Origin of the sequence: Flavobacterium pectinovorum (assembly GCF_900142715.1) — a bacterium.
GTDB lineage: Bacteria > Bacteroidota > Bacteroidia > Flavobacteriales > Flavobacteriaceae > Flavobacterium > Flavobacterium pectinovorum.
The window spans coordinates 115,343-230,685 of sequence record NZ_FRBX01000008.1; the positions used below are offsets into that span (position 1 = coordinate 115,343).

81 protein-coding genes and 1 riboswitch (2 of these 82 running past the window's edge) are annotated in these 115,343 nt (G+C 34.0%); of the genes, 51 read left to right on the forward strand and 30 right to left on the reverse strand.

Annotated features, from left to right (window positions below):
• On the reverse strand, positions 1-322 hold the 5' portion of the coding sequence (locus BUE22_RS22195; RefSeq protein ID WP_073398164.1) for an NAD(P)/FAD-dependent oxidoreductase. 806 nt of this gene lie to the left of the window's left edge; only the first 322 of its 1,128 coding nucleotides appear in the window; the start codon lies at positions 320-322; the stop codon falls past the left edge of the window.
• Positions 323-462: 140 nt separating this feature from the next.
• Here BUE22_RS22195 and BUE22_RS22200 point away from each other — a divergent pair, with 140 nt between their 5' ends.
• From BUE22_RS22200 to BUE22_RS22225, 6 genes are all read left to right on the forward strand, one after another.
• Positions 463-1,068: a DNA-3-methyladenine glycosylase gene (locus BUE22_RS22200; RefSeq protein ID WP_073398165.1), complete on the forward strand. Its 606-nt coding sequence runs from the start codon at positions 463-465 to the stop codon at positions 1,066-1,068.
• A gap of 175 nt (positions 1,069-1,243) precedes the next feature.
• Complete coding sequence (locus tag BUE22_RS22205; protein WP_073398166.1) at positions 1,244-1,765, forward strand: RNA polymerase sigma factor; 522 nt, start codon at positions 1,244-1,246, stop codon at positions 1,763-1,765.
• A gap of 47 nt (positions 1,766-1,812) precedes the next feature.
• A complete protein-coding gene (locus tag BUE22_RS22210; protein WP_073398167.1) occupies positions 1,813-2,022 on the forward strand; it encodes a hypothetical protein in 210 nt (69 codons plus the stop codon).
• Between the two features lie 11 nt (positions 2,023-2,033).
• Positions 2,034-2,876, forward strand: a complete 843-nt coding sequence (locus tag BUE22_RS22215; protein ID WP_073398265.1) for a FecR family protein — start codon at positions 2,034-2,036, stop codon at positions 2,874-2,876.
• A 102-nt stretch (positions 2,877-2,978) separates the two neighbouring features.
• Positions 2,979-5,597 (forward strand): TonB-dependent receptor, encoded by a 2,619-nt coding sequence (locus tag BUE22_RS22220; protein WP_073398168.1) that lies wholly within the window; start codon positions 2,979-2,981, stop codon positions 5,595-5,597.
• Between the two features lie 5 nt (positions 5,598-5,602).
• Positions 5,603-6,445 (forward strand): DUF4249 domain-containing protein, encoded by an 843-nt coding sequence (locus BUE22_RS22225; protein WP_073398266.1) that lies wholly within the window; start codon positions 5,603-5,605, stop codon positions 6,443-6,445.
• A gap of 154 nt (positions 6,446-6,599) precedes the next feature.
• Here BUE22_RS22225 and BUE22_RS22230 read toward each other — a convergent pair whose 3' ends face one another.
• On the reverse strand, positions 6,600-7,370 hold the full coding sequence (locus tag BUE22_RS22230) for an SDR family oxidoreductase (protein ID WP_073398169.1): 771 nt from the start codon (positions 7,368-7,370) through the stop codon (positions 6,600-6,602).
• 45 nt (positions 7,371-7,415) lie between these two features.
• Positions 7,416-8,171 (reverse strand): SDR family NAD(P)-dependent oxidoreductase, encoded by a 756-nt coding sequence (locus BUE22_RS22235; RefSeq protein ID WP_073398170.1) that lies wholly within the window; start codon positions 8,169-8,171, stop codon positions 7,416-7,418.
• A 106-nt stretch (positions 8,172-8,277) separates the two neighbouring features.
• Here BUE22_RS22235 and BUE22_RS22240 point away from each other — a divergent pair, with 106 nt between their 5' ends.
• On the forward strand, positions 8,278-8,628 hold the full coding sequence (locus BUE22_RS22240) for a winged helix-turn-helix transcriptional regulator (RefSeq protein WP_042566823.1): 351 nt from the start codon (positions 8,278-8,280) through the stop codon (positions 8,626-8,628).
• A 76-nt stretch (positions 8,629-8,704) separates the two neighbouring features.
• Here the strand turns inward: BUE22_RS22240 and BUE22_RS22245 are convergent, their stop codons facing one another.
• Both BUE22_RS22245 and BUE22_RS22250 read right to left on the reverse strand, forming a co-directional pair.
• Entirely contained in the window at positions 8,705-9,871 is a 1,167-nt protein-coding gene (locus BUE22_RS22245) for an iron-containing alcohol dehydrogenase (protein WP_073398171.1), read from the reverse strand.
• A 69-nt stretch (positions 9,872-9,940) separates the two neighbouring features.
• Positions 9,941-10,819, reverse strand: a complete 879-nt coding sequence (locus BUE22_RS22250; protein WP_073398267.1) for an AraC family transcriptional regulator — start codon at positions 10,817-10,819, stop codon at positions 9,941-9,943.
• Between the two features lie 283 nt (positions 10,820-11,102).
• Here BUE22_RS22250 and BUE22_RS22255 point away from each other — a divergent pair, with 283 nt between their 5' ends.
• Positions 11,103-13,283 carry an HAD-IIB family hydrolase gene (locus BUE22_RS22255; protein WP_073398172.1) on the forward strand — a complete coding sequence of 727 codons (2,181 nt, stop codon included), beginning with the start codon at positions 11,103-11,105 and terminating at the stop codon, positions 13,281-13,283.
• Between the two features lies 1 nt (position 13,284).
• Positions 13,285-14,793, forward strand: a complete 1,509-nt coding sequence (locus BUE22_RS22260) for a glycoside hydrolase family protein (RefSeq protein WP_073398173.1) — start codon at positions 13,285-13,287, stop codon at positions 14,791-14,793.
• A 273-nt stretch (positions 14,794-15,066) separates the two neighbouring features.
• Here BUE22_RS22260 and BUE22_RS22265 read toward each other — a convergent pair whose 3' ends face one another.
• Positions 15,067-15,660: a 5'-methylthioadenosine/S-adenosylhomocysteine nucleosidase family protein gene (locus BUE22_RS22265; protein ID WP_073398174.1), complete on the reverse strand. Its 594-nt coding sequence runs from the start codon at positions 15,658-15,660 to the stop codon at positions 15,067-15,069.
• 213 nt (positions 15,661-15,873) lie between these two features.
• Positions 15,874-15,973, forward strand: a riboswitch (SAM riboswitch).
• A gap of 539 nt (positions 15,974-16,512) precedes the next feature.
• Between BUE22_RS22265 and BUE22_RS22270 the strand changes: the two genes are divergently transcribed.
• Positions 16,513-18,012: an aminotransferase class V-fold PLP-dependent enzyme gene (locus tag BUE22_RS22270; RefSeq protein ID WP_073398175.1), complete on the forward strand. Its 1,500-nt coding sequence runs from the start codon at positions 16,513-16,515 to the stop codon at positions 18,010-18,012.
• An 84-nt stretch (positions 18,013-18,096) separates the two neighbouring features.
• On the opposite strand, the gene BUE22_RS22275 is transcribed toward BUE22_RS22270, so the two are convergent.
• Positions 18,097-19,317: a DUF763 domain-containing protein gene (locus BUE22_RS22275; RefSeq protein WP_073398176.1), complete on the reverse strand. Its 1,221-nt coding sequence runs from the start codon at positions 19,315-19,317 to the stop codon at positions 18,097-18,099.
• Positions 19,318-19,505: 188 nt separating this feature from the next.
• Positions 19,506-19,847 (reverse strand): hypothetical protein, encoded by a 342-nt coding sequence (locus BUE22_RS22280; RefSeq protein ID WP_073398177.1) that lies wholly within the window; start codon positions 19,845-19,847, stop codon positions 19,506-19,508.
• 244 nt (positions 19,848-20,091) lie between these two features.
• Between BUE22_RS22280 and BUE22_RS22285 the strand changes: the two genes are divergently transcribed.
• The 5 genes from BUE22_RS22285 to BUE22_RS22305 all read left to right on the forward strand — a co-directional run bounded on the left by BUE22_RS22285 (position 20,092) and on the right by BUE22_RS22305 (position 31,384).
• On the forward strand, positions 20,092-20,529 hold the full coding sequence (locus BUE22_RS22285) for a hypothetical protein (protein WP_042566831.1): 438 nt from the start codon (positions 20,092-20,094) through the stop codon (positions 20,527-20,529).
• 187 nt (positions 20,530-20,716) lie between these two features.
• Positions 20,717-24,415: a two-component regulator propeller domain-containing protein gene (locus BUE22_RS22290; RefSeq protein ID WP_073398178.1), complete on the forward strand. Its 3,699-nt coding sequence runs from the start codon at positions 20,717-20,719 to the stop codon at positions 24,413-24,415.
• 175 nt (positions 24,416-24,590) lie between these two features.
• Positions 24,591-27,560: a SusC/RagA family TonB-linked outer membrane protein gene (locus tag BUE22_RS22295; protein WP_084540312.1), complete on the forward strand. Its 2,970-nt coding sequence runs from the start codon at positions 24,591-24,593 to the stop codon at positions 27,558-27,560.
• 16 nt (positions 27,561-27,576) lie between these two features.
• A complete protein-coding gene (locus tag BUE22_RS22300) occupies positions 27,577-29,319 on the forward strand; it encodes a RagB/SusD family nutrient uptake outer membrane protein (RefSeq protein WP_073398179.1) in 1,743 nt (580 codons plus the stop codon).
• A 271-nt stretch (positions 29,320-29,590) separates the two neighbouring features.
• On the forward strand, positions 29,591-31,384 hold the full coding sequence (locus BUE22_RS22305) for an alkaline phosphatase (protein ID WP_084540313.1): 1,794 nt from the start codon (positions 29,591-29,593) through the stop codon (positions 31,382-31,384).
• Between the two features lie 198 nt (positions 31,385-31,582).
• On the opposite strand, the gene BUE22_RS22310 is transcribed toward BUE22_RS22305, so the two are convergent.
• The 4 genes from BUE22_RS22310 to BUE22_RS22325 are packed head-to-tail and all read right to left on the reverse strand — an operon-like array spanning position 31,583 to position 37,753.
• Complete coding sequence (locus BUE22_RS22310; protein ID WP_073398270.1) at positions 31,583-34,633, reverse strand: efflux RND transporter permease subunit; 3,051 nt, start codon at positions 34,631-34,633, stop codon at positions 31,583-31,585.
• 7 nt (positions 34,634-34,640) lie between these two features.
• Entirely contained in the window at positions 34,641-35,726 is a 1,086-nt protein-coding gene (locus BUE22_RS22315) for an efflux RND transporter periplasmic adaptor subunit (protein ID WP_084540314.1), read from the reverse strand.
• A gap of 17 nt (positions 35,727-35,743) precedes the next feature.
• Positions 35,744-37,078: a TolC family protein gene (locus BUE22_RS22320; RefSeq protein ID WP_073398272.1), complete on the reverse strand. Its 1,335-nt coding sequence runs from the start codon at positions 37,076-37,078 to the stop codon at positions 35,744-35,746.
• A 57-nt stretch (positions 37,079-37,135) separates the two neighbouring features.
• Positions 37,136-37,753: a TetR/AcrR family transcriptional regulator gene (locus tag BUE22_RS22325; protein WP_073398180.1), complete on the reverse strand. Its 618-nt coding sequence runs from the start codon at positions 37,751-37,753 to the stop codon at positions 37,136-37,138.
• A 372-nt stretch (positions 37,754-38,125) separates the two neighbouring features.
• Here BUE22_RS22325 and BUE22_RS22330 point away from each other — a divergent pair, with 372 nt between their 5' ends.
• The 8 genes from BUE22_RS22330 to BUE22_RS22365 all read left to right on the forward strand — a co-directional run bounded on the left by BUE22_RS22330 (position 38,126) and on the right by BUE22_RS22365 (position 51,837).
• Positions 38,126-38,689 (forward strand): RNA polymerase sigma factor, encoded by a 564-nt coding sequence (locus BUE22_RS22330; RefSeq protein ID WP_073398181.1) that lies wholly within the window; start codon positions 38,126-38,128, stop codon positions 38,687-38,689.
• Positions 38,690-38,822: 133 nt separating this feature from the next.
• On the forward strand, positions 38,823-39,959 hold the full coding sequence (locus tag BUE22_RS22335; protein ID WP_084540315.1) for a FecR family protein: 1,137 nt from the start codon (positions 38,823-38,825) through the stop codon (positions 39,957-39,959).
• Positions 39,960-40,165: 206 nt separating this feature from the next.
• Positions 40,166-43,681: a SusC/RagA family TonB-linked outer membrane protein gene (locus BUE22_RS22340; RefSeq protein WP_243396835.1), complete on the forward strand. Its 3,516-nt coding sequence runs from the start codon at positions 40,166-40,168 to the stop codon at positions 43,679-43,681.
• An 11-nt stretch (positions 43,682-43,692) separates the two neighbouring features.
• Positions 43,693-45,096, forward strand: a complete 1,404-nt coding sequence (locus BUE22_RS22345) for a RagB/SusD family nutrient uptake outer membrane protein (RefSeq protein ID WP_073398184.1) — start codon at positions 43,693-43,695, stop codon at positions 45,094-45,096.
• 63 nt (positions 45,097-45,159) lie between these two features.
• Positions 45,160-47,157 carry a TlpA family protein disulfide reductase gene (locus BUE22_RS22350; RefSeq protein ID WP_073398185.1) on the forward strand — a complete coding sequence of 666 codons (1,998 nt, stop codon included), beginning with the start codon at positions 45,160-45,162 and terminating at the stop codon, positions 47,155-47,157.
• 21 nt (positions 47,158-47,178) lie between these two features.
• Positions 47,179-48,567: an alpha/beta hydrolase family protein gene (locus tag BUE22_RS22355; protein WP_073398186.1), complete on the forward strand. Its 1,389-nt coding sequence runs from the start codon at positions 47,179-47,181 to the stop codon at positions 48,565-48,567.
• 156 nt (positions 48,568-48,723) lie between these two features.
• Entirely contained in the window at positions 48,724-50,757 is a 2,034-nt protein-coding gene (locus tag BUE22_RS22360; protein ID WP_073398273.1) for a protein-disulfide reductase DsbD family protein, read from the forward strand.
• Positions 50,758-50,979: 222 nt separating this feature from the next.
• A complete protein-coding gene (locus tag BUE22_RS22365; RefSeq protein ID WP_243396834.1) occupies positions 50,980-51,837 on the forward strand; it encodes an AraC family transcriptional regulator in 858 nt (285 codons plus the stop codon).
• On the opposite strand, the gene BUE22_RS22370 is transcribed toward BUE22_RS22365, so the two are convergent.
• Positions 51,834-52,241, reverse strand: coding sequence for a winged helix-turn-helix transcriptional regulator (locus BUE22_RS22370; protein ID WP_073398188.1), 408 nt, complete (start codon positions 52,239-52,241; stop codon positions 51,834-51,836). The genes BUE22_RS22365 and BUE22_RS22370 overlap by 4 nt on opposite strands.
• Before the next feature lie 126 nt (positions 52,242-52,367).
• Between BUE22_RS22370 and BUE22_RS22375 the strand changes: the two genes are divergently transcribed.
• The 8 genes from BUE22_RS22375 (at position 52,368) to BUE22_RS22410 (ending at position 67,883) form a co-directional block, all read left to right on the forward strand.
• On the forward strand, positions 52,368-52,805 hold the full coding sequence (locus tag BUE22_RS22375) for a nuclear transport factor 2 family protein (protein ID WP_073398189.1): 438 nt from the start codon (positions 52,368-52,370) through the stop codon (positions 52,803-52,805).
• An 84-nt stretch (positions 52,806-52,889) separates the two neighbouring features.
• Positions 52,890-53,456 (forward strand): sugar O-acetyltransferase, encoded by a 567-nt coding sequence (locus BUE22_RS22380; RefSeq protein ID WP_394332807.1) that lies wholly within the window; start codon positions 52,890-52,892, stop codon positions 53,454-53,456.
• A gap of 9 nt (positions 53,457-53,465) precedes the next feature.
• A complete protein-coding gene (locus BUE22_RS22385) occupies positions 53,466-54,512 on the forward strand; it encodes an alpha/beta hydrolase (RefSeq protein ID WP_073398191.1) in 1,047 nt (348 codons plus the stop codon).
• 286 nt (positions 54,513-54,798) lie between these two features.
• Positions 54,799-55,125, forward strand: coding sequence for a DUF6660 family protein (locus tag BUE22_RS22390; protein WP_317043546.1), 327 nt, complete (start codon positions 54,799-54,801; stop codon positions 55,123-55,125).
• A 105-nt stretch (positions 55,126-55,230) separates the two neighbouring features.
• Positions 55,231-59,550 carry a CusA/CzcA family heavy metal efflux RND transporter gene (locus BUE22_RS22395; RefSeq protein ID WP_073398193.1) on the forward strand — a complete coding sequence of 1,440 codons (4,320 nt, stop codon included), beginning with the start codon at positions 55,231-55,233 and terminating at the stop codon, positions 59,548-59,550.
• A 10-nt stretch (positions 59,551-59,560) separates the two neighbouring features.
• The gene (locus BUE22_RS22400) at positions 59,561-60,766 is read left to right on the forward strand and encodes an efflux RND transporter periplasmic adaptor subunit (protein ID WP_073398194.1); all 1,206 of its coding nucleotides are present in this window, start codon (positions 59,561-59,563) and stop codon (positions 60,764-60,766) included.
• 52 nt (positions 60,767-60,818) lie between these two features.
• Positions 60,819-62,843, forward strand: a complete 2,025-nt coding sequence (locus tag BUE22_RS22405; RefSeq protein ID WP_073398195.1) for a heavy metal translocating P-type ATPase — start codon at positions 60,819-60,821, stop codon at positions 62,841-62,843.
• 462 nt (positions 62,844-63,305) lie between these two features.
• Positions 63,306-67,883 carry an Ig-like domain-containing protein gene (locus BUE22_RS22410; RefSeq protein WP_073398196.1) on the forward strand — a complete coding sequence of 1,526 codons (4,578 nt, stop codon included), beginning with the start codon at positions 63,306-63,308 and terminating at the stop codon, positions 67,881-67,883.
• Between the two features lie 717 nt (positions 67,884-68,600).
• Here the strand turns inward: BUE22_RS22410 and BUE22_RS22415 are convergent.
• Positions 68,601-70,313, reverse strand: a complete 1,713-nt coding sequence (locus tag BUE22_RS22415; RefSeq protein WP_073398197.1) for a tetratricopeptide repeat protein — start codon at positions 70,311-70,313, stop codon at positions 68,601-68,603.
• Positions 70,314-70,774: 461 nt separating this feature from the next.
• Here BUE22_RS22415 and BUE22_RS22420 point away from each other — a divergent pair, with 461 nt between their 5' ends.
• From BUE22_RS22420 to BUE22_RS22475, 10 genes are all read left to right on the forward strand, one after another.
• Positions 70,775-71,650 (forward strand): tail fiber protein, encoded by an 876-nt coding sequence (locus BUE22_RS22420; RefSeq protein ID WP_073398198.1) that lies wholly within the window; start codon positions 70,775-70,777, stop codon positions 71,648-71,650.
• A gap of 10 nt (positions 71,651-71,660) precedes the next feature.
• Complete coding sequence (locus tag BUE22_RS22425; RefSeq protein WP_073398199.1) at positions 71,661-80,225, forward strand: T9SS type A sorting domain-containing protein; 8,565 nt, start codon at positions 71,661-71,663, stop codon at positions 80,223-80,225.
• Positions 80,226-80,291: 66 nt separating this feature from the next.
• The gene (locus BUE22_RS22430) at positions 80,292-81,200 is read left to right on the forward strand and encodes a hypothetical protein (protein WP_073398200.1); all 909 of its coding nucleotides are present in this window, start codon (positions 80,292-80,294) and stop codon (positions 81,198-81,200) included.
• Positions 81,201-81,202: 2 nt separating this feature from the next.
• A complete protein-coding gene (locus BUE22_RS22435) occupies positions 81,203-81,583 on the forward strand; it encodes a hypothetical protein (protein WP_124020530.1) in 381 nt (126 codons plus the stop codon).
• Positions 81,584-82,448: 865 nt separating this feature from the next.
• Entirely contained in the window at positions 82,449-82,631 is a 183-nt protein-coding gene (locus BUE22_RS24085) for a DDE-type integrase/transposase/recombinase (RefSeq protein WP_052483760.1), read from the forward strand.
• Positions 82,632-83,359: 728 nt separating this feature from the next.
• Positions 83,360-83,758 (forward strand): hypothetical protein, encoded by a 399-nt coding sequence (locus tag BUE22_RS22450; protein ID WP_073398203.1) that lies wholly within the window; start codon positions 83,360-83,362, stop codon positions 83,756-83,758.
• 138 nt (positions 83,759-83,896) lie between these two features.
• Entirely contained in the window at positions 83,897-87,358 is a 3,462-nt protein-coding gene (locus BUE22_RS22455) for a hypothetical protein (protein ID WP_073398204.1), read from the forward strand.
• 53 nt (positions 87,359-87,411) lie between these two features.
• A complete protein-coding gene (locus BUE22_RS22460) occupies positions 87,412-89,313 on the forward strand; it encodes a hypothetical protein (RefSeq protein WP_073398205.1) in 1,902 nt (633 codons plus the stop codon).
• A 19-nt stretch (positions 89,314-89,332) separates the two neighbouring features.
• Entirely contained in the window at positions 89,333-90,415 is a 1,083-nt protein-coding gene (locus tag BUE22_RS22465; protein ID WP_073398206.1) for a LamG domain-containing protein, read from the forward strand.
• 1,353 nt (positions 90,416-91,768) lie between these two features.
• A complete protein-coding gene (locus BUE22_RS22475) occupies positions 91,769-92,110 on the forward strand; it encodes a helix-turn-helix domain-containing protein (RefSeq protein ID WP_073398274.1) in 342 nt (113 codons plus the stop codon).
• A 48-nt stretch (positions 92,111-92,158) separates the two neighbouring features.
• On the opposite strand, the gene BUE22_RS23980 is transcribed toward BUE22_RS22475, so the two are convergent.
• The 4 genes from BUE22_RS23980 to mnmE all read right to left on the reverse strand — a co-directional run bounded on the left by BUE22_RS23980 (position 92,159) and on the right by mnmE (position 95,491).
• Entirely contained in the window at positions 92,159-92,866 is a 708-nt protein-coding gene (locus BUE22_RS23980; RefSeq protein ID WP_243396833.1) for a site-specific integrase, read from the reverse strand.
• 11 nt (positions 92,867-92,877) lie between these two features.
• Complete coding sequence (locus BUE22_RS23985) at positions 92,878-93,252, reverse strand: hypothetical protein (RefSeq protein ID WP_243396832.1); 375 nt, start codon at positions 93,250-93,252, stop codon at positions 92,878-92,880.
• A 43-nt stretch (positions 93,253-93,295) separates the two neighbouring features.
• Positions 93,296-93,859 (reverse strand): helix-turn-helix domain-containing protein, encoded by a 564-nt coding sequence (locus tag BUE22_RS22485; RefSeq protein ID WP_073398208.1) that lies wholly within the window; start codon positions 93,857-93,859, stop codon positions 93,296-93,298.
• A 231-nt stretch (positions 93,860-94,090) separates the two neighbouring features.
• The gene (gene mnmE / locus BUE22_RS22490) at positions 94,091-95,491 is read right to left on the reverse strand and encodes a tRNA uridine-5-carboxymethylaminomethyl(34) synthesis GTPase MnmE (RefSeq protein ID WP_042566884.1); all 1,401 of its coding nucleotides are present in this window, start codon (positions 95,489-95,491) and stop codon (positions 94,091-94,093) included.
• A gap of 162 nt (positions 95,492-95,653) precedes the next feature.
• Between mnmE and BUE22_RS22495 the strand changes: the two genes are divergently transcribed.
• A complete protein-coding gene (locus BUE22_RS22495; protein WP_073398209.1) occupies positions 95,654-96,487 on the forward strand; it encodes a universal stress protein in 834 nt (277 codons plus the stop codon).
• Between the two features lie 68 nt (positions 96,488-96,555).
• The gene (locus tag BUE22_RS22500; RefSeq protein WP_073398210.1) at positions 96,556-98,328 is read left to right on the forward strand and encodes a MutS-related protein; all 1,773 of its coding nucleotides are present in this window, start codon (positions 96,556-96,558) and stop codon (positions 98,326-98,328) included.
• Between the two features lie 21 nt (positions 98,329-98,349).
• Here the strand turns inward: BUE22_RS22500 and BUE22_RS22505 are convergent, their stop codons facing one another.
• Positions 98,350-98,877: an ExbD/TolR family protein gene (locus BUE22_RS22505; protein ID WP_073398211.1), complete on the reverse strand. Its 528-nt coding sequence runs from the start codon at positions 98,875-98,877 to the stop codon at positions 98,350-98,352.
• A 210-nt stretch (positions 98,878-99,087) separates the two neighbouring features.
• Here BUE22_RS22505 and BUE22_RS22510 point away from each other — a divergent pair, with 210 nt between their 5' ends.
• On the forward strand, positions 99,088-99,642 hold the full coding sequence (locus tag BUE22_RS22510; RefSeq protein WP_073398212.1) for a fasciclin domain-containing protein: 555 nt from the start codon (positions 99,088-99,090) through the stop codon (positions 99,640-99,642).
• Positions 99,643-99,813: 171 nt separating this feature from the next.
• On the opposite strand, the gene BUE22_RS22515 is transcribed toward BUE22_RS22510, so the two are convergent.
• The 7 genes from BUE22_RS22515 to BUE22_RS22545 all read right to left on the reverse strand — a co-directional run bounded on the left by BUE22_RS22515 (position 99,814) and on the right by BUE22_RS22545 (position 108,101).
• Entirely contained in the window at positions 99,814-100,659 is an 846-nt protein-coding gene (locus BUE22_RS22515) for an EamA family transporter (RefSeq protein ID WP_073398213.1), read from the reverse strand.
• Between the two features lie 118 nt (positions 100,660-100,777).
• Positions 100,778-100,918: a hypothetical protein gene (locus BUE22_RS22520; protein WP_042566890.1), complete on the reverse strand. Its 141-nt coding sequence runs from the start codon at positions 100,916-100,918 to the stop codon at positions 100,778-100,780.
• Positions 100,919-100,989: 71 nt separating this feature from the next.
• Positions 100,990-102,426, reverse strand: a complete 1,437-nt coding sequence (locus tag BUE22_RS22525) for a serine hydrolase domain-containing protein (protein WP_073398214.1) — start codon at positions 102,424-102,426, stop codon at positions 100,990-100,992.
• Between the two features lie 64 nt (positions 102,427-102,490).
• Complete coding sequence (locus BUE22_RS22530) at positions 102,491-103,933, reverse strand: serine hydrolase (RefSeq protein WP_073398215.1); 1,443 nt, start codon at positions 103,931-103,933, stop codon at positions 102,491-102,493.
• Between the two features lie 318 nt (positions 103,934-104,251).
• Positions 104,252-105,982, reverse strand: coding sequence for a M56 family metallopeptidase (locus BUE22_RS22535; protein WP_073398216.1), 1,731 nt, complete (start codon positions 105,980-105,982; stop codon positions 104,252-104,254).
• A gap of 35 nt (positions 105,983-106,017) precedes the next feature.
• Positions 106,018-106,383: a BlaI/MecI/CopY family transcriptional regulator gene (locus tag BUE22_RS22540; RefSeq protein ID WP_042566894.1), complete on the reverse strand. Its 366-nt coding sequence runs from the start codon at positions 106,381-106,383 to the stop codon at positions 106,018-106,020.
• A 500-nt stretch (positions 106,384-106,883) separates the two neighbouring features.
• The gene (locus BUE22_RS22545; protein ID WP_073398217.1) at positions 106,884-108,101 is read right to left on the reverse strand and encodes an MDR family MFS transporter; all 1,218 of its coding nucleotides are present in this window, start codon (positions 108,099-108,101) and stop codon (positions 106,884-106,886) included.
• Positions 108,102-108,197: 96 nt separating this feature from the next.
• Here BUE22_RS22545 and BUE22_RS22550 point away from each other — a divergent pair, with 96 nt between their 5' ends.
• From BUE22_RS22550 to BUE22_RS22580, 7 genes are all read left to right on the forward strand, one after another.
• A complete protein-coding gene (locus BUE22_RS22550; RefSeq protein WP_073398218.1) occupies positions 108,198-108,797 on the forward strand; it encodes a DUF1684 domain-containing protein in 600 nt (199 codons plus the stop codon).
• The gene (locus BUE22_RS22555; RefSeq protein ID WP_073398219.1) at positions 108,797-109,462 is read left to right on the forward strand and encodes a TatD family hydrolase; all 666 of its coding nucleotides are present in this window, start codon (positions 108,797-108,799) and stop codon (positions 109,460-109,462) included. The genes BUE22_RS22550 and BUE22_RS22555 overlap by 1 nt, the downstream gene beginning before the upstream one ends.
• Before the next feature lie 85 nt (positions 109,463-109,547).
• Entirely contained in the window at positions 109,548-110,264 is a 717-nt protein-coding gene (locus BUE22_RS22560) for a tRNA threonylcarbamoyladenosine dehydratase (protein WP_042566898.1), read from the forward strand.
• Positions 110,265-110,393: 129 nt separating this feature from the next.
• Entirely contained in the window at positions 110,394-111,056 is a 663-nt protein-coding gene (locus BUE22_RS22565; protein WP_073398220.1) for an HAD family hydrolase, read from the forward strand.
• Between the two features lie 69 nt (positions 111,057-111,125).
• Positions 111,126-111,968: a DUF2911 domain-containing protein gene (locus BUE22_RS22570; RefSeq protein ID WP_073398221.1), complete on the forward strand. Its 843-nt coding sequence runs from the start codon at positions 111,126-111,128 to the stop codon at positions 111,966-111,968.
• A gap of 219 nt (positions 111,969-112,187) precedes the next feature.
• On the forward strand, positions 112,188-112,712 hold the full coding sequence (locus BUE22_RS22575; RefSeq protein WP_073398222.1) for a TetR/AcrR family transcriptional regulator: 525 nt from the start codon (positions 112,188-112,190) through the stop codon (positions 112,710-112,712).
• Between the two features lie 2 nt (positions 112,713-112,714).
• A complete protein-coding gene (locus BUE22_RS22580) occupies positions 112,715-113,128 on the forward strand; it encodes a nuclear transport factor 2 family protein (protein ID WP_073398223.1) in 414 nt (137 codons plus the stop codon).
• Positions 113,129-113,132: 4 nt separating this feature from the next.
• Here the strand turns inward: BUE22_RS22580 and BUE22_RS22585 are convergent, their stop codons facing one another.
• The 4 genes from BUE22_RS22585 to BUE22_RS22600 form a co-directional block, all read right to left on the reverse strand.
• Positions 113,133-113,762: an MCP four helix bundle domain-containing protein gene (locus BUE22_RS22585; RefSeq protein WP_042566903.1), complete on the reverse strand. Its 630-nt coding sequence runs from the start codon at positions 113,760-113,762 to the stop codon at positions 113,133-113,135.
• A gap of 74 nt (positions 113,763-113,836) precedes the next feature.
• Positions 113,837-114,454: a hypothetical protein gene (locus BUE22_RS22590; protein WP_042566904.1), complete on the reverse strand. Its 618-nt coding sequence runs from the start codon at positions 114,452-114,454 to the stop codon at positions 113,837-113,839.
• A gap of 131 nt (positions 114,455-114,585) precedes the next feature.
• A complete protein-coding gene (locus BUE22_RS22595) occupies positions 114,586-115,317 on the reverse strand; it encodes an alpha/beta hydrolase (protein WP_073398224.1) in 732 nt (243 codons plus the stop codon).
• 12 nt (positions 115,318-115,329) lie between these two features.
• Positions 115,330-115,343 carry the 3' portion of a DUF805 domain-containing protein gene (locus BUE22_RS22600; protein ID WP_042566906.1) on the reverse strand. It continues 331 nt past the right edge of the window, so the window shows 14 of its 345 coding nt (coding positions 332-345); its start codon lies off the right edge, out of view — the gene reads right to left on this strand; it ends in the stop codon at positions 115,330-115,332.

Here is a 115,343-nt window from a genome sequence, read left to right on the forward strand (position 1 = left end):
CTTTTTGATATAGAAAATTGTCGAGTGCAAAACGACTTACGCCAAAACCGCCCAATGGGAGTGCTGTTTTTGCCATTTTGCCATTTTGTGTAGTAAACTCAAATTTAGAAATATTGGTTGGCTTCAATTGTAAAACATCAACACCAAGCCATAGAAGGTAGGGCAGAATTTCATTAGAAATATATTCACCGCATACTTTATGACGCGGATAATCGGATTTTTCGATAAGGGTTACTTTTAATCCTTTTTTTGATAAATGTATGGCTCCTGTCAAACCTGCAAGACCACCGCCTATAATTACTACATCCGGATTTGTTTTCATATATCCAATTTAGCAAAAAAATCTTAGAGATACTAATGATTTTTTATTATAAATAGGTTAATTTGGTAATGAAATGAAGTGCTTTTAAATTAATTTAGAGGTCTGTAAATCTTTATATTAAAGTATTAAATTATTCAGTTTTGAAATTACCATTATCCTATTATCTTAATCCCGATGTGCTTTTTTTAGCCAAAGATTTGCTTGGGAAAGTTCTCTATACGCAAGTTGATGGACAAATAACCGCAGGAATTATCGTTGAAACCGAAGCTTATTTTGGCGAAATAGACAAAGCCTCTCACGCTTATGGCGGCCGACGCACGAACCGAACCGAAATAATGTATAGTGAAGGCGGGGTTTCGTATGTGTATTTATGTTACGGAATTCATCATCTTTTTAATATTGTAACTTCTGTAAATGGCGAACCTCACGCGGTTTTAATTCGGGCAATTGAACCTTTAATTGGTCAGGAAATCATGGAATTGAGACGGGAAATGCCTGTTTCTAAAAGTGCTATTTCATCTGGTCCTGGTTCTGCGGCGAAGGCTTTGGGAATTGATAATTCTTTCAATAAAAAAGATTTAGGCGGCGAAGAAATCTGGGTAGAAGATCATGGCATTCAATATCCTGATGATGCTATCGTGTCTGGTCCGCGCGTAGGTGTTGCCTATGCGCAGGAAGATGCTTTTTTGCCCTGGAGATTTTTTGTAAAAGACAATAAATACGTTAGCAAGCCCAATAAAATCTAATTAAATGATAGAAACTTTGATTTATATTTTTTCTATTAAATAATTTTCGAATAAATTTCTGTTCTTTGCAACTTAGCATTTACTAAAGAAATGGTTAAAGCTGTCTTAAGCGATTAGCTTTAGAAGGCAATATTATTCTGGACATTGAGTTTAGACTAATTATCATATTTACGTTATGGACAACAAAAAGTTTATATTAAGTTTAAAAAAAGGTAATGAGGCTTCTTTCAGGGAAGCTTACTTAAAATACTACGATAAACTGATAAACATTGCCAGACGTTTTAATTTTACGGTTCTTACCCCGCAGGATTTTGTTCAGGAAACCTTTTTAAGATTATATGATAAAAGAGAATTACTGAACGAAGATGTTTTATTTGATAAACAACTGTTTGTAATATGCAAAAACATCATTATCAATCATCTTAACAGAGAAAATAAAATAATTCAGTTTGATCCTTCGCAATTTGAAATCGCAGAAGAAGAGATTGATACGGGAATTTTTGAAGAAAGAAGCGAAAAATTATATAATTTCATAAATCAGCTTCCGGAACAGCAACAAAAAATATTTACTTTACATAAACTGGAAAACCTTAGCTATAAGGAGATTGCAGCGATGACGGATCTTTCTGAAAAGACCATAGCCAATCATATTTATCTCGCCAGTAAATTTATTAGAAAAAAAATCGAAAACCATTAGGAACTTTTATGTTCTCGTTTGTTATATATAAAAATAGAACATAAGAAATGGAAATTGAGGCTTATAAAACAGATGTTACAACAAGGGAGGATGCAAGGTTCATTGTAGCACTTCTTCAATTTGTTATTTCTGATTGTATCATGAATTTTGATTTGGAAGATTCTAATCATATTCTAAGAATCGAAACCAACAGAGAAATTAAGGAAATGGTGTATGGTGTTTTTAATAAGCAGGGATTTTATTGTCAGAAACTTTAACGCTCAAAGACATGGATGAAAAAAAAATAGAAGAAGAATTAAAAAAAATCTGGGACGAAACTCCCAATTTACATTCTGATGCTGAAAAAGAGGCTTCGTGGGAGAGTTTTCAATCTAAAGCCTTTGCTCCAAAAAAGAAGGATTTTAAAATTTGGCGTTATGCAGCAGCAGCGGCAGTCATCATTTTCATGCTTATCGGAACCGGAATTTATTTTAGCAGAAGCCCTTTGCAGGAAAATGTTTATGCGGCTTCTAATGTAATTGAAAATACGACTTCAAAAATAAAAACTGTTTTCCTGCCGGATAGTTCAAAAGTAGAATTAAGCCCAAATTCTAAAATTGTATATGCCAATAATTTTGAAAGTAACAGAAAAATTGAAATTCACGGAGAAGCTTATTTTAAAGTAAAAAAAGATAAAAAACATCCTTTTCAGGTTTTTTGTAATGAAACCACAACAACTGTTTTAGGAACTTCTTTTACTGTAAAAGAATATACTAAAAACGGAGCCATTATAGCACTTTATGAAGGAAGCGTCCAGATGAATGTAAAAGGTCAGGATAAAAAATGGATACTGGAACCGGGCGACAAATTTACGTACGGAAACGAAATAGCAGCAGTGGCCGAATTTGACAGGTTTATTGATTTTGACAACGAAAAATTAACCGCATTAGGAACTTATATTGAGGAGAATTACGGTTATAAAATGGCAATTCCGCAGGAATATTACAACCAGCGAATTACAGTAAGAATAAACAAAAAAGAGGATTTAAAAACAATTGTTCAATTAATATCAGAAATGTATAACCTAAACTTCGAAGTAAATGACGAATTAAAAGAAATTACTTTTCAATAGAAAAGAAAAGGATGCACTAGCCGCGAAACTAAAAACATCCTCCTCATAGTCAGGATAGTATAAAACTATTCCATTTAATAATATTCAAAAATACAAAAATTCATGAAGCATATAATTTCAGCGTGCTTTTTTTTATTCAGTTGTTGCATGTTTTCTCAAAACATAACTGTAACTGTTGACAAAACGGTAACCTTAAAAGAATTCTTTAAGCAAATTGAAAATCAAACCGATTTTAAATTTGCCTTTACCGATCAGGTTAATACAAGTCAAAAGTATTTTAATCAAAAAAACACCTTTAAAAATATCGAAATCAAAGAACTTATTAATGAACTTAATAAGAATGCTACGATTCAGTTTTCGATTGTAGGCAATAATATTTTCGTAAAGCAAAAAGCTTCTAAAACTAATACAGGCAGAATAAAAAAAAAGTTAACCGGTCAGGTACTTGACGATAACAATGAAACTGTTATTGGTGCAAATGTTTTTATTAAAGAACTGCAGACAGGTGCTACGACCGATAAAAACGGAATTTTTTCATTAGAATTGGATAAAGGAACTTACACCGTTGTGGTGAGCTATGTAGGTTTTAAAAATAAGGAAAAGCAAATTACAGTTTCTGATGATGAAAAAATAAATTTTAAAATGGAGTCCGACAGCCAGCAATTAGAACAGGTAATTATTACCAACACCAAAGCGGTTGATGTAAGAAATACGCAAATGAGTGTAAATAAGCTTACTATGGAAGAAATTAAGAGAATTCCATCTGCTATGGGTGAGCCGGATCCCTTAAAATCAATATTAACATTGCCGGGAGTTACAAATGCAGGAGAACTTTCTTCAGGTTTTAATGTTAGGGGAGGTGCTGCCGATCAGAATTTAATTCTTTTAGACGGAGCTCCTGTATATGGTGACTCTCATATGTTTGGTTTTTTCTCTGTTTTTAATGCAGATGCCATCAGCGGACTGGAGTTGTATAAAGGCGGAATTCCTTCTAAATTTGGAGGAAGAGTTTCCTCAGTTCTTGATGTTAGCCAGCAAACAGGAGATTTTGAAAACTACAAAGTAAACGGTGGTATTGGTTTGATATCAAGTCGTTTATTGGTTCAGGGACCTATCCAGAAAGAAAAAGGATCTTTTCTTATTGCCGGTCGTGCTTCTTATGCCCATTTATTTTTGAAGCTGTCTGATAATAGTAATTCTGCGATGTTTTATGACATTAATGCTAAATTAAATTATCGCCTTAGTGCCAATAATACGATTGCATTTTCGGGATATTTAGGAAATGATGTTTTCGATATAAACGATCGTTTTGGCAGCACTTATGGGAATACAATGGGAATATTAAACTGGAAACATAAATTTTCTGATAAAATAAATACCAATTTAGCCGTGTTCTACAGCGATTATAAATTTAATCTTGATATTTCTACGGAAAATTTCGAATGGAACAACACGATAAAAAGCTACGGTCTTAAATACGGATGGAATCATGCTGTAACAGAAAAATTGAAACTTAACTACGGAATTGACGGTCAGTATTACGATTTTAATCCGGGAACTGTACAGCCAACAAGCTCAGATTCGCAGTTTAATTACAAACAGTTTGATAAAAAATATGCTTTTGAATCGTCTGTTTATCTGGATTTTGAACATCAGCTTACAGAAAAATTAAATCTAAGATACGGGCTTCGTTATAGCATGTTTTATCGTTTAGGAGGTGAGACCATCAACACTTACGAAAACGGGCAGGCAGTAGTTTACAATCCGTTATATAATATTTATGAAGAAGGAACTCCAACCGGAAGTATTTCGTATAAAAGTGGCGCAACCATAAGTAAATTTGATAATCTGGAACCGCGTGCAGCATTGTCGTACGCTTTTAATGATAATACTTCGGTAAAAGCAAGTTACAACAGAATGGCGCAATACATTCATATTTTATCCAATACACAATCGCCATTGCCAATGAGCATCTGGACACCAAGCGGACCCTTTACAAAACCACAGCTTTTGGATCAATATGCTGTTGGATATTTTAAGAATTTTAAAGATGGAGATTATTCTCTTGAAACAGAATTGTTTTATAAAAATATCCAAAATCGTATTGATTATATTGATGGTGCCGATATATTGGCCAACAATAATATAGAACAGGTTATTTTGAATGGTAAAGCCAGATCGTATGGTTTGGAATTATTACTTAGAAAAAATACCGGTGATTTTACAGGTTGGGTTTCATACACATTATCAAGGGCAGAACAAAAAACTCCCGGCAGAACCCCAGGCGAACCGGGAATTGCAAATGGTGATTGGTATTTATCAGGATATGATAAAATGCATAATCTGAATATTGTAGGTAGTTATGAATACAATCCGAAATGGTCTTTTAATGCTAATTTCTCCTTACAATCAGGTCAGCCTGTAACGTATGCAAATGGGTATTATGAGTTTGGAGGAATCAATATTCCTAATTTTTCATTGAGAAATGAAAACAGACTGCCACTTTTTCATCACTTAGATCTGGCGGCAACCTATACGCCAAAACCGGATAAAAAGAAAGGCTGGCAAAGCTATTGGGTATTTAGCATCTATAATATTTACAATAGAAAAAATGCCGCTTCGATGACGTTTGCAACAAACGAAGATACGGGAGCGAATGAAACCAGAAGACTGTCTATTTTTGGAATAGTACCTGGTATTTCTTATAATTTTAAATTTTAATGAATATGCAAAGGTTTAAACAATATAATTTTAAAAGTAAAGCACTGACTTTATTTAGCCTGTTTCTCGTACTATTTTTTGCATCTTGTGAAGATGTCGTAACGCTTGATTTAGAAACGGGGGAAACAAGATTAGTGGTAGATGCAGAAATTATTTGGCTAAAAGGAACAAACGGTAACGAGCAAACCATAAAAATTAGTAAAACGGCTCCTTATTATAATAATACAACGCCAAAAGTTTCAGGCGCTCAAGTACGAATTGAAAATACTAATGGTGATGTTTTTACCTTCAATGAGACAGAAGCGGGCTTGTATGTATGCACTAATTTTGTTCCTGTTATTGGCATGGATTACACTTTGTATGTTACGGCAGAAGGGCAAAGTTTTACGGCTGTTGAAAAGTTGACTTCGGTAACACCAATTGATCGTGTAGAACAAGAGATGGTTCCTGATTTTGGAGGCGAAGATGTAATTGAAGTTACCTATTATTATAAAGATCCGGCTGATGCAGTCAATTATTATCTTACAGATTATAAAACAGAATCTTTAATTTTTCCGGAATATGAACTAACAGACGATGAATTATTTAACGGAAATGAAATAAACACAAGATTTTCGAATGAAGATAAACTGAAGACCGGGCATACGATTGAAATTACACATCGCGGTATTTCTAAAAACTTCTATAATTACATGAATTTAATTTTAGAAGTATACGGTGGAAGTCCATTTTCTATTCCTCCCGGTAACATCAGAGGTAATATTATAAATACAAATGATGTCAATAATTATGCTTTTGGTTATTTCAGGCTTTGTGAAGCAGATAAAGTAGATTATTTGGTGCAATAAAAATTAGGTTGTTAAAATTGATTTGTAATTACATCTGGCATATAAAACAATTTATGTCAGGTGTTTTTTTTTAATTCATTTTCTAAAAACTAAAACCTCCAAAATTATTGATTTTGGAGGTTTTCAGGTTTTATAAATCAGGTTTTGATTAATATTATTTCATCAGACTAATATTGGTCATACCACCGTCTGAAAGGATTTCGGTACCCACTATAAAAGCCGAATCATCTGATGCCAAAAATACAGCAGCGTTTCCAATATCAGATGGAAGTCCTTGTCGGCCAACAGGCGTAATATCGATCCAGATTTGTTTTACCTGCTCTAATTGTTCCTGCGGTACCAATTTTCCAAAAACGGGTGTATCAATAGAACCCGGAGAAAGTGTATTGACACGTATTTTTCTCGGCAGCAAATCCAGCGATAAACCTTTGGCCAAAGATATAATGGCCGCTTTTGCCGCCGCATAAATAGCCATTCCGGGAGCAGCGCGATGTGCAGCACTTGAACCAATAAGTATGACAGAAGCACCATCGTTTAAATACGGAAGTACTTTTTGTACTGTAAAATAAGCACTTTTCAAATTCAGGTCCATATAGCTGTCATAGCTTTCTTCTGTAACTTCGTTTATGGTTCCCATAGGAACACCATCTACAACTCCGCCTGCATTTACAACCAAAGCATCAATTTTTCCGAACTTTTCAGCTGTTTTTTTGAATACATTTTCCAAATCATCACTGTTAGTGACATCACCTTTAATTGCTATAAAATCTTTGCCTAAAGCATTTACGGCAACATCCAGCGTTTTTTCATTTCTTCCGGTAATTGTACCAACGGCACCTGCGTTTTTAAATGCTTCTGCAATACCAAATCCAATACCGCTATTACCGCCTGTAACTACCGTTACTTTATTTTTTAATTTGATCATTTTCTTTTAATCTTGAATATTTAATTATTAATAATTGAGGAAGATTTATACACCGTAAATACCTCCGGAAACGGAAATTTTTTCTCCTGTAATCCAACCAGCATCATCAGAAGCAAGAAATACAGCTACTTTTGCAATATCTTCCGGTTGTCCTGTGCGGCCAAGCGGTGTGTTGGCAACAAATTTTGTTTCGGCCTCACTGCCAATGAAACCTGCAGTATGCGAACCCTCAGTTTCTACAATGCCCGGTAAAATAGAATTAATGCGGATATTTCTTCCGCTGAATTCTTTAGACAAAGCAATCGTAATGGCATCTAAAGCTGCTTTTGTAGCAGAATAAACCGATCCTGTTGCAAGTGGTGTTTTACCGGCTTCAGAACTGATATTGATAATATTACCGCCTTTATCTCCAAATAATTTTAGAGAAGCCTGAATCGTTAGTAATGATCCCAAAACATTGATGTTGAATTGCTGATGAAAAGAGTCTGCAGAGAATTCTTCGATAGGGGCATATTGATAAATACCAGCATTATTTACCAAAATATCCAGGGTACCAAAAGCAGTTTTTGTTTCTTCGAATAATCTAGCTACTTCTGATTCTTTTGATACATCGGCTTTTACAGAAATAGCTGTTCCTCCATTATTTGTTATTGCTTTTACAACTTTTTCTGCATCTTCTTTGCTTGATGCATAATTGACAACAACTTTGGCACCTTCTGCCGCAAAATATTTAGCTATAGAAGCTCCAATTCCTTTTGATGCGCCTGTCACTATTGCTACTTTGTTTTTTAATTTATTCATGTTTTTATTTTTATGATTTTACAAAGGCAAATTTAGAGCAGATTAATTTATTTTAGTAACTTTGTAACTAAAAGTAACAGTAACCTTGAAGTAACAAAGTAACCTTATGGAGTGTAAAGTACCTGAAAAAGAGAAGCACAAAAAAGAGATGATGGCAGTCCAGGATTCAATGGATGTGCTTAGCGGAAAATGGAAAATTGCGATTATTTCCTCTGTTTGTTATTATAACAAAAGAAGATTTTCGGATATTTTGAATGATGTAGTAGGTATTTCAAACAAAATGCTGAGCAAAGAATTAAAAGAGCTTGAAGTAAACAAATTAATCAGGCGAACGGTTTTAGAAACGCAGCCAATAAGTGTTCAGTACGAGCTTACGGAACATGGCAAAACCCTGCAGACAATAATTAATAATCTGACAGAGTGGGGCATTGAACACCGAAAAAAGATAATTGAATAATAGAGATGTTATTAAAAAATAAACCAGACAAATAAAATAAATGTCTGGTTTATAAAGTATTGTTTTGTCTTTAGAATTAATTCAATACAGCATCATTTACATAAACGACATCTTCGTAGCAGGCGTTGTAAATATCTTTCAATTCTTCTACGCTGGTTACACGCGGATTAAAACCGGTGCATGGATCAATGAATGCGTTGTTTGCAATATAATCCAGGTTTTTATCCCAGTCTTCTTTTGAAATTCCGAATTCTTTTAGAGACGAAATATTATTCACTCTTTTTCTTAATCCTTCAATTGCCTGTGCCAATTCTTCGGCAGTTTGCAGTCCAATTACTTTTGCCAATGACGGAAATTTATTTGTAGCTACGCTATTATAACGAATAACATTTGGTAAAAATATCGCATTTGCGCATCCGTGTGGAATACCGTATAAAGCACCAACCTGATGAGATAATGAGTGAACAATTCCTAACCATGCATTATTAAAAGCCAAACCTCCCATAAAAGAAGCGTCGTGCATGTTTTGACGAGCCGTAATATTTGATGGATTTTTTACAGCTTCTTCCAGATTATCAAAAACAATTTCTAATCCGCCTTTTGCCAATACATCAGCAAAATTATCATCAATATTAGAAACGTAAGCTTCAACGCAATGTGTTAAAGCATCCAATCCTGTATTTGATGTAACATGAGCAGGCATAGACGCACAAATTTCGCCATCGATTATAGCAATATCCGGAGTTAATTCGTAAGATACAATTGGGTATTTAACCCCTTTTTCACGATCTGTAATTACCGCCAAACCAGTTGTTTCAGTACCAGTTCCGCTTGTAGAAGGAATTGCGATAAATTTAGCCTTGTTTCTTAATACCGGAACGCTGAAAGGTTTGATAAGCGAATCAAATTCAGTTTCAGGATGTTCGTAAAAAATCCACATTGTTTTGGCTGCATCAATAGCAGAACATCCACCAATACCTACGATCCAGTCTGGCTGAAACGCACGCATAGCTTCTGCACCTTTAAAACTTGTAGCAGATGACGGATCTTCTTCAACACCATCAAAAACAAAAGTTTCAATTCCTGCTTCTTTCAAAAAAGCCACAGCTTTATCAAGCGTTCCGCTTTTTTTCATAGAATTTCCGCCGGTTACAACAAAAGCTTTTTTACCTTTTATATTTTTTAATTCTTCAAGACTTCCCGGACCGTGGAAAACCTCTCCTGCAACAAATAATTTGCTCATCTTTAATAGTATTTAATTATTGATGCAAAGTTAGAGGTGCGGGCAGGGCAGGATGTTATACAAACAAGACTATGCGGTATAAATTTGAGCCAATTCCTGTTGCAATTCGGTTGGAGTTTCTTTTAGTTTTGCCTTTACAAATTTATTAAGTGCAGATGGAGAACTAAATCCAAGGTCGAATGCAATTTCCTTGTGAGACAGATCAGAAAACAATAATTGTCTTTTGATTTCGGTCAGGATGCGGTTATGAATTGCATTTATGGCCGTTTCTCCACAATGTTTTTTGGTTATTTCGTTGAGTTTTTTAGGAGTAATTGAAAGCTGAGAAGCATAATACTGTACCGTACGTTCGCTTCTGTATTGTTGGTTTAAGAGTTTCTTGAAACCAATATAAATATGTTGATTTGTTTTTTGATGCAATACAGGATGTTGTCCGTGAATAGATTCTATAAGTCCCAATAAAAAAACTTTAATGTAAAAACGGGCTTGTTCTTTTTTGACAAGACTTGGTTTATTGTAAATATTCTGGATACTTTTTACAAGCGTAATCGCTTCTTCAAATTCGTGGACAGGAAGCGCTGTACAATTAAGATTGGCAGAAAGATTTACATTATAAGGACTTAATTCATTCTTTAATATATCGGAACAAAATAATACTTCTTCAAATAAAATTATTTTACCGGTTAAATCTTTACTGAAATTAGAGATAAAGCAAATTTGCTCCGGAAAAATGATAGAAATTTTTCCTGCTTTTAGAAAATGAATTTTGTCTTCAATCTGAACATCAACTTTTCCTGTTTCTACAATAATAATCAAAAAATGATCATTTTTGTGAGGCTGCTGATAGTTTTCAATATGTTTTTTGTCTAAATCAAAAACGCGGAAAGATAAATTTTTGTCTTCTGCTTTTTCAATAATTTTTTTGATCTCTGACCTTTTTATATTCATTTTAAAAATTGCTGTTTTGGCAAATTTACGCAAACTTATTCAGGTCATGCGGAATGTTGACTCAAAAACTATTCAATAGGTTACCATTATACTTTAATAATCAAAAAGAAATTTATTGCAAATCAAAGATTTACATGATGAAATATTCATCATTTTTTTGTTGATGTGAATGGAATTTTATTGCCATAATTTTTACAGATTTGATTTAAATTGTCTGTTTTTCCTCAGATTTCGGGTCAGTTCGCTTTATTTTTCGTACCTTAAAATCAAATTAATAAAAAAGATGATGACAAAATTAAGAATTTCATTGATCAATATTCACGGACTTTTGAAAGGCTCAGGTCTTGAGATTGGCAGAGATGCTGATAATGGAGGACAAACTAAATATGTATACGAACTTGCCGAATTTTTATCCCAACATGCAGATGTAGAGCATGTTGATTTATTTACAAGATTGATTGATGATCGCAGTCTTTCTCCAGAATATGCAGTACCTATTGAAGTAGTAAATGAAAAATTGACCATAAGGCGAATTCCCTTTTTAGGGAAAAAATACAAACCGAAAGAACAATTATGGGAAGGTCTTGACACTTTTGTAAACGGAATTGTTCAGCATATTAAAGTTCATGACATATTTCCCAACTGGATTCATTCGCATTACGGAGATGCGGGTTATGTGGCCAGCGAATTATCGATAATCTTAAATATTCCTTTTGCTCATACCGGACACTCTTTAGGTTTTCATAAAAAGAAAAAATTGCTGGAAAGCGGGATAGACGAACAGGAACTCGAAAAGAAATTTAAGTTTAAAGCCAGAATTGCCGCAGAAGAAAGAACACTCGAACTATCAGAATTTATTGTTACTTCGACAGAGCAGGAAATTGAAACTTATAAACCGTATAAAAATTTTGATTTAGCCAAGTACCACGCCATTTCTCCCGGTATCGATACCAGAAAATTTGTTCCCTATTATCATCTCGAACAGGATTTAGATAAGCAAATGGAAGAAGAACAAAGAAAATATTGGGTTGCAGAAACCATTTCTAAGTTTCTTATAAATCCCCACAAACCCTTTATTTTGGCACTTTCAAGGCCAGATCGCCATAAAAACCTTCATACACTTATTGAAGTTTATGGCAAAGACAAAGAACTGCAAAGCATCGCTAATCTGGTCATTTTTGCAGGTATAAGAAAAGATATTTCACAAATGCCGGAATCAGAAAAAGATGTATTAACAGATTTACTGCTGTTAATGGATAAGTATGATTTATACGGGAAAATGGCAATTCCGAAAAAGCATGATGTAGAAAATGAGGTTTCGATTATTTACCGTTATGCGGCCGAAAAAAGAGGTGTTTTTGTCAATCTGACGCTGCACGAAAATTTCGGTTTAACCGTAATAGAATCAGCTAGTTCTGGTTTGCCTGTTGTGGTTACCAAAAACGGAGGGCCATCTGAAATTATTCCGACCTGCCAAAACGGAATATTGGTAGATCCTTTAGATGTAAATGAAATTAAAAAAGCGGTGCGAAATATATTAACCGATGAAAATCAATGGAAATATTATTCGAATAACGGAGCTATTAATATTCAAAAACATTACAGTTGGTTAAGTCATGTAAACCAATATGTTGAATTAATTAATGAGAATCTGACGCTTTCATCTGGTTCCGGTATTAAAAACAGGCACTATCCAAATATCAATATTGAGCGGTTAAAAAGAAAAGTCGAAAACTTATTGGTTTCGGATATTGACGGAACGCTGATTGAACCCAAATTAAATAATCCGGGTTTAAAAGAATTAAAAGTGCATTTAGTAAATCGTACCAATAAAATGGCTTTTGCCCTGGCATCCGGACGAAATTTGGCGCTGGTTAAAAAGGTGATTGATGAAGAACAATTTCCGTTACCGGATTTTATTATCTGTTCTGTTGGAACCGAAATTTATTATACAAATGGTACGGATTACATTTTAGATAAAGGCTGGGCGACTTTTTTATCAGGAAGATGGAAAAGAGATGATATTGAAAATCGTTTAAAAGCAATTCCGTGGATGAAACTTCAGGAAGATGAAGCTCAAAATCCTTTTAAGATCTCTTATTATTATGATAAAGAAAAATACGATCACGAGGAGTTAGTCAAAGCTTTAGGAAAAGGATGGTATAAAATAAACATTATTCCGAGTCACGGACAATTTCTGGATTTTATTCCCAAAAGGGCTTCAAAAGGAAACGCAATTAAATTTTTATGCCGTAAATGGGCAATTCCTTTGTCTAACGTAATTGCGGCAGGTGATTCAGGAAATGATATCGACATGTTTAGAGGTGCAATAAAAGGAATTATTGTGGGAAACAGAAGTATGGAATTAGATCATTATGAAACAACCAAAAGTATTTTTGTGGCAAAAAGTTCAGCATCTTTAGGGATTTTAGAAGGATTAAAACATTATAAAATAATAAAATAATATGTATTCAGGTTCAGGTTTTAGCAGTTGGGAAATAGGCGATGTTGATGTTTTTATTGATGAAAACGGACTTCATCATTTGTTTCATTTGATTATTCCTAATCACGATTATATCGCACATGCCGTATCGCGTGATGGTCTTTCCTGGAAAAGAGTAAAAAATGCTTTGTGGGTTGGAGATCCCGGAGAATGGGATGACGATATGTTGTGGACGATGCATGTAAGTAAAAACACCGCGGGAGAAGGTTATGAAATGTATTATACAGGATTAAAGCGCAAGGATAAAGGAATAATGCAAAAAGTAGGAAGGGCAGTTTCTCCGGATTTAATTCATTGGACGAAAGAAAACGAATATGGTCTTCCCTTAAAAAGTCAGGCACCTTATTATGAAAGTTCGGCCAATAATCCCCGCGAATGGATTAGTTTTAGAGATCCGTATAAGTATGAATTTGAGGGAGAAGATTATTTGCTAATTTGCGCCAGAAGTGCCATCGGACCAACTTACAGAAGGGGATGTATTGGTGTAGCAAAAAGAGAAGCGACTGGTTTTGTGCTTCAAAAGCCGTTGCATGTTCCGTATGTATATGATGACGTGGAATGCCCTTGTGTAGTCGAAATAAAAGGAATGCATTATTTATTGGGTTCGATTCGCGAAGATATTAAAGTTCGTTATTGGTTTTCTCCTGATTTTAAGGGAGAATATCATGCTTTTCATAATAATGTGCTAATGCCACAAGGCAATTATGCCGCAAGAATTGTAAAAGAAGGCGATTATTTTTTGATTTACAATTTTTATTTTGTGGGTGGAAATGTCAACACACATCGCGTAATTCCGCCACCAAAACAATTAGATGTTGATACCAGCGGCAGACTTTTATTAAAAACCTATCACCATTGGGAAACGATTTATCAGAGAACAATTGCACAAAAGAATTTACCAATTCCGGTGCCTATTTTAGGAAATCCATCTGCAAATTTTGTTTTGGAACATGAAAATAAATGGCGTTTTGGATGCCGAAGCGGTTATGAAGTTTTTTGTTTTGAAAAACCATCCAATGATTTTGTGTGGGAAGGAACGCTGGCGGTTGAAGGAATGGGAAAAACAGGCTTTGTAATTGAGTGTGATGAAGAAGGAACTGCCTATTATGTTTCGATTGATTTTGTAAATGGTTTTGTTCAGTTTCGAGCGTGGGGATTTAATGAAAAAGACGTCAAAAACAATTTTATCTTCGAAAATATTCAAACCAATCAATTTGAAATTATCGATAAAAAAGAAATCTATTTTAAAATAATCCGTCACGGAAATTACTATGAAGTATCTATCAATGAAGTCGTTAAATTAACTTTATTGGATTTTAAATACAGCGAAGGAAAAATAGGGGTCTATGTTTGTTCTGCTATTGTGTCCTTAAATGATTCAAAGATTCACGTAATTCCGGAACCAGAAAATGAATACGCAACTTCAGATCCAAATAAAGCTTTTGATGAATATTTGAAGAAATCGCATTAAGAAGGAAGAGAATAGAAGCAAAAGAATAGAGGAAAGAGAATAGAGAATAGAAGCAAGAGAATAGAGGCAAGAGGATAGAAGAAAGAAAGAGAGATGAATATAGCCCAAGGTTTCAACCTTGGGGGACATGCATAATAAAAATGCATTATGTCCCAACGGTTGAAACCGTTGGCAATGTTTACAAGTAAAATAAATTATGGCTTTTACGAATTTGCATGAATTGATTTTAAGATTAACAATTAAAAAATTAGTGCAAATTCGTGAAATCCGTGTTTAAATGTTATTATTAAGTTGTAAAATGTTTCCGAAAGCTGCTGCGGCTTTGTGAACCTGAATAACCCAGTCATCAGCGGCATTGTCATCTGCACCGTCTGAAATATATTTTAAGCACAAAAACGGAATATTTTCTTTCATGGCAATCATGGCAAGGGCGTAAGCTTCCATATCTACCACATCGTATATTTTGGTGGCATGACCCATCTCAAAACTATCACCTGTTCCACAAATACCTATTTGCAGGTTATCCATTGCCAAACCATAGTCAAGAATTACTGGCAAATTTGAAAGAGGAGTTTCATATTGTGCAAATCCCAAACCTCTCACATCCATATCTCTTTGCACAAATTTAGTACAGCAAATAATGTCGCCTTTTTGAAAAGAATTGCTTCCTGCTGATCCAAGATTAACGATTAAAGATGGTTTTTTATTTTGAATAGCTTTGGTTAATTCATAAGCTGCATTTACTTTTCCGATTCCGGTAATGAGCGTATTTTGACCAACGAAAACATCTGCCGCTTCAGATTCTAATGCAAATGAGAATAATACATCTTTTAATGGAAAAGATAATTCGGGTGTAATTTTTATCATTAAATAAATTTATTTTTCAATATGCAAAGATGCTCATTTCAACTAAATAATAGGTTATAGAAACAAAGGATTTATGTCAATTGTTTATTGTTCAGAAAAGAGATCGTACAATGCGTAATACTTTATTTATTGTTAAAAATTAAAAAAAACAGTTTTAAACTATATTAATTCGATAGAATTTATATATATTTGCAGAGTAGAAAATTTCTACATGACTTATCCAGAAAGACTGAGGGAATAGGCCCGATGATGTCTTAGCAACCTGTTGCCAAATAAGGTGCTAAATCCTTCCGCTACGGCGGACAGATAAGAAAGATTTCGTTTAGTAAATCTGAATAAGCTCATCAATATTAAACTTTTTTATTCATCAAAATGAAAGCTGAGCTATTATTATACGCCAATTTAAAAGAAACCAATCTGCTATTTCAGGAAAACAAATCTTTAGTTTTTCGAATGCAAAGCAGGTAATTTTTTCCAGTCTATTTCCCTTTATTGACGTTACGTTAGACCATTTCCAATTGGTCAGGGATAAGTATGTTCAATTTTAAACTAAATTATTATGAAATAGGATCAATCCCAAGACCTGTGGAGAAAGAAAAAAAATTACCGCAGAGAACGCTAAGTTTTTTATTCTTAGCTTTTATAAAAGACATCCCGAAGCTTCGGGGCGCAAAACTTTGTATTGATTTAGCTTTGCGAACTCTGTGCTTTTTAAGGCATTCTTAGATAAAAATCTTTGCGTTCTCTGCGGTAAAAAATCGGTTACAAAACCATAAAAAATCACTTTGGAAATTTGAAATCTTTGAAAGATTCAACCAGAAATAAAATATGTTAATTTAAAATGATAGGGAAATGAATGTTATTGAGAAGCAAGTAAAAACAAGCCAATTAGAAAAGTATTTTTCGAAATTTAGAGAAAATACAATAGGAGTAAATCACATTTTTGAATCCATTTATGGAAAACAAAATTTATTATATGCTGACTGGGTTGCCAGCGGAAGATTATATATTCCGATTGAAGATATAATGCTCAATAAAATAGGTCCGATGATTGCCAATACGCATTCATTTTCCAGTCAAACCGGAAAAGCTTCGACATATGCTTATCAACATGCCAGAGCACTAATTAAAAAACACGTTAACGCTAATGAATCTGATGTTTTGGTTACCACAGGAACCGGAATGACAGCGGCTTTATCTAAATTACAGCGTTATCTGGGTTTGCGTACTGCCGATAATAAATTGCATTCTAAAACTACGGATAAAATAGATAAACCAGTCGTTTTTATTACGCATATGGAACACCATTCTAATCAGGTTCCGTGGTATGAAACCAATGCCGATGTGGTCATTTTGCCTGCTGACAAAAACAATTTGGTAAACCCTGAAATTCTTGCTGAGAAAATAAAAAAATACGCAGACCGAAAACTGAAAATAGGTTCTTTTACCGCTTGCTCAAATGTATCCGGAATAATTACGCCTTATCATGAATTGGCAAAAATCATGCATCAAAACGGTGGTTTTTGTTTTGTTGATTTTGCAGCTTCAGCACCTTATGTAAAAATTGATATGCATCCCGAAGATCCTGAAGAACAATTGGATGCGATTTTCTTTTCTCCACATAAATTCCTGGGTGGTCCCGGAACCTGCGGGGTTTTGGTTTTTAATGAAAAATTATACAAAAGCAACATCCCCGATAATCCGGGCGGAGGAAACGTAAAATGGACAAATCCATCCGGAGGATACCAATACAGTGACATAATAGAAGTAAAAGAAGATGGCGGAACTCCGGGATTTTTGCAGGTAATAAGAACTGCTTTGGCTTTGGAACTAAAAGACCAAATGGAAGTAGAAAACATAAAAAACAGAGAAAAAGAATTGCTTGATCTTTGTTATGCAGCGTTTAGTAAAATTCCGGGTTTATCTATTTTGGGAGATATTACAACCGAAAGAATTGGCTGTGTTTCTTTTATAATCGAAAATATTCATTACAACTTGGTTGTGAGACTTTTAAATGACCGTTTCGGAATTCAGGTTCGTGGCGGTTGGTCCTGCGCCAGCACGTATGCGCATTATTTGTTTGATATTGACGAAGAAAAATCAAAAGAAATTACAAACGAATTGCTTCAGAAAAATCAAACCAATAAACCGGGTTGGGTTCGTTTATCCCTGCATCCAATCATGACAAATGAAGAACTTTTGTTTATTTGTGATGCTATACAGCAAGTTGCGCAAAATTATGAGGAATGGCAAAAGGATTACAAATACAATAGTTCTTCCAATGAATTTGAGAATGTTATAATTGGAGAAGATATTGAAAAAGAGGTACAAAAATGGTTTGAGCTTGGGTAATAAAAAAGTATTTTTTCAATAAATATTTAAAATCTCATTTCATTATCGAAATGGGATTTTTTTTTGCTGAAACCTGTTATCAGTTTAAAATAATTCCAATTGATTATTAGGGTTTGAAGGTTTGCTTTTTGGAGGTTTGGCATCACCAAAAATAGTTCTTCCGCCATATTTGTGCGATTCATCGCGTTCTCTTTGAATCAGGGCATCAAAGTTAGAATTGGGTGTAAAACTTTCTTCGGCTTTTCTTGAAATCTCAGATAATTTTTGAATGGCCTGTATTTTGTCACTATTTCCAATTTTAGCACGATTAATTGCCCTTTGCAAAGTATCAATTGTCTCATCATAAATTTTTACAGGAACAGGAAACGGATGTCCGTCTTTTCCGCCGTGAGCGAAAGAAAAACGCGCAGGATCTTCAAATCGGGTAGGAGTGCCGTAAATTATTTCGCTAACCAATGCTAACGATTGTAAAGCTCTTGGTCCCATTCCTTTTAAAAGCAATAATTCTTCAAAATCTTCCGGTTTATTTTCGTGGGTTGCCCACAACATTGCGCCCAATCTTTTCATATTTACATCTTCCATTCTCACATCGTGATGCGCAGGCATAGAAAGATGCTGCATTTCTTTCATGATTCTTGTTGGAGATTCTTTAGATAATTCTAAAATGCCTTCTCTGGATTTTGTAGCTGCCTCAGCCGTAAGATTTAAGATTGTGCCTTGATTTTCTCCATAAATAAAAGTATGCGGCTCATTTATAAAGGACTTTAAATCTTGTGAATGCCAATGATATCTTCTGGCAGTTTGCGAGTTAGGATTCATTCCTTGCTGAATAACCGCCCATTGTCCTTTATTATCAACGATAAAATTGTGCTGGTACAATTGAAATCCGTCCTGAATGGCCGTATTATCAACTTTGGCGGTTAGTCTGCTGCAATTGGCAAGATTATTTCCGTCAAGACCTGTTTTTTCGCCAACAAATAAAAGTTCCTGCGGAGTTAGCATCGAATGTTTGCCTTTGCCTCCGCAAATATATATTCCCAATTCTTTTGAATGCGGGTTTACTGATTTTTTTAAAGCTCCAAGTACAGAAGTTGTAATGCCCGATGAATGCCAATCCATGCCCATTACGGCACCAAAACTCTGAAACCAAAAAGGATTACTTAGTTTGCTTATTACTTCAGAAGTAGAAAATTCTAAAGCAATCGTTTCTACAATGGCAAAACCAAGTTTAGACATTCGTTCAGCAAGCCACAATGGAACATGCCCATAATGTAAAGGAAGATCTGCTGTGCCGGAACGTTTCATTTGATAAGATTTGGATTGCTGTAAAATTAGGTAAAATAGTTTAAAACGCTTATTTCAAAAAGAAATGATTGAGAATACATTAGCATATTTTCGTAAATAACAGATTGTTATCAGCAAAATAAAAACCGCCGGATTTTGTCCAGCGGTTTAGATTACTTTTTATAAAATTCCGATTTTTATATACAGATTTATCTATTTACATCATCTTCTGTATAGGTATCATCATCTTCAGGTTCGGCAGTAGTTGCATTATATTCATCCAAAGTTCTTCTGTCGGGATCATTATCCTTTTTTAAATCTTCATCCAGATACTGCGGTCTATTGGTGTTTTTTTGAAAATCGGGATCAATATTATCGTTATCATCCAGTCTGTGCTGAATTGGATGTTCATTAGCTTTCTCATTATATTGATCTCTTTTTCCAGAAGTATCTGCCTGATCTTTATTTAGTATAGTATCCTTGCTTTCCATGGTTTCAGATTTATTATTCTGATTATCTGATCTGTCGTTTCTGTGGTCTGAAGTATTCATAATAATAAGTTTATAGTTAATAATTACAAATCTAAAGACAACAAATAAGAATAAATTATACTTTTTCGATCTTTAATTGTATTATTATCAGTTGTTTAATTTGAAGTTGTATTTAAGAATTTATGGACATTTTGTAATTTTTGGCATGGAATAGTAGAATTTTTTCTCTTTCATTTTTATTTAATTTGATATATAAAATTACAGTGCTATACAATGTTCATTTTTTAACTAAAAATAACTTATTATGAAAATACCTAGAGAAATTATTAATGGGATTTATATATTTTTAGGAATCGCTGCTTTCTTTTTATTGCTGGAAGTTTTAAATCTTGCTCATCTATTTTATCTGCGTTTATTAAATGTACTTTTTATTTTTTATGGTGTAAACAGAACTTTAAAAATGAATCTTGCTGATGGTAAGAACAGTTTTGTTCCCAACGCAATTTCGGCTATGGTAACTTCTTTTACAGGAGTGGTTATTAGTATTATAGCATTGCTTATTTATAGTTATGCTAAAGGAGGAGACAAATACGTAAAATCATTATCTGAAGCGTTTATGTTTGGAGGCGAGCCATCGGTAGCAACATATTCTTTGTGTTTGTTTTTTGAGGGAACTGCTTCGTGCATAATTGTTACATTACTCCTAATGTTATATTGGAATAATAAATATAAAGCCGACTAAACTTCATAATTATAAAAACAACGAAACTTACTATAAATATAACCTGCATTGTAATTGCAGGTTTTTTTATTTTAAAAGAATCAAAACTGTTTCATTGTACTTTACATTTCGCTTCATTTTTAACTTAACACATAGTTCATGTTTAAATTAACTTGCAATTGTAAACTTGCGAGTTAAATAATATACAATGATTCGAGTATTACTAGTATTTTGTCTTTCTACAATTTATTCTTTTGGACAGCAGATAAAATTTGAAAACTTTACAACAAACCAGGGCTTATCAAATAATTCGGTACTTGATATAGAAAGCGATAAAGATGGCGGCTTGTGGATTGCAACCTGGGATGGTCTGAATTATTTTGATGGTTACAGCTTTAAGATTTTTAAAAACAATTTTAAAGATCATAAAACAGTTTCAAGTAATTATATTACAAAATTACAAAAAGATGCCCTGGGACGAATCTGGCTCATTACAAAAGAAGGTAATGTAAACCAATACCTTGGAAATGATGAGTTTGCAGCATTTAAGTTTAAAAGTACTCCAAAAGGGATTCATTTATCTCAAAAAGGAAATATAGTAGTAGAAACAAGTACAGCTTATTATGAATTTAAAAATAATTCCTTTGTCGAAATTCCTCAAAATAATGTACAAAGAACAGATTTTGAAAACTTAAAAAGTATTTTGCTTAGAAAATATCCTAAACTTATTATCAACGATATTTTAAAAGATAAGTTGGGAAATATATGGTTTGCTACTCGTGAAAACGGATTGTATATCATTACAAATGAATCTAATGAAAATAATATAGAACATTTTACCTCTGATTTGTATGCACCATATTCTTTCACAAATAATGAAATAGAAACACTTCATGAGGATGATTTTGGAAATATCTGGTTAGGACAAAAAGATGGTGGTTTGAGTATGGCATTTACCGGTTCTGAAAAAATAAATTCTGTTATGCCGCATCCTATAAAAGAACCTAATCTGCCGGATGAAACAATAAGAGCAGTTACCAAAGACAGTAAAGGAAAAATCTGGTTGGGTTATTATACAAGAGGACTTTATTGCTACAACGACAGAAGCCACTTATATGAAAAATTTAAAATAGACAAAGCTGCTTCAAGTCCGGATTGGGAACGAATAAGAACTTTGTTTACATCAAGCGATGGAACAGTCTGGGCCGGAACTTACAAAGGAATTTTACGTATTTCTGATACTAAATGTACCAGCTATGAAACAAGCAATATCAAAGGGATGCCTGTTAACAGATGTTATTCTATGTTTGAAGATCAAAACAAACAGCTTTGGATGGGATGTTGGGGAGGTTTGGCCAAATTTAATTTGACAACAGGAAAGTTTGAAACATTTAAGGGCCAGGAATTATTAAATAAATACAATATAAGATGCGTTAAAAAAAACAATCAAAACCTTATACTCGCAACAGAAAATAATGGAGTAATTGTATTTAATTTAACGACGAGCGCTTTAAAAAAAATCACTACCAAAGATGGAATTTTAGGCAATAGTGTCTATTCTGTTTTTGTAGATAATGAATCAGATAATTACTGGATTGCTTCTTTGGGAGGTATAACCGTTTTTAATAAAAAAACCGGCGTAATAAAAAACATTACAGAGTCTGAAGGATTGCCAAGTCATATGGTTTACGGACTTATTGATAATGGAAATAAAATTTGGGTTAGCACTACAAAAGGACTTGCTTCTATTGACAAGAAAAAATACACCGTAACTTCTTATAACCCTGATCACGGCTGGCAGGCACCCGAATTTTCTGAAGGGGCCTATCATCAGGATTCAAAAGGAAATTTATTTTTTGGAGGCATAAACGGACTTAATTATTTTAATCCCGGAACGATTCACACCGAAAATTCAAAAGCACGAGTAAAATTGAAAATCGATGGTAATGAAAATTATCCGGCAGAAATAGAAAAAAGTTTTAGTGATAATGAATTGGAAATTGAAATAATACCAATACTATTTCCAAAAGCCAAAAGAAGTGATATTTATTACAAACTCGAAGGAAATGATGAGGAATGGATTCCTTTGGGTGCTAACAATAAAATAGAATATACTGATTTATCTTCCGGAGATTATGTCTTTATGATAAAACAGGGCAAAAACGGAATTCCTGAACCTGCATTTTTTACGCTTCACATTACCGAAGCATTTTACGAATCGGCATTGTTTTATATCCTGTTATCAGGTTTTATATTGCTCGTTTGTGTAATAGTAATTTATGTTAAAAATAAAAGAGCACTTGTCGAGCAAAAATATCTGGAAGAACTTGTAAAAGCGCGTACTAATGTTATTGAAAAACAGAAAAAAAACCTGGAAGAAATTAATGCAGAACTGGATAAAAAAAATAAAAAAATAGAAGAACAAAAAGAGAAACTTTTGATTCTGCACAGTAATTTTAAAAATGAAAATTTTGAAATTGAAAAGTTTAAAACCTTTATGCTGGCAGAATTTCAGGATCCGATAGCGAGAATAATTGAAATCTCGAGTTCGTTTAAAAAGGATACAGAAACCCAGCGCGCCCTAATGTCACAATCCGGCAAATTGATGAACCTTATTTCTGAATGGAATTACCTCGAACATGTTAAAGAACTTGGCCCAATAAAAAAAACTGCTACAGATTTGTTTCCTGTTTTAAAAAATAATGTCGAAAAACTAAAGAAAGAGCTGCAGCTTCATCAGGTAAATTTTAATTGTGAAATAGACAAAACAGATTGTTTTGCCATTATTGATGTATTGCGTTTAAAACTGGCATTGCAGTATTTTTTCAATGATTTCTGCAAATATTCAGACAGAGACAGCACTTTAAGTATTGCAATCACGTATGAAAATAATTTTTTAAAAATTAACGCGGTTTCTGATAGTGTTATATTAAAAAACAACTGGCAAAATATCGTGCATTATAGTCCTTATTTTAGAGCTTTACAGGTTTTAATACAAGATTTGGAAGGCGAATTGATTCCATCTTCAGAAGAACAATTTCAAACCACAATCTTAATTCCGATAGAGGTTGTTGATCCTGAAACCAATTTTAAAGAAACAATTTCCTGGAAAAATTTTAATTATGAAGATCAGTTTTCTTCAGATAAAAAATGTCTTTTGGTTTTTGGCGATCCATTTAATAATGCGGCCGCAAATCAGGTTTTGGAAAGCGAAAATTACAACCTGATTTTTGAAAGTTCTGTTTCTAATTTAAATGCAATCACAAAACAGATCGATATAGCCGCTTTGGTTTTTTATCAGGTAGCATTCTCCAATGACCTGATTCATTTTTTAAAAACAAACAAAGGAAATACCAATATAAAAATCCCCATGATTTATATCTCAGAAGATATTAATTATGAACTAGACGAACAATTATTGGAAATAGGTATCGATACACATATTAAATTGCCGGCGCGAGCATCATTTATCAGAAAGAAAATTGATAGCCTGATCAATCAAAATGCAGAGCCTTTGCGAGAATATAAAATTCAGCAAAAAATATTTGAGATTCTCACGGAAGACAATGAACATATTACACCAAATGAAAAACTTTTAAAAAGAGCTTTGGAAATAATTAAGGAGGAATTACAAAATCCTTCTTTTAATGTAGAAATGCTTGTGGAGCAATTGGGAATTTCGAGGGTAAAATGCTATCGTTTGTTTAAAGAAACACTAAATCAGTCTCCTTTGGATATATTAATGTCGCTTCGATTGCAAAAAGCAGAAGTTTTGCTAAAAACGAAAAGACTGAACATATCTGAGATTAGTTTTGAGTGCGGATACAACGATCCGAAATACTTTGGACGTTCCTTTAAAAAGTATTTTGGCAAAAGTCCGAAGGAATATAAAGAATATAGCACGTAGTTTTTTGTTAGGACTGCATTTACAGAAAGTTAGCCCAATGTTAATGAACAAAAATTACCCTTTTTTGCCGTTAAATCTATCCTAAATTGCATTAAAAGTCCACTTTTGAAATACAAAAGTCCTCCTATTGCCGGGATCCATAAAATACTTTTGGCGAAACTAAAAAAGTATTTAAATGAAAAAAGTTTACGCATTGTTAATTCTTGCCTTAGGATGTATGTCATACTCCCATGCGCAGGTATCAGTATCAGGAATCGTAGTTTCTGATCTTGAAAAAGTACCCGTACCGGGAGTCTCTGTTTATATTAAAGGAGAACCAAAAGGCGCTGTTACGACAGATTTTGACGGAAATTTTAAAATTAAAGCACAACAAAATGATGGTGTTTTAGTTTTTTCTTATGTAGGATTTAAAACAAAAGAAGTTTCTTATTCTGGCAGCCAAAAATTGACTGTTGGTCTTACTGAAGAAGTTAGTACTTTAAATGAAGTAGTAGTTGTAGGTTACGGTTCTCAAAAAAGATCTGATGTAACCGGTGCTATCGCTTCTGTAAAAAGTGAAAATTTTAACAAAGGAGTGGTGGCCAATGCCGGACAATTGATTCAGGGAAAAGTTTCCGGGGTTAACGTTGTTGGGGCAAGTGGTGAGCCGGGCGCTTCACAAGATATCATTATTCGTGGAGTTGGAAGTTTACGCTCCGGAACAACACCGCTTTATGTAGTAGACGGTTTTGCTTTGGATAACACAAACAATGGAGTTGCTTCAAATCCTTTAAACTTTATCAATCCGCAGGATATTGAAAGTATCGAGGTACTTAAAGATGCATCTGCTTCGGCTATTTACGGTTCAAGAGCTGCAAATGGAGTAATTGTAATTACAACTAAAAAAGGAGCGAAAGGACAAACTAAAATAAACCTTTCTGTGAGTACCGGATTTTCAACATTGGCTAATAAAGTTGATGTTTTTAGTGCCGATGAATTTAGAAAACAAGTTGTTGCTGTAAACGGAAATTTACAAGACGGCGGAGCAAATACAGACTGGCAGGATGAATTAACCAGAACGGGAGTTTCTCAAAACGTTAATTTCTCAATGAGCGGAGGAACAGATAAATCAACTTATGCAGCCTCTGTAGGAGTAGACAATCAGGAAGGTGTTTTACAAAATAGTGATTTAAAACGCTATTCGGGACGTTTAAATTTAAACCAAAAAGCATTTGATGACAAGTTTAATGTTGCTTTTAACATGACAGCAACAAAACTTGAAAATTCAAGACCAGATGCCAGAAGTGTAGTGGGCAGCATGTTGACAATGAACCCAACTGATGCAATTTCTGTGAATGGAGAACCAAATGTTAACTTAAGTAATGATGCTGTAAATCCTTTAATCAGTCAGAGAATTTATTCTGATGAAACAAACAACAATCGTATTTTGGCTAATATCGCGCCATCTTATGAGTTTATAAAAGGATTAACCTATAAATTTAATCTTGGTGTTGATTATTCTATGTCTGAAAGAGACATACAAGTTTTGCCATATACTTCGGCAACTAATACAACCGAAAGTACTTTGAACAATATTACAACTACTAATAATAATATCTTATACGAAAATACACTGACGTATAATTTTAGTAAAGATGTTCATAGTTTTACAGTTTTGGCGGGTCAGTCTTACCAGAAAATACAAGTAAACCAAAAGAATTACGACTTTAAGGGATTCCCTGATAATGGTGTTGAACCAAAAAATCAAATAGAAGCAGCTACTGAGCTTAGAACCAAGTCTTCATCTGCGGTAGAAAATGAGCTTCAGTCTTTCTTTGGAAGATTAAATTATGGCTATGACAACAAATATTTGCTTACCGCAACGATGCGTGCCGACGGTTCTTCTAAATTTGGTAAAAATAACAGATATGGATATTTTCCATCTGTTGCCTTAGGCTGGAACATTACGAATGAAGATTTTTTAAAAGAATCTGAAATTCTTAACAATCTTAAGTTAAGAGCAAGCTGGGGTCAGACAGGTTCTCAGGAGATTCCTTCTAAAATTACAAAAGCAAGTTACACAGAAAGCAACAGCGGATATGATACTTATCCATTAGACCCATCTGCTACAGATTTAGCCGGATATCCTTATGGTTCAATCTACACACGTTTAGCCAATCCTAATATTCAATGGGAGGTTTCAACACAAACCAATATTGGTTTAGATTTTAGTTTATTAAATAACAGATTATCAGGTACTGTTGATTATTTCAACAAAGTTTCAGAGAATATTTTATTAGAAGTAGCGCCGGTAGATCCAATTCAGCCTACATCAAAATATTGGACAAACATTCCTAATATGGAAATCAAAAATAGCGGTATTGAGGTTGCTTTGGATTACAGCAGCGACAAAAGCAAAGATTTCTCATATAGCATTGGTGGAAATATCTCTTTTACAAACAACAAAGTAGAAAATTCACCTTATCAAATTTTAACTACAGGAGGAGCGCAGGGAGGCGGACAATCTGGAGCAACGATAAACGGTGTGTTAAACGGACAGCCAATTGGTTCTTTTTATATGCTTGAATTTACCGGAATTGGCGCTGATGGTTTAAACCAATTTAAAGATACAAATAACGATGGTAAGATTCTGGACAATGACCGTATCGTTGCAGGAAGTGCTTTACCGGATTATATTTATGCGTTTTATTTGAATTTGAAATATAAGAATTTTGATTTTGGAGCTAATTTTAACGGAGCTCAGGGAAATAAAATCTACAACCACGTTGCAATGTCTTCATTCAACAGAGGAAGTTTGGCAAATTCTTTTAATACTACAGACAGAGCTTCTCAATATTTAAACGAAGCATCTACGAATTCAAATACAGTTTCTACAAGATATTTAGAAGATGGAAGTTTCTTAAGATTAAATAATGCAACTCTGGGTTACAATTTAAGCCCAAAAACAATCGGACTTGATAATATAATGGACAACATTCGTCTTTCGGTTACAGGACAAAACTTATTTGTAATCACAAAATACAGTGGTTATGATCCTGAAATTAATACTGGAACTTCAGTAGGCGAAATTCAGTCTTTTGGAATTGATTATTTCAGTTACCCAAGAAGCAGAACTATTGTATTTGGCTTAAACGCAGCATTTTAATCAAAAATAACAAAACATGAAAAATAAAATAATAATAGCAGGACTTGCATTCAGTTTATTCTTTAACTGGAGTTGTACTGACTTAGAAGAAAATGTCCTTGACGAATCCTTAAATGGGGAAGGACAAGCAGAGGCAATTAGTGGTGCAATTGCTCCCGCTTACGGTCAATTAAAATCGACATGGTATCATACAAACAATTTTGGTTTGCAGTTAATTGCAAGTGATGAAGGTATTTTACCTTACAGAGGAGGAACTGACTGGTATGATGGAGGTAAATATTTAGCCGTACACGCGCATACTACAACACCTACAAATGACCTGATTACAAGTACATGGAATGCTCTTACCAAAAATATTTCGAGAACATTATCTGCTATTGAAGTATTAACTCCTCTTGCAGAAGGTGGAAACACAGAAGCACAAGGAGCGCTTTACGAAATGAAAGCCCTGAGAGCTTATTTAAACATGCAGACATTGGACAGCTGGGGACTTGTATTTAAAAAAGAATCATCGGCCAGTACCTCAGAAATATTGAGAGGACAAGACGCCGTTTCTTATATAGAAAGTGAATTATTGTCTGTTGCCGATGTTATTAATACTACAAGAGGACCGGGCAGAATGACGCAGTCTGCAGTTTGGGGACTTCTTTCAAGATTGTACTTAAATGCTGCTGTTTACCGTGATCCTTACGGAACGCCTGCATTTGCAGCAGCAGATATGGATAAGGTGATTAAATATACTGATAACATTATAAACTCAGGTAAATTCAGTTTATCTCCAGAGTATTTTGACTTATTTGATGATGCTAATAATTCTAACCCTGAATTAATTTTTGCAATAGATCAGCGTGGAGTTTTGGCAGATGAGCATAACCGTTGGGCATACTGGTCAATACCGGGATCAATGTTCGCCAGACCGGAATCTATTAACGTAGACGGAACAGATGGTCCGGCTATTACATCAGATTTTTATCAAACATGGGTTGATGCTTATGGTGCTGTAGATCCTGCAGATGCTGATTCAAGATTTTATAAAAATAATGCAAAAGTGCCAGACAACTTAAAAGATCTTACCGGACTTTCGCCATTAAATGATGAAAATCATTACTACTGTGTAAAAGCTGAGGACTTTGAAATTGACAGAGGAATTATGAGAGGTATTCCGTGGGCAGCCAGAAAAGATGCCAATGGAGCTTTTTATAAGTGTGATGGCGGATACAGAATTTATCCAGTTAAGCAAATTAAAGGAAACGGACCTGACAAAAACGTAGGTTATGTGAACCTTACCCTTAAAGTTGATTTTACTAACGAAGGCAGTACGCACGCTGCCGGATACAGAGTGTCTAAATATCAATTTAGCCATACTTCTCCTGATGGAAATACATACAGCAGCGTAGACATGGTACTGCTTAGATATGCAGAAATTTATATGATGCGTGCCGAAGCTAAATTAAGAAAAGGACAAATTGGTGAAGCATTGGCTGATATGAATATCGTGAGAACTTCAAGAACGGCACGTGCCCCAATTCCTGCTGCACTTACGGCTATTAATTTAGATATTTTGTACAGAGAATATGGCTTTGAATTTTATTGGGAAGGTTTAAGAAGAACTACTCAAATTCGTTTTAACCATTTTGAAGATAAATGGACTGAAAAATCAGATGTAGATGTAAACCACAGATTGTTCCCAATTCCTCAGGTAGCAATTGACGGAGCTTCTAACACACCTGGATATTTAGTACAAAATAAAGGATATTAAAATTTGTTTAATTGTTTTGAATTGAAGACTGTTCATTTTTGCCATTGCTATATAATGAGCAGTCTTCTTGTGTTTATTTTTTTTAAAAACAAGGGTGTTTAGAATTTTTAAAGCACCCTGTTTTTTTACGTTTTTCTTCTTTCAGAAAACCTACAATCTGATAGAAAAAATATCAATTTATTCTGATGTCAGAATAAGCGAATGATTTACGCTAATACCCTTTTTGCCCCAATACCCAATTGCTTTTTTTCAATTCATTAATTCATTTCAAATGAAAAAATCATTTTTATTCATTAGCTTGTTCCTACTATTATTTGGAGCAGGAAATTCAATATATTCTCAAGATTTAGTAAAAGTACATTCACACAACGATTACAATCATACTATACCTTTTTGGGATGCATATTCAAACGGAGCAGCGTCTATAGAAGCTGATATTTTTTTGAAAGACAATGATTTATATGTTGCTCACGATCAGCAAAATATTACCGCTTCGAGAACATTAGAATCTTTGTATTTAAAACCTCTGGAAACTGCTTTGAAAATGCAGTACAAAAAAGAGCAGCAATTATTTTTGTTAATAGACATTAAAACGGATGCTGAACCAACACTTAACAAACTCGTTTCTGTTTTAAATAAATATAAAACGATCACAGAAGATCAGAATATTAAAATCATCGTTTCGGGAAACAGACCAAATTCAGATTCTTATACAAAATATCCTAGTTTTATTTACTTTGATTTTCAGGAATTAGGGAAATCAATTTCAAAAGAAAATTGGGAAAAAGTCGCAATGGTTAGTGTAGATTTTAAAAAATATTCTGTTTGGAATGGATTGGGAAAATTAACAAAAGAAGATTACGATCGTGTAAGTTCAGTTATTTCTAAAGCAAAAACAACCAATAAACCATTCCGTTTTTGGGGTGCTCCGGATACAAAAAGCGCCTGGAAAGCATTTTCAGAATTAGGAGTAGATATTATCAATACAGACACACCTTACAATTGTGTTCAATATCTTGGATTTTTACCAAAGCGATTCATAACAGCCACAAATTCTTCAACAGTTTATAAGCCTAGTTACAAAACAGATCAAAAAAATAGTCCTGTTAAAAATGTAATTCTTTTAATTGGAGACGGAAATGGTTTATCTCAAATATCTTCGGCTGTTTTGGCTAATAACGGCGCATTGTCATTAACACAATTAAAAAGCGTTGGTTTTATAAAAACACAATCTGCCGACGATTTTACAACAGATTCTGCCGCTGCAGGAACGGCATTGGCAACAGGTCAAAAAACAAATAACAGAGCCATTGGAACAGATAGTTTGCAAAAACCAATCACTAACATTTTGGAAATTTTACAAAAAAGAAAATTTTCTACAGGTGTGATAACAACAGATGAAATTACTGGAGCAACACCCGCTGCTTTTTATGCTCATACAATAGAAAGATCTAATACACAGGTAATTGCTAAATATTTATTAAAAAGTAAATTGAATTTATTTGTTGGAGGAGGTGCTTCTACTTTTAAGAATATTGCATTAGATTCTAAATTTAAAGTATTGCCATCAGTAAAAGACATGCAGACAGTAACTGCCGATACTATTGGTGTTTTTATTTCCCAAGGCAGAGTGCCGTCTGTTTTAGAAGGAAGAGGAGAAGTATTGGCAGATGCGACAAAATACAGCCTTGAATTTTTAAATAAAAAAAACAAACCCTTTTTTCTAATGATCGAAGGCGCACAAATTGACAGTTTTGGACACGTTAACAATGTTGCCGGAATAGTAGCTGAAACAATAGATTTTGATACAGCCATAACTCAGGCTCTTATTTTTGCCGATAAAAATGAAGGAACATTAGTTGTCATTACAGCAGATCATGAAACTTCCGGATTTGGTATTCCACAGGGAAACATCAAAAAGCACAAAATAGAAGGTGATTTTATAACAAACGATCATACTGCCACGATGGTGCCTATATTTTCTTATGGACCACATTCGCAGGATTTTCAGGGAGTATATGAAAATAATGAAGTGTTCACTAAAATACTTTCGCTCTTAAAGTAATTAATTTAGGAATTAAAAAGGACAATTGTTATTATTGAGGACAACGAAGAAGGCAGCAAATTGTTTGCAGATTTTTAGGCTATTATACAAAAACAAAAAAAGGCTGTCTGACAGCCTTTTTGTTTTTGAAACGTAATTTGTGGTAGATTATAAAAAATGTTTTTTATTTCCATTTTATCAAATCTTATTGAATCCTAATTATTCAATATCAAGATTAGGAGGTATTAATTTATACATTACCGGTGTTACAATTCTGGAAAGAATAGTGGAACTTATCAAACCTCCAATTAATACGATCGCCAATGGTGCAATCAATGGATTTGAGTTTAATGCCAAAGGAATAAGTCCGCAGATTGCCGTAATTGATGTTAATACAACAGGCAGAAAACGGGTTTCGCCGGCAATAGCAATTGCTTCATCAATAGAATGTCCTTCTTGTCGCAACTGATTGGTAAAATCGACCAGCAAAAGAGAGTTTTTAACCTGTATACCAGAAAGGCCGATAAAACCAATAATCGCCACCAATGACATTGGGCTTCCGTCGATTAGCAAAAATACTACGCCACCCAAAATCCCTAACGGAATGATAGACAATACAATGATAATTCCTTTAAAGGTTTTAAACTGAAGCAATAAAACCGCTATGAATAGAAAAGTACTCAAAATAATGACCGAAAGAAAATTACCTCCCAGCGAATCGCCTTCGGATTCTTTTTCACCTGCAAGCTTGTAATAATATCCTTTTGGCATTTTTAATTTATCCAATTTAGGAACAATGTCTACCAACAAATCATTTGCATAAAAACCATGTTTAGAAACTGCGGTAACTTTTGAGAATCTGGATTTATTAAAATGATTGATTGCTGTTGGCGAAGTTTCAAAAGAGATTGTCGCAATTTGATTCAATGCAATTGGAGTTCCCTGAATATTATTGACATACAAGTTTTTTAAGGCGTCAAGATTGGCAAACTTATCTCTAGGCAGCGTGAGTGTTACATTTCTGGCATCGCCACGATCGTCAATATAATCTCCAACAGTTAATCCGGCAACAGCAAGGCGAATAACTTTATCAACTTCACTAGTTAAAATACCAAGTGTTCTTGCTTTTTCTTTGTTGATTTTTACCTTAACGTCGGTTTTATACGTATTCAGTTCGTTGTTAACGTAAATCGTTCCTTCCTGATTTCTTAAAATATTTTCTACTTCAGAAGACAGTTTTCGAAGCACTTTCTGGTCTTCGCCAAATAAACGTACCACGATATTAGCTTCCAGCGGCGGACCTTGTTCAAAATCTTTTACTTCGATTTTGGCGAACGGCATTGTTTTAAATTTCTCTCTTAAATTTTCAATCAATTCCGTTTTGGCAGAAGGTTTTGCTTCATCTTCCAACTGAACAAAAATCTGTGCAAAATCAGGTTTTCGATCCTGTGGATGAATGTTGTAATAAATTTGAGGATTTCCTTTACCAACATTTGAGGTGTAAAAAGCGATTTCTTTATGGTTTTTTAATTCTGCTTCTATCATTTTGGTAACCCTGTCGCTTTCTGAAATATTCGATTGAAGCGGTGTTTTTATATTGATTAAAAACATTGGCTTTTCAGAAGTGGGGAACAATTTAAATCCCGTAAGACTGAATAATCCAAAGGCTGTAAAACTCAATAATAATGAAATCGCAATGGTTGTTTTAGGATATTGTAGCGCTTTTGGCATAATATCACGATACGATCTCGTTAGAAATTTTTGCAGGTATTGAAGAAAAATATTACCACCGGCGTGATCGTGTGTTTTTAAAAATCGGCTGCCAAGAAAAGGTACCAATGTTAAGGCAACAACCATAGACGCTAAAACACTCGTAATAACCGCCATTGGAAGGCTTTTAATAAATTCGCCCGCAACATCGGGCAGAAAAGCCAAAGGTAAAAACGCAATAATCAGCGTTGCGGTGCATCCTACAACGGCAATTCCTATTTGTTTTGTGCCTTTCAAAACCGCGTCCATTTTTGAGTGGCCTTCACGAAGCCAGCGTTCAATATTTTCGACAACAACAATACTGTCATCCACCAGTAAACCCAGCGCAACAACCAAACCTACGATACTTAATTGGTTTAAAGAAAAACCCAACGCATTCATGGCAATTAATCCTAAAGCCAAGGATAGCGGAATCGAAATCATCACAATTATAGAAGCTCTTGATCCTAACGGTAAAAGCGTGATAATAACGAGAAAAATGGCAAGTCCGAAATCAAAACCCAAATGCCCTAAACGCTGCGAAACCATATTCGCCTGATCAAAGTTGTTAATCAATTTAATGTTTTGCGGCAATTCTTTGGTAAATTCTTCTACAATTGGGTCATATTGTTTTTTTACATCGGTTATGTTTACATTGTCTTTCATTCCGGCCGTAACCAAAACACAGCGATGTCCGTTAATGCGGGTAATATGATCTACGGTTTGAGATTTGTAGCTTACTTCGGCAACATCTTTCATGTAGATTATTTTTCCGTTTGCGTTGTAAATAACGGTATTGGCAACGTCTTCTTCATTTTTAAATTTTCCGCTTGTTTTTACATTAAAAACCTTGGTATCAAGATCAATGCTTCCTCCGGGAATATCGGCGGCTTCACTTTGTAAGCTTCCCATAACCACATTCAACGGAATTTTTAATTGTGCTAATTTATCCAATTGAAGATCAATTCGGATTTCCTGCTCCGGTACGCCGGAATATTTTACGTCTTTTAAATTGGTAATTTTTTCCAGTCTTGATTTTAATTCATCCGCTTCATTGCGCAATTTTTTATCCGAAGCATTTTCAGAAACCAAAGCCACCTGAAGAATTTTTACATCAGAAGAAGCAATTTTTTCTGTTTTAATCTGATAAATATCTTTTGGAAGTTCACTGTTTTTGAGCGCGTTCATTTCAGTAGAAATTTCCTGATATTTGTTGTCAACATCAACTCCGTATTTAAATTTTACCTGAAAAGCGGCAACGCCATCTTCGACAGTAGTTAAGATTTTATCGATATTTTCAAGTCCGTAAATTTTATTTTCAATAGGTTTTACGACTTGTTCCTCCATATCTTTCGGACTCGTTCCGGGATAAATAACCGTAATAAGATATTGGGGCGGATGCGTGGATGGATCTTCAGATCTTGGCATCGAAAATAGCGTGATATACCCCACAACCGACACTAGAAGAAATATAATCAGCGTAAACTGATAATTTTTAACGGCAAAGTTTGTTATCTTCATCTTATGATTATTTAATGATTTTGATCGTTGATTGTTCATTTAAATAAGCACTGTTCGAGATCACAATCTGATCTGTTTTTTGCAGGCCGTCTTTGATGTACACTGTATTATTTTCAAATTTAAAAATAGAAACAGGCTGTCTTTTTACCTTGTTGTTTGCTACAATAAATACAAAAGCTTTATTTCCATCGGCTTCAATAAGAGCATCATACGGAATTGTAATTACATCTTTTGTACTATCAGTATGTATTTCGGCTTTGCCAAACATACCCACGGCCGGTTTACTGTTTTTCATGTCCAGTTTTAATTCGGCCTGAAAAGAACCAAGTGCAGCATCTGCTGCCTGCGATTTTCTAAAAACAGTCGCATTAAACTGATTATCAGGATAACCATCAAGGGTTACAATGGCTTTTTGCCCCAACTTTACGGCTGCCCATTCTTTGTCTGTCAAACCAATTTTTAATAAATAATTATTGTTTTTAGTCGTTTCGTTTATGGCTAAAATTGGAGAACCGGGCGCCACAACTTCGCCTTCATTGGCTAATTTTTGCGATACAAAACCATTGGCAGTAGCATATATTTTGGCATAACGCGCATTAAAAGCCACGGCATCTTTTTGTTTTTTGGCAATGTCCAGACCAGTTTTTGTATTTTGAAGCTGTTCTAAAGTATACACGCTGTCTTTGTACAAATTGTATGCACGGTTATAATCGCGTTCGTATTTTTTTACATTCAGATCTGTCTGGTTTAAACCTGCGCTGATTTCGGTAGCATCCAAAGTAGCCAGAAGTTGTCCTTTTTTGAAGAAATGACCTTCTTCTACGTAAATCTTATTTATTACGCCGCCAATTTTAAAAGCATAATTAGCAGAATTTTCTGTGGTCACTAAACCAGAAGCATTTATATTGCTCGTTAAGGAAAGAGATTCGACAGTCGCTGTTTTGATGGCAACAGTTTCGCTGTTTTCAAATTGATTTGTCTCTTTTTTTTCTTCATGACACGCATAAAAAACAGGAAATACAAAAAGACATATTGCTAATGCTTTTTTGTGTATAAAATTATTATTTAGGTATTCGTAAATTTTTGATTTCATAATTTTTGTTTTTGGGATTATTTAAAAGTAAAAGTGGCATTGGCTCTTTCTAATTCGGCAAAAGCAATCCAGGAATTATAAAGTGAAATATTCGTATTGAGTTGGGCATTAACCCATTGATTTTGTGCATCAAGGAGTTCGATATAAATCGCCTGACCTTCTTTGTATAATTTGGTGATATCTTCGTTGTATTTCTTGGCCGATTCTTTTTGATTTTTATCTGCATTGAATTGTTCCAGAGCCGACTTGAGATTGTTTTGAGATACCTGAAACTGAAGCAGTAATTGCTGTCTCACATTATCGGTTTGGGAACTTATTTTTTTACTGTCTTCTTCAACCTGTTTTAGTTTGTATTTGTTTTTGTTGCCAGAAAAAATGTTCCATTCTAAACCAACGCCTGCAAAATAATATCTGGATTGTTTGTTGACTTCAAAATCAAAATCCTGAAAACCAAAATCAGCAAAACCGCTTAATTTTGGATACCAATACGATTCTGTAAGCTTGCTGACATTACTGTTAATTTCGCTAACCTGAGTTAATTTTGAAAGCTCTTCGCGGTTTGATGTATTTTCATTTACCAAAATAGTAGGTGTAGATTCGTTGTTTGCATCAATTTCAATTTCACTATCCAATTTTTGATTGATTAAAAAATTAAAATAAGTTTTGGCGTTGCTGTTTACTTGTTTTGCTGTTTCGAGGTTTGCTTCGATGCGAATTACCTCATTATCACTTCGCAAAACTGCCGTACGGTTTATTTTATCATTTTTAAATAAAGACTGATTCACTCTTTGGTTTTCCTTAACCAATTTTAAAGCATCCTTATAAATGTTAATCCCTTCAATAGATTGCAGATATTTATAGTAGGCAATTTTGATTTCCTTGACCAATTCTCTCTGGTAAATTTCAAGTTCTATTTTTTGTAAAGAAGTTTGCTGGCTTTTAATCCTCTTGTTGTAAATAATTTCAAAATTCAATAAAGGCATTGTCGTATGAATTTTAGCATCATAAAAATTATCCGGATTGATGAGCACAGATTGATTTTGTAAAGAAGGAAATGCGTTCGAATTTGTAATCTGATTTAAGGTATTGTAAACCGGATTCAGCATATCGCCAATTGGTATGTCGATTGTTCTTCCCCCATCTGCCTTGGTATAATTGGCATTTAAGGAAACAGTGGGGTAGAACAGGGCATGAGCTTCTTTAAGCGCATACATGCTTTTGTTTATGTCAAAATTATGCTGTTTGATGACTTCATTACTTTTTAATCCAATCTGGATATAATTGTCGAGTTTGCTTTGGGAATATCCTAGAAATCCAAAACAAAAAAGCGTTAGGGTTATTACTTTTTTCATTTTATTGTACATTGTTTATTAGTTGAACGTTGTTCATTTTTTTGATCAAAAAAAAATTTAAAGCTTTTCTATTATTTTTAAATATTCATTATATCCGTCAAACAAGATTGTATCCGGATTAGAGAATTTTACACCTTTTGTTCTTTGGCGTATTTCAAGAGAACACATACCATGCACCATGCTCCAGATCATAAAGGACAAAGGCTCTAAAGAATTGCCTTTAAAATGGCCTTTATTCATACATTCTTCTACGGTTTTTTTTAATGCGCCAAATGTGCCAACACCTTCATTCCAGGCTTCTTTTTCAGAGGTTTCAATAAACTCCATGGGCGCTTTAACGATAAACATCAAATCATACATTTCTGTATTTTCGAGGGCAAATTTAATGTAGGTAAACCCCATTTTTTTAAGGCGTTCCATAGGATCTTTTATCGAAAATAATTCTTTAAAATAGCCTCCTAGTTCCTCAAAACCAATAGAGTGTAAGTCGTGCAGAATGGCATTTTTATCTTTAAAATAAACATACACAGTTCCTACGCTGTAATCTATTTCATCAGCAATATTGCGAATAGTAGTCTGCTCAATACCGCGTTCTAAAAAGAGTTTTTTGGCTCCTTTTAGAATAAGTAGTTTTAAGGCTTCTTTTTCACGTGCTTTTCTTTCGGCAGTACTCATTTGTATAATTTATTCTGCAAATATAAAATTATTTTTTGAACAGTGTTCATTTTTTGAAATTAATTTGTTTTCTTTATATTTTAAACAGAGAAACAGGAACTTAAAAAGAGAAATTTACGTACATATAGTATTAAGTTTAAAAATCGCCTAAGATTAATAGTATTAAAGCAATGTAAGTGTTGAGTAAGAGAAGTACTAATATTGTTTTTTTATAATAATTAAAATCTGCTTTTTTTATTATTTATCAATTATTGTTCTAATTTGGCAATCAATTTTGATGTTATTCAAAGAAATTGGAATGATATTTCAGGATAAATTAAATTTATATAGATTTGTTTTTTGCACAAACATATTATTTTTTTTAATCTCACTTTGGAAATAAATATAGTTTTAGAAGAGCTTCGCAATCAGAATAAATCCGTTTATAATAATGTTTTTAATCATTTTTATAGAGGGATGGTTTTGTATGCAAATAACTTTTTATACGACAAAGATGCCAGTGAAGATATTGTACAGGAAGTTTTTATTTCACTATGGGAAAACTCCGGCGACATTGAGATTAAATCTTCGTTAAAAGCCTATTTGTATGCCATGGTTCGCAATAAATGCCTGAACTATCTAAAATCAATAAAAATTACAGACGATATTAATTTAATTGACCTGAACTCGATATTAGTCTGGGAAGAAGATTTTGAAATGATTTCTGAAGAAGAAAAAAGAATCCTATATACTCAAATTTTAAAAATTATCGAAACTTTTCCCGAAAGTATGCAGGAAATTTTTAAACTAAAATTTGTCGAAAATTACAAATACATCGAAATAGCAGAAAAGCTCGATATATCTGTCAATACGGTAAAGACGCAGCTTAAGCGTGCCAAACAGAAAATCAATCAGGCTATACCATTGCTGCTTAGTTTGTTTTCTCCCTTGTTGTAAGTTAAATTTTGCTTTTTAGGTTAATTTTACTTTTTTTTCACTTTTTATTAATTTTTTGTCACCCATTTTCATCTTTCGGTTGTCTTGCTAATATATTACATTAAGTAATTGTTAATTTAAAGAGATTCTGAAAATGGAATTTAAAATCATCATAGCGAAAATAAACGATACTCTTTCCCCAGAAGAAGAATCAATTTTTGATACATGGTACAAAGAGTCAGCTTCGCACAGGGAATATTTTGAAAAGGTTAAGGAAAATTACCAAATTGAAATTACCGAAGCCGAACTTGATCTTAATAAAGCATGGCAGGCAGTTGATAAAAGAATTTCTCCTAAGAAAAGTAGAAAATCATATTATAAATATGCCATCGCCGCATCTGTGGCTTTATTATTAGGAATTGGATATTTTACAGTAACCAAAACAAACGTAATTGATTCCGGAAAAGAAACAATTGAAACCGAAGAGATAATTCAAAATTCTAATGATATTGTACTTACTTTATCTGACGGTTCAAAAGTAATTTTGAATGATCAGAAAAATGGAGTTGTCGCCAGCCAGCAAAGCGTCGTGATTACCAAAGATAAAGACGGAAGCATTCGATATGATGAAAACAACGATCAGCATACCGGAAAACCTACCTACAATACGCTAATTACTCCTAACGGAAAAACTTTTCAGATTGCATTGCCAGACGGAACCAATGTCTGGATGAATGCTGGATCTTCACTAAAATATCCTACTTATTTTGATGGAAACGAAAGATCGGTTGTTTTAACCGGCGAGGCTTATTTTGAAGTTTCGCATAATGAAAAAATGCCGTTTAAGGTTTTCTCAAACGGACAGCAGGTTGAAGTTTTAGGAACTCATTTTAATATTAGGGCTTATGAAAATGAACCGGTTTTAAAAACTACTTTATTAGAAGGAAAAATTAAAATTACTGAAGGAGAAAATTCTTCTTTGGTAAAACCGGGACAGCAGGTTAAAGTGTCTCTTACAAATCATTCGATGAAAATTGCAGAGGTCAATATAGAACTCGCCATCGCCTGGAAAAACAGACTCTTCTATTTTGAAAATGCAAAATATGATGAAATCATGCGGGAAATAGAAAGATGGTATGATGTGAAAGTAATTTATAAAGGTAAAATTCCGGATGAAAGATTTCAGGGAGCCATTCAAAAAGACTTAAAATTAAATCAGGTATTAAAAATGCTTGAAAGCAAAGATGTTCACTTTAAAGTTTCAGGAAAGGAGGTGCTTGTGACACAGTAATATAGTGCCGCAAGAACTTTACGCAAAAAAAATACCCATAGCGTTGGAGCGCTGTGGGTATGTATAGCGTAGTTCTAAATAAAATTAACCGATCCTATTTAATAACTAACCGTTCAAAAGTAATGAAATTTTTAACTAATCAAAAATTACAACCACACAAGAATTCTTCCCAAATAGAAAAATTACTGTCCATCACAACTGGCAATTTGAAAAAACTATACCTTATATTATTGTTGTTTATTAGCTGCTCGTCTTTTGCTCAAAGCACAAAGACAGTGACTATTGATGGTAATAATTTAAGTTTTCAAACTGTATTTAACAGTATTACGAAGCAAACAGGATATGTTTTCTTTTATAATGTTAAGATATTAGAGAATGCAAAACCAGTCAACCTGAATATTCAGAAGAAAACGATTCAGGAAGCTTTAGCCATTATTTTTGAAGGCCAGCAGTTTTCTTTTTCTATTCAGGACAAAACTATTGTTGTTACTTCTTCAAGACCGGAGAATAAATCTACAGGTTCTATTCAGGTCAAAGGACGTGTACTAAACGGACAGCAAGATCCTTATCCGGGCGTAAATGTTTGGGTAACAGGAACAAAAATTGGAGCCGTAACTGATTTTGACGGAAGCTTCGTTTTATACGATGTGCCAACAGATGCTATTATTGAAGTCTCAGGATTAACCTTAGAAACGACAAGAGTTTTTCTTGAAGGTCGGTCCAATATCATAATAACAGCAAAAGATAAAGTAGCCTTAATGAACGAAATAGTCGTGAATAATGGTTATCAGAAAATTTCAAAAAACAAATCGACAGGATCTGTATCTGTAATTACAGCAAAAGATCTGGAGAAAATTCCGGTTTCAAACGTAATGCACCAATTAGAAGGTCAGGTTGCGGGTTTGGCAATCGACGTTATGGATTCTGATAATACATTTGTTTACTCCAATTTATTTGGTCAGCAACAAGGTAAAACCAGTTACAATTTTAGAATTAGAGGACAGTCTACTTATGATACCAGCGGTGCCAGCAGCTTACCATTGATTATTTTAGATGGAACTCCTACGGAATTGGATATTAGAACTTTAAATCCAAAAGACATCGAAAAAATAACTTTTTTGAAAGATGCCGCAGCGGCTTCTATTTATGGTGCAAGATCTGCAAATGGTGTTATGGTAATCGAAACTAAAAAAGGAAAAAAAGGGAAAACAAAATTCAGCGCTTCTCAAAATTATGCTATTGCAAACACAGCCAAGATCTCAAGCCTGCCTTTGATGAATTCATCTCAGGTTTTAAATCTGGAGCAGGAACTGGTAGATAAAGGTATTATTACAGATCCGGCAATGGCTTTTAGTCTTTATAATTCAACACCTGTAAGTCAGGGAGTCGAATTAATGCTTCAGGAAAAAAGAGGTACAATAACGGCAGATGAAAAAAATGCGCAACTGGATATTTTAAGAGGAAGAAATAATTACAACCAGATTAGTCAGTATTTGATGCGTCCATCAGAATCTAATACTTATGATTTTTCTTTTAGCGGAGGCGAAAATGATTATTCGTATTTTACATCAGCCTCTTTTTCTAACGAAAAAACGCAGGCCATTGGTACTGGCGGTAAACGTATGACTTTTACTGTAAATCAGGATTTTAAAATGTTTAATTATTTAAAAGTAAGCACAAGTTTTAAAGGGTCTATTTTTGATTATGATCAAAATGGTTTAGGATTAACGCCGCTTGGTTCGTCTTTAACAACTTATTTGCCTTATGACCAAATTGTAGATGCCAACGGAAATTCAGTTTCATACGATAGACGTTTTTATAGTGCAGATACCCAAAGACTTCAAAGTCAGGGATATTTGCCGTGGACTTACAATTATATGGATGAATTAAATAATGCAAACACAAATCTAAAAGAGCGAAATTACTCTGCCAATATTTCTGTTACGGCACCTTTGTTTAAAGGTTTGGATGCAGTTGGAGCTTATTATATTGAAACTTCTAATCTGGATAATAGAAAATTATCTAATGCGGATACTTTTTTTGCAAGAGATTTTGTTAACCAGTATACTTATCTTGATCCGGCAACAAATGAACTTGTTTATGGGGTTCCGATAGGAGGGATAAACCAAAGTTCAAGATTTGGTAAAGACAGTTACACCGCCAGAGGACAGTTAGTTTATAACACGCTTTTTGCTGATAAACATTCTGTTGATGTTATGGGAGGTATAGAGTTTAGAGAAACCAAAGAATCAAATCAAACAGGAACATTATTTGGTTATAATGAAACTGCTCAGACTTCTATTGATCTTCCTTCAAATACGCCTAACACAATTTATGGTTATCCTCAGGGATTGAGTTACAATAATAGCTTAAAAAGTGCAACACGTCGCTTTTTGTCTTATTATGGAAACGCATCTTACACTTATAATGGTAAATATACCCTTTCAGGGAGTGCACGTTTAGACGATTACAACAATTTTGGTGTAGATAAAAGTTATAGAAGAACACCTTTGTGGTCTACAGGTTTTAAATGGAATATCATCAAGGAAAATTTCATGAAAGGAGTAACCTTATTTGATAATTTGGCTTTTAGAGCAAGTTACGGATACAACGGTAATATTAGTTTGAGTACTTTTCCTTTTACCAGTATTTCTCTTGGAGATGTTGATAGATTATCGCAACTGCCATATGCTTTTGTTTCGGCAGCAGCCAATCCCGCATTGCGTTGGGAAAAAACAGGAATCATGAATTTTGGTTTAGATTTCAGCCTTCTTAATTATCGTTTAAACGGAACTGTAGAATATTATAAAAAAGACAGCAGGGATTTAATTATGGAATTTCCGGTTTCGCCGTTTTATGGTACTCCAAACAATATGTTAGTCAGAAATGCATCAACATTAGAAGGGCATGGAATTGATTTGAATTTAAACGGTGTTATCGTTAAAACCAAAAATTTTAGTTTTGATTTGAATTTGGTAACGTCTTATAACAAAAATGAAGTAACCGATTCAAGATTTACCAATTTCTCTAATGTTTTAAACGGTTCAGGAAGTACAGCACCATTAGTAGGATATCCAACAGGAAGTGTTTTTGCTTTTAGAAATGCAGGTTTAAATGCTTCGGGAGCAACTCAGGTTTATGATAAAGACGGAAACATTGTACAGTCAAATGTAATGTTAACAGATATTGAAGACATGAAATACATGGGAAGTTCTACACCTAAATATTACGGAAGTTTAAGTGCTAATTTAAGTTATAAAAAACTTTCCCTATATCTTTTAGCAACCTATAAATTAGATTATGTATTGTTTAAGCCTGCATTTAGCAATTATGTAAGCAGATACGGAACATTCAATGGATATGATTTAACGGCAGAAATTGATGATAGATGGAGAAATCCGGGAGATGAAGCAACAACAAATGTTCCTGGTGTAAGAGGAATGACTGGCTACAGTTACGGACGTTATATTTTTAGTGATAACAGAGTAATTGATGGAGACCATGTTCGTTTTAAAGAAGTTTCGCTAAAATATGATTTATCAGATTTGTTTGCCAATACTTTTATACAAAGCGCATCATTAACCTGTTCTGCAAGAAACCTTGGAATTATCTGGAGAAAAAACAAAGAGGATTTAGACCCTGATTTTCTGCCATATACAGGAAATACTATGAAACTGCCTCCAACAGCAATGTATTCAATGGGATTCAATTTTAACTTTTAAAAGCTGCAACGATGAAAAAATATTTAATATATATAGGAATTTTATCAACACTTTTAACAAGTTGCGATAATTACGTAGACATACAAACTGAAGGAAGACTAATTCCCAAACAAACAGAAAACTACAGATATTTACTGCAGGGGGCCAGTACGTTTAACAGTACATACGGTTTAGTAGATGTGGCTTCAGATGATATTGTAATGCGAGATGATCATGCTGCTTATTTCGAACAGTATTTTTCTGGTTCTGCTTTCAACAAACCTTATGCAAACAGCTATAAATGGGCTGATGAAATTATTCCGATTGGAGAAACAGACAGTAATATGAATTCTCTGTATACATCGTTATACACCTGCAACGTAATAATTTCTGAGGTAATGAGCAGTACAAATGGTACAGATGCTGAGCGTTTAGCCATAAAAGGAGAAGCACAGGTACACAGGGCTTATATCTTTTTAACATTAGTAAATGTATTTGGAAAGGCGTATAATCCTGCAACTGCAGACACAGATCCGGGAATTCCGCTTTTAACGATGCCAACTGTAACCGAAAACATTACAAGAGCATCTGTAAAACAAGTATATGATCAAATTGTAAAAGATCTTACAGAAGCCACTACATCAGGATTAAAAGCCGTGCAAACAGGAAGAAACATCTGGTTCCCTTCAAGAGCATCTGCTTTTGCACTTTTGGCAAGAGCCAATTTGTATATGGGTAATTATACGGAAGCACAGCAAAGTGCCGAAGCCGCACTGGCCTTGCAAAATAACCTATTGAATTTAGAAGATTATCAAAATCTGGGCGATTATTCATGGCCGAGAACTTTTCAGGATACTGAAAATATATTAGCAAAAGAATCAGGCAGTTATATGTATTCGCCAATGGTTTTATCACTAAGCGATGAATTATTAGATTCATTTGACACAAACGATCTTAGATACCAGTTGTACACAAGATCATTAAATGATATGACTTACGGAACTCTTACTCAGGGAAGAGCTTTCTCAAAAGAGCTTTTATCAGGAGACGGACGTAACGCCGGACCAACAGTACCTGAAATGTATGTAATTAAAGCGGAGTGTGAAGCCAGAGCAGGAAGTGCCGGAGCAGCAATGAATACGATTAATACTTTAAGAAAAAGTCGTTTTAGAGCCGCAGATTATACCGATTTAACTGCCGTTGATGCCAATGACGCTCTTGTTAAAGTATTGGCAGAACGCCGAAAAGAATTAATGGGAAGAGGCGGATTTAGATGGGCCGATTTGAAACGTTTAAATAATGATCCTCGTTTTGCTAAGACCATTACACATAAGTACTTAAACGAAACTTTTACCATTGAACCAAACGGAGCCCGTTATCAGTTTCCTTTTGCTGCAATTTACTTTGATTACGCCCCTGATTTACAACAAAATTAATAAAATTTAATAGTATACAGCACGCCTAAAAACCTACATGGGCGTGCTTATAAAATCAAAAAAATGAAAATATTAAAACTATTAGCACTTTCTATAGTTGCAAATGCTTCTATATATGCGCAAGATCAAGTTAAAACATTTGATGTTGCACCAGAGCAACCAAATCCGGGAGAAGAAATTACCATAACATACGACCCTTCACAAACGATTTTAAAAAACGCAAAGGAAGTTTCGGCTAGACTTTATACTTACGATAATTTCAAATGGCAAATTAAGGATATCAATCTAAAAGCTAATGCAGATAAAAAATGGCAGACTAAAGTAAAACTTTCAGATCATGCGTCATTAGTGACTTTTATTTTTACTTCGGATACTTTAGTAGATAAAGGCGGACTGACTACTTACAGCTGGATGTTGCCAAAATCTCAGGGTGCTTATATTGGCTGGGGAATGCTGCGCAATAAAGTTTTTGAAAATGATGTTCCGAATATTGTTGATGAATCTGCTTTTAAAAATGATTCTGTAGCCGTAATGTGGGTAAATTACGAATTGCAATACCATCCGGAAAGCCGCAAAAAGATATTTTATCCTGCTTTAAAAGTAGCTCAAATTGTTAGAGGCGGTGATTTTTCTCCTCGTATTAAAAAAGAACTTCGATTTATACTTACTAATGAATTAGATAATCAGGATCAGTACAATGTGACCAGAACATTGAATTTATTAGAGCCAACGGCTAATAAAGCTTTTATAGACTCAGTACAACAGGCAATTTTGAAAAAATATCCAAAAGGGGTTTTGGCTCGTGATATTGAAATCAAAAAAATGTTTATGGAAAAAGATTTTGATAAAAAAGTAAAAGAATATAACGAGTTTGAAAAAAACTTTCCAAAAGAAAAATTCTTAGATGTTGTTACTGAGACAGAAAGTCTTTTCAGCGATAAATTATTCAAGGCAATCGCTTACAATTATATCGTAAAAAACAAAGATTACGACTTTGCAATCAACAGCGTAAAAAAAGTTTCGTTCTATAATGTATTAGATTATTCCTGGCACTTAATTTCAATTCCATTTAACAGAAATGAAGACGGAGTTGAAAAAACATCTTTGGAAACATTAAAAAAATACGCCGATATCATTATTCCGGAAATGGAAAGCAGGGAATTGTATGTTCCCAAAGAATTTGTTCAAAAATTATCTCCTAAAGAATGGCAGGCTCAGGCATTGAATTATGCAGCAAGAGAATACTTTACCTATGCAAAACTTCAGGAATACTTTAAAAACTATGATTTAGAGAGAAGGTATTTAGATAAAGTTAAGCCGTTTTACGGGTATAAAGACGCTTCGTATAATGAAGTGTATACAAGAATGCTTTTAAGAGAAGGAAAAACGCTGGACGCTAAAGAATTATTGGCTATCAGCATTAGAGAAAACAAATCAACTCCGGAAATGCTCGCTTCATTAAAAGCCATTTATTTAAAAGAAGGCGGTGCAGCAGCAGGTTTTGAAGCTTATGTCAATTCATTTAAATCAGACAGTAATATTCAGGAACACAAAACCAAATTGATTGCAGAACTTATCAATAAGCCAATTGAAGGTTTTGAGTTAGAAAGCAGCAAAGGCGGAAAAGTAAAATTAGCCGATCACAAAGGAAAAATTGTCGTACTTGATTTTTGGGCAATGTGGTGCGGACCTTGTAAAAATGCAATGCCGGGAATGCAGATGGCTGTTGAAAAATACAAACAAGATCCTAATGTGAATTTCTATTTTGTAGATACACAAGAATATATCAAAGATTTTAAAGCACAAACACAGGCATTTATAAAAGAGAAAAACTTTGATTTTACGATTTTGTATGATGGAAAAAATCCAAAAACAGGAAAATTTGACGAAGTATATGATAAATATGCAAAAGCATTTCAATTTTCAGGAATTCCTGAAAAAATGATTATCGATCAAAACGGAAAATTAAGATGGATGTCTAATGGATATTTTGGAAGTCCAACAGAACTTGCCGATGAAATTTCGATTATCATAGAATATTTAAAAGCTGAGAAAAAATAATTTAGTTAAAAAGGTTAGAAAATGAAAATTGTTAATTTTTTATATCTCAGTATTTTGTTATTGTGCTGTCAGACTGGTTTTTCACAAACCATCTGGCAGGGGCAATATCAATCGTACCGCATATTAGTTTCTGGTGATTTTGATAGTAAAATAGATTCCCTGGCCTTTAGTATTCCTGAATTAGGTTCAGAATCTAAAGTTGCCGTAAAAATTGTTGCTGATAGTGTTTCCTTTAAAAATGATATGTATGGGTTTACTTTTAAAGGAAAATACAATCCGCAGAAAACAACAATTACTGGGATTTTTAATAATTACTCGATTCCAAATGCGACAATTATCTTAAAGAAACAAAACGAAATTAAACCGTTGTTTTTTGCACAACATCCGCAAAAACCGTATCCGTATGAAGTTAAGGATTTTACCTTTTCAGGAAAAAATACCAAACTGACATATGGCGCGACACTGACACTTCCTAAAAATAAAAAGAAATATCCGCTGGCTATTTTAATTTCAGGAACAGGACAGCACGATCGCAATTACACGTATGTAGGAAGAGAATTTTTTACCGTTTTAGCAGATTATCTGGCAAAAAACGGAATCGCTTCTTTGCGCGTTGACGACCGTGGAATTGGCAAAACAACAGGAGATTTTGAAATTGCCACAACCGGAGATTTTGCCGACGATATTGATGAAGAAATTACTTACCTAAAAAGCGATCCAACTATCGATGCATCTCATATCGGTGTAATTGGTCATAGCGAAGGAGGTATGATTGCATCAATTGTAAGTTCGAAAAACAAAGATGTAAAATTCATGATAAGCTTATCCGGAGTAGGAGTAAGCGGACTTGAAATGCTGAACTTACAAAATACGGCTATTCTTAAAAGTTATGGTTTTACAGATGAAGTTGTCGCTAAACAAATGGAGCTGTACAACATATTGTTCAAAGCCGTTTATGATACAAAAGATGCTGAATCTGCAAAACCTGTTATTGAAGCAAAAACAAAAGCCTGGATAAAAATGCAGGATTCAGTTATGCTAAAAAAAATACAGCTTTCAGACAGGCGAGATGAGACTTTTACCTACCGTTATTCGAGAGATGCAGACAAAAAGTGGTATCGCTACACCATTCATTACAATCCGGAAGACTATCTGCCAAAAATTACAATTCCGGTATTTATAGGAAATGGAGATAAAGATATTCAGGTTCCGGCGGTAGAAAATGTAAATTCATTCAAAAAATATCTAAAAACCAAAGACCTGACGACTAAAATTTATCCGGGACTAAATCATATGTACCAGCATTGCACTGCTTGTACACAGAAAGAAGTCAAAGAAATAGACGAAGTTTTTGCTCCCGAAGTTCTGGATGATATCGCCAAATGGATTTTAAGCCGATATAAAAAGTAATATTAGGTAATCATCTTTGTCAAAGTTTGAAACTTTGACAAAGATCGAAAACCACAAACAACCGGATTACCAAGGTTCTTTATCTAAACTATTTTTCGTTTTATCAATTAATTATGAACTTCCCTTAATTGGATCGATCATGAAATGTTTCCTGCTATGAAAAAATTACTTTTATTGTTTTTGATACTTTTTAGTTTTCAAAACGCATTTTCTCAAATTTACGATCCGGTATCTTTTAAAACAGCTGTAAAAGAATTAGATAGTAATACTTATGAATTAAGTATTACAACCCAAATAGAAAAAAACTGGCACATTTATTCTCAAAAAGTTCCGGCAAACGGACCAATGCCAACGAGTTTTAAATTTGCAAAATCTAAAAATTATACGGTAAAAGGCGGCGTTACAGAACCAAACGGACACGAAGTTGATGATCCCGTTTTTAATATGCGCATTAAGTTTTTTGAAACCAAAGCTGTTTTTACACAAAAAATAGAGCGAAAAACAAATGATGCTTTTAAGATAAATGCTACCATTGAGTTTATGGTTTGCAACGATCAAAGCTGTTTACCGCCAACGGAAAGAGAATTTGTTTTTGAAATTCAGAAAGGTAATTTAAAAGAAGAAACAAAAGTAATTGTGGAAACTAAAACCACAAATTCCGATACAATTGCAACGGTTGCAACAGATACCGTAAAAGAAAATACGATCAAGCCGGAGATCAAGAAAGCGGTTGTTGCCGTAAAAAATGTTCCCGCGCCGGAAGAACAAAATATTTGGAGTGTTTTTTTATTGAGTTTTCTGGCAGGTTTGGCAGCATTGTTAACGCCTTGCGTTTTCCCGATGATCCCAATGACGGTTAGTTTTTTTACCAAACAAAGCAAAACCAGAGCGGCCGGAATTCGAAATGCATTGTTGTACGGCTGGTTTATCATCATTATTTATGTAGCGCTGGGAACATTGGTAACCACACTTTTTGGCGCAGATGCCTTAAATGCACTGGCTACAAATGTCGTTTTCAATTTGATATTCTTTTTATTATTGGTTGTTTTTGCGGTTTCCTTTTTGGGTGCATTTGAAATTGTTTTGCCCAGTTCATGGCTGACCAAAGTCGATAATAATTCACAAAAAAGCGGTGTTATCGGCATCTTTTTTATGGCTTTGGCTTTAGCGATAGTCTCTTTTTCGTGTACAGGACCAATTGTGGGTACGTTATTAGTGCAATCAGCAAGTCAGGGAGGTTTAGCACCCATTATCGGAATGTTTGGATTTTCATTGGCTATTGCCTTGCCGTTTACACTTTTTGCTGCTTTTCCGGGCTGGATGAATTCACTTCCAAAATCTGGCGGTTGGTTAAATTCGGTTAAAGTTGTTTTAGGCTTTTTAGAATTGGCTTTGGCCTTTAAATTTTTATCCAATGCAGATTTGGTGCTGCAATTGCATTTATTAGAAAGAGAAGTTTTTCTGGCTATCTGGATCGCGATTTTCCTTGTTTTGGCTTTGTATTTATTTGGTAAAATCCAATTGTCGCACGATTCTCTTGTAACACATCTTTCTGTTGGGAGATTGAGTTTAGGAATTGCAGTTCTGGCTTTTGTAGTGTATTTAATTCCGGGACTTTGGGGAGCTCCATTGCAATATATAAGCGGTTTTCCGCCGGCAAAACAATATAGTGAATCGCCAAATGGTTTTGGAAACACAGCGGTTTCAAATGATGCAAAAGAGGTATTGCCGGAAGGCGCAGAAAGCGGTCCAAACGGAATCACGACTTTTCATGATTATGAAACTGGTTTGGCCTACGCCAAAAAAGTAAACAAACCCGTTATGATCGATTTTACAGGATATGCCTGTGTAAATTGTCGTAAAATGGAAGAGCGAGTTTGGCCGGATCCGCAGGTTTTATCACAGTTAAAAAATGATGTTGTCGTTATTTCTTTATATGTAGACGATAAAAGACCACTTGCAGAAAACGAGCAGATTGCATCAAAAATAACAGGTAAAAAATTAAAATATACTGGACAGAAATGGAGTGAATTTCAAATCCTGAAGTACAAAACCAACGCCCAACCTTATTATGTTTTAACAGATCATAACGGAGAATCCCTAAATCAGCCAACGGCATACAATCCGGATATTCAATTTTATACAAATTGGTTAAAAGAAGGAGTAGGGAATTTTAATAAATTAAAATAACACAATACTGGTTTTTCAAAACATTATTATTTTTTAGAAGTATTTGAATTAGTAAGCTTGTACATCATTTGAGAAACCCTAAAAGAGCTGTTTTTGCCAACAGCTCTTTTTTAGGTTTCCTTTAGAAGTATTCTTTGAGTAATTGCCAATAATCTAATTGAGCCTTACAGAAAGATTAAATGAACCTCACAACAAAGCATTACCAAAATATAAATTTTAATTTTGTATGTTAGTAATACAGTATCAGAAATCATGGATGTTCAGCAAGACGATAAATTAAAAACATTAAGCTATTCGGGCATATTTTTGTCCTGTTTTAGTGATTATAGCGAAAAGTGTGTTCACGCCACGCCCGAACATGTTTTGGTTTATTTGTACTCCGGAGAACAGATTATAGAGGACAGAAATAAAAAAATAATATTACAGGCTGGTGATTGTGCTTTTATCCGAAGAGATCATCGCTTGAAAATGTATAAAAATAGCAAAGGCGACGATTTGTACAAAGGTATTTCATTGACTTTTAAGCGAAATATATTGCGTGATTTTTACAACAAAATGAATAAATTTGAAATTCCTAAAGCTGTAAAAGTTACCGATCAAACGGTTTTTAAGTTAGATTCAAGTCCAGCAATAGAAAGTTTATTTCAATCGCTTACCCCTTATTTTGACAGTAACATAAAACCAACGGAAGGTGTTACACATTTAAAATTATTGGAAGGAATTTATGCTTTACTAAATAGCAATGAACAGCTTTATCGAATACTTTTTGACTTTGCCGAACCCTGGAAAATTGACCTTTTGGAATTCCTCAATGAAAACTATAATCAGGAACTTTCAATGGAGCAAATCGCTTCGTTTACAGGACGAAGTCTGGCTACTTTTAAAAGAGATTTTAAAAAAATCAGCAGCCTTACACCTCAAAAATGGCTGATAAAAAAACGTTTGGAAATGGCTTACATAAAACTAAAGGAAGAAGGCAGAAAAGTACAAGACGTATATATGGAAGTTGGTTTTAAAAACCCATCTCATTTTTCAACCGCCTTTAAAAAACAATACGGAATTTCGCCAACAGAACTTTAGGCTTTTTTATCCTTTTTTAATTTTCCGGGAGAATGTTCGCTTTTAATTTTTTCGCGATGCTGCATTCCCCATTTTGTCATGGCTCCTACAACTTCTTCAAGCGTATGACTGTAGGGGAGAAGTTCATATTCTATGCTTACAGGATATCCATTTTCTACTTTTTTGATGATAAAACCATTCATTTCCAGTTCTTTTAATTCGCTGGAAAGAACCCTTGCAGAGATTCCTGTAACTTGTCTTTGAATTTCGGTAAATCGTTTATTTCCTCTTGCCATGGCGATGATAATCATCAGTTTCCATTTGCCGCCAATGGCATATAAAGCGTCTGAAACTGCCATTAAAACTTTATGGCAATCTTCTGTAAATGCTTTGTTATCTACTTGATTTTCTTTTACTTCATTCATAACTATGTTGTTTATTACCTGCTAACCTTTAGGTAATCACTAATAAAATGTAAGCAAATATAATATAATTTTGACATGTAATAATTACACAAAATAAATTTTCAATTTGAATTAAACGACAAAATTATGACCCTAGAGATTTTAAAAACAAAAGAAGAACTTAGAAACTTAATTGATGATTATGCCTATTTAGGTGATGATAAAAAAATTGCAGAAGTGATGGATTTATTAACACCGGATGTTACCTATAAAGTTTATATGGGTGGCGTTTTGGTGGCCGATGTTTCCGGAAGAGAAAATATGGAAAAAGATTTTAATCATCATGCTTCTTTGGTAAAAAACTATTTTACATTGAACGGACAGCATACTGTAAAAATCGATAACGAAACTGCTTCTGGAGTTTCTTTTACTCAAATCAAAATGATCAGAGAGATTGAGGGAAAAGATATTTTGACTGATTACAGTGTAAAATATGATGACAGTTATGTATTTCAAAATGGAAAATGGCTTATCAAAGACCGTGTTGCTCATTTCCTGATTATCGAAACAAGACCTGTTTCTTAAATTTATTGAGCCTGTCAGAAAGATTCTTTGAGCCTCGCAGTAAAGTCACTGCGAGGCTTTGTGTTTAATTTTGTGTTTTTAAATATTAAACAGATGCAAACAACAATATTCGACCGATTAAGAAATGGTGAAATCATTTCGTCAGCAGATAAAGATGCCTATAAAATGCGTGAAGCTTCCTTTGCTACAAAGAAATTATTGCTTCAGATGAATAATTCGTCAGATCCTGCGGAAATCATAAATTTTTTAAGCCAGATCACAGCATCTGAGATTGACAAAAGTGTAACTGTATTTACACCGTTATATATCAATTATGGAAAAAATACCAAAATCGGCAAAAATGTATTCATCAACTTCGATTGCGTTTTTCTTGATTTGGGCGGAATTACCATTGAAGACAATGTATTAATAGCTCCGAAAGTAAGTTTATTATCTGAAGGTCACCCAACTTCAATTGAAGACCGGCATTCTTTAATTCCAAAACCAATTCTCATTAAAAAAAATGCCTGGATTGGTGCCAACGCTACCATTTTGCCGGGCGTAACGATTGGCGAAAATTCAGTTGTTGCAGCAGGAGCGGTAGTTTCTAAAGATGTTCCCGATAATACGATCGTAGGCGGAATTCCTGCAAAAATTTTAAAAACAATTTAATTTAATAAAATGAAAAAAACATTGATTATTACAATGATGCTTCTTTTAACAATGCAAGCATTTTCGCAAGACAAAAAATCTAAATCAGAAAAAATGAATACATCAAAAGAACATTATACTTTCAAATTAAGTGATAAAGTAACGCGTCAAAAAGTAAGTTTCAAAAATCGTTATGGTATTACTTTAAGCGGAGATTTATATCTTCCGAAAAATGTCGGAAACACAAAATTAGCTGCATTAGCAATTAGCGGGCCTTTTGGAGCTGTAAAACAACAATCGTCAGGATTATACGCAAATATAATGGCTGAATGTGGTTTTGCTGTGATAGCATTCGACCCGTCTTATACGGGTGAAAGCAGTGGCGAACCACGAAATGTAGCTTCTCCGGAAATCAATACTGAAGATTTTAGTGCTGCGGTTGATTTTTTAGGATTGCAAAAAATGGTAGATAGAAATAAAATTGGTATCATCGGGATTTGTGGTTTTGGAGGTTTTGCTTTAAATGCCACTGCAATTGACAAACGAGTAAAAGCGGTTGCTGTGACAAGTTTATATGATATGACCAGAGTAATGTCGAAGGGTTACAATGATTCTGTTACTTTGGAACAAAGAACCAAAACATTAGAAAATCTGGGTGAGCAGCGTTGGAAAGATGCAGAAAACGGAAAACCGGCAGATGGCCCAAGAAATTTACCGGAAACATTGAAAGGCGATGAACCACAATTTATAAAAGAATATTTTGATTACTACAGAACGCAACGTGGTTTTCATGTTAACTCTGTGAACTCAAACGGAGCCTGGCTGATGACAAATCCAATATCTTTTATGAATATGCCAATTTTAAGTTATGTAAAAGAAATTTCGCCGAGACCAATGCTTTTAATCGCAGGAGAAAATGCGCACTCAAGATATTTTAGTGAAGATATTTTTAAAATAGCAAATGAACCAAAAGAATTAATAATTATCCCAAATACTGTTCACGTTGATTTGTATGATAAAGTTAATGTGATTCCTTTCGATAAGCTGGAAAAATTCTTTAAAGATAATTTGAAATAATATATCAGATGGCAATTTGACGCAATACCAAATATTTCTAATGTATGAAGAAATAAATGGAGCGCATCAGCATTCATCACAATTACAAACCTCCAAAGTTATTTTGATTTTGGAGGTTATTTTATGTTTACGGGCTTTTTGCCACAGTCATTAAGGCTTTCAAAAAAGATACCAAATATGCAGATCGAAAGAGTTGTGGATTGATAAAAACCAAGGTTTCCAATTTTTATAGCAGACACTTTAAATAATTTAATTTTGTAATAGAATAAATAGTATTTTTACTGTATTGAAAACAACCAATATCATATTGTCTTTTATCATTCTTATTATTTCCTTCATGCCGTGTGCTGATATGGAAATGAATAATGCTGCGCAAAAGACAGCTCAATTTACTGAAACTCATATTGATCATTCGCATGACACACAAAATGATTTGTGCTCACCATTTTGCGTATGCAGTTGTTGTGGAGTGCAAGTGTTAAGCTATGCATCTGCAATTAATTTTGATTTTCATGTTATAGGGGCTTTGATTAAGCGTCCGTTACCAAATTACATCTCAGTTTTAGCTTCCAATTTCTACGGAAGTATTTGGCAGCCACCTCAAATAGTATAATGTTGCCCGTCCCGAATTTTCGGGATTCGGTTAGAGATTTGTGGACTTTCCACACAATTTAAAGACAATTTATTGTCTTAATTTCTCATTTCATTATATATTCAAATGTTAGATAAAATTATACAGTTTAGTATAAGGAACAAATTCATTATACTATTGTTTACCTTGGTATTAATTGCCTGGGGAAGCTATTCGCTTAAAAAATTACCACTAGATGCATTGCCTGATGTTACCAATAATCAGGTTCAAATTATTACTACAGCGCCAACTTTGGCCAGTCAGGAAGTAGAGCAATTAATTACTTATCCGCTTGAACAATCTGTCAAGACCGTTGCTAAAGTCATTGAACTTCGTAGTATTTCTCGTTTTGGTTTATCGGTAGTGACCGTGGTTTTTGAAGATAATGTTGACATTTACTGGGCCAGAGAGCAAATATTTCAGCGTTTAAAACAAGCAGAAGAGAATATCCCTGCGTATGCCGGAACTCCAGAACTCGCGCCTATTACAACTGGTTTAGGAGAAATTTATCAATATGATGTTTATGCCAAAAAAGGATATGAAGATAAGTATGATGCGATACAATTAAGAACTATACAGGATTGGATTATTATTCCGCAATTGCAGGGAATAGCAGGCGTAGCAGATGTTAGTACCTGGGGGGGCAAATTAAAACAATATGAAATAGCTGTCAATCCAAATACTTTAAATAGTTTAGGCGTAACCATCACTGAAATTTTTGATGCTTTAGAGAAAAACAATCAAAATACGGGGGGCGCTTATATCGAAAAAGACCAGTATGCCTACTTCATTCGTGGAGTCGGCATGGCTACAGGTGTAAAAGATTTAGGAAACGTAGTAGTCAAAAATCGTAATGGTTCTCCGGTTCTGGTTCGTGATGTTGCAGAAGTTCGGGAAGGCATTTCACTTCGATATGGTGCTTCTACTAAAGATGGTAAGGGAGAAATTGTTTGTGGACTGGCTTTGATGCTTAAAGGAGAAAATTCAAGTGCAGTTGTTGCGCGTATTAAAGAAAAAATGATCCAAATAAATAAAAGCCTTCCAGAAGGAGTTGTGGCAGAAGCCTTCATTGACAGAGGAAAATTAGTTGATAGTGCTATTGGAACAATAAGTAAAAATTTATTGGAGGGAGCATTGATCGTTATTTTTGTACTTATTTTATTTTTAGGAAATCTTCGTGCAGGTTTAATTGTAGCATCTGTAATCCCGCTGGCGATGCTTTTTGCCGTTATTTTAATGAATGCCTTTGGCGTAAGCGGAAACTTAATGAGTTTGGGAGCAATTGATTTTGGAATTATCGTCGATGGCGCGGTTATCATAGTTGAAGCTACGATGCATCATTTGCAGAAACTCAAAAGAAAAGATAATTTATCACAAGAAGAAATGGATACTGAAGTATATAATTCAGCATCTAAGATTAGAAATAGTGCTGCATTTGGAGAAATCATTATTCTTATCGTGTACTTGCCTATTCTGGCTCTTATTGGTACAGAGGGAAAAATGTTTAAACCTATGGCCATGACAGTTGGTTTTGCTGTTATTGGTGCTTTTATTCTTTCGTTAACGTATGTACCCATGATGAGTGCCATGTTTTTATCTAAAAATACAGAACACAAAGAAAACTTTAGTGACCGAATGATGGCGTGGCTGGAGAATATTTACGCACCATTTTTAGAGAAGGCATTGGCCTTTAAAAAAACAGTATTAGGTATTGCTCTTGGTTTATTTATTTTGGGAGTTATTGTTTTTCAAAATATGGGAGGAGAATTTATTCCAACTATCGAAGAAGGAGATCTTGCACTAAATGTTACTATTATGACAGGAAGTTCTCTAACCCAAATGATAAAGACTACTACGGAATATGAAAAAATTTTAAAAGATAAATTTCCTGAGATTAAAACCGTTGTAGCTAAAATTGGAAGCGGTGAAATACCAACAGACCCAATGCCAATAGAAAGTGCAGATTTGATTATTGTTCTTAAAGATAAAAAGCAATGGTCAGGAAAATACAAAAATTGGGAAGATTTAGCGAATGCGATGAAAAAAGAAATGGAAATTATTCCCGGAGTAAACATTGAGATTTCACAACCTATTCAAATGCGTTTTAATGAATTGATGACCGGAAGCAGAAGTGATATTGCAATTAAGATTTTTGGAGATGACTTAGAAATTCTGGATGCAAAAGCAGCCGAACTCATTTCGAAAGTAAAAAACATTGAAGGAATAGGAGATTTAAAAGCAGATAAAGTTACTGGTTTACCACAAATTACGATCAAATATGATTATAATAAAATCGCTTTATATGGTTTAAATATATCTGATATTAACCGCATTATTCGTTCGTCATTTGCGGGAGAGATTGCAGGTAAGATATACGATGAAAGCAAGCGGTTTGATGTTGTAGTAAGAATGAATGCCGATAACAGAAGTGATATTGCCGATGTGAGCAATTTATTTATACCATTGCCGAATGGGCAGCAGGTACCACTTTCGCAAGTGGCTTCCATTAATTATGAGCAAGGTCCTGTACAGGTTTCGCGTGAAGATGGTAAGCGAAGAATAACAGTCGGACTGAATGTTCGTGGTCGTGATATTAAAAGTGTAGTGGAGGAAATTCAGCAAAAACTAGATAAAAGTTTTGAACTTCCCGCAGGCTATTATGTTACTTATGGAGGACAGTTTGAGAATTTAATTGAAGCCACAAAACGGTTATCAATTGCATTGCCAATTGCATTGGGATTAATTTTAATATTATTATTTTTTACTTTTAATAGTTTCAAACAAGCCGGATTAATCTTTACAGCTATTCCGTTATCAGCCATTGGAGGAATTTTTGCACTTTGGTTGCGAGGTATGCCATTTAGTATTTCGGCTGGAATTGGTTTTATTGCTTTATTTGGAATAGCAGTATTAAACGGAATTGTCCTGATTTCGTATTTCAATCAGCTTAAAGCAGAAGGAATAACAGATCCCCTACAACGAGTGTTCCTTGGAACCAAAACCAGACTAAGACCAGTATTAATGACAGCTGCCGTGGCATCTCTGGGTTTTTTGCCAATGGCATTATCAACCAGTGGAGGGGCAGAAGTACAAAAGCCATTGGCAACAGTAGTTATTGGCGGATTATTTTCGGCAACCCTGCTCACCTTAATTGTTTTGCCAATTCTATATCTGCTATTGGAGAACAATACTAAAAAAAGAAAAATGATATCGCAACCTCTTACCATCGCATTGTTATTGCTTTTTACGAGTATTTCATTTGCCCAAACGACACAACCGGTAAGTTTACAAAAAGCAATTGAAATAGGGAAATCTAACAATATAGATTTAAAAATTGCCGATAAGGAAATTGAGAAACAAACCGCTCTTAAAAAGACAGCTTTCCAGGCAGATCCGCTTAATGTTCAATATCAGGGAGGTCAGTTCAACAGTGTTGATTTTGATCATAATATTTCGATTCAGCAATACTTTCCGATAGGAAAAATTACCAAAGCCAATCGACAATTACAAGAAGAACTGGTCAAGCTGGCTGAAAAGCGAAAAGCATTATCTGAATATGAAATAGAAAAAGCAATCACGCTCTCTTATTATCAATATCTATACGGTATTTCAATCCAAAAACTGAATTCTGAACTTAATGATATTTATACCAAATTTCTTAAAAATGCAGAGCTTCGTTTCAAAACCGGAGAAAGTGGCAATATCGAGGTTATTAGTGCCAAGGCGAAGGTAAAAGAGATCGAAACGCAAAAAGAGCAGCTTAGTTATGATATGGCCATTTACCAAAAGCAATTTCAGTTTTTCGTTCAAACTAACGAAAATATAGTACCAGATACCAATACTACATTACTCTATTCTGATGTAAATGAGAAAGGAAAATCAAAAGCAGAGGGTCTGGTTACAGATTATTATAATCAGCAAATTTCGGTATATCAAAAAGAAGCCAATACGTTTAAAGCTATGCGTACGCCCAAATTGGGATTGGGATATTTTGCCCAAACCATCAATACAGAATCTTTGTTTCAGGGCTTTACGGCAGGGCTTCAAATTCCGTTATTTGGAGGAGTCAATACAGCCAAGGCACAGGCAGCTTCTATAAGCATTTCGCAGTCAGAGCTTGCATTAGATAAAAACAAACTGGCTTTGAATTTTCAAATGCAGGAATTACAGAACAATTTTGAAAAGCAAAAAAAAGCATTGACCTATTATCAAAATGAAGGAACACAATATGCGGATCAGATTATAAAGTCGGCAGAAAAAAGTTATGCTAATGGTGATATGAGCTATTGGTCGTACATCAGTTTTTTGAATCAGGCCATTGACATTAAAAAACAGTATGCAGAAGCAGCACATTCCTTTAACCAAAGTGCTATCGAATTACAGTTTCCATCCCTTACAAATAAATAAATTCCGCAAAATGAAAAAATATAATATTTCAAAAATAACAGCTAAAATCAGTTTATTGATACTGGTTTTAAGTCTCTTTTTAATCACTTCCTGTCAGGATAAAAAAACCGAAGAAACACATGAAGAAGAAAAATCTGAAACGGAAGTAGCATTAACGGCTGATCAATTTAAAACCGTTGGAATCGAAACCGGTTTGGTTGAAGAGAGAAACCTGAATAAAATCATAAAAGCAAACGGTTATACAACGGTACCGCCTCAAAATTCTGCAGAAGTAGCCACCTTAATTGGCGGAACGGTTAAAGATATTTTTGTTTTAGAAGGCACTTATGTCAACAAGGGAAAAGTTCTGGCGACCATTCAAAATCTGGAAGTAATCGAGATGCAGGGAGATTATCATTCTGCAACAGCAAATATCGAATATTTACAATTAGAATATAATCGCCAGAAAACACTGAGTGATGAGAATGTAAATCCACGGAAAATTTTTCAGGAAGTAAAATCAAAGCTGGCAGCAGAGAGAGCAAGAGCACAGGCAGCAAAAAATAAACTCGAAGCTTTGCATGTAAGCACCAAAGGGAGTAGCTCACTTGTTCCTATCGTGGCGCCCATTAGTGGTTATGTAGGCAAAATAAACATTGCAAAAGGAGCATTTGCAGAAACTGGACTGATTTTATTTGAAGTAGTAGATAACAGTCAGATGCACTTAGATTTAAATGTTTATGAAAAAGATCTGGGTTCTATTTCTGTTGGGCAGGTGATTGATTTTGTGTTAACGAATCAATCGAATAAATCTATTAAAGGAAAAATCTTCGGAATTAATAAATCTTTTTCGAATGAAAGTAAAACGGTAGCCGTACATGCAAAAATAGATCCTGCCAATGCAAAAGATTTAATTCCGGGAATGTATGTCTCGGCAAACATCAATATCACAAATGCAACTGTTCCCGCATTACCAAAAGATGCTATTGTTAGAAATGGTGATAAATATTTTGTTTATATTCAGGAACAAAATCACCTCGGGAAGAAAAGTGCGAACAAAGAAAAAGAACAGGATGAAATTCATTTTAAAGCTATTGAAGTTATTCCCGGAACAACAGACCTTGGTTTTACAGAGGTAAAATTTGTAGATGAAATACCTTCTGGTGCACGAATAGTTTTCAAGGGTGCTTTTTATTTATTATCAGCGATAAAAGGCGGTGGAGAGCATGAACATTAAAAAATCAACATTCGATAATTAAATTTTTGAATTAGAAAAAATCAAAAAAATTATGATACATCAACACAAATACGATGCAAATGGCAAACAGCTTTGTTGCACACAAGAGGAAAAAATTAATAAAAAATCAGATAAAAACAGCGGTTGTTGTTCGGCACATGATGAACAGGAACATTCTGATGAGGATGGGCATAATCATGAACATAATGCTAATGAAAGTACCTTAAAAATGTTCCTGCCTGCTATAATCTCATTAGTTTTGTTACTGGTAGCTATAGGTCTTGATAATTATTTTCAGCAAAGCTGGTTTACAAAATATGTTAGATTATCCTGGTATATAGTGGCTTATTTACCTGTTGGAATTCCTGTTTTGAAAGAAGCATTTGAAAGTATAACAAAAGGCGAATTTTTCTCTGAATTTCTTTTGATGTGTATTGCTACACTTGGAGCATTTGCTATTGGTGAATATCCGGAAGGAGTCGCAGTAATGCTATTTTATACTATTGGCGAAGTTTTTCAGACTTTGGCAGTAAGCAGGGCAAAATCAAATATAAAAAGTTTGTTGGACCAACGTCCTGACGAAGTTAGTATTTTAGTGAATAATCTTGTACAAACCGTAAAAGCAGCAGATGTAAGTATTGGGACTATTATACAGCTTAAATCCGGGGAGAAACTAGGATTAGACGGAGAATTAATATCAGAGAAAGCATCGTTTAATACCGCCGCTCTAACGGGTGAAAGCAAGCCAGATACTAAAGTAAAAGGAGAAACCGTTTTGGCGGGTATGATAAACGGAACAACCATTGCTCAGGTAAAAGTAACTACTGCCTATAATGACAGTAAGCTTTCCAAAATATTAGAAATGGTTCAAAATGCAACAGCTCAAAAAGCACCAACGGAGCTATTCATCAGAAAATTTGCCAAAATCTATACACCAATAGTAGTTTTTCTAGCCATTGCCATTTGTTTATTGCCTTACTTTTTTGTGGCTAACTATGATTTTAATGATTGGTTATACCGGGCATTGGTCTTTCTGGTAATATCTTGCCCTTGTGCTTTAGTAATTAGTATTCCGCTTGGTTATTTTGGAGGAATTGGTGCAGCGAGTAAAAACGGGATATTGTTTAAGGGGAGTAACTTTTTGGATAGTATTGCCAATATCCAAAATGTAGTAATGGACAAAACAGGAACCATGACCGAAGGAGTTTTTATGGTTCAGGAAGTTATTATTTCAAATGAATTTGAAAGAGAAGAAATACTCAAAATGGTTAATGCTTTAGAAAGTCAAAGTAACCATCCGGTTGCTACTGCCATTCATAATCACGTAGGCGCAATTGATCCTTCCATTGAACTTAAAAATGTAGAAGAAATAGCAGGGCATGGGTTAAAAGCGGAAATCAACGGAAAAGAACTTCATGTGGGCAATTTTAAGTTGATGGACAAATTTAGCATTCCGTATGATATTGATCCAGATTCTATTGTTTACACGTTGATTGCCATTGCCTATGATAAAAAGTTTGCAGGATATTTAACTATTGCTGACTTGATTAAAGAGGATGCACAGCTAACTATCGACAAACTAAAATCGATGGGGGTTAAAACCACAATGCTAAGTGGGGATAAAAACACTGTAGTGCAGTTTGTTGCCAATAAACTAGGTATAAGTAATGCTTTTGGGGACTTATTGCCTGAAGATAAAGTAAATAAAGTAAATGAAATAAAAGCTAAAAATGAAACAGTAGCTTTTGTTGGTGATGGTGTTAATGATGCGCCGGTTGTGGCATTAAGTACTGTAGGAATTGCAATGGGCGGCTTGGGAAGTGATGCAACAATTGAAACAGCCGATGTTGTAATTCAGGATGATAAACCCAGTAAAATACCAATGGCAATCAATATAGGAAAGCAAACGCGCAAGATAGTCTGGCAAAACATTACGCTGGCTTTTGTAGTTAAAGGGATTGTTTTGATTCTGGGTGCGGGAGGCTTGGCTACGATGTGGGAAGCTGTATTTGCAGATGTTGGAGTGGCTTTGTTGGCAATTTTAAATGCTGTGAGAATTCAGAAAATGAAATTTTAAATATATAAAGTTATAAAAAGCGCCATTGATTTGGCGCTTTTATTATTTAATTGTTTTTTCGGTATAGCGCTACACTATAGTTCATAATTCCTTGCTGGCTGAAACCCATTAAATAAACCTGTTTTTCATCAAAATTAAGTTCAACTTTCAGGCGTTCAATAAAATCTAAAATGATAACTGAATATCATTTTAACTGGCTGAATGTTGGGATAAGTAATTTGAAATATTGATGTTTTGCCAGCTGGCAATTATGTAATTATATAATTACTAATTGTAAGTACACTAATAGTAAAGTGTCGTAATTTTACTACTTAATTATTGTATGAACAGCATCCCCATATCACAAATTGAATAAAAAAGTACTTGCAATTAAAATAAAAGTAAAGAAAATCAAGTTAAGAGTTTTATGAATTGAATAACCAACGATTATCTAATTTCCCCAGATAAAATAATCCGAAAATTATGCCAATACGATATTTTCCCTTAGATAATAGATCAACAGATAATAGATCAAACTTAAAAAAAATATGCTTCATTTTTGTTTTTTTTATATTCAGTCAAATTGCGAGTAGTCAATGTGCTACACCAATTGTAGGATGTTCAAACACTAATTTATCCAATTTTGGAAGTGAGTCAAATAATGATGCTGCAACAATAGAATATGATAATTTCGTCTCGGGTTTTCATAGCACAGTTGTAAGAACTTCTGATGGTTCTTTCCAGATCTGGGGAGAAAAAATTGCAAATGACGGAACTACAGATGTATTAGCACCTCTAACGATAAATACATTAAACTTTCCGGCATTAACGGGTATCCCTCTCAAGGCTGCTTTGGGAAGTAATTCCACGGGTAATATTCAGGCTATTATTTTAGCAACTGATGGATTGTATGCATGGTCAAAAGAAGGAATTGTTCTTAGCGCTGCAATTACCTCAAGCACAGCTTTTCAAAAACTCACTATAAATGGCAACTCAAATGGTCTGCCTACTGGTGTAAATCCCCAAGATGTTAAAATGATGTTTGCGACATACAAGACATTGGCTATAACAACTTGTAGCGGAGATGTGTGGGTACTTTCACAAACATCAACTGTAAGAGGTAATGGAGGAAGGGGAAATGCTGTTACGTGGTACAAAGTAACAACTTCGGATACCGGAAATCCATTTTTGACGGGTGTCGTTGCCTGTAGAGGAAATAACGATGGACTTATGGCATTAAAGTCAGATGGTACTATATATGTTTGGGGGAATAATGTCTTATTGGGAAATAACTCGCCTGTTATTCCAAGTCAAGCCAGGGCGGTACAGATGACACTGCCTTTGAATGCAACTCCAAAAATGATTGGTTCGACTGGAAACGGGACAGCAAGATCGTACTATATTTTAGCAACAAACGGTAACTTATATAGTATGGGTGAAAATTCTAATAGGGAGCTGGGAGATTGGACAGTTACTGACAGATTATCGTGGGTACAACCCAGATATTCGTCCCCGGCAGGTCCTGTGATGAATGATATTAAATGGTTCAGCCCGCAGGAACATGACGGTCAATATGGCGCCATAAATGTGATTAACAACAGTAAAAGTATTTACGCATTTGGTAATAATGGCTTGTTACTTGGAACTACAGGTTCCACTTCAAACCCTGTTATTCCTAATGGTTTAAATGGACAAGATCATATTCTGGCGGTAGAAACCGGGGGGCACACCTCAATGATTGTTAAAGATTGTGAAGTTAAATTTGGATACGTCGGCCATAGATACCATGGAAGTATGGGCGATGGGAGTGATATAGATACAAATGAATTAAATTATACTTTTGCTACAGCTCCAGTACAAATTTGTGGTGTAGAGTCACTTCCTATTATTCAGCCAGTTACCGCAGGAGGAGGGCCTGGTATGAAATATTGCGTTAATGATCCTGTTTTATTAGATCCAACTCCCGCAGGTGGTAGATTAAGTATACGCAGCGGTCCAGGAAACCTGACAGGAAATACGCTAAATTTTACCGCATCAGGTACTGTTGTGGTTCAATATTTAGTAACTACTTCTTGTGGAAGTAAATCATTAGTCACAAAAAGTTTTGAGACTGCAATTTGTCCGTTAGATTTAGAGGTTACAAAAACAGTGGATAATCTTAATCCAAGTATCGGAAGTACTAGTATTTTCACAATAAATGCAAAAAATAATGGACCCTATAAAGCTACTGGAGTAATTGTAAATGATGTACTTCCATCGGGTTATGACTTTGTTAGTGCAAGCCCTTCTATCGGAACATGGTCATCACCAAACTGGAATATTGGTAACCTTGTCAACGGAGCAACTGCAACAATGTCAATTGTTGCAACAGTTAAAGCTTCAGGAATATATGCTAATACAGCTACCATTACTGGGAATAATCCGGACACTAATACAGCAAATAATACATCAACTGCCACACCAGTAGTTCAGAGCAATCTTTCGATATCTAAAACCATTAGCAATAACACGGTGAATATTGGAGATAACATTACATTTACCATCACTGCTTCCAACGCCGGACCAAGCGCTGCAACGGGAGTTTCGGTAATAGATGTTCTTCCTTCTGGTTACACTTTTGTCAGCACAACGGCGTCAACAGGAACCTGGTCATCACCAAACTGGGATATTGGTGGTCTTGCTAACGGAGCTACTGCAACGCTGGATATCCTTGCAAGAGTAAACGCTACAGGTAATTATAACAATACAGCTAGTATAACAGGAACAGAGCATGATCCAATCCTTGGAGATAATTCGAGCTCTGTCAATCCAAATATCAATCATGTGCCAGTTGCGGTTGATGATATTTACACAGTTGCGGAAGATGTGACATTGACATTAACTCCCTTAAATCTTGATTCAGATCCTGATGGGAACACATTGAATGTTACGTCCATCAACGAAACCACTTTAACCGGCACGGCACAGTTAATTTCCGTAGCAAATGGAACAGTAAATATATCCGCTTCAGGTGTGATTACTTTCACACCAGATCAAAACTTTAATTCCGCTACAACCATAAGTATTCCTTATGCAATAAGCGATGGAAATGGAGGAACCGCTACAGCAAACATGTATATTACCGTTACGGCTGTCAACGATAATCCCGTTGCAGTAGACGATATTTATACAATTACTGAAGATGGAACGGTAACATTAACCCCCTTAAATCTTGATTCAGATCTTGAAGGCGACACGTTGGGTATAACGTCTATTAATGGAACGACATTAACAAGTGCAGCACAGGTTATTGCTGTATCGAACGGCACTATAAACATATCGGCTGCAGGCGTGATAACTTTTACACCAGATAAAAACTTTAATTCGGCTACAGCCATAAACATTCCTTATACAATAAGCGATGGTAATGGAGGAACTGCTACAGCAAACCAGCTTATTACGGTTACGGCTGTCAATGATAATCCGGTTGCAGTAGACGATATTTATACAGTTGCAGAAGACGAAATGGCAACATTGGACCCATTAAATCTTGATTCAGATCTTGATGGTGATACATTGACTATCACTTCAATTAATGGAACAAGTTTAACAGGTTTTGACCAGATGATATTTGTGCCAAATGCCAAAGTAAACATAATAGGAGGTGTGATTACTTTTACGCCGGATGCTAACTATAATTCGGCTACACCCATCAGTTTTCCTTATATAATAAGCGATGGGAATGGTGGAACCGCGACAGCAAACCAACTCATTAGAGTTAGGGCTGTCAATGATAATCCGGTTGCACTAGATCATGTAAATACAGCAATATTATCTACATCCGGTGCAACACCTATCGATAAATTAACGGCAACAGATGTTGATGGAACTATCGTTAGTTATACCATCTTAAGTTTACCAGTTCACGGTGTTTTAGCTTTATCAGGTGTTCCGGTAACAAAAAATCAGGTACTGACAACGACGCAGGCAGCAATGCTCACTTATGATCCTAGCGGAACATTTGTTGGTAATGATACATTTACATTCACTGCAAGAGATAACCAGGGAGCTATAGACGCAAGTCCGGCAACGATAACTGTAGTAATTTCAGCAGCACTATTGGAGGCAGCAGGAGATCCTATATGGAATGCGGACGGTATTAATGGTTCATTAGAAATAGGGAATGTTTTAGATAATGATAAGATAAACGGTATTCCTGTTACTGCTTCGCAAGTGATAATAAAAGCTATAGATTCTCCTGTTGGAATTACTATTAACACTGATGGTACAATTGATGTAGCGCCAGGTACACAGGCAGGAAATTATACCTTCAACTATCAAATATGTGAAGTGGCTAATTTATCTAATTGCAGTACAGCAACAGTGCGTATTTTTGTGGAAATTCCTGCCATTGCAATAGTTAAGAAAGCGGTTTTTAACGATGATAATGGAAATGGATATACAGAAGTGGGTGAAACTTTAACTTATAGCTTCGAAATAGCAAATAAAGGAAACTCTGATCTTGAAAACATAACAGTTACTGATCCTTTACCTGGAATTACGATATTTGGTGGCCCTATCGATTTAGCTATTGGGCAAATGGATAATTCTTCGATTACAGGAACCTATGTTTTAACTCAGGCAGATCTAAATGCCGGGACTATAAGTAATCAGGCAATGGCATCAGGAAATAGTAAAAGCAGAATAATTGTTACGGACAAGTCAGATTTTAGTGATTTTAATGGTGAAAGACCAACTGTTTTAGAATTTGGTGATTGTCTGATCAAAATCTTTAACGCTGTTTCTGCAAATGGAGATCAAAATAACTCAAGATTCTATATTCAGGGTTTAGAATGTTATCCGGATAACACAGTGCAGATTTACAACCGTTTGGGAATTTTGGTATTCGAGAGAAATCATTATAATAACAACGATATCGCTTTTAGGGGCATATCAGAAGGAGCTTTTTCTAATAAATACTCAAACGAATTAGAAGAAGGTACCTATTATTATATATTAAGATATAAGGATAAGCGATCTACTACACATGAAAAGGCTGGATATTTATATCTGAATAGGTAAATTATCTAAAACAAACAAACGAGTTAGATGTTGATAAATAATATTTTAACTCGTTTGTTTGTTGTGTTATTTTGTTCTGCTATTTTCCAATACAGAAATTAGCAGTCCAGTGTTTGCTGAGGTTGACAGATATCGAGGTACAAAAGAGGTACAAAATTTGAACAAAATCACACAAAATAAAGAACAAACAAACCTTGATTTTCAAGTTAGAAGATGAAGTTGTTAAACTGTAATACATCTTTTTTAAGAACACATTAATCCAGTGATTGAAGCAAATTTATAAAAAAATATCATTTGTCGGATCGACATTTTGCAGCTTTTTCATTTACAGAAATTAATATTGGATTTACTAGTTATGCATCGGAGAGCTGCAGTTTCGAACCTTAAGTTTACAGCTCCCATTAATGCAGTATTTTTATTTTTAAAATTCTACTGCGCCATGATTTTGCCACAAAACTTAGAATGGTGAAATATCTTTAAAAAACGCCTTAATTTTTTGTGGCAAAAAAGGTATCCACTCCAAACGCCTTGTGCCACGATTCTGCCACAAAACTAAAAATGTTGACAATTGAGAAAATAAGTAGCTCGACTGCCTTAACCTTATTGTGTCAGAAAAATATCCACTTCACCCCCTTGGCTGGACCAAAAAAGAAGACATACAAACCATTGGCTAAATGATGGAGTTTATCAAAAGATTTCAATGATATACTTCTTCTGTTACTTCAAATCGATAATTTCAAACAATAAATCATATTTATCGCCTAGTTTTTTCTTCAATCGCTGTTTGCTTTTTTTGATGGCATCAATTGTTACGCCCAATAAATTTGACATTTCGTAGTTATTAAAATCTAATTTCTGGAGCATTATTATTTTCAGATTAGATTCTTTTAATTCCGGAAAATTTTCAATTATGGTGTTATAGAAACTACGGTGCTGTTTGATGAACTCTCTTTTAAAGGCACTCCAATTTTCATCTGTCATTAAATGAGAGCTTAATATTTCCTGAAGTTTTCCTTTTTCTTCTTCTGAATGTACGGAAGAGGAGTTTTTAATTTCTTCAAGCTCATTTTCTAAAATTGATATTTTTTTATTTTTATTTTTGAGATATTCAGCATAAGTAATAATGTTGGAATTCGCATCCAAAAGCATTTTTTCAAAAATTAATTTGTCATTTTCAAGTTTTATTCTTTTTGCTTTTAATTTTTTGTTTAAAGAATTGTAAGTAATAAAACTTAATACAATAGTTAAAAGCAAAATGACAATATAGAGATTTTTCGTTCTTTCTCCCTGTTCTAATTCTAATCGTATTTTTTTAGTATCATCTTCATGCTTTTTTTTCTGAATCAGCCAATACGATCTTTGCAGTACGGTATTGCCGTTTGTTTTAAGTAAATATTCTTCAATTAGTTTAAGCTGACGTCTTAATATTAACTCTTTTTGAGAATTTTTACCGTCTAAAACAATAAGTTTTAATTCGATTATTTCTTTTAATGAACTCCTGTAATACGATTTTGAGCTTGCGATTGTCCCGGCTCTTTCCAGAATTTTTTCAACTTCGGTTGTATCCTTCAATTTTAAAAGAATTCTGGCCAATAATATAGAAGCGTACATCTCATTCTTATCAATTTTAAACTTTTGAGAATAAGAAATGTCCTGTTTTAAAAAAGCGACAGCAGTTTTTAGATTTCCTTTTTTTTCATACACAACTGCTTTATCGCCCAGGATTTTTGCATATCGTATACTGTCACCTATTTTTAATGCAACGGCTTCAGATTTATTAAAGTAGTGCATTGCATTTGATAAATCTTTGTTTTTAAGATAACAGTTTCCAATTGCATTTAAAACACCGGCAGATTCTGAAGAAGGATTTTCCGTGTATTTCATTGATTTTTTATAAAAATTAATGGCAGAATCATCTTCTACAGTAGACATGATCCAGCCAAAGAATTTAAAAGTTTCTTCAGGTAAAATCATTTCTGTGGGATCCACCTGATTACTTTCTTCCATTGTTTCAAGTACAATTGGAATCAGTTTGTCAATCTGACAGTAGTAATACAAGTATTGCGAATAATTCAATTGCGTCCAAATAAGGAGCGTAGGATCATTATGCTTTTTGGCTTCTTCTATTGATTTTAAAAAATAATATTCACTTCTTTTATTTGTTTTATCAAAAAAAGCAGAAAAACCATTTGCCAGAAGCGCATCGTATAAAATATGGGATTTTTTATTAGAAGATTCCTTTAAATAAGACAGACGTTTTTTTAATGCTATTGTGTCTTTTTTAGTATTTTTTTCTTTGAGAATTATAGATTCAATATTCTTAATTAAATCAGTAGAAGGAGAAGATAGTTCTTGAGCATGTAATTTTGTAAAAAAAACAAAGGCAGATAACACAAAAAATAGTGTGGCTTTTTTTGTACAGAAAATCATTTTGGAAAAGGGGCTTATGTAAGTTGCTAAACTATAAAAATAAATGGTTTAACTAAAAAAAAATCAACAGAAATCTTAATCATAAGCAATAGAAAAATTTCTTAAAAAAAGCCGTTTTATTACTACAATTATTGTTTTATGATACAGATATTTCCGATGAATTAAATCGAATTTGAAAAATCATCTTTAATTGGAGAAATGATCATGAATTGCAGCTGCTTATTCAAACAGTGACGCCGGAATTTTCGCTTAAAAAAATGTTTTTGTAAAGGAAGTAAGACCTGTTTTTCGAAGTGTTTGTAAATTAGTTTTTTGTGAATTTGGAAACACTAATTTGTCCTCGTTTTGTCTCTCCCTATTATTTAATAAAGTAATTATTTTAAAATAAATTCGGCGTTTATTCTAAGATGCTAAAAACATCTTTGTACCAGTCTAAATTATTAATTATTTAAATGATATCTATGAAATCAAAATTACTTTTAATGTTGTGTTTTTTCTGTGCAACAATCTCAAATTACGCTCAAAGTTCATTCACTGAATCAGGAATAGCGGTGCAGGGTATTGCCAGGGATGCCAGCAATACTGCGTTAGCAAATCAGACGATTAATTTTACATTTATACTTTATTATTATGATCTTTCAAAAAATGAAAAAGTTATTTATACCATCAGCAAAAATTTAACAACTGATGTATTTGGAGTTTTTTCTGATATAATTGATTCAGGATCGGTTAATAGTAGTTTGTTTGCGAATAATGTCGCTTATCTTAGAATACTAAAAGGCGTAGAAGTTATTTCTGATGAAAAACTGCGACATGTACCTTATGCGATTTCTGCTAATAACGGTGTTCCAACCGGCTCTATTATGCCTTTTATTGGTACTGCTGCTCCAGATGGATGGGCACTTTGCAACGGCGCTGCTCTGCCGGTAACAGCTACTGCTTTAATTGCTTTGGTTGGGACTAACGCACCTAATTTGCAAGGTATGTTTTTAAGAGGTACAGGAACCAATACTGTAAACAATCAGGCTGGACCTCTTTTAAAAGCAACACAAGATGAAAGTTTAAAAAGCCATTTACATGGTAAAGGTACACTAACTACCGAAACCGCTGGTAACCATAACCATAAAAATGGAAATTATGATCAACTTTTAAGTATGACCGGAAAGTTTACAGCTATTCAAACAGATGACAATGCTGGTCAGCCCGATATCGCTTCTGCAGGAACAATTCCAGATGCTGGTAGTCATACACATAATATAAGTGGCTCAACGGCTGATTTTGGAGGTTCAGAAACAAGACCAGTTAGTTATGGTGTAAACTATATCATTAAATTATAAAGCTGTACTTATGAGAAAAATAATTGCGGTTCTCGGAATGTTTGTTCTGGGAGCGGGACTTTATGCTCAAAATACCAGTGGAGCTAAAATAGTACCCGTATCACAGGCTATTCAAAAAAATGGTTTTAATATACAGGTTGGTCTTCCTTTTTTAGGACAAAATAAAAGTGGTGTAAGAGTTACAAATCCTGTGGATATTCGTTTTCCGTGGAGTACTTTGTATTTGTATAAAACTTTTGCAGAAGAATCTTTTAGTGTTTCAAAAGGTTTTTATGGAGATAAGGTTTTAATTACCTGGGATTTAAGAGCCAATCAAAATCTGGTAAAAAGTATAAAGATATACAGAAGAGTTTATACAGAAGCTGGAAATCTTCCCTACAATTTAGTAGTGGGTCTTTCTGCGACAGAAACAACTTACGAAGATAAATATGTAGAAGGCGGCGTTCTGTACGAGTATAAAGTAGAAGCACAAGGAGTTAGTTCAGCTTCTGAATTGTATAGTACTTATATTACCGGTATAGGATACAGAAATCCTACGGCGGTTGTAACGGGAAATATTAGTTATAAAGGCGGAAATCCTGTTAAAGATGTTGTAGTGACCGCAACTCCAAATGGCAGTGGTGCTGTTAAAGGAAGTGGCTTGAATGTTCCTGAATTTGGTTTTGTAGACCTAAGCGGATTGAGTACATTAATTTCAAATGCAGCAACTTTTGAGGCTTGGGTAAAACCCAATGGAGCTTATGCTAATGATTCTGAAGCAGCTATTCGATTGTTTAATATTTCAAGTTCGACAAGTGCTGACAATCTAAATGTTACTGTAAAATTAAATCCAGCAGCTAAATCATTAGATGTTAATATTGGCGCAAGTAAATATACATTGAATAATTATTTTCCATCAGGTAATTTAAACTCAAGAGGAAATGATCTGCTTGTACCTGTTTCGGAATTTAATAAATCTTTTGTTCACTTTTCTGTTGTGATCAATGATAATCAGGTTCCGTTGTTATACATTAACGGAAGACAGATTACACAAGCTTACGTAACAGAAGCTGACAGCAAATTGAAAGGTGTTGATGTCTCTTATACTGCTCCTTATTTTAGTGCAGTAATTCCAACTGGAACCGTAAAACTTTCTGGCGTTACCTGGGATAATGCTAAAGTTGGAGGAGGAAGAGCAAGTTATATCGATGAAATAAGAATTTGGAAAGCGGCATTAGAATCTTCTGTAATCAGAACTGATTATTCCAGATTTATTAGTGGAAACGATGCCAGAATGGTAACCTACTTAAGAGCGAATGAAAAAGCAGGAAGATATGCTTATGATTTGTCTCGCAGCGGATTTAATTATAACCAAAACCATGGTAAACTTTGGGAGGCCAATACAGTAGAAGCTAATAAAGTTTTATGGGCTGCAGACGCAGATAATTATCCAACAACATCTCAATTAGGTGTTTTAGGAGTAACAGACAGCAAAGGAAATTACCAAATTAGCGCGATACAATATTCTGGTTCAGGAGAATCTTATAACATTACTCCTATGTACGGCCAGCATAAATTTGAACCTAACCAGCAGTTGGTTTATTTAGGACTAGGTTCAGAAGTAGTGAATAAAATCGATTTTATCGATCAGTCTTCGTTTAGTTTTAAAGGGATTGTAGCATTTGATACCAGAGGAGTTTTCCCATCTTATGCAACAGTAGCCACAAAAAGAAATGATGACAATAAAAATATCGACTGGTTTGACGGAGGAGCAAACATTCTAGACGAAGGTTACAATTACTATGAAATCAATGGTGAAAAATTTCCTAAAGCTAAATATTGGAAAAACGATGCCGGAACTCCAACAGATAAATCGGATGATTATTTAGATCGTTATGCTTCAATTTACACAGTCGGAGCAAATGTATATATTGACGGAAATATTGTTTTAGATGCCAATAACATTCCGGTAGTTACAGATGATAATGGTTATTTTGATATTAGTGTTCCTATTGGAAAACATTATATCACGATAAAAAAAGACGGTCATCAATTTGTTTATAATGGACGTTTTCCAGCATCTACAAGCGACTTTAAAGAGTTTTTTGAAGACTCTAATGATCCTGTTTATTTTGTAGACACTACCAGAGTTACCGTTGTAGGTAAAGTAATTGGAGGATCTGTAGAAGCAGCCAAAAGTATTGGTTTTGGAGCTGATGGTCTGGTAACACAAACTATTGTCGACTCTGGAATTACAAAAAAACTTGAAGTAAGTGCTGTAAATAATATTGGTAAAGCCGATTTTACATTAGGATATGCGCCACTTGGAGCCAATGTTACCAATTACACCAAGTTTCCTTATACGACCAATACAGCTTCAGGAGAATATCGAGTTGCGGTAATACCTTTAAAGTATAATCTGGAAGCAAATAATCTGGTCATTAAAAGTAACCCAACTATTTCGTTATTAAAAGCAGGAACTACTGAAATATTTGATTTTTCAGAGATACCAACTGTAAAAACGCCTGAATATAAGTACAAAGAAAGTAACGTAGATAAAACGTTAACAGGAACACCGTATCATTACGAGAAAAGTTTTACATACAGATCAACACCTGTATTGCAGGTAACAGAACAGACTTCTGAAAAAAGTATTAATGTTGGTGAAAAATCAGTATCAACAGAAAATTTTCCAACACCGGTTTACAAACAGTTCGTGTTCTATAAAATTGTGATGAATCGTTTTGAACGTTATACCAATAAAGATTCAGGAACAGCTGTAGAGATAAAAGTACCGGTTACAGATGGTGAGTTGGTAAAAACGAATAACCTGGCTTTGCCGGATTCAGAAACCATTACAACAGATGGAAGTACACTGACTTATGGATTTAAGGGTGGAATTCCGTCAATTACGCCGCCATTTGAAATAAAAAGCAGTTTAAAATACCGATTAAACGAGGTAGATTATGCAGTTGAGAATTTTAAAGATACCGGAATTGTTTTAGGAGGTGCATCAGATGGCAGCCAGACATTTGTTACTGAAGCTCCGGATGTTCCGGCTATAATTTTAAGAGACCCACCTGGATCTAATAGTTTTGCTACAATTGCAAAAGGAGAAAGCATTTCATTTACTTCTGAAGCATCTCTCGCACATCAGGAAGGATTCACTCAGAATGTTAATGTCAACTCGGGAATCAAGTTTGTAATCAGCGGGGGTATCGTTCCCACGCCAGAAACAGAATCAGAAGTAGTAAATGGTGCTGATGTTGGCGTAGGCCTTAATAATACTTCTTCTGATGGTAAAACGATGACAAGTACTTATACGTTCAATAAAGAAATATCAACTAGTGATGCAACTGATTATGTTGGTTCTGATGGTGATTTGTATATAGGGAACTCTAAGAATATATTTTATGGTTCGTTTGATAATGTTGAAGTTTCCAGTACTATTCCAACCAAAATGGAGAACGGTATTTCTATACCTCTTCCTGCTAATGAATATGTAAATCTGGGAACTATTTCCAATCCGGTTTATGTAAGTAAGCAGAAAGCTTTAATGTTTAATGATCGTACCAGTCCAACATTTTTCATGTATTCGCAAAAGCATATTTTGAATACTTTAATACCAGAATATGAGCTGTTTATTACAAATAATTTGAATGGTGCAAACCCCAATTCAGTAGAAAATGTAAATAAAAGAAAGCAATATGCTGAAAAGATAAGACTTTGGAGAAAAATAATTTTGGATAACGAAAAAGCTAAATATACTGCAAAAAATTCTGCAGAGTCATATAAAGCAGGTTTGACAAGTGTTATAAATAATTTTAAAAATAAAATTAATGAAGTTTATAATACAGTAAATGACCCGGTTGCCAAACTAAAGCTGAACAACCAGCTTAGTCAGTCAAATGAAGTTAAAAGCTTATTAGATGCTAATTTTCAAAAAAATGTTTCATTTGATTCAGGTTTAGGGTCTTATACCCAAAGTATAGAGACAAGCGTTGTTGAAGCGCATTCTTATTCTTATAACCTTGTAGTTGATGAATCGGTAGCATTAAAGCTGGGCTTTCAGGTAAATGATGTAGGAATTATAACTACTACTAATGCATTTTTTCAGCAGGATATAAATTCATCGCTGTCTGAAGAAAAAACGACTACAACAAATATTGGCTATACCATTAAAGATAATGATCCGGCGAATTTTTTAAGTGTAAATGTAATAGATGCGTTTGATGGTAACGGACCTATTTTTATCACTCAGGGAGGAAGAACATCATGTCCTTATGAAGATGCAGAATTAACTCATTTCTATAATAAAACAACGTACAGCGATACAGCCACAGAAATTAATGAACTGGCTGATGACAAACGTGAGATGTTGAGTTTTGCTACTCAAAAAGTAGAAGTTCCTGTACTTTCAGTAACAAATAACAATGTAAGTAATGTAGTAGAAACTAAAAAAGCAGAATTTGAATTAAAATTAGAAAACAACAGTGCTTCAGGTTCTGATGCAGACTTTTTACTAGTTGTAGATAATACCACTAATCCAAATAATGCCTTAATTAATATTGAACAAAATGGCACAATTGTACACGTGCCTTATGGAAAGCAAGTTATTTATAAACTAACTTTAGGCAAATCTATTACTGATATTTATGATTATAAAGACATAAAAATCAGATTGCAGTCATTATGTGACGGCGCAGATGTAAGTTCAGAAGTGCTTATTTCGGCAAGCTTCGTTCCGTCATGTTCCAGCGTAACGGTAAGCGCACCGCTAACCAACTGGGTATACAACAGAGAGAAAGCTTACAATACAGATGGATCAACAAAACCATTAGCCATAAATCTAACGGGTTATAACACGAAATTTAAGAGTTTCAAAAAAATTGATATGGAATACAGATTAGCGACAAGCCCTAACTGGGTTCGTCTGCATACGTATTACGGAACTCCTGAGTTTTATGATGAGGCAGTAAAAAACAACGAAACCGAAATTACATCTATTGGTGCAGCGGTGAGTTTAACGTACAATTTTGATATCGCAGCTTTAAAACTGTCCAATGGAAATTATCAAATTAGAGCCAGAAGTACTTGTACAAATGATACAGAATTTATATCTGATATTATTACAGGGCTTGTAGACTTAAGTGCGCCTCAGTTATTTGGTACACCATTGCCAACCAACGGTATTTTAAGCGCCGGAGAAGATTTGAAAATAAGCTTTAACGAAAATATTTTCTATAATCCTGCTGTAAGTACAATCGAAATAAAAGGACAAACGAATCAGTTAAAAATTGATCATAACGTAAGCCTGCATTTTGAAGGAGCTAACAATACAGCTGTAATCAATAATCCTAAAATCGCATCCGGAAATTTAAGTTTAGAATTCTGGATGAATAATCAAACGGCCTCTGCAGGTTCTGTAATTTCACAAGAAGAAGGATTAAATATCGGACTAAATAACGGAAATATTTCGTTTACATTGGCAGATGTTACCCTACAGGGAGAATTGAAAAACGATAATCTGTTCCATCATTATGCCTTTACGTATAACAACAGTAACGGTGATTATAGAATTTTTGAAGATGATACTGAAATTGCTTCTAAAACAGGCAAAGCCAATGCACAATTTGCCAATAACAATGCTTTGGTAGTAGGAGGAAACACCTTTGTTGGAAACATGCATGATCTTCGTTTATGGAATAAAGCCTTGACCAGAGAAGATTCTTATTCAAAAATGTATGCTAAATTAATTGGAAATGAAGCGAATTTAATTGGCTATTGGCCGATGACTGAAGGAAGAGATGCTTTGGCCAAAGATTTGGTACGATTTAAACATGCAACAGTAAATGCTTCATGGGATATCAAACCAAAAGGAAATTCATATGATTTTAATAACGGACAGTATCTTACGATGGACAATGTAAATTTTGTTCAGTTAACGAAAGAAATGGACGCTACAATGGAGTTTTGGCTTAAAACCGATACACAACAGGAAGCAACTTTATTTTCAAATGGAAGAGGCGACGGTACAGATGTTATTCAAAGCAATGGATTATCAAACAAATGGTCTGTTGATATGGATAATTCAGGAAATCTTCAGCTGAAAAGCGAAGGACGTTCTTATGTTTTAACATCAAAAGGACTTACTGATAATGCATGGCATCATGTAACGTTGTTGTTCAACAGAGCCGGATCATTGAGAACTTATGTAGATACTAAATTAGTTTCTTCAAATGAAATGACAGCCATTGGGGGTTTCTCTGGAAATAAAATTTGGCTTGGAGCCAGAGGTACACGCGATTTGTCAGGCAAAGAAACCGTTGATCGTACTTTTAAAGGTAAGATGGATGAATTCCGTTTATGGAACACACTTCGTAACGTAGAACAAATAAACAGGGATAGTTACAATGAGGTTGATGTGGAAAGTATTGGTTTATTGTTATATACAAGGCTGAACGTTCCGGATCCGGTTACGACAAACGGACCAAGATATTACCATGCAGATGCCAATCAAACTGTAGTGGTAAACAATGCCAATTTAAGCAGCGGAAGTTTAAATTATTCAAATGATACTCCGGCAATTCAGCCAGAGCGACAACTGATTAAATTTGTAACTACGAATGTGATTAAAGATGGCGAAATGATTATCGCACCGGTTATTACAGATTGGGCTTCATTAGAAGGACAAATCCTTGATATAACCGTACACAGAATGTTTGACAGTGCGAATAACATGCAGGAATCTCCGGTTACCTGGACAGCCTATGTGAATCGTAATGAAGTAAGCTGGTTTGCAGAAGGATACAATGAAATTGTAGACCTTACCAAAAATAGCGGAGAAACTAAAACTTTTGAAATTACATTAGTGAATAAAGGAGGAAAACAACAACCTTTTACGATTAACAATGTACCAAGCTGGTTAAGTTTAAGCAAAACAACAGGTTCTATTGATCCTAATACTAAAACGACCATTAAAGCTGTAATTGATCAGGATGTTGCCGTTGGCGAATATCTGGAGAATCTGTATTTACAAACCGATTTTGGTTATGATCAAAAATTACAGATCAAATTAAGAGTATTAGCTCCGGAACCTAACTGGAATGTTGATCCGACTCATTTTGATTATAGCATGAATATCATCGGAAAAATAAAAGTAGATGGCGTGCTGTCTGCAGATTCTTACGATAAAATTGCTGCTTTTTATAATGAAGAATCAAGAGGATCTGTGAAGCTGGTATATAATGAAGCTTACAAGGAATATTTTGCCTTTTTAACGGTTTACAGCAATAAAAATTCGGGTGAAAACCTAAAATTTAAAATCTGGGATGCTTCTCAGGGTAAAATTTTAGAAGCAAGTATAGAGTCTGTTCCATCTGTTCCTTTTATGGATAACGAAGTACTGGGAACTATGAGCAAACCCTACATTTTTATAAATTCAGGTTTAATCGAACAGGAAATTAAACTGAACAAAGGATGGACATGGATTTCTTTAAATGCCTACGATCCAAATTTTTCAGATTTAAATGCATTGACAAAAAATCTAACATTAGAAACTTCTAACCGTATTTTGAGTCATTCTCCTGCGCAGTTAGATACTTATTTTAAAGATCAGTCAAATCCTTTAAACAGTGGATGGTCTGGTACAATAAGTGCAAACGGAGGTCTTTCTCCTTCTAAAATGTATAAAGTAAACATCACAGAAGAGCAGACTTTAAAAATTAAAGGAAAAAGTGTAGATGTTTCTACGTGGAGTTTCCCTATTAAGGAAAACTGGAACTGGCTTGCTTATCCTTTAGCATCGAATCAAACCACAAACGAAGCTTTGGCTTATTTTGATGCCAATGATGGAGATGTTATTAAATCTCAAAATTTGTTTGCGATATACGATCCGATCATTGGATGGAACGGAACTTTAAAGTATCTGGAAGCCGGAAAAGGGTACATGATTAAGTCTACCAAAGAGCAGACTTTTAAATATCCTGATAATTTAGAGAAAAGCAAAAATGCTACATCTAAGAATGCTTCAAATAATGAACAGGAAGCAATAGCATCAGAGTTTAAAATGTATTCGCAAAACATGAATGCAGTTGTTTTACTTCCGAAAGGATTTGATGAATTGTTTGTATATGATGCAAAAGGTGTTTTAAAAGGTGTTACAAGAAATCAGATAGTGGAAGGAAAAGAACTAAGTTTTATCACCGTTTTTGGTGAAGATACAGAAGAATTATCCTTTACTCTGGGAGATGGATTTACGAAAAAAGGAACTTCAAAATCATTTGTCTTTAAAGGCAATGAAGTACTTGGAACAATTGCGAATCCGATTATTTTAGAAGAAGTTTCAAAAAGAGAAAACAGCATTTATCCAAATCCTTTTAAAACGGCTTTGAACATAGAACTTAATGCCGCTAAAAAACAGGAAGTAAAAGTGCAGCTTTATTCCGTACACGGTCAATTGGTATTTACCCAAAAGATGGTTATTGAAAGCGGTAATAATGTGATTTCAATTTCGCCAAATATAGCCGAAGGTGTCTACATAGTAGAAGTTGGAGTAGATGGAAAGCTGGTAAAAACGAAAGTTATAAAAAACTAAGAACAAATAATTGAGCTCCTAAAACATCTTTTTAAGTTTGTTTTAGGAGTTTATAATTAATTAAAAATGAGAAATTATAAACATATAATATTGCTGTTTTTTATAATAAGCAGTAGTGTATTTGCCCAATCTCCAGACTGGTCAGTAAATGAAAATAAATTTCAATACACCATGTCATTTGAAGGTTTTTTGACTGTTGATGGAAAAAACTTAACAAGTGCCAATGATAAAGTAGCCGCTTTTGTAAATGGAGAATGTCGCGGAAGTGCCAATGTGCTGTACGTAGCAAGCGAGAAAAAGTATGTTGTTTATTTAACGGTTTTTTCCAATACAGATGGCGAAATTATCAATTTCAAAATCTACGATTCTGCCAATAATGTTATTAAAGAGGTAGTAAAGACAAAAGTATTTGAAAACAATAAACACTATGGAGATTTATTTCAGTCTTACAGTTTTGCAAGCCCGTCATTGAAAAGTGATGCCGAAATTATAGATTTTAGTTTTAAGGATTTAAAAACAGCAACTAAGATTGTTGACGGTTCGCAAATAACGCTTTATGTGGCTAAAGGAACAAATGTTTCGGCATTAAATGCTTTATTCGAATTAAGTGCCGGAGCCGGATTATTTATAGGAACTGCGAATAAAATTTCAGGATCAAATACGGTAGATTTTAATAGTCCGGTTCAATTTCAAGTACTTTCAGAAGATCAGTCAGTCTTGAAACAATGGACTGTGATAGTTAAATTAGGCAGTGCACTATTTTATAAAAAAGATGCCGTATGTTATGCCGGAGGTGTCGTTAAAGTTTTATACGATGAAAATGATACGCTGGCAACTTTGACAAAAGGAGGTGTTAAAATTACGGCTCAAACCATTCAGAATGGAGAAACTGTTTTTAACAATCTGGAAGCAGGAAAATACAATGTGAGCATAGGCGGAATTAATAAAGAAATAGTAATAAATCAAAAACAATAACAATGAAAATTAAACAGTACTCGATTTTAATACTAGTTATGATTGTATTTTTTGGTTGTTCAGATCAGGACGAGATAACGATTAGCCCTCAAAGCATTTCTTTTGTACATGCTGATGGCTCAAAAATAGCAGAAAATGAATGTATTAGTCCGAATGTGAAATACGGAATAAAAATAGAAACTAATTATGTGGATCAAAATAGACCTTTCAGAGTAGATTATTCTGTAAACGGAGTGGTTTATACCATGACTTTTACAGTTAAAACTTCTCAGGTTAATCCCATTACTTTGATTAATGGCAATAATGACGCGCAAATAGTAGGTAGCAATTATAAAGCAGTTCTAAAATATGTAGATCAGGGAGATTTTGAATTGGTCGAATAATTAAAGTTTTCATTCAGGTTACGGATGGTAAACAAAAATTGTGATAGATTTTTTATAAATAATTAAAGTTTCACATCTTTCAATAAAAGTTTCGAATTACTTACTATCAATGCCATAAGAAAAATAAAAAGCCTGCAAAAGTACTTTCGCAGGCTTTTTTGTGGTTCGAGGGCACGTTTATGTTATTTTTCCGTACAGATTAATATGTTAGGCAATGTTAAAGGGTATCTTTTTTATGACAGCTAATAGTTGCCGCCATTTTGCATTCGGAGAATGACAGGTAGTCAATCGAACATTTAATCTTTTTTTAAGACTTTAGGACAAGGCTTACAGCCGATCTGTAGGAGTTAGATGTCTGCACAGCAGCATATAATTAAATTAAAAGAAAGCCTGGTAGCTAAAGGATATTCGGAGATAGATCAGGATGAGGAATTTCATATCAACTATTTTGAAACAAAGAGTGAAGTATTGGAATTTATTAATGCCTTTATAGCAAAAGAAAATCTTTCAGATTCGATAAGTACTGAGGAGGATACAAGACATTAGAACGGATTTATAAAGACAAACAACGCCATTGAATTCCAATGGCGTTGTTTGTCTTTATGTCTTATAATAGTTTCGAACCTAAAGTTCTTAAGCTTTGATTTTACGAGGGGGTATAGTTTTCAAAAACACCATGTGCCACGATGTTGCCACAAAGCTTAAAACGTCAATGTTTTAATTATTTTCAAGGTGATTTTTATAGTTAAAATTTATCGGCGGAGTATGGGGCTCCGTCACCTAATGAAGATTAGGTAGGGTGATTGTCGATTATGCCATAATCCAACGTTGGGTTTATAAGTTTAATCCTTTGATTGAGTCAGATATGAAGAAGAGAAAGGGCAAAGCAGGGGCAAGTTGGAGCTTGGATAAAACCTATATCAAAGTAAAAGGTATTTGGTGTTATTTAGATAGGACAGTAGATAAATTAGGCAATACAATTGACTTTCTTTTGACCAGAAAAAAACAAAGAATGAACGCGCAGAAATATAACATATCAAATATATAAATAGCTAATTTAAATTTTAGCACCTTAATATTTCTTTATACAAAAACTCATAGCCTATTTTATCTGTCTTGTGTCTAAAAAAAGCTTGCTCATGACATTTTATGATGACATAGTACTATGATAAATTAGATTTACTTTAAATTATAATAAAGCAGATTTATTTCTAAATATTAGTTTTTATTAATTTCTAAAAACATAAAAAAATGTCATATCCAAACGTTCCGGTTCTGATCTGGGAGTGACTTTATTTTTTAGAATTTTAAACTAATCGAAAAATGAATACGAAAGGTCATTGCTATTCGAAGGCTATTATACTGCAGTATATAAATATTAGTAATAACTGCAGGCCAAGAGTAATAAAAGTGGTTCTGATACTGCAGCGATCAAAGTTTATAACAAGCGTTTGTTCTAAAAGATAAAATCCGACAGTGTAAATATCTTAATAGTAGAACAGTATCATCATTTTATTTAGTGGTGCATACAAAACGGATTCGGCTTTAAAAATTTTGAATCTGCAAAGAGAACTCTAAGCATTATTGAAGTTGTTCATATGCTTAAAAAGGATTAGATGGTTAGACCAGAGATTTCAATAATTAAATCATTCTGTAAATAAGCGGGCTAACTTTAAAAATACTTAAATACTTACATTTGATTCTGGTAAATGCGACAGAACCAAGTAAGCCAATTATAAAGTAAAATCAATTATTAACAAACTAAATTTATAAAAAATGGCAAACATTAATGGTAAAATTCAGACCGACGTCATTATCCTGGATGACACTTATGACGTGTCCGTTGCGATTCCGACAAGCAAACCAATTGTGGACGTTAACGCTTACACTTTAACAATTTATAATGAAGCAGAAGTTGCTCTGACCCCAACAACAGAGAACGTGGCTATGTTAGCCCATGTTGCAGCATCTTACAATGTGGACTCCAAAGAGACATTTCCTGATAATTTTTATCTGGAGCTTAGTCCGCCGGCATCTATCCTGCCCAATATCAAAGACAGCACTGACCCTGCGAAGACTACATTTGCAATTAAAAATATTGCAATTCAGTTTGCTACAGGTGCTTATGTAAATGCAGAGGAAATACCTGGCTCAGTAAAGGGTACCAAACCATAAGCGGGTTACTGTTTCGTAAGGATTTCCAAAAAGTGAACCGAAAGGCTGCTTGTTTTTCTAATCATAGCAAGTCACTTTTTGGAAATCCTTTTTATTAATGATTGATTTATCCATTTTTATTTGATTTAATCTCTAGTTATGAATTCAGATACGCAAAATATCGGAATTGGCACCACAATCATAGCTGATGATATTCCTATAGTTTTTCAGGCATCATTTAATAGTACTACTTTATCTATTGAGGTAAAGAGCTGTAAATTTGACCTTGCTGAGACTGTAAAAGAAAGGTTTAATAGCCTTAACGTCATCATACCTGAGGGTTCCAGTAAACTTTCGGTTGCTAAATTTAGCGGTGCGATATCCAGAACAGATCAGCATAAGAAACCCAATACAAATGGAGAATATCGACTGATAAAATTTGCGGGGGAAATGGAGGAAATAACGATTCCTATTCCCATTTTGAGTGACATAAGTATAGATAAGGCTTTTTTCTATTATCTGTATCTTAGCCCAAATGCTGCAAACAGCCAGTCCAATTTTAAAGATCAGATCATATTTCTTGGCTGTAATCTTTCGATAAAACAAAACACAAAACTTTCTCAGGTACTCAAAGATGCTACTCTAAAAGCAGCTTATTTCTTATCCAACAATGCATCAGTCATATACTTTGCTTTTTCCGGAAAAATTAATGTAGGCAAAATTATAGAAGCAATATTTGGTGTTACCACACTAAACCTGACGATTGATGTTGAAAGTGCAGGAATATTCAGGGTAGCCAAAACAGCTGCTCAAAAAACGATTCCCGGTAAGGAAGGAGCCCCTGATACAACTGCTCCTGAGGTTACTTACCTCGACGCATTGCGCCAGATTGCAAGTCTTCAAAATAAATCTGAAGGACCTGCAGCCGATTCAGATGTGAGCAGGTACATGCCATCTACGTTTCCGCTGGCTGAAAAAACAATAAATGAAAACGGAACATCAATAACAAAAGTTGGCATACGTGCCGGCAATGAAATAGATACTGATTTTACGGCTCAGTTTACCGAAGCATTTTCAGGCGAAGATATTACGGGTATTTGCTTCTGGGTAATGATTAATTTCAACCAGATATCTTTATTCGGGTCCCTGATTACGATTGGATACAAAAACGAGCAGGTAAATTCATTAATTCTATATGGATTTAAAACGGAAAACAAAAAAAGTGGTACTCCCGAACCCGTTACAGCTGCCTATTTTTATGCGCAGCTTCCAGCCATAACATTTCTCAATTTTCTAACATTAGAAGGGCTGAAGGGCAGACAGGGAATACTTTTTAAATATATTTCAAATAAAAACCAATATGAACTGAGCGGCAGCATAACCTTTACTGCTTTTGAAAAATCATTTGTATTTGGTGGCGACTTATTGGTCAATGATGACAAGCTCGTTGCGACCGTCGATATTACTATAGGTTCGCCAAATCAAAGCATCAATAAGCCCTTGGGCATGACCGGAATCAATTTCGGGAGATTATATCTGTGCATCAATAAAACATTTGCTAAGAAAGCCGAAGGCACACAACAGGAAGTTAAAGAAAAACTGGATCTGGCTATAGGCGGCTATATCGATTTTAATTTCAGCGAGGTAAAACTTCAGCTGCAGGGGAATGTGGTGTTTGAAGATAAAGAAGCCCGTTTGGTACTGGTATCTCTCAATGCTAAACCGGCATTAACCCTAAATCAATTTGTTAGAGAGGTAATACAAAAACCTTGGAAATGGGTTGATCAGGTCACTAAACAGATCGGATTTATTTCCGGTACGATGTATTATCTGAGTGTGCCGGAATCCGTAAAAGACAAAAAAAATTATACTTTTTCCTATGCTAATCCCATACAGCTCGACCAACCCCAAAATTTAGATGGTTCTACTGGTGGAGGAATTGCTAATGCATTAACCGTATTTAAACCCGGCTATCATATACATGCCGATTTATTACTGTTTGAAAAATATGTGTTTGTAATTGATCTGTCTGTACAAACTGATGGAATTACTCTTTCAGGTTCTTATGGAGGTACTTATGAGAATGGCAAGATTACAATTGCTACAGTAATAACAGCCTTTTTTATATCGTTGGAATCTCCGGTACTTTCAATAGGTACAGTAGGAGGAAACAATTTTGAAATAAGCATAAGTAATCTCAAACTCTTTGGAACTACGATTGGGGACAAAATCATAGCCAAATATCAAAATGGAATTTTTACAGGAACCTATAGTCTTAACAATCCAAAATTTGGATTTGAATGGCAATGGACAAAAAAACAAGGTTCTGGAGGATTTTCAATTACGAAAATTGACGGGATCGATACTGAAGAATTGAAATCTATCGCTGCGTTGGTTCAAAAACTGAACGACATGACAAGTGGAGGATGCGAAAGCATTGTAGATACGATGTTTGCAGGACTAAAATCCAGTTTCAGTCCTGCATTGCAGGAAGGAAAAAGTCCTACTGACAATCGTAATGGAACTATGCTTATGCCGTTGAAAATAAAATACACTTTTTCTGTTGGCGATACAACCATTATGAGCGACAGTATCATGATGGATTTAAATGTGACAATACCCACATCAATTGGCGGCTTGCCGGGGGCGATGATCGAAACGCTTGTTTTCAATATGGGAGGCATCGTTGAACAGCTGCTAAAAAGTCCTACATTTTACAAAGCTATTGCTCTTGAGATGGCTAAAAAAGGAGCAGCTAAGCTGGCAGCAAGGATGCTTTGCAGAGCCGCTGAAGAAGTTGCAAAGGACCTAGCTCAGGCGCTTTCAAAAGCTTTAGCAGAAGGACTTATAACAGCAGGACTCGAGGGATTGGTTGAACTTGGTGCAGTAATTACCGCAGTATTCGCCGCAGGTATTGCCGGGGCTGTAGGAGGACTTCTGGGTATTCTTGAAAAAGTGTGGGATGCCATCAAAAAAATATTTGGAGGTGACGATGGAAAGCAGGAGGCTCAGGATAAACTGAACGCCATCAAAGCACCTGTACAGCAGCTTATATCATCTCTCGATTCCAGTCTTGAGAAAATGGCTGCTACAATACAGGTAACATCTTTAGAAGCAGGTATTAACGATCAGGGCAATTATATGCTGAATTGGAATTTTCCGGCTCCTTCAAAGAATTTAGGAGAAAACCTGCATATCGTCTATCAGTTAAATTTTTTAGGAGGAGAAATAGGTTCCAGAGGTATACCTTCAAAAATACCGCCGACAGGCTTCAAAGCGATGACAAGCACTACATATAACAGAGAATGGCCAGAAATGTTACAGGAGGACCCTGATTTCAGGATGAATGCATCCATCCAAACTTCTATAACCGGTTATACCTTCTTGACCCAAGAGGCAGAAAATAATCTTCAAAGTACTATAAACACATTAAACCAGATTGGTGACAGCCTCGACGGGGCAGTAGCATTCAATAAGGAGCTGCAAGCATTTGTAACCAAAATGAAAGGCTACAATAAAAATGGTTTGACTTCAGAGATAGTATATGCTACCCAGACCGGTGAGAGTACCCAATTGAGGATTGGACAGGCAGTCATAGGCATAAATACCAGAATTACATAAAAATTATCATCGTGCGCGACCAAAGATAAGTGCATCATTAAAATATAGAAATCATGGCTGATATTATACCATCTATCATCGAACAAAAGTATTACGCGGGACAGCTGCTTCAGGTTGAGGATTTCAACCGGGAGCGGGATTTTCATATCCAGTACCGCAATTTTGGCAATCAGCAGCTGCTCTCTTCGGGGGTGCTTTCGGGTCTGATAGTAGATAAAAGAGGTTCAACTATTAATGTAAGCTCTGGTGCGGCGATTGATATAAATGGAGCTTACATATTACTGACAGCGGAAAAATCCTATGCAGTAACTTCGGCTGATGGAGATTATCAGTTTGTTATAAGTCATCAGACCATTCCTGTGCCAGGCACGAAGAATCAACTGAAAAGTGATCCGGCATTAAGCCTGATTGCTGCCGGAAAACCAATAAATGATGCAATACTGCTTGCCAATGTGACAATTACCAATAAGGTTGTATCTAAACTGGAAGATGCTGCATTGGCAGTACAGATTCTATCTTCAAGAATCCCCGAACAATCGATTCAGAATCTTGATGCTTCAGTAATAACAAAAGGTATTTTTGACAGAAATCATATTCCTGATCTTCAGAATCTGAATGGAAAATTAACTCCATCACAACTTCCTGTCCTGCCTAATAACGACAATGCAATAGTACAAAACGCTTTTACAACGGGGGTAATTACAGGATTGACCGCCAGCAATACAGATAAGATCGCACAATTGACAAGTGGAATTGCTGTAGATGCTTCGGGAAACCAGATTGTTCTTGACAATACCGCAACCTATAATAACAGCACTATAACAGCCCAAAAAGGAATTTTTTCGCTGGATATGAGTGATCCAGTTTTTCAGGATAAAACCTGGTTGCTTCTGATTTCTCCAAACACAGCCGATTCAGGCTCACCAATTCTGGAATTTGCTGAAAACAAAACTAAAGATAAGGTTATTCTCGCTACAGTCAGGGTTACCGCAGGACTGGTTGTAGTAAGTAGTAACGATAGGGAAAGTGTAGAACTTAAAACAGACAGATTACCTGAGCTGACCCCTGATATCCTGCCTGATATTAAGGATTTGAAGGGTAGGGTAGCCATAATACAACTACCGGGTCTGGGGGAGATGACAGGAAAGCTAAATCCTGGGCAGGTACCTCAAATTCAAGAACTGCAGGGACAGCTTACTGTGGGTCAATTGCCACCGGATATAATTGGAACTAAAGAGTATCTTACTTTTTTTGTCAATCAGGCAGTGGTGGGTGAAGGGGCTAAAATTCAGTTCTCCTGGATTACAGATAAAGGCGTTGACAGTCTCTCACTGTCTTATTTTTCAGAAGTTGGGATCAACAATCTTAGCACAGGAGATAATGCTATAAAACTTACAGACGCAAGTTTTTCTTACACTATTCTAGCGACTACAACATTTACCCTTACAGCTTTGATAAAGGGTGTTATAGTAGGCCAAAAACAACTAACGATTACCGTATTCACCTTGCTGGAACTCGCCCGGCTGCAGTTTGCAAATAATAAATCTGCCAACGATTGCATTTCCCTTATCCTAAACCAGTTTCCAACGGCCACTGCTAATGATTCGGCTATAGCATTGGCAAAAGCGGGTTACAAATCCACTGAGACAGCTGGAGCTCTAAAAATTGGATTTCCTAAGCTTACGCCAGCACAGGTTGCTGCGGCACTTTCGGCGGCCTTTGGGAAGACAACACCCGCTGACCTTGCGAAATCAGATAAAGAGAAAGGTCTGACAGCTATCGAAGCAGGAGGAAATCTTGTATCTCAATTTCCAGGAATAAGCGCTATGGATTTTGGTGTTTCTCTTGGACAGGCAGGCTATAGTACTGAACAGCTTGGCCCGGCCCTAAAACAATATTTTCCGAAACTCTCCCCTGCGGAAGTAGCTAATATTTTTCACCAGAGTTATAAATAAATCATTAAAACAATCAATTATGGAAAATCTTAAAATTTTAGAGCAGCAATTGCTCGCTTACAAAGAGAGCGGTCTGGCACTTCAAAAAGCTGTAGAAAAATTAAAATCCGGCGGTATGGCTGCTGGTGCCGCACCGGTAGTAGATCTTGGAATAAGTTCACAAATGCTGGCCTCTGCTTTAAGTGCAATATGGCAGGGAATAACACCTTTGGAAATGGCTCAGGGGCTAAAAGCGTTCGAAAATGATCCGAAATTTGTTGCCGAAGGGCTGATGTCAGATAAGGGATTTCCAGACCTGACGGCCTTGCAGCTAGGAAAGATATTGTTGGATCCAACAATCTTCCCCAACCTTTCCAAAGAAAATATGGTTGTGGTGCTCACCGCAGTAAATTTTACTCCCGATGTCATAAATGCTGCTATTGCAATATTATATAATATAACAGCAAGTTATGCATTGAATCTTACAGGCAATTCATCGTACCTGAGTGCACCGCCCAATCCGGTTTATAATTTCGGAACATCCGATTTTTCTCTTCAGGCATGGGTAAGAACAAAAGGATCAGGTACAGTGATTTCAAGAAAATCAACTCAGGGTGGCCCCGGAAACGGCGGATTTCTTGTGGTGATAAAAAATGATGCCAGTATTAAATTTGCGACCGACAATGGTTTTGGATTTTATGAAATAAATTCTGTTCCTTCCGGAATAAATGATGACAACTGGCATTTCCTGACTGCCGTAAGACGTTCTAATGTATTAGAACTTTATGTAGATGGTAAGCTGATCCCGTCTAATCCGCGTTCTAATACTTCCCCTTCAATTAATGTAAGCAATAATCTTCCGTTGATGATTGGTAATGTTGCCCAGTCACAGGAGCCATTCCGTCAGTTTACAGGAAGTCTAGACGAGGTAAGAGTGTGGAATCGTTCGCTATCTGCTGCTGAAATTGTAGCGAATATGAATAAGCCACTTGCAGGAAATGAAGCGGGACTAGTAGGCTATTATACTTTCTCTGCACAAAACGGCAATGACAGCTCGCCAACAAAGAATAACGCTAAACCAACAGGATCTGTTTCCTACGTTTCTCGAGGTGTTATCTCATAAATTGCCTTTACGACTAAAGTTTAACCAAAAACGATAGGACTATGCCATCATAATTCAGGTAGGGCTTAGGGGAATCAACGGATGCTTGGCGTATCTAAGCAATCTCTAAATTATTGATCTATTTTTGTTTTTCATAATTATATCAAAAATAGCGAGTTAGTGATGGAAGAGTTTAACGGGACTCAAACCACAGAGTTTTAAATTTTCAAGAAACTGAATAAAATTTATCGAACCAAAAAAAAGCTTCAGAGAAATCTGAAGCTTTTTTTTGGAAACGGGAAAAGGACTTAAACCTGTTAACAAAAAAGGACTATAATAAACAGTGTCTAAAAGTTTCGAACCTAAATTCAGAAGGTCTTTACTCAAAAGGGTTTTAGTTTTTAAAAACATTTTGTGCCACGATTATGCTACAAAACTTTGATTAATAAATTTTTAAAACTTTTCATAGAATTCTTTTAATTTTAAGGCTCTAATTTTACTTCTTTACATTGTATCTTACTTGTACCTCAAATACATTTTGTTCTACTCAATACTGTACAGTTAATTTCTGGAGTTGTAATTAGCAAAATATTTTAAATCTAATTTTGTTTATGAAAGCTTACAGAAATATTCTAAAAAATCCCCCTAGCTTTTTGTAGCAAAAAAGGTATCCACTTCATCCTGATATTTAAAAAAGGGACTCAATTTTTTATGGCAAATTTGGGAGTAATTCCAAACAACATGTTCCAAGATTTTGCCATAAAATTAAAAATGGCGATAATTTATTATACTATGCAAAGTTAGTATCATAAAATTTTGCGTTAAAAAGAAGCCAATTCCATAATCAAAAGCAATTGTTTTTTGAGGATTTTTATATGTAGCGACATTATATAACAACTCTTCCTAAACTATAATTAATAGATTATAATATTTGATTTATTCTTTAATTCGGGTAATTGAATCATAAAAAATAAATCAAATTTCATTACTTGTCACAAGACAAGTGCCACAGGTTTTATTCGCTCTTTCTTTGCATAGTATTAAACAAATAATATTATGGAAAACGAAAAAACAAACACACAGAACGAATTAAATTCTTCATCATCAAACAGTAAAAACACAATTGTAATTGTTCATGGAGCATGGTCATCTGCTAATGACTGGCTACGATACAAATTCCAAACCCCCTATTTTTGGAGGACTTAAAACGAATTTTAAGTATGAAAACACCGAATGATAATGTATTTGAATACAGTGCTTTAAGTATAGCTGCTTAATTTATTACTTTCATTTATAAACAAATGATATTCACAAAAATTAAGAAATTAATATGATTTAAAAAGAAATTTTTCATCTATAAAATAAATGCACGCTATGAAACCATATAAATTTGAAGATTTACCTGATATTATTGGTGAGCTACTTACAAGAATTGACAGTATTGAAAAACTTTTACAAGAAAATAAATTAAATGCGGTAGCAGCTAATGATGAATTACTTACTATTTCTGAAGCAGCAATATTGTTAAAATTGTCTGTGGCTACTATTTATACTAAAGTTTGTAAAAATGAGATTCCAGCCAATAAGCAAGGTAAGCGTCTTTATTTTTATCGTGCTGAATTAATAAATTGGATAAAATTGGGTAGGATTAAAACTATTACTGAAATACAGCAGGAAACGGAATTGAAATTTAATTCGAGAAAACCATTTAAATAAATAAGAAAGACATCTTCCAAAAAGATGTCTTTCTTATTTTACAATATGCTACTTCAAGCTTATTCTAAGCGATGCTTCCCTTTTCTTTTCATCAATTATTTTCGTGTAAATCTGGGTAGTTTTCACACTTTTATGACCAAGCATTTTTGAAATGGTAAAAATGTCTGTTCCGGAGAAAATTTGCAATGTAGCATAAGTGTGCCGAAAACAATGAAAAGTTATGTGTTTTGTAATTCCGGCCTGGACAACCCAGACTGGCAAAACTCTATCCACATCCCATTTTTTCAGACCCCCGAAGACTTGGTCATTATCTTTTGTTCTTTTACCAAGTACTTCATAAGCCTCATCTGATATTGGCATAGTCTGCAAGCCTTCAGTTTTCTTTTGTTTAAACCTGATATAATGTCCATCATCTTCTCTATATTGAACTTCTGACCACGTTAATTTAGCTATATCTGAATATCTAATTCCTGTAAGGGTCGAAAACATTGAAATTTTATAGACAATATTTTTAGAACAAGGTGTTGCAAATAATTTTTTAGCTTCATTTAAAGTTAGAAAATTTCGCTGCAATTCCTGTTCTTTAATAGAATCTATTCCAGCATTAATATCAGTTCGAAGTTTCCCTTCTTTATATGCTCTTTTGAGTGTAGTTTTTAGTTTATTGTGATAGGAGAGGGCTGTATTTCGTGCCAGAGTATTCCTGGTTTCTCTTCTGTTTTTGGCCTTTAATAAATATTCTTTGTAATCTTCCATCAAAGTCACTGTTATATCTTTAAAACATAGTCTCTTCCTGAAAGAAAGTTTTCAAAATGAATTATAGCACTACACCAAATTTGATGATTCTTCCCTACTTTTTTATCTGCCAAATTTTTAAAATAATCTAAAAATGAAGCACGTCCAATTCTCTGGATTTCCAGTTGTTCTTTTTCAAACTCGCTATAGACATCATGCTTACGCATTTCGTTTTGTCTTCGAATTTGAATAAGCTCAGCTGTGTGCAGGTTTTCAATATTAGAAATTTTTTGAATTTGATTTTTTGGACGTTCATATAAATACAGCTTTAAGAATTCACGTCTGGTGTACTTATTAGTTTCTGTATTTAGTATTGGCGGATAAAAATCCAGGTAAAGTGATATCATTCCATTTGTCAATTTTTTTTTCTCAATCTTACATTTCCCTTTTTCATTTTTCTCTTACATTAAATATAATATCAATATCTTTCTTCGCAACATAATTGAACTTACCTACGGAATATTTGGCTATTCCCTGACGTTGAATAAGCATATACAGAGCTCCCGGCGATATACCGAATTTCTGCTGTATCTGGGAAATAGTGTAACAGTTCTCTAATCCAGGGAATTCCTGTACCGGTCGAAGCAAAGATTGCTCTAGCGGCATGGAAAAGAAAGTATCCATATCGCATTTGCGAATAACTGTTCTGGCTCCAAATTTTGCTATATCAAGCTCTCCCCTGGAAATGATTCTGTAAATTGTCCTTCTGCTAATTCCAAACAAAAGGCTGGCCTGATTAACGCTCAGAAAATCTTTTGTTTTTACAGCTTCAAGATGTGGTTGTCGTGCAATTTCTGTCTGCCGGTTGCTTTCATCAATTTTCGACTTTCTTGTCCTTGCTTTGTAGGCTCTGCTGCTACATTTCAGCGAGCAATACTGTGTTTTTGTTGTCTTGGCTATGAACTCATTTTGGCAGAATTCACAGATGCGGGTAATCTTAATGTTTGTACTCATAGAAGTGTGACTTTAAGTGTCCCACTGTGACTATGTGTGTCTACGCGTGCCATAATTTGGCCAAAAAAAATATTATTTGTACCTCACATTTCCGAGGTACAAATAAGGTACAAATTTAATCAAAACATCACATAATATCCAAAAGAAAAATGAATTAAAAAACGAGTTAAAATATTGTTTATAAATACTTTAACTCGTTTGTTTATCGTTGTTTTGCGTTATTTTGCCTTGCTATTTTCCGATGCAGAAATTAGCAAAAATATTCCCCAGCAATTCATCATTAGAAACCTGACCTGTAATAAGTCCAAATTGGTATAAAGCTTCACGAATATCAAGAGCAATTAAGTCACTTGAAAGATTTGTTTCAAGTCCAAATTTTACTTTTGTAATTTCATCCAAAGCTTTAAGTAGCGAATCGTAATGTCTTGTATTTGTTACGATAGTTTCGTTATTACGAAGCGCTCCCGTATTTACAAACGAAAGCAATTCATTCTTTAATTCGTCAACACCAATTTTTTCTTTAGCAGAAATCAGTAAAAGTTTTGCATTTAAATTTTCAAGCTTAGTGGTGATGTTTGAAACTTCATCATCAGATAATATATCTTTTTTGTTTACTACAATAACCAAAGGTTTTAGAGGATATTTATTTTTGATTTGTTCAATTTCAGAAACAAATTCAGAACTTGAAACCTGAAACTTTAAACCATCAAATAAATAAATTACAACCTGCGCCTGATCGATTTTTTCGAAAGTTTTTTTGATCCCGATGCTTTCTACAACATCTTTAGTTTCGCGAATTCCCGCCGTATCAATAAATCTAAAACCAATTCCGCCAATAACCAATTCGTCTTCAATAGTGTCGCGGGTTGTTCCGGCAATGTCAGAAACAATAGCGCGTTCTTCATTTAATAAAGCGTTTAGCAAAGTCGATTTCCCAACATTTGGTTCACCAACAATCGCAACCGGAATTCCATTTTTAATAACATTCCCAACAGCAAATGAATCGATTAAACGCTTTAAAACAAATTCAATTCTGTTTAATAATTCATAAAACTGAGTTCTGTCTGCAAATTCTACATCTTCTTCAGCAAAGTCTAATTCTAGCTCAATTAAAGACGCAAAATTTAAAAGTTCTTCACGTAATTTGGCAATTTCATTACTAAAACCACCACGCATTTGCTGCATCGCAATTTGGTGAGAAGCTTCGTTATCCGATGAAATCAAATCGGCAACAGCCTCGGCTTGTGATAAATCCAGTTTTCCGTTAAGGAAAGCCCTTAATGTAAATTCTCCTGCATCGGCCATTCTGCAGCCTTTTCTCAATAATAACTGAATAATTTGCTGCTGAATATAAGTAGATCCGTGACAGGATATTTCGATAGTATCTTCTCCGGTATAAGAATTTGGGCCTTTAAAAACAGAAACCAAAACTTCGTCCAGCGTTTTTACATCATCAACAATATGACCCAAATGCAGGGTATGTGTTTTTTGTTTGGTTAAATCTTTGTTTTTAATCGATTTAAAAACCGAATTTCCAATAGTGATTGCTTCAGAACCTGAAATTCGGATTATAGCAATAGCCCCGGCTCCGGATGGTGTTGCCAGTGCAACTATAGAATCTTGATTTATCATGGTGCAAAGGTATAAAAAAAGGCACAAATTTCCGAAACCGGAACTCATTCGTAAAAGCACTATTTAACCCATATCTTAATGTTAAAATACTGATAATTATCAGGGTGTTTTGTTTATATAATGATTAAATTTGAGAGAAGAACTTTATAAAACTGAAACAAAATGAAAAAGATATTATTTCCAACCGATTTTTCTGACGCAGCAACAAATGCGTTTGTACATGCATTAGAATTTGCAAAAATTGTGAATGCCGAGCTTATTTTGTTACATACTTTTGAGATTCCGGTATACGATAGCCAATTTTTCCCTGAAAATTATGCCACAGTTTACAGCTCCATAGAGTTGGCAAAATTTGAAATGTTCAAAGGTGAAATCCCAAAATTAAAAACTATTGCGGCCGAACGAAATCTGAGTGATATAGTGATAAAACACCGCCTGATGGATGGTGATTTATTATACAATTTGAAAAATGCCGTTGAAGAAGATCAAATTGATTTTGTAATTATGGGAACAACAGGTGCTTCTGATTGGACAAAATTCTTTCTCGGATCAAACACAAATTCTGTAATTTCTGGAGTTGATGTTCCTGTTTTATGCATTCCTGTTGATGCTAAATTCAAGAAAATTAAAACAATTGGATTTACGACCCGCTATCGTGAAAAAGACAAAAAAGAACTGAAAAAAGTATTGAAAATTGCTAAAAAAACAAATGCCAGAGTAAAAAGTTTATACGTTAAAACTTCAAATTCAGATGTTACTGATGTTACTGTTAAAGAATGGGAAAAAGAATTTGCTGGCGAAAACGTCGAATTTCTAGTTTTACCCAGTGATGAACTAAAAGAAACAATTCTTGATTTTATACTTTATAAAGACATAGATATATTGACAACCATAACGCATAAAAGATCTTTTTTTGAAAGTATTTTCGAATCCAGTTTTTCAAAAAAAATAACCAAAGAGGTTTCAGTACCCGTTTTAATTATGCATGAAGATTAAATTCAGTCTTTTTTTAGTATTGATTTTATGATCTAAAACCTATATTTGTATTTCATCAAATCAATAAAATGAATTCATATCAAGACAAAGTTGCGCATTATTCGGAACTTCTTAATAAAATCAATAAAAGATACAATAGCTTAAGTTTATTAAGGCTTTTAAGCATTTTTGCTTGTTTATTCCTGTTGTTTTATTACATCAAAACAAACGAAATCCTGTACGTTGTTTTTGCTTTTCTATCTTTTGTTGGTTTTATTTTTTTAATGAGAATTCATTCGCGTTTGTCTTTTCAAAAACAGCTTACAACGGCACTTTTAAAAATCAATAAAAATGAAATCTCTTTCTTAAAAAGAGAAAAAATTCCTTTTGAAAACGGAATAGAATTCAATGATTTTCATCATCCTTATGCATACGATTTGGATATTTTTGGAGAACATTCCTTGTTTCAGAATCTAAACAGAACAGCGACTTTTATCGGTAAAAAAACATTGGCGAATAACTTGTTACAACAGTTTTCTAATGATACTATTTTAGAAAATCAAGAAGCCGTTAATGAGCTTAAAACAAAAATAGACTGGAGGCAGGAGTTTTTAGCTTTGGCAATGGTGAGCAATGATTCTAAAAACTCTTATGATTCTATAATTCATTGGAATTCATTTAAAAATAATACCTTATCTAAAGTTTTACTATCGCTCTCAATTATTCTTCCAACTTTGTTTTTCGGAACGTTAATTGCCTATTTTATCACTTCAAAAACAATTTTATTATCGTATCTGACTTATATTTTTATAGCAAATATGATTGTTTTGGGAAGATCATTAAAACGAATTCAATCAGAAATTGCCAAAGCAGACAATGTTGATAAAATCATCAAACAATACAGTTTATTGGTGGAGAAAATTGAAACGGAAAAGTTTCAGTCTAAAAAAATAATTGATTTACAGCAAAAGCTTATTTTTAAAAATGCAACTGCAAGTAAACATCTAAAAGATTTGTCAGAACTGTTTTCGAGAATGGATACAATTAGCAACTTTGTGACCGCTATTTTGTTCAACGGAACTTTTTTGTTTAATCTCCACGTTTTAAAAGCGCTTTTAAAATGGAAAGAAAACTATTCTGATGAACTGGAAAAATGGATTGCTATTATTGGTGAATTTGAAGCTTTAAATAGTTTGGCAAATTTGGCATATAATAACTCTGATTTTGTTTTTCCGGAAATTAATTCTGAATACAAAATTGAATTTTCAGATTTGAGTCATCCACTATTAAATCCTGCGACCAGAGTAGGGAATGATACTCATTTTTATCCCCAATCTTTCATGATTCTGACGGGTTCAAACATGTCCGGAAAAAGTACTTTTTTGAGAAGTTTAGGTATTAATATGGTTTTAGGCGGAATAGGTTCTGTTGTCTGTGCTTCAAAGGCTAACATTCATCCACTTCCAGTTTTAGTTTCAATGCGATTATCAGATTCTTTGGCTGATAGCGAATCGTATTTTTTTGCCGAAATAAAGCGTTTGAAACAAATTATGGATGCGCTTGAAGATAAACCGGCTTTTGTTTTATTAGATGAAATTTTAAGAGGAACAAACTCTGATGATAAACGTAACGGAACTATTGAAGTCGTAAAAAAGATTATTGCAAAAAAAGCAATAGGCGCGATCGCCACTCATGATATCGAAGTTTGCTTAACAACCAATGAATATCCTGCTACTTTAACGAATCAATGTTTTGAAGTCGAAATTCAAAATAATGAACTCCATTTTGATTATAAATTGCGCCCGGGAATTTGCAAAAATAAAAGTGCTACTTTTTTAATGCAGAAAATGGGAGTGATATGATTTTAGAATGTAGAGTTTAGATTATTTTAAAGCTAATAATTTTGTTTCTTCAGGGGTAAAATCGTTTACAATAGCATAAGTATTTATTCCTGTTATTTTCATTTCATCAAGAATATCAACTAAATTTTTGTAATTGCATTTTTTGCTTGGCTTTATTATTACAATAACTTTTTCCTGTCTTGAAGAATTTGTAGAATATTCCAGTGTTTTTTTATTTCTTAGAAACAATTCTTTTCTTATTCCATCCTTACCGTATTCAACTTTTTTTGGTGAAACTATTGGTGAATTTAAAATTCCCATATAGTATATTAATTTATTGTTTTCACCCAATATTATTGTTATTAATCTATTTTCTCCTTCACGGATTGGTCCGCAAAAAATAGTTCCGTCGCCGTTATCTGGCAAACTTAAGTCTACAGCTTTTGGTTTCGCCAACTCAATCGTAACCATAAAAAAAATAATCAATAAAAAAGAAACGCTAACCATTGCCGTTAAATCAACTCGTGTGTTTAACTTTTTACTTCTTACTTTTTTAGATAGATTTTCCATATTTGGTCAATTTTTTATGAAAGTTAATGATAATTTCGAATAAAAATAGAGTTGGTTTTTAAAATATTTCAAAAATAATTTAATTTATTAAAGCCTTGTTTTACAGTGTATTTTAAGGATTTTGCAATAAAGTTTTATCTTTTTTATTTTTTTAGCAAAACCAAAACCATTGTTACGGCGTAAATGAGCTTATAACTTAAAATATTAATTATGAAAACTAGAAAATTTTTAGCCGTAGCAATCTTAACATTAGGATTTGGATTTGCATCTTTCGCACAAAAAACAGTAATGGTTGGTGGAGCAGCAATGTATCCAAATAAAAATATTGTTGAAAATGCAGTTAATTCAAAAGATCATACTACACTTGTTGCCGCTGTAAAAGCTGCAGGATTAGTAGAAACATTACAAAGTAAAGGACCATTCACCGTTTTTGCCCCAACAAATGCCGCGTTTGACAAATTGCCGGCAGGAACTGTTGAAACATTATTGAAACCAGAAAACATTAAAACATTACAAACGGTTTTAACCTATCATGTTGTTGCAGGAAAAATGAACGCATCTGATATTGCAAAAGCAATTAAAGCGGGTAAAGGAAAAGCAACTCTTAAAACAGTAAGTGGCGGAACTTTAACAGCCTGGATGGATGGAAAAGATTTATACATTAGTGACGAAAGTGGAAGTAAAGCTAAAGTTACTATTGCAGACGTAAATCAATCAAATGGTGTAATACATGTTGTAGATACTGTATTATTGCCAAAAATGTAATAATTTTAAATTCCAAACTTAAAAAATTCCAAATTCCAATTTGCAAATTGAGATTTGGAATTTTTTATTTGATAATATTCTACAAAGAAAATTGGAATTTGGAATTTAAAATATTGGAATTTAAAAAACTAAGTTGGAATTTTGGTGTTTCAATATTGGAATTTAAAAGATCTATTTCTTAGCCGTTAAAGTTGATCCTACAGAAGCAGCAACAACACAAACAACAGCCAGAATTTCATAAAAACTTAAGTTTTCCTGCAGAAAAATAAAGGCACAAACAGAGGCTGCAGCCGGTTCTAAACTCATTAAAATACTGAAAGTTCGTGGAGGAAGCTGACCTAAAGCTTTCATCTCCAAAGTAAACGGAATAGCACTCGACAGAAGAGCAAGCGCAACACCCATTCCGAAAAGTTTTGGAGTAAGATTTGCCAATCCGTTTTCGTAAAAACCGAATGGTAATATTAAAATCGCTGCAAATAACATTCCGGTAGAAACAGCCTGACCATCATTCATTATTCGGGAAATTTTTCCGCCCAAAACAATATAAGCTGCCCAAAGACCTCCGGCGATAAGGGCAAACAAAACACCCAGCGGATCGATTCGTTCATTTGACCATGGAGCAATTAAAACGATTCCTGCCGCGGCCAATAATATCCAACAATAATCAATTAAACGTTTTGATCCAATTATGGCGACCAATAATGGTCCGATGAATTCTAAAGTTACCGCTAAACCAATTGGAATTCGTTCAATCGCTAAATAAAAAATCAAATTCATGGCTCCTAATGACAAACCATACGGAACTACAATCTTCCATTGCTCACGCGTAATTGCCTTTAAATTTGGCCTGTAAGCCAATAGTAAAATCAAAGCCGAAACTCCAATTCGTATCGATGCCGTTCCCGCTGCGCCTATTGCGGGGAAAAGCGTCTTAGCAATTGCTGCACCACATTGTACACTGATAATAGCTAAAAGTACCGCCGGAATAGGAGGAATATTGAATTCTTTATTTTTCATTTAAATTATGATGAACGCAAACTTGTAGTAAGCTTAAGAAGATGTATTTTTCTAATTTTTTCAAATAGAAAGCTGTGTTGAAAATAAATCAACATTTATAAAAATATTGGATTATAAACTATCCCAAAGCACGTTTCGTTACATAAGCGCGGTAACCGATAATTGCCATTTGCCATTTTTTTGCTTTAGCAATGTCTAAACCCTGCTTAGTGAAGCTTGGTAAAAGTAGTTTATTTATTTTGGCTAAAATTTTATACATGGTGGGTTAATTTTCGTCAAAGATATAAAAAAAGACTTTGCGTTTCGGCAAAGTCTTTTTGAGTTACAGGTTTAAGATTTTTTAGTTAAAATGGTATCTATTTTTTTCAGCATCTCTTTTGCATTATTATTGTCAGGTGCTAATTTTAATGATTTCAGGTAATTTTGCTTAGAAATTTCAAATTGATTATCTGTAAAATAACTCTCCGCCAGACTATCATAAGCGTTTCCGGATTGCGGATTTTCTTTAGTATTTAATTCAAAAACTTTGATCGCGTCATTAATTCTTTTACCAATCATTAATGCATACCCAATGGTATTTAATTTTTCTTCAAAATTCCATTCAGGATGTTGTTTTTTGATAGCAATATAATTTTGTTCTGCTTTATTAAAATCCAGTTTTAAAAAATCAAAAGTTATTTTTTCATCAGTAATGGCATATTCATCAAATAAAGTCTGATCAACAATTCCGGCAACATGAGTAACAACCTGATCCTGAACACCAGAATATTTATGTCCGTTTGATAAAAAGATAACAGCCAAATTGTTCTTGGTAAATTTTCTGAAAGCAGTTTCATTTCCGCCACTAAATCCATAAGTAAAAATATTATTTACAGGATAAATTCCCCATCCATATCCAAAATTATATTTGTTTTTAAATTGAAAAGGCTCCCACATAGCTTGCTTTGTTTCGCTTTTTAAATAACTATTATTATCCAGATTTTGATTCCATCGAATAAATTCCGGAAGAGAAATATTTATTCCGTTTGAAGAATGAGAATCTTTGCCGCTGTCTGTAACACTTTTTTCATATGTATTGGTTTGCCTGTTAAAAATGTATCTAAAAGCGCTATTTGGAAACACTTCTCCAAAGTTAGAAGAAAGATAAACACCCGATTTTACATTCGAAAATTGGTTTTGCAAAATATATTGATCAAACGTTAAACCAGTGATTTTTTCTATAATTTTTGCTAAAAACAAATAATTTGTCTGGTTATAACTGTATTGATTTCCGGTAGAAAATTCCATTGGTTTTTTTGCCAATAATTCTATTCTTTTATCATATGGTAATGTAATTGGTATGTCATCAAATTTTATAATATCCGGTAAACCAGAAGAATGAGTTAATAAATTCTTGATTTTTATGGTTTGCCATTCTTTGGGTAAATTGTCTAAATATGTAGAAATTTCATCTTCTAAAGATAATTTTCCGTTTTCTATAAGTTGAAAAATGCCAACATTCGTAATTAGTTTTGATGTCGAGAAAATTTTGAATATTGTATTTTGATCTACTGGTTTATTTTCTTCCAAAGAGGCTTTTCCATAATAGTTTTCATAAATAATTTTGCCGTCTTTTATGACCGCCAAAGCTGCACCAGGAATTTCATTGATTGCTATTACATCCTTAATATATGCATCTATTTTTTGTTTTGTAGTCGTTTCCTTTGTTTGACCAGAACAGAAATTAATAGTCAATAGGAGAGTTGCTATAATAAAAGTTTCTTTCATTTTTAAGATTATAAAAAGTTAATTTTATTTGGGATTTTTTTTTCTAAAGATTCAAATTGAAATTTTATTCAATCTTCAAAAGCAAATTTTTATCTGGCCCATTTTCAACATTTAAAGCATTTTCAGGAGCTTCGACCCAACCCGTTTTATTGATAACAAATTTGAACATACGTACTTTATCATTTTCAAATTGGCTTTTTGGAATTGAAAGTTCAAAAGTATCTTTGTTTTTTCGAACCATTTGATACTTTTGATCCTTTGGGCTCCAATTGTCAAAAGAGCCGGCAATTGAAACACTTTTTACCAAACTTGCATCAAGCGCCTTATCATGCTGATAAGTAAAAACAACATTATTGTTACTGATTTTATAGCCGTAAATTTCCTTTTTCCTGTTTTCATTAACCAATAAATCGTGTGACAAGCTCACTATAGCATTTCCTAGTGCATTTGCGGTTTTTTCATTACTGATATTTACAATAATAGAAATACCTAAACCACGTTCTGGATAAGCTAAAAACATATTTTGGGTTCCAAAAGCTCCGCCGTGTTTCCAGCAATTTTTTCCGTTGTCGTCAACTTGTATACCATCCCAAAAATAACCGTTAAAATCACTATCAGAATTTAATAGGTTTCTTTGAGATTCCAGAACTATTTTATTTTTTGTATTCAATTCAAAAGCAATAAATTTGGTTAAATCACCTAAAGTAGATTTTAAAGATCCTGCCGCTCCCCAAAGATTATCAGACAGCATTGGCATTTGTATTTTACCGTTATATCCGTTTGCAATAATGGTGTTTTTATCAGGATGCAAAAATGTCGATGTCATATTGAGTTTAGACAGAATATTTTCTTTCAAAAGTGTTTCGTAACTTTTATGAAAGATATTCTCCAGCATATGCGCAGCCAGTTGTACACTTCCATTACTATATTTAAATTTAGTTCCCGGTAAAGTATCCAACTTTATTGTTTTTAAATCTTCAAAGAATTTTTCTCTGGAATAGGATTCATCCATTCTTTTAAAACCAAGATAACTGGTATCGCTTGGATTATTTCTGAATTTTGAATTATCCGGTAAATCTTTATTAAACCCGGTTCTAAATGAAACCAGATCTTTAATTTTAATTGGATTTCCCTGATATTCCAACTTAGGATATGAACCTGTTATGTACTTTCTAATATCATCTTCAGGACTTATTTTTCCTTCTGTAACGGCTTGAGCCATTAATAATCCGGTAAATAATTTGGTTATCGAAGCAACTTCAAAAACGGTATTATTAACAGCTTGATTTCCTTTTCCTTTATCTATTTCGCCATAATGTTTGGTGTATGTTTTGCCATCTTTTACAATACCAATAGAAACAGAATTGGCTTTGGAATTTTCTAATAAAATTGTGGCATTTTTATCCATTGATGCCAGGATTTCTTTTTCGGATAAGTTATTTAATTGTTTCTGTGCCAGACAAGAGAAACCCGAACTTATCAATATTATTAAAATTATTTTTTTCATCTGATTTCGACTTAATGTTCTATTTAACAGATTCGTACTAGTTTGTAACTAAAAGACTCTCGTATTAAGTATTTGTTTCACTTTTTAAAGAAATATTGGGTTAAATTTTTTGAATAGAAAAATAAAAGCTAAAAAAAGAACCAGTGTTTTGTTCACTGGTTCATATCTTATTTATTTACTTCAATTTTATTTCTATTACTTTTTTGATACAACGATCAATATCTAGCTTTGTCCCGTTCATTTCTTTCTGACTAAAACATAAATTTAAAATGAACAATAGTGTTGCAATAAAAAATGTTTCTTTCATTTTAGTAAATCTTATGATTTTTTATTTTTCTCAGCTTTTCTCATATCCCTTTCTTGCTGTCTCATATATTTTTCATAAGTTCTCATGCCTTTTTCATACTCTCCCATGTTTTTAGCATATTCGTCGCTGCTTGAGCCGTATGTTTTTTCTACGTACTGATTGAATTTTTCCATATCAGCATCAAACTTTTCCATAGCAAGATCATATTTTGCCATTTCTTTGTCATAAATGGCTTCACGTTTTGCCATGATTTCTTCTACTTGTTTTTCGTAAGCAGACATATCCGGTTCAAATGCATCCATTTTTTTCTCAAATTCAGCCAATTCTTTTTCAAAAATTTTCATGGCTGCTTTATCATTATGGTTTGTTGGCGCTTTTGGTGCTTTTGGCATTTTAGACATGTCAATAGGCGGAGCTGGAGGCATTGGACCGCTTGGAAACACTGGCATTGTTGGCGGTGTAGGAGGTGTAGGCGGAGTTACATCACCCACTTGATTTCTGATTTCTCTAACTTCAATTTTGCGATTTTCAATACTTATTGGTTTTTCAATGGCATCATCTGTAAGTATACCTATTTTATTAGAACCATCATTTTCAACAGATACGACAATTCCGCATTTTTTAATAGCTTGATCTCCTTCAATCTGAAGAGTTTGGGTTTCTTCATTTTCTTTTTTGATATCGATTCTAATAGATGTCAATTCTTCTTTTGAATTTCTTTTCACATTAGAAATAACAACATCAGCATTGTAATTTTCCTTTAACTCTTCGGCGATTTCCTTTAAATCCTGATCTGTTGTGTGTTTATTAATTTTGTAAACATCAACAGGATCTGTTTTCTCAACAACTTCTGTTTTTTCTTTACTTTCTTTTTCTTGTGCAATAACTTTGATTTGAAATAAAAATACAAAGGCTACAAGTGCGGGAATAATGGTGTAATACTTCCAATAATTCCATTTTTTTGATTGATTTTTGTTTAACATGACAATTCGTTTTTTGATTAATGATTGATAAAAATGATTGGTGATTGCAACACATGATTCGTGTGTTGTTATTTTTAAAAGCGTGTATTGATATGCTTTTTTGTCGGATATTTTTTTGGTAGCTTCGCTGTCAGCAATAAATTCAAGATTTTGTAAAATCGCTTTTTTGTACAGCCAGATGATTGGATTGAACCAAAAAAGCACACAAAAGATTCTCGAAATTAGAACGTCAATAGTATGATTTTGATCACTATGCACTTTTTCATGTTCCAGAATATTCTCTAATTCAGATTCGCTGTACATTGATGAGTTGTACACGATATAATCGAAATAAGAAAAAGGCGCAATATTTTCTTTGATGTCAACAAATTTAAAATCAGCTTGTTGTTGTACTTTTTTACCTTTTAAAACCGAGTTTAAACTGTAAAAATCAAGAGCAAACTTTAGCATAAAAGCCAAAAATCCGATGGCATAAATAGCAAGAGAAACTAAATTCCAGTCTATCACAAATGATTCTTTTTCAATACTTTGTGGAACGTAAGTATGTGAATAGTTAAAATTGGGCAGTGGGGTAGGATCAACCCAGACAACTTTTGTGTAAACTAAAAAGGGCAATGCAACCGAAGTTATCAAACCAATTAGTAAAAACCATCTGTTACTATTAAAGAATGTTTCCTTGCGTAATAAAAAATGATAAGCAAGATAAAACAAGATTAATAATCCACTTGATTTTGCGACAAATATGAAAAGTGCTTCCATAAAAAGGTTATTTTATTTTGGTTGATTTTTTTTTCTTACTTTTCTTTAGGATTTTCGATCATATTAAGGATTTCTCTTAATTCATCTGCCGAAATTTTTTCTTCCTTAGCAAAAAACGAAACCATACTTTTGTAAGAGCTATTAAAATAGTTGTCGATTGCAGTACTCATAAATCCTTTTCTGTAATCTTCAATACTCACAATTGGATAATATTGATGTGTGTTTCCAAAAGCATTATGCGCCACATATCCCTTTTCTTCCAAATTACGCACAATTGTCGAAAGTGTGTTGTAATGTGGTTGATCTTCAGTAATTTCTGCCTGAACCTCTTTTACAAAAGCTTTTTTGAGCTTCCATAAAATGTGCATGATCTCTTCTTCTTTATTGGTTAACTTTTGCATGTTTTCTAATTTTAATTCAAACCTACAACTATTTTTTTAGTTACACAACTATAAATGTAGTTATTTAACTAAAAAAAACGTTTGACTATGTTTTAAGTATAGGAAATATGAGTTTAATTTATTGATTTTCAATGTGTAATGAAATTTTACCACAAAGTATGCAAAGTTTCTATTTGAAAGTGTTTTTATAAAATAAAAAAAAGTTCGCAAAGCTTTGTATTGAAAAAGCTTTGCGAACTTTGTGTATCCCGATAGCTATCGGGATTGCGCGATTTCCAGTAAAGCGAAAACGAGAATAAAAATTTTACCGCAAAGTGCGCAAAGGTTTTTTTTTAAGTATGATTTTATTAAATAAAAAAGTTCGCAAAGCTTTGTATTGAAAAAGCTTTGCGAACTTTGTGTTTATAAACACATCACCTTAAAAATAACTTAGGGAACTTTGCGTATCCCGATAGCTATCGGGATCGCGTACTTTGCGGTAAAATCACACAAACCAGTGTTTAATTAATTTTCTCGTCGACTAAAGCTTTCCTGATCCAGAAACAGCAAAAAGTTGCAATAACCCCAATACAAGCCATAAATAACCAATTGATTTGATAACCCAAACGAGAAATTATTTCGAAACCAACTTTTGAACTTACGATATGAGCCAAACTAAAACTCATAGTATAAAGTGCCATATATCGACCTTCCTGACCACGTGGAGCACGACTTAAAGCAAACGCATTCGAAAAAGGAAATGTTAGAATTTCTCCAATCGAAATACAAATCATACTAATAACCAAAACACCAGCCCATACATTAATAAGTAGTAAGAAGAAACTCAAAGCCATAATAAACGATCCCAGGATAATGATTTTAATTTTAGGGAAAGCTTTTCTCTCCATAAAACCAACAGTTGGCATTTCAAGAGCAAAGATCAAGAGTCCGTTTAAAGTCATTAATAATCCCGTTTGAAATTCGCTTAAGCCAAACTTTTCATTATGATATAAAGGTAGAGTCGTAAATAATTGAAAGAAAATCATTGCCGTAATAAAACTCACAAATAAGAAAACCCAAAAGATACGATCATGAAAAACCGATTTGATTTCTGTCGAAATTTCCATTTTATCACCGTGGTTTACTTTTTTCTTTTCCTTAACCAATAAAGCAAAAATGGAAATCGAAATGATACAAGATGCACCATCAACCCAAAAAAGTCCCTGATAACCAATTCCCATAATAATCAAACCTCCCAAAGCAGGTCCTGCAGCAAAACCAAGATTTACTGCTAAACGTACCAAAGTCAATGCGCGGGTACGATTTTCGGGTTTTGCATAAGCGCCCAAAGAAACAAACATTGCAGGTCGAAACATATCTGCAATAGTCATTAAAACAAACATAGCACCGCATAAAGCCCAAAATGTGGTAATATATTGTACAAGAAATAACGAAACACCACTTGTAAATAAACTAAATATCATGATTTTGTAAAACCCGATTTTATCTGATAGTTTTCCTCCTAACCACGAACCCAACATCGATCCTAATCCAAAAGAAACCATAATCCAACCCACCTGATTGTAAGTAAAATGTAAATCTTCCTTTAAATATTTTGACAAAAAAGGAAGTACCATTGTACCGGCACGATTGATAAACGTGATCAGGGTAAGTATCCAAATTTCTCTTGAAAATCCTCTAAAATTATTGATGTAGTGGGTAAAAGCAGTTCTGAGCATTATAAATATGTATTTGCAACAAAGTTAGGAAACTTTGTCACTTCCTGCGGTTGGAGCTTTGTTACTTTTAAACTATTTTTGCTTAAAATTTCAAAGATGAAGAATGTAATTGCTTTTTTAGTATTGTTACTGGTTAATTTTTGTTTTGGTCAGAAAAAATTTGATCAGAAAGAAACAGAAAAATTTCAGAAAACAATAAACTCAGAATATGCTGATCCTAAGACTAGTCCGCTTATGGAAGAAGATTTAAAGACTTTTAAAGCTTTAGATTTTTATCCTATAGATTCAAAATATTTTGTGAACGCAAAGTTTGTAAAAGCAAAGAATGAAAAAGTCTTTGAAATGAAAACTACAGGAACAAGAACTCCACAATATATCAAATACGGAACTTTATATTTTACTTTAAACGGTATTGCCCTGCAATTGAACGTTTATAGAAATATTGAACTTTCTAAAACGGCAGCATACAAAGATCATTTGTTTTTACCGTTTTCTGACTTAACAAGTGGTAAAGAAAGTTATATAGGAGGAAGATATATTGATTTGAAAATTCCGAAAGGAAACACAATTGCAGTCGATTTTAATCAGGCTTATAATCCGTATTGTGCTTATAATCATAAATATTCATGTCCGTTGGTTCCTTTAGAAAATGATTTGAAAGTAGAAGTTAAAGCCGGAGTTAAAACATTTCATTAATGGAATTCTTTAATTTTCATACGCATCAATTTACAAACCAGCCTGATATTTTAGAACTGGTTAATCAATATCCGCAGGAATTTAATGCTGCAATTCCGTTTTATTCTGTTGGAATTCACCCTTGGTATATTGTAGGAGACAGAGTTGATGCCGATTTGAAAATTATTGAAGAGAAATTGCAAACTAATAATTGTCTGGCTATTGGCGAATGTGGTTTGGATAAACGAATTGAGATTCCGTTAGAACAGCAAATTATAGTTTTCAAAAAACAATTGGCTTTAGCCGAAAAATATAAGAAACCCGTTGTAATTCATTGTGTTGCGGCTTTTCAGGAAATAACCGCAATCAAGAAAGAAATGAAAATTTCAGTTCCGATGATTGTGCATGGTTTTTCAAAAAATGCCCAAACTGCAAATCAGCTTATTAAGGATGGATTTTATCTTTCGTTTGGAAAATATTTATTGAGAAATCCGGAATTGAAAACGGTTTTTGAGCAAATTCCAAACGATCGTTTTTTTCTGGAAACCGATACGGTAGAGGAAAGTATCAAACAGGTTTACAATTTAGCAGCAGAATATAAAAATATAAGAATTAATGAGTTACAAGATATTATCTCAGTTAATTTTAAAACAGTATTTCAGAATGAAGCTTTGTCAAAGTTTTAAACTTTGACAAAGCTGAGCACAAGTACGGAACTTGAAACCTGAAACAAAGAAAACAAACATAAAGAAATAAACAAAAGAATTTTATATGGCAGAGTGGACAGAAAGAGCCGAGCTTTTATTTACAAAAGAAGGATTACAGAACTTGCAAAACTCGAATGTTTTAGTAGTTGGTTTAGGAGGAGTTGGCTCATTTGCAGCAGAATTTTTGGCAAGAGCAGGAGTAGGGAGTATGACAATTGTAGATGGCGATGTAGTTGATATAACCAATATAAACAGACAATTGCCGGCATTGCATTCGACAGTTGGTGAGCCAAAAATAAAAATTGTTGGCGATCGATTGATGGATATTAATCCGGAATTGAAACTAACTCGTGTACAGGAATTTTTATCTCCTGAACGTGCTTTTGAGATTGTTTCTCCAGAATTTGATTATGTTTTGGATTGTATTGACAGTATCACACCAAAATTAAATTTGATTATTGCAGCCAAACGCAAAAGAGTTAAAATCATAAGCAGTATGGGTGCTGGTGGAAAAATGCTGGCTTCGAAAGTAAAAGTGAGTGATATTTCTAAAACAATAAACTGTTATTTTTCTAAAACTATCAGAAAACGTCTGAAAGAAGTCAAAATCAACAAATTAAAAGTGGTTTTCTCTTCTGAAATTCAAGACGAAAAAAGCTTAAAATTAACCGACGGAAAAAACTTTAAAAAGTCATTTTACGGAACAAACAGTTATATGCCGGGATTATTCGGACTTCACGCTGCCGAAACCGTAATTAGATATTTGTTGAAGAAAGAGTAGCTAAGATGCTAAGATTCTGAGATACTAAGTTTTAAATTTAAAGCTAAAAAACTTAACAACTTAGAACCTTAGTAACTCAGAATCTTAGAAAAAAACCTTAGTCCCTCAGAATCTTAGCACCTAAAAAAAATGATAAAAACAGTAATATTTGATATGGACGGCGTAATTGTAGATACAGAACCCGTTCATCGTTATGCTTATTATAAACAATTTACAGAATTAAATATCGAAGTGACCGAAGAAATGTATACTTCGTTTACAGGGTTTTCGACCCGAAATACTTTTCAAACTTTAAAAGGCTTTTTTCCAACGATTGAACATGAAGTTGAAGATCTGATTCAGAGAAAAAGAAATATTTTTAATGATGCTTTTGATACCAAAGAAGATTTGTATCTGTTAGAAGGTGTAGAAGATTTAATCAAAGATTTGTATGCCAATGGAATACAGTTGATATTAGCTTCGTCAGCATCAAAAGTAACCATTGATCGTGTTTTTACAAGATTTAATTTGCATCCCTATTTTACACATATTGTAAGTGGAGAAGATTTTCCGCAATCAAAACCTAATCCGGCAATCTTTCTTCATGCAGCATCATTGTCTGTCGCACCGGCAGAAAATTGTATTGTAATTGAAGACAGTACAAATGGTGTGAAAGCGGCAAAAGCAGCAAACTTGTTTTGTGTAGGTTATAACAGTCATCATTCTAAAATGCAGGATTTATCTACTGCTGATTTAATTATCAATCATTTTAATGAATTAAACGCACAAAAAATATCACAGTTAGGCGTTTGAATTATATAATATTTAACATTTGTTACCTAATTGAATTTGTAAATTTGGGCAAAACAAAATAAACAAGAAATGAAAAAACTACTTATTGCATTAGCCATTATTTTGGCTCCTTTTGCTACAGAAGCACAAATAAAAACACCACAAGCGAGTCCGAAGGGTTATATAAAACAAACTGTAGGTTTAACTGATGTTGAAGTTACTTATTCAAGACCAGGTGCCAGAGGAAGAGCTGTATTTGGAAATTTAGTTCCGTTTGGTAAATTATGGAGAACCGGTGCTAACGAAAATACAATCATTAATTTTAGTGATGATGTTATTATTGATGGGAAAACATTGAAGAAAGGAAAATATGCAATATATACAATTCCTAAAATCGAAAGCTGGGAAGTGATTTTTTACCTTTCTACTGATAACTGGGGATTACCTGAAAACTGGAATGAATCGTATGTTGTTTTAAGAACTACAGTAAAAGAAGAGGCTTTACCAACTCCTGTTGAGACATTTACAATTGGAATTAATAGTTTAGACCCAAACTTCGGTTATTTAGAAATGGCTTGGGAAAATTCTCATGTTGCTTTAAAATTTGAAGTTCCAACTGCAAAAAATGCGATTGCAAGTATCGAAAAAACTTTAGGCGGACCAACAGCAAATGATTATTTTGCTGCATCTCAATATTTATTTCAATCAAACGGAAATATCGAAACAGCAAGAACTTATGTAGATAAATCTCTAGATATGAGTACTGAAAAACCTTATTTTATTTTAAGACTAAAATCGTTGATCCAGGCAAAACAAGGAGATAAAAAAGGTGCCGTTGAAACCGCAAAAGCTTCATTGGCAGCTGCTGAAACTGCTAATAATCAGGATTACGTAAAATTAAACAAAGATAGTATTGCGGAGTGGAGCAGATAATGCTTTAAAATTCCAACATTTAAAATCCCAAATTCCAAAAGCTTTGACTTTGGAATTTGGAATTTTTTTGCCTTCTTTTTTTAATTAGAAAACAAATTAACATCTTTTTTTGTCATTTTGTTTGAAATAACAGTAGTGAACGTCTTTAAAAATAAATAGACAGACTTGTCTGTTTGTGTTGAGTTTTCCATACATTTGTAATTCTAATTCATCACACAAATGTTACCCAAAGAACGAATTTTAGACAAAGCTTTTGTTTTATTTCACAAACAAGGATATAATGCCACTGGTATCAATCAGATTATTGAAGAGGCAAAAGTGGCAAAAGCAAGCTTTTATCAACACTTTAAGTCAAAAGAAGATTTGTGCGTTGCTTTTTTGAATCAGCGTCATGAATATTGGTTTAATGAATTGGAAAATTTCACCTTAAACACAGAAGATCCAAAATTAAAAATTCAGGCTTCGTTTGGTTTTTTGATTTATATGAATGAGAAAGAGAATTTTAGAGGCTGTAGTTTTTTAAACCTGCTTTCTGAAATTCCTTCGGATAATACAAAAGTGCTTAACGTAATTCAAAGTCATAAATCAGATTTACGGAATTATTTTAAGAATCTTATCCATAACGATCTTATTGCAGACCATGTTTATTTGCTTTTTGAAAGCTGTATTATCGAAAGTCAGTTATTTAAATCAAACGATCTTATAGAACAATCTAAAAAAATAATTAAAACTTTAATTTTATAAAAATGGAACAGAAACTACCATTGCCGCCTTTCACATACGAAACGGCATTAGAAAAAATTCAATTGGCAGAAGATGCCTGGAACAGCCAGGATCCAGAACGTGTTTCAAAAGCTTATACTGTTGATAGTGAGTGGCGAAACAGAGACCAGTTTGTAAATGGGAGAGAGGAAATCGTTTCCTTTCTGACACAAAAATGGAATAAAGAAAGAAACTATAGACTAAAAAAAGAATATTGGGCACATACAGAAAATCGAATTGCGGTTCGTTTTGAGTACGAATACCAAAATCTTGACGGAAATTGGTTTAGAGCATACGGAAATGAAAATTGGGAATTTGATTCAAACGGATTAATGCAAAAAAGATTTGCCAGTATAAACGATCTTGCTATTAAAGAAGAAGACAGAAAACTGAAATAATAAACTAATTCATGCTCGGTGGTTCCGGAATCTTGATAGTTCGCTTCGTTTTTTTGACAATTAATAAATAAAAAGTAATTCCGCCCAAAACAATAAGCAAAGCGATCTCAAGCTGGCCTAGACTGTTATTGTCATTATACATAGCATTTGCGCTGGCTAATTTTACTTTTCCTTCTGTAATTTGAATTTGGGATAATTGTTCTAAAGTTTTTAAAGCTTTTTCGCTCGATTTTGCAATTTGATCCCAATTTTTATTTTGGGTTTGCTTATTAATTGTATTACAAGAATTTAGAAAATTTTGGAAAAATATTCTTTCTGTTGGTGTCAAAACTGTTTTTTCGTATAATTGGTCTATCGAATGAATTACTTTTAATGTGCTAATAATTTCATCTGTTTTAATAGTATCGCTTAGATTCAATTTCTCTGCTTCGGCTTTTATAAAGTGAAGTTCTTTTGAATATTGAAAAATATAATGTGCCACCACCAAACGATCTTTATAAATCCCATTTATATTTTCATTTACCTTTTTAGAGTTTTGCAGCGTATTGAAATTGCTTAAAATAATAATCAGCATCACAATCAGCAAAATGAAAGCAGCTTTGGTTTTATTGCTGATTTTATGTAGGTCTTTCATTTTGTTTAAGGTTTGATTTATAAATATTTAATTCTATGTATTTTTTTAAAATATAACAGCATGTAAAATCCGAATTATTTTATAGAATTTAATCCAAGCATTTTGTTATCTGTCAACTCTATGTTCTTAATAGATGCCAATGGAGCTATTTCTATGGTTTTACTTCCTTTGCTTATGTAGAAATAATATAATGAGTTTGTATTTATCAAATAAATTTCTTCCGATTCTCCGCTGTTATAGTTTAATTTATAGTTGTATTTTATCTTATCATTTTTAATTTTTTTTGATGTAAAATATCCTCCCGCAACCCCATAACCAAGAAAAAAGGAGCATAAAAAAATTGCCAGAGATTTTATTGCGATACTATTGAAATAACTTTTAGTTTCATTTATTGACAAACCTTCTGTAGGTTTTAATTCAAATGCTTTTTGTATGAATTTAATGTTATTATATTTTAATAATAGTGAAGGCAAATAATAATGCAAACCAAATAATAGAATTATGGCGGTTAAGATTATAGGATTTGAAGTAAATTCAGCAATTGGACTCATCAAGATGTCCATTATTGTAGAATATTTTAAAATGTTTATTCCTAATTGATAATAGAAAAAACTGTCCTTTAGTATTCCCATTATTACAAGGAAGATATAACCTAGCGGAAGTAATTTCTCTATATCGTCTGAAAATTTCATTTACTAATTTTATAGTTAAATTACTTTAGTAACTAATTGCGAATTGATAATCAGTATTTTAAACTCTTCTTTTGTTTAAGGCTAGATTTTGGAAATACTAAAATAGTCTTTTTATTACAATTATGACATAATTATTTACTTATAAAATTAAGTATGGGGCGGAGTGTTTCTTCCTGTTGTTTTTCACGGGAAATTGTTGCTGAATTATCTCCCAATTGAAAACCATAATAGCCAAATTGCCCGTGATTGGCACCTTCAATCTTTATAAATTTTGTATTTGCAGGAAGTTTAGATTTATTCTTAAAAATTGTTCTTTCATCGGCAACACCGTCATTTGAACCGTATATCTTCAATATGGGAATTTTACTTTCTGCCAATGAAATATCTCGCGGATGTGTTGTTCCAATTAAAATGAGTTTTTGAATTAAATCAGGATTTTCTTTGACAAACTGAGCAGCCATTTTTCCGCCTTGCGAATGTCCGGATAAAATATAGGTTTTGGTTTTATCGGCAAATAAATCAAGCTGTTTTGGAATTTCATAACCTTTCGTAGCTAATCTCCATGGCATTTTTATCAAATAAACCTTGATTCCGTTTTCTGAAATTTTTCTGCATAATGGCACATACGCTTTTGGATCGACCATTGCGCCGGGGTAGAAAATAAAGATTTTATCAAATTTCTGCTTTGGTTCAAACAGAAAATAATCATCGCTGTCTTTTACTGATATTGCAGCATTGCTCTCTAAATAGTAATCCGGAACATCTTTAGCCTGATAAGAATAAAACAACCAAATCGTAAACGAAATGGCAATGGTAAACCAAATTCTTTTTATGATTTTTAGGATTTGGTATTTCTTTTTCATAGCTACTAAATATTAATTAGTTTGTA

Excerpts from the sequence above, each read along its gene's own strand:
- BUE22_RS22495 (WP_073398209.1), top strand. The coding sequence starts at position 95,654 with ATGAAAAAGATATTATTTCCAACCGATTTTTCTGACGCAGCAACAAAT.
- BUE22_RS22545 (WP_073398217.1), bottom strand. The coding sequence starts at position 108,101 with ATGCTCAGAACTGCTTTTACCCACTACATCAATAATTTTAGAGGATTT.
- BUE22_RS22260 (WP_073398173.1), top strand. The coding sequence starts at position 13,285 with ATGTATTCAGGTTCAGGTTTTAGCAGTTGGGAAATAGGCGATGTTGAT.
- BUE22_RS22465 (WP_073398206.1), top strand. The coding sequence starts at position 89,333 with ATGGAAAATCTTAAAATTTTAGAGCAGCAATTGCTCGCTTACAAAGAG.
- BUE22_RS22420 (WP_073398198.1), top strand. The coding sequence starts at position 70,775 with ATGAAATCAAAATTACTTTTAATGTTGTGTTTTTTCTGTGCAACAATC.
- BUE22_RS22355 (WP_073398186.1), top strand. The coding sequence starts at position 47,179 with ATGAAAATTGTTAATTTTTTATATCTCAGTATTTTGTTATTGTGCTGT.
- BUE22_RS22515 (WP_073398213.1), bottom strand. The coding sequence starts at position 100,659 with ATGAAAAATAAAGAATTCAATATTCCTCCTATTCCGGCGGTACTTTTA.
- BUE22_RS22555 (WP_073398219.1), top strand. The coding sequence starts at position 108,797 with ATGGAATTCTTTAATTTTCATACGCATCAATTTACAAACCAGCCTGAT.
- BUE22_RS22525 (WP_073398214.1), bottom strand. The coding sequence starts at position 102,426 with ATGAAAGAAACTTTTATTATAGCAACTCTCCTATTGACTATTAATTTC.
- BUE22_RS22450 (WP_073398203.1), top strand. The coding sequence starts at position 83,360 with ATGGCAAACATTAATGGTAAAATTCAGACCGACGTCATTATCCTGGAT.
- BUE22_RS22405 (WP_073398195.1), top strand. The coding sequence starts at position 60,819 with ATGATACATCAACACAAATACGATGCAAATGGCAAACAGCTTTGTTGC.
- BUE22_RS22210 (WP_073398167.1), top strand. The coding sequence starts at position 1,813 with ATGGAAATTGAGGCTTATAAAACAGATGTTACAACAAGGGAGGATGCA.
- BUE22_RS24085 (WP_052483760.1), top strand. The coding sequence starts at position 82,449 with ATGAAGAAGAGAAAGGGCAAAGCAGGGGCAAGTTGGAGCTTGGATAAA.
- BUE22_RS22270 (WP_073398175.1), top strand. The coding sequence starts at position 16,513 with ATGAATGTTATTGAGAAGCAAGTAAAAACAAGCCAATTAGAAAAGTAT.
- BUE22_RS22315 (WP_084540314.1), bottom strand. The coding sequence starts at position 35,726 with ATGAAATCAAAAATTTACGAATACCTAAATAATAATTTTATACACAAA.
- BUE22_RS22290 (WP_073398178.1), top strand. The coding sequence starts at position 20,717 with ATGATTCGAGTATTACTAGTATTTTGTCTTTCTACAATTTATTCTTTT.
- BUE22_RS22345 (WP_073398184.1), top strand. The coding sequence starts at position 43,693 with ATGAAAAAATATTTAATATATATAGGAATTTTATCAACACTTTTAACA.
- BUE22_RS22215 (WP_073398265.1), top strand. The coding sequence starts at position 2,034 with ATGGATGAAAAAAAAATAGAAGAAGAATTAAAAAAAATCTGGGACGAA.
- BUE22_RS22570 (WP_073398221.1), top strand. The coding sequence starts at position 111,126 with ATGAAAAAACTACTTATTGCATTAGCCATTATTTTGGCTCCTTTTGCT.
- BUE22_RS22370 (WP_073398188.1), bottom strand. The coding sequence starts at position 52,241 with ATGAATGAAGTAAAAGAAAATCAAGTAGATAACAAAGCATTTACAGAA.
- BUE22_RS23980 (WP_243396833.1), bottom strand. The coding sequence starts at position 92,866 with ATGGAAGATTACAAAGAATATTTATTAAAGGCCAAAAACAGAAGAGAA.
- BUE22_RS22590 (WP_042566904.1), bottom strand. The coding sequence starts at position 114,454 with ATGAAATTTTCAGACGATATAGAGAAATTACTTCCGCTAGGTTATATC.
- BUE22_RS23985 (WP_243396832.1), bottom strand. The coding sequence starts at position 93,252 with ATGATATCACTTTACCTGGATTTTTATCCGCCAATACTAAATACAGAA.
- BUE22_RS22245 (WP_073398171.1), bottom strand. The coding sequence starts at position 9,871 with ATGAGCAAATTATTTGTTGCAGGAGAGGTTTTCCACGGTCCGGGAAGT.
- BUE22_RS22205 (WP_073398166.1), top strand. The coding sequence starts at position 1,244 with ATGGACAACAAAAAGTTTATATTAAGTTTAAAAAAAGGTAATGAGGCT.
- BUE22_RS22385 (WP_073398191.1), top strand. The coding sequence starts at position 53,466 with ATGAAAAAAACATTGATTATTACAATGATGCTTCTTTTAACAATGCAA.
- BUE22_RS22430 (WP_073398200.1), top strand. The coding sequence starts at position 80,292 with ATGAGAAATTATAAACATATAATATTGCTGTTTTTTATAATAAGCAGT.
- BUE22_RS22235 (WP_073398170.1), bottom strand. The coding sequence starts at position 8,171 with ATGAATAAATTAAAAAACAAAGTAGCAATAGTGACAGGCGCATCAAAA.
- BUE22_RS22300 (WP_073398179.1), top strand. The coding sequence starts at position 27,577 with ATGAAAAATAAAATAATAATAGCAGGACTTGCATTCAGTTTATTCTTT.
- BUE22_RS22310 (WP_073398270.1), bottom strand. The coding sequence starts at position 34,633 with ATGAAGATAACAAACTTTGCCGTTAAAAATTATCAGTTTACGCTGATT.
- BUE22_RS22540 (WP_042566894.1), bottom strand. The coding sequence starts at position 106,383 with ATGCAAAAGTTAACCAATAAAGAAGAAGAGATCATGCACATTTTATGG.
- BUE22_RS22350 (WP_073398185.1), top strand. The coding sequence starts at position 45,160 with ATGAAAATATTAAAACTATTAGCACTTTCTATAGTTGCAAATGCTTCT.
- BUE22_RS22285 (WP_042566831.1), top strand. The coding sequence starts at position 20,092 with ATGAAAATACCTAGAGAAATTATTAATGGGATTTATATATTTTTAGGA.
- BUE22_RS22400 (WP_073398194.1), top strand. The coding sequence starts at position 59,561 with ATGAAAAAATATAATATTTCAAAAATAACAGCTAAAATCAGTTTATTG.
- BUE22_RS22375 (WP_073398189.1), top strand. The coding sequence starts at position 52,368 with ATGACCCTAGAGATTTTAAAAACAAAAGAAGAACTTAGAAACTTAATT.
- BUE22_RS22360 (WP_073398273.1), top strand. The coding sequence starts at position 48,724 with ATGAAAAAATTACTTTTATTGTTTTTGATACTTTTTAGTTTTCAAAAC.
- BUE22_RS22320 (WP_073398272.1), bottom strand. The coding sequence starts at position 37,078 with ATGAAAAAAGTAATAACCCTAACGCTTTTTTGTTTTGGATTTCTAGGA.
- BUE22_RS22580 (WP_073398223.1), top strand. The coding sequence starts at position 112,715 with ATGGAACAGAAACTACCATTGCCGCCTTTCACATACGAAACGGCATTA.
- BUE22_RS22455 (WP_073398204.1), top strand. The coding sequence starts at position 83,897 with ATGAATTCAGATACGCAAAATATCGGAATTGGCACCACAATCATAGCT.
- BUE22_RS22240 (WP_042566823.1), top strand. The coding sequence starts at position 8,278 with ATGGAGTGTAAAGTACCTGAAAAAGAGAAGCACAAAAAAGAGATGATG.
- BUE22_RS22250 (WP_073398267.1), bottom strand. The coding sequence starts at position 10,819 with ATGAATATAAAAAGGTCAGAGATCAAAAAAATTATTGAAAAAGCAGAA.
- BUE22_RS22280 (WP_073398177.1), bottom strand. The coding sequence starts at position 19,847 with ATGAATACTTCAGACCACAGAAACGACAGATCAGATAATCAGAATAAT.
- mnmE (WP_042566884.1), bottom strand. The coding sequence starts at position 95,491 with ATGATAAATCAAGATTCTATAGTTGCACTGGCAACACCATCCGGAGCC.
- BUE22_RS22415 (WP_073398197.1), bottom strand. The coding sequence starts at position 70,313 with ATGATTTTCTGTACAAAAAAAGCCACACTATTTTTTGTGTTATCTGCC.
- BUE22_RS22425 (WP_073398199.1), top strand. The coding sequence starts at position 71,661 with ATGAGAAAAATAATTGCGGTTCTCGGAATGTTTGTTCTGGGAGCGGGA.
- BUE22_RS22505 (WP_073398211.1), bottom strand. The coding sequence starts at position 98,877 with ATGGAAAATCTATCTAAAAAAGTAAGAAGTAAAAAGTTAAACACACGA.
- BUE22_RS22520 (WP_042566890.1), bottom strand. The coding sequence starts at position 100,918 with ATGTATAAAATTTTAGCCAAAATAAATAAACTACTTTTACCAAGCTTC.
- BUE22_RS22595 (WP_073398224.1), bottom strand. The coding sequence starts at position 115,317 with ATGAAAAAGAAATACCAAATCCTAAAAATCATAAAAAGAATTTGGTTT.
- BUE22_RS22220 (WP_073398168.1), top strand. The coding sequence starts at position 2,979 with ATGAAGCATATAATTTCAGCGTGCTTTTTTTTATTCAGTTGTTGCATG.
- BUE22_RS22295 (WP_084540312.1), top strand. The coding sequence starts at position 24,591 with ATGAAAAAAGTTTACGCATTGTTAATTCTTGCCTTAGGATGTATGTCA.
- BUE22_RS22510 (WP_073398212.1), top strand. The coding sequence starts at position 99,088 with ATGAAAACTAGAAAATTTTTAGCCGTAGCAATCTTAACATTAGGATTT.
- BUE22_RS22560 (WP_042566898.1), top strand. The coding sequence starts at position 109,548 with ATGGCAGAGTGGACAGAAAGAGCCGAGCTTTTATTTACAAAAGAAGGA.
- BUE22_RS22535 (WP_073398216.1), bottom strand. The coding sequence starts at position 105,982 with ATGGAAGCACTTTTCATATTTGTCGCAAAATCAAGTGGATTATTAATC.
- BUE22_RS22565 (WP_073398220.1), top strand. The coding sequence starts at position 110,394 with ATGATAAAAACAGTAATATTTGATATGGACGGCGTAATTGTAGATACA.
- BUE22_RS22485 (WP_073398208.1), bottom strand. The coding sequence starts at position 93,859 with ATGAGTACAAACATTAAGATTACCCGCATCTGTGAATTCTGCCAAAAT.
- BUE22_RS22585 (WP_042566903.1), bottom strand. The coding sequence starts at position 113,762 with ATGAAAGACCTACATAAAATCAGCAATAAAACCAAAGCTGCTTTCATT.
- BUE22_RS22305 (WP_084540313.1), top strand. The coding sequence starts at position 29,591 with ATGAAAAAATCATTTTTATTCATTAGCTTGTTCCTACTATTATTTGGA.
- BUE22_RS22230 (WP_073398169.1), bottom strand. The coding sequence starts at position 7,370 with ATGATCAAATTAAAAAATAAAGTAACGGTAGTTACAGGCGGTAATAGC.
- BUE22_RS22500 (WP_073398210.1), top strand. The coding sequence starts at position 96,556 with ATGAATTCATATCAAGACAAAGTTGCGCATTATTCGGAACTTCTTAAT.
- BUE22_RS22265 (WP_073398174.1), bottom strand. The coding sequence starts at position 15,660 with ATGATAAAAATTACACCCGAATTATCTTTTCCATTAAAAGATGTATTA.
- BUE22_RS22225 (WP_073398266.1), top strand. The coding sequence starts at position 5,603 with ATGCAAAGGTTTAAACAATATAATTTTAAAAGTAAAGCACTGACTTTA.
- BUE22_RS22335 (WP_084540315.1), top strand. The coding sequence starts at position 38,823 with ATGGAATTTAAAATCATCATAGCGAAAATAAACGATACTCTTTCCCCA.
- BUE22_RS22435 (WP_124020530.1), top strand. The coding sequence starts at position 81,203 with ATGAAAATTAAACAGTACTCGATTTTAATACTAGTTATGATTGTATTT.
- BUE22_RS22255 (WP_073398172.1), top strand. The coding sequence starts at position 11,103 with ATGATGACAAAATTAAGAATTTCATTGATCAATATTCACGGACTTTTG.
- BUE22_RS22530 (WP_073398215.1), bottom strand. The coding sequence starts at position 103,933 with ATGAAAAAAATAATTTTAATAATATTGATAAGTTCGGGTTTCTCTTGT.
- BUE22_RS22550 (WP_073398218.1), top strand. The coding sequence starts at position 108,198 with ATGAAGAATGTAATTGCTTTTTTAGTATTGTTACTGGTTAATTTTTGT.
- BUE22_RS22410 (WP_073398196.1), top strand. The coding sequence starts at position 63,306 with ATGCCAATACGATATTTTCCCTTAGATAATAGATCAACAGATAATAGA.
- BUE22_RS22395 (WP_073398193.1), top strand. The coding sequence starts at position 55,231 with ATGTTAGATAAAATTATACAGTTTAGTATAAGGAACAAATTCATTATA.
- BUE22_RS22475 (WP_073398274.1), top strand. The coding sequence starts at position 91,769 with ATGAAACCATATAAATTTGAAGATTTACCTGATATTATTGGTGAGCTA.
- BUE22_RS22575 (WP_073398222.1), top strand. The coding sequence starts at position 112,188 with ATGTTACCCAAAGAACGAATTTTAGACAAAGCTTTTGTTTTATTTCAC.
- BUE22_RS22460 (WP_073398205.1), top strand. The coding sequence starts at position 87,412 with ATGGCTGATATTATACCATCTATCATCGAACAAAAGTATTACGCGGGA.
- BUE22_RS22275 (WP_073398176.1), bottom strand. The coding sequence starts at position 19,317 with ATGAAACGTTCCGGCACAGCAGATCTTCCTTTACATTATGGGCATGTT.
- BUE22_RS22325 (WP_073398180.1), bottom strand. The coding sequence starts at position 37,753 with ATGAGTACTGCCGAAAGAAAAGCACGTGAAAAAGAAGCCTTAAAACTA.